At 48.6% G+C, this 115,343-nt stretch carries 97 protein-coding genes (2 of these 97 running past the window's edge); 53 read left to right on the forward strand and 44 right to left on the reverse strand.

Translation table 11 applies throughout. The features are described 5' to 3' along the window. The 7 genes from BMZ56_RS13775 to BMZ56_RS13805 form a co-directional block, all read right to left on the reverse strand. A protein-coding gene (locus tag BMZ56_RS13775) for a hypothetical protein (protein ID WP_090627655.1) crosses the window boundary here: on the reverse strand, nucleotides 1–2,462 show its 5' portion. 151 nt of this gene lie to the left of the window's left edge; the window shows 2,462 of its 2,613 coding nt (coding positions 1–2,462); the start codon lies at nucleotides 2,460–2,462; its stop codon lies off the left edge, out of view. A gap of 5 nt (nucleotides 2,463–2,467) precedes the next feature. Further along, nucleotides 2,468–4,654 (reverse strand): GH92 family glycosyl hydrolase, encoded by a 2,187-nt coding sequence (locus tag BMZ56_RS13780; protein ID WP_090627657.1) that lies wholly within the window; start codon nucleotides 4,652–4,654, stop codon nucleotides 2,468–2,470. Between the two features lie 10 nt (nucleotides 4,655–4,664). After that, nucleotides 4,665–6,878, reverse strand: a complete 2,214-nt coding sequence (locus tag BMZ56_RS13785; RefSeq protein WP_143072926.1) for a DUF7133 domain-containing protein — start codon at nucleotides 6,876–6,878, stop codon at nucleotides 4,665–4,667. A 45-nt stretch (nucleotides 6,879–6,923) separates the two neighbouring features. Further along, nucleotides 6,924–7,664, reverse strand: a complete 741-nt coding sequence (locus BMZ56_RS13790; protein WP_090627662.1) for a ThuA domain-containing protein — start codon at nucleotides 7,662–7,664, stop codon at nucleotides 6,924–6,926. Nucleotides 7,665–7,713: 49 nt separating this feature from the next. Then, the gene (locus BMZ56_RS13795) at nucleotides 7,714–11,514 is read right to left on the reverse strand and encodes a glycosyl hydrolase family 95 catalytic domain-containing protein (RefSeq protein WP_090627663.1); all 3,801 of its coding nucleotides are present in this window, start codon (nucleotides 11,512–11,514) and stop codon (nucleotides 7,714–7,716) included. A gap of 13 nt (nucleotides 11,515–11,527) precedes the next feature. Continuing rightward, nucleotides 11,528–12,826, reverse strand: coding sequence for a glycoside hydrolase family 99 protein (locus tag BMZ56_RS13800; RefSeq protein ID WP_090627664.1), 1,299 nt, complete (start codon nucleotides 12,824–12,826; stop codon nucleotides 11,528–11,530). Between the two features lie 311 nt (nucleotides 12,827–13,137). Then, complete coding sequence (locus tag BMZ56_RS13805) at nucleotides 13,138–14,418, reverse strand: Gfo/Idh/MocA family protein (protein ID WP_090627667.1); 1,281 nt, start codon at nucleotides 14,416–14,418, stop codon at nucleotides 13,138–13,140. A 444-nt stretch (nucleotides 14,419–14,862) separates the two neighbouring features. Here BMZ56_RS13805 and BMZ56_RS13810 point away from each other — a divergent pair, with 444 nt between their 5' ends. Genes BMZ56_RS13810 through BMZ56_RS13820 form a run of 3 tightly spaced genes read left to right on the forward strand, consistent with a single transcriptional unit; the run spans nucleotide 14,863 to nucleotide 18,955 of the window. Then, nucleotides 14,863–17,325: a TonB-dependent receptor gene (locus BMZ56_RS13810; RefSeq protein ID WP_090627668.1), complete on the forward strand. Its 2,463-nt coding sequence runs from the start codon at nucleotides 14,863–14,865 to the stop codon at nucleotides 17,323–17,325. 11 nt (nucleotides 17,326–17,336) lie between these two features. Further along, complete coding sequence (locus tag BMZ56_RS13815; protein WP_090627670.1) at nucleotides 17,337–18,683, forward strand: PepSY-associated TM helix domain-containing protein; 1,347 nt, start codon at nucleotides 17,337–17,339, stop codon at nucleotides 18,681–18,683. Next, nucleotides 18,680–18,955: a hypothetical protein gene (locus BMZ56_RS13820; protein ID WP_090627672.1), complete on the forward strand. Its 276-nt coding sequence runs from the start codon at nucleotides 18,680–18,682 to the stop codon at nucleotides 18,953–18,955. Before BMZ56_RS13815 ends, BMZ56_RS13820 begins: the two co-directional genes overlap by 4 nt. On the opposite strand, the gene BMZ56_RS13825 is transcribed toward BMZ56_RS13820, so the two are convergent. The 4 genes from BMZ56_RS13825 to BMZ56_RS13840 all read right to left on the reverse strand — a co-directional run bounded on the left by BMZ56_RS13825 (nucleotide 18,940) and on the right by BMZ56_RS13840 (nucleotide 22,320). Next, a complete protein-coding gene (locus tag BMZ56_RS13825; RefSeq protein ID WP_090627674.1) occupies nucleotides 18,940–19,593 on the reverse strand; it encodes a beta/alpha barrel domain-containing protein in 654 nt (217 codons plus the stop codon). The genes BMZ56_RS13820 and BMZ56_RS13825 overlap by 16 nt on opposite strands. Nucleotides 19,594–19,641: 48 nt before the next feature. Further along, complete coding sequence (locus tag BMZ56_RS13830; RefSeq protein WP_090627676.1) at nucleotides 19,642–20,634, reverse strand: sugar kinase; 993 nt, start codon at nucleotides 20,632–20,634, stop codon at nucleotides 19,642–19,644. A gap of 85 nt (nucleotides 20,635–20,719) precedes the next feature. Further along, nucleotides 20,720–21,898, reverse strand: coding sequence for a trans-sulfuration enzyme family protein (locus BMZ56_RS13835; RefSeq protein WP_090627678.1), 1,179 nt, complete (start codon nucleotides 21,896–21,898; stop codon nucleotides 20,720–20,722). A gap of 11 nt (nucleotides 21,899–21,909) precedes the next feature. After that, nucleotides 21,910–22,320: a DUF4395 domain-containing protein gene (locus BMZ56_RS13840; protein WP_177195151.1), complete on the reverse strand. Its 411-nt coding sequence runs from the start codon at nucleotides 22,318–22,320 to the stop codon at nucleotides 21,910–21,912. Nucleotides 22,321–22,540: 220 nt separating this feature from the next. Here BMZ56_RS13840 and BMZ56_RS13845 point away from each other — a divergent pair, with 220 nt between their 5' ends. The 7 genes from BMZ56_RS13845 to BMZ56_RS13875 are packed head-to-tail and all read left to right on the forward strand — an operon-like array spanning nucleotide 22,541 to nucleotide 27,652. Next, on the forward strand, nucleotides 22,541–22,975 hold the full coding sequence (locus BMZ56_RS13845; RefSeq protein ID WP_090627681.1) for an RrF2 family transcriptional regulator: 435 nt from the start codon (nucleotides 22,541–22,543) through the stop codon (nucleotides 22,973–22,975). A 45-nt stretch (nucleotides 22,976–23,020) separates the two neighbouring features. Next, nucleotides 23,021–25,099, forward strand: coding sequence for a cbb3-type cytochrome c oxidase subunit I (locus BMZ56_RS13850; protein WP_090627683.1), 2,079 nt, complete (start codon nucleotides 23,021–23,023; stop codon nucleotides 25,097–25,099). A gap of 10 nt (nucleotides 25,100–25,109) precedes the next feature. Next, nucleotides 25,110–26,114, forward strand: coding sequence for a cbb3-type cytochrome c oxidase subunit II (locus BMZ56_RS13855; protein ID WP_090627685.1), 1,005 nt, complete (start codon nucleotides 25,110–25,112; stop codon nucleotides 26,112–26,114). Next, complete coding sequence (locus BMZ56_RS13860) at nucleotides 26,111–26,386, forward strand: hypothetical protein (protein ID WP_090627687.1); 276 nt, start codon at nucleotides 26,111–26,113, stop codon at nucleotides 26,384–26,386. Before BMZ56_RS13855 ends, BMZ56_RS13860 begins: the two co-directional genes overlap by 4 nt. After that, complete coding sequence (locus BMZ56_RS13865; protein WP_090627690.1) at nucleotides 26,370–26,777, forward strand: cytochrome C; 408 nt, start codon at nucleotides 26,370–26,372, stop codon at nucleotides 26,775–26,777. Before BMZ56_RS13860 ends, BMZ56_RS13865 begins: the two co-directional genes overlap by 17 nt. A gap of 12 nt (nucleotides 26,778–26,789) precedes the next feature. Further along, entirely contained in the window at nucleotides 26,790–27,179 is a 390-nt protein-coding gene (locus tag BMZ56_RS13870; protein WP_090627915.1) for a group III truncated hemoglobin, read from the forward strand. Beyond that, nucleotides 27,176–27,652: a hemerythrin domain-containing protein gene (locus tag BMZ56_RS13875; protein ID WP_090627692.1), complete on the forward strand. Its 477-nt coding sequence runs from the start codon at nucleotides 27,176–27,178 to the stop codon at nucleotides 27,650–27,652. Before BMZ56_RS13870 ends, BMZ56_RS13875 begins: the two co-directional genes overlap by 4 nt. Here BMZ56_RS13875 and BMZ56_RS26180 read toward each other — a convergent pair whose 3' ends face one another. The 6 genes from BMZ56_RS26180 to BMZ56_RS13905 all read right to left on the reverse strand — a co-directional run bounded on the left by BMZ56_RS26180 (nucleotide 27,653) and on the right by BMZ56_RS13905 (nucleotide 34,697). Beyond that, entirely contained in the window at nucleotides 27,653–27,940 is a 288-nt protein-coding gene (locus BMZ56_RS26180) for a type II toxin-antitoxin system RelE/ParE family toxin (RefSeq protein ID WP_090627694.1), read from the reverse strand. 9 nt (nucleotides 27,941–27,949) lie between these two features. Continuing rightward, nucleotides 27,950–28,189, reverse strand: coding sequence for a hypothetical protein (locus tag BMZ56_RS13885; RefSeq protein ID WP_090627696.1), 240 nt, complete (start codon nucleotides 28,187–28,189; stop codon nucleotides 27,950–27,952). Between the two features lie 98 nt (nucleotides 28,190–28,287). Further along, nucleotides 28,288–31,620: a transcription-repair coupling factor gene (gene mfd, locus BMZ56_RS13890; protein ID WP_090627698.1), complete on the reverse strand. Its 3,333-nt coding sequence runs from the start codon at nucleotides 31,618–31,620 to the stop codon at nucleotides 28,288–28,290. A 45-nt stretch (nucleotides 31,621–31,665) separates the two neighbouring features. Beyond that, on the reverse strand, nucleotides 31,666–32,304 hold the full coding sequence (locus BMZ56_RS13895; RefSeq protein ID WP_090627700.1) for an outer membrane beta-barrel protein: 639 nt from the start codon (nucleotides 32,302–32,304) through the stop codon (nucleotides 31,666–31,668). A 19-nt stretch (nucleotides 32,305–32,323) separates the two neighbouring features. After that, complete coding sequence (locus BMZ56_RS13900) at nucleotides 32,324–33,310, reverse strand: Kelch repeat-containing protein (protein WP_090627702.1); 987 nt, start codon at nucleotides 33,308–33,310, stop codon at nucleotides 32,324–32,326. A 4-nt stretch (nucleotides 33,311–33,314) separates the two neighbouring features. Next, nucleotides 33,315–34,697: a DUF4270 family protein gene (locus BMZ56_RS13905; protein WP_090627703.1), complete on the reverse strand. Its 1,383-nt coding sequence runs from the start codon at nucleotides 34,695–34,697 to the stop codon at nucleotides 33,315–33,317. Nucleotides 34,698–34,819: 122 nt separating this feature from the next. Between BMZ56_RS13905 and BMZ56_RS13910 the strand changes: the two genes are divergently transcribed. After that, complete coding sequence (locus tag BMZ56_RS13910) at nucleotides 34,820–36,331, forward strand: sensor histidine kinase (RefSeq protein ID WP_090627704.1); 1,512 nt, start codon at nucleotides 34,820–34,822, stop codon at nucleotides 36,329–36,331. Next, entirely contained in the window at nucleotides 36,328–37,002 is a 675-nt protein-coding gene (locus tag BMZ56_RS13915; protein ID WP_090627705.1) for a response regulator transcription factor, read from the forward strand. Before BMZ56_RS13910 ends, BMZ56_RS13915 begins: the two co-directional genes overlap by 4 nt. A gap of 21 nt (nucleotides 37,003–37,023) precedes the next feature. Here the strand turns inward: BMZ56_RS13915 and BMZ56_RS13920 are convergent, their stop codons facing one another. After that, nucleotides 37,024–39,039, reverse strand: coding sequence for a tetratricopeptide repeat protein (locus BMZ56_RS13920; RefSeq protein WP_090627707.1), 2,016 nt, complete (start codon nucleotides 39,037–39,039; stop codon nucleotides 37,024–37,026). A 121-nt stretch (nucleotides 39,040–39,160) separates the two neighbouring features. Between BMZ56_RS13920 and BMZ56_RS13925 the strand changes: the two genes are divergently transcribed. Further along, nucleotides 39,161–40,036, forward strand: coding sequence for a sigma-70 family RNA polymerase sigma factor (locus BMZ56_RS13925; RefSeq protein WP_090627709.1), 876 nt, complete (start codon nucleotides 39,161–39,163; stop codon nucleotides 40,034–40,036). Nucleotides 40,037–40,075: 39 nt separating this feature from the next. Beyond that, on the forward strand, nucleotides 40,076–40,525 hold the full coding sequence (locus BMZ56_RS13930; RefSeq protein WP_090627711.1) for a carboxymuconolactone decarboxylase family protein: 450 nt from the start codon (nucleotides 40,076–40,078) through the stop codon (nucleotides 40,523–40,525). Nucleotides 40,526–40,527: 2 nt separating this feature from the next. Here the strand turns inward: BMZ56_RS13930 and BMZ56_RS13935 are convergent, their stop codons facing one another. Next, nucleotides 40,528–41,409: an AraC family transcriptional regulator gene (locus BMZ56_RS13935; RefSeq protein ID WP_245893222.1), complete on the reverse strand. Its 882-nt coding sequence runs from the start codon at nucleotides 41,407–41,409 to the stop codon at nucleotides 40,528–40,530. Nucleotides 41,410–41,646: 237 nt separating this feature from the next. Here BMZ56_RS13935 and BMZ56_RS13940 point away from each other — a divergent pair, with 237 nt between their 5' ends. The 4 genes from BMZ56_RS13940 to BMZ56_RS13955 all read left to right on the forward strand — a co-directional run bounded on the left by BMZ56_RS13940 (nucleotide 41,647) and on the right by BMZ56_RS13955 (nucleotide 49,391). Then, nucleotides 41,647–42,645: an aldose epimerase family protein gene (locus tag BMZ56_RS13940; protein WP_090627715.1), complete on the forward strand. Its 999-nt coding sequence runs from the start codon at nucleotides 41,647–41,649 to the stop codon at nucleotides 42,643–42,645. A 13-nt stretch (nucleotides 42,646–42,658) separates the two neighbouring features. Next, the gene (locus tag BMZ56_RS13945) at nucleotides 42,659–44,002 is read left to right on the forward strand and encodes a sugar porter family MFS transporter (RefSeq protein WP_090627717.1); all 1,344 of its coding nucleotides are present in this window, start codon (nucleotides 42,659–42,661) and stop codon (nucleotides 44,000–44,002) included. Nucleotides 44,003–44,041: 39 nt separating this feature from the next. Continuing rightward, the gene (locus tag BMZ56_RS13950) at nucleotides 44,042–47,386 is read left to right on the forward strand and encodes a DUF5107 domain-containing protein (protein ID WP_245893220.1); all 3,345 of its coding nucleotides are present in this window, start codon (nucleotides 44,042–44,044) and stop codon (nucleotides 47,384–47,386) included. Between the two features lie 76 nt (nucleotides 47,387–47,462). Then, nucleotides 47,463–49,391: a glycoside hydrolase family 97 protein gene (locus tag BMZ56_RS13955; RefSeq protein ID WP_090627918.1), complete on the forward strand. Its 1,929-nt coding sequence runs from the start codon at nucleotides 47,463–47,465 to the stop codon at nucleotides 49,389–49,391. Here BMZ56_RS13955 and BMZ56_RS13960 read toward each other — a convergent pair. The 3 genes from BMZ56_RS13960 to BMZ56_RS13970 are packed head-to-tail and all read right to left on the reverse strand — an operon-like array spanning nucleotide 49,381 to nucleotide 54,276. Next, nucleotides 49,381–50,982, reverse strand: coding sequence for a solute:sodium symporter family transporter (locus tag BMZ56_RS13960; RefSeq protein WP_090627718.1), 1,602 nt, complete (start codon nucleotides 50,980–50,982; stop codon nucleotides 49,381–49,383). The genes BMZ56_RS13955 and BMZ56_RS13960 overlap by 11 nt on opposite strands. Next, on the reverse strand, nucleotides 50,983–52,023 hold the full coding sequence (locus tag BMZ56_RS13965) for a GntR family transcriptional regulator (RefSeq protein ID WP_090627720.1): 1,041 nt from the start codon (nucleotides 52,021–52,023) through the stop codon (nucleotides 50,983–50,985). It lies immediately after the preceding gene. Nucleotides 52,024–52,074: 51 nt separating this feature from the next. Beyond that, nucleotides 52,075–54,276: an alpha-galactosidase gene (locus tag BMZ56_RS13970; protein ID WP_245893218.1), complete on the reverse strand. Its 2,202-nt coding sequence runs from the start codon at nucleotides 54,274–54,276 to the stop codon at nucleotides 52,075–52,077. 345 nt (nucleotides 54,277–54,621) lie between these two features. Here BMZ56_RS13970 and BMZ56_RS13975 point away from each other — a divergent pair, with 345 nt between their 5' ends. From BMZ56_RS13975 to BMZ56_RS13995, 5 genes are all read left to right on the forward strand, one after another. Further along, nucleotides 54,622–57,717: a SusC/RagA family TonB-linked outer membrane protein gene (locus BMZ56_RS13975; RefSeq protein WP_218146569.1), complete on the forward strand. Its 3,096-nt coding sequence runs from the start codon at nucleotides 54,622–54,624 to the stop codon at nucleotides 57,715–57,717. A 20-nt stretch (nucleotides 57,718–57,737) separates the two neighbouring features. Continuing rightward, the gene (locus BMZ56_RS13980) at nucleotides 57,738–59,348 is read left to right on the forward strand and encodes a RagB/SusD family nutrient uptake outer membrane protein (RefSeq protein WP_090627722.1); all 1,611 of its coding nucleotides are present in this window, start codon (nucleotides 57,738–57,740) and stop codon (nucleotides 59,346–59,348) included. A gap of 84 nt (nucleotides 59,349–59,432) precedes the next feature. Beyond that, nucleotides 59,433–61,757, forward strand: coding sequence for a glycoside hydrolase family 95 protein (locus tag BMZ56_RS13985; RefSeq protein WP_245893217.1), 2,325 nt, complete (start codon nucleotides 59,433–59,435; stop codon nucleotides 61,755–61,757). A 57-nt stretch (nucleotides 61,758–61,814) separates the two neighbouring features. Next, nucleotides 61,815–62,189, forward strand: a complete 375-nt coding sequence (locus BMZ56_RS13990) for a hypothetical protein (RefSeq protein ID WP_090627726.1) — start codon at nucleotides 61,815–61,817, stop codon at nucleotides 62,187–62,189. Between the two features lie 155 nt (nucleotides 62,190–62,344). Beyond that, a complete protein-coding gene (locus BMZ56_RS13995) occupies nucleotides 62,345–62,938 on the forward strand; it encodes an LEA type 2 family protein (protein WP_143072927.1) in 594 nt (197 codons plus the stop codon). 4 nt (nucleotides 62,939–62,942) lie between these two features. Here BMZ56_RS13995 and BMZ56_RS14000 read toward each other — a convergent pair whose 3' ends face one another. The 4 genes from BMZ56_RS14000 to BMZ56_RS14015 all read right to left on the reverse strand — a co-directional run bounded on the left by BMZ56_RS14000 (nucleotide 62,943) and on the right by BMZ56_RS14015 (nucleotide 70,613). Continuing rightward, nucleotides 62,943–64,343 carry a sulfatase-like hydrolase/transferase gene (locus tag BMZ56_RS14000; RefSeq protein ID WP_090627730.1) on the reverse strand — a complete coding sequence of 467 codons (1,401 nt, stop codon included), beginning with the start codon at nucleotides 64,341–64,343 and terminating at the stop codon, nucleotides 62,943–62,945. Between the two features lie 12 nt (nucleotides 64,344–64,355). Next, entirely contained in the window at nucleotides 64,356–65,855 is a 1,500-nt protein-coding gene (locus BMZ56_RS14005; RefSeq protein ID WP_090627732.1) for a RagB/SusD family nutrient uptake outer membrane protein, read from the reverse strand. Between the two features lie 11 nt (nucleotides 65,856–65,866). Then, on the reverse strand, nucleotides 65,867–69,253 hold the full coding sequence (locus BMZ56_RS14010; protein ID WP_218146570.1) for a TonB-dependent receptor: 3,387 nt from the start codon (nucleotides 69,251–69,253) through the stop codon (nucleotides 65,867–65,869). A 181-nt stretch (nucleotides 69,254–69,434) separates the two neighbouring features. After that, nucleotides 69,435–70,613, reverse strand: a complete 1,179-nt coding sequence (locus tag BMZ56_RS14015; RefSeq protein ID WP_090627734.1) for a FecR family protein — start codon at nucleotides 70,611–70,613, stop codon at nucleotides 69,435–69,437. 93 nt (nucleotides 70,614–70,706) lie between these two features. On the opposite strand from BMZ56_RS14015, the gene BMZ56_RS14020 reads away from it, so the two are divergent. Then, a complete protein-coding gene (locus BMZ56_RS14020) occupies nucleotides 70,707–71,312 on the forward strand; it encodes an RNA polymerase sigma factor (protein WP_090627736.1) in 606 nt (201 codons plus the stop codon). A 17-nt stretch (nucleotides 71,313–71,329) separates the two neighbouring features. Here BMZ56_RS14020 and rfbB read toward each other — a convergent pair whose 3' ends face one another. From rfbB to BMZ56_RS14040, 4 genes are read right to left on the reverse strand one after another with little or no spacing between them, the layout of a single operon-like run. Next, nucleotides 71,330–72,382: a dTDP-glucose 4,6-dehydratase gene (gene rfbB / locus BMZ56_RS14025; protein ID WP_090627738.1), complete on the reverse strand. Its 1,053-nt coding sequence runs from the start codon at nucleotides 72,380–72,382 to the stop codon at nucleotides 71,330–71,332. A gap of 7 nt (nucleotides 72,383–72,389) precedes the next feature. Beyond that, nucleotides 72,390–72,971, reverse strand: coding sequence for a hypothetical protein (locus BMZ56_RS14030; RefSeq protein WP_090627740.1), 582 nt, complete (start codon nucleotides 72,969–72,971; stop codon nucleotides 72,390–72,392). A 10-nt stretch (nucleotides 72,972–72,981) separates the two neighbouring features. Then, a complete protein-coding gene (galE, locus tag BMZ56_RS14035; RefSeq protein ID WP_090627741.1) occupies nucleotides 72,982–74,010 on the reverse strand; it encodes a UDP-glucose 4-epimerase GalE in 1,029 nt (342 codons plus the stop codon). Next, a complete protein-coding gene (locus tag BMZ56_RS14040; protein WP_090627743.1) occupies nucleotides 74,011–74,991 on the reverse strand; it encodes a UDP-glucuronic acid decarboxylase family protein in 981 nt (326 codons plus the stop codon). 90 nt (nucleotides 74,992–75,081) lie between these two features. On the opposite strand from BMZ56_RS14040, the gene BMZ56_RS14045 reads away from it, so the two are divergent. Continuing rightward, on the forward strand, nucleotides 75,082–76,359 hold the full coding sequence (locus tag BMZ56_RS14045) for a 3-deoxy-D-manno-octulosonic acid transferase (protein ID WP_090627745.1): 1,278 nt from the start codon (nucleotides 75,082–75,084) through the stop codon (nucleotides 76,357–76,359). Here BMZ56_RS14045 and hemW read toward each other — a convergent pair. Further along, nucleotides 76,315–77,445: a radical SAM family heme chaperone HemW gene (hemW, locus tag BMZ56_RS14050; protein ID WP_090627747.1), complete on the reverse strand. Its 1,131-nt coding sequence runs from the start codon at nucleotides 77,443–77,445 to the stop codon at nucleotides 76,315–76,317. The genes BMZ56_RS14045 and hemW overlap by 45 nt on opposite strands. Nucleotides 77,446–77,509: 64 nt before the next feature. Between hemW and BMZ56_RS14055 the strand changes: the two genes are divergently transcribed. Genes BMZ56_RS14055 through BMZ56_RS14065 form a run of 3 tightly spaced genes read left to right on the forward strand, consistent with a single transcriptional unit; the run spans nucleotide 77,510 to nucleotide 82,085 of the window. Next, complete coding sequence (locus tag BMZ56_RS14055) at nucleotides 77,510–79,648, forward strand: outer membrane protein assembly factor BamB family protein (RefSeq protein ID WP_090627749.1); 2,139 nt, start codon at nucleotides 77,510–77,512, stop codon at nucleotides 79,646–79,648. Nucleotides 79,649–79,702: 54 nt separating this feature from the next. Next, nucleotides 79,703–80,680: a sugar phosphate isomerase/epimerase family protein gene (locus BMZ56_RS14060; RefSeq protein WP_090627752.1), complete on the forward strand. Its 978-nt coding sequence runs from the start codon at nucleotides 79,703–79,705 to the stop codon at nucleotides 80,678–80,680. 37 nt (nucleotides 80,681–80,717) lie between these two features. Further along, nucleotides 80,718–82,085 (forward strand): TrpB-like pyridoxal phosphate-dependent enzyme, encoded by a 1,368-nt coding sequence (locus BMZ56_RS14065; protein ID WP_090627753.1) that lies wholly within the window; start codon nucleotides 80,718–80,720, stop codon nucleotides 82,083–82,085. A gap of 70 nt (nucleotides 82,086–82,155) precedes the next feature. Here BMZ56_RS14065 and BMZ56_RS14070 read toward each other — a convergent pair whose 3' ends face one another. Continuing rightward, entirely contained in the window at nucleotides 82,156–82,554 is a 399-nt protein-coding gene (locus BMZ56_RS14070; protein WP_090627755.1) for a c-type cytochrome, read from the reverse strand. 182 nt (nucleotides 82,555–82,736) lie between these two features. Between BMZ56_RS14070 and BMZ56_RS14075 the strand changes: the two genes are divergently transcribed. Then, complete coding sequence (locus tag BMZ56_RS14075) at nucleotides 82,737–83,093, forward strand: DUF4180 domain-containing protein (protein ID WP_090627757.1); 357 nt, start codon at nucleotides 82,737–82,739, stop codon at nucleotides 83,091–83,093. 1 nt (nucleotide 83,094) lies between these two features. Here the strand turns inward: BMZ56_RS14075 and BMZ56_RS14080 are convergent, their stop codons facing one another. Then, nucleotides 83,095–83,652: a hypothetical protein gene (locus BMZ56_RS14080; RefSeq protein WP_090627759.1), complete on the reverse strand. Its 558-nt coding sequence runs from the start codon at nucleotides 83,650–83,652 to the stop codon at nucleotides 83,095–83,097. Between the two features lie 50 nt (nucleotides 83,653–83,702). Here BMZ56_RS14080 and BMZ56_RS14085 point away from each other — a divergent pair, with 50 nt between their 5' ends. The 4 genes from BMZ56_RS14085 (at nucleotide 83,703) to BMZ56_RS14100 (ending at nucleotide 88,952) form a co-directional block, all read left to right on the forward strand. Continuing rightward, nucleotides 83,703–84,293 (forward strand): RNA polymerase sigma factor, encoded by a 591-nt coding sequence (locus BMZ56_RS14085; RefSeq protein ID WP_177195153.1) that lies wholly within the window; start codon nucleotides 83,703–83,705, stop codon nucleotides 84,291–84,293. Between the two features lie 73 nt (nucleotides 84,294–84,366). Beyond that, the gene (locus BMZ56_RS14090; RefSeq protein WP_090627763.1) at nucleotides 84,367–85,323 is read left to right on the forward strand and encodes a FecR family protein; all 957 of its coding nucleotides are present in this window, start codon (nucleotides 84,367–84,369) and stop codon (nucleotides 85,321–85,323) included. Between the two features lie 13 nt (nucleotides 85,324–85,336). Beyond that, on the forward strand, nucleotides 85,337–88,024 hold the full coding sequence (locus BMZ56_RS14095) for a TonB-dependent receptor (protein ID WP_090627765.1): 2,688 nt from the start codon (nucleotides 85,337–85,339) through the stop codon (nucleotides 88,022–88,024). Nucleotides 88,025–88,031: 7 nt separating this feature from the next. Continuing rightward, nucleotides 88,032–88,952: a DUF4249 domain-containing protein gene (locus tag BMZ56_RS14100; protein WP_090627768.1), complete on the forward strand. Its 921-nt coding sequence runs from the start codon at nucleotides 88,032–88,034 to the stop codon at nucleotides 88,950–88,952. Here BMZ56_RS14100 and BMZ56_RS14105 read toward each other — a convergent pair. The 6 genes from BMZ56_RS14105 to BMZ56_RS14125 all read right to left on the reverse strand — a co-directional run bounded on the left by BMZ56_RS14105 (nucleotide 88,949) and on the right by BMZ56_RS14125 (nucleotide 93,660). Beyond that, nucleotides 88,949–89,380: a hypothetical protein gene (locus BMZ56_RS14105; RefSeq protein WP_090627769.1), complete on the reverse strand. Its 432-nt coding sequence runs from the start codon at nucleotides 89,378–89,380 to the stop codon at nucleotides 88,949–88,951. The two genes, BMZ56_RS14100 and BMZ56_RS14105, sit on opposite strands and share 4 nt — an antisense overlap. Nucleotides 89,381–89,407: 27 nt before the next feature. Next, a complete protein-coding gene (locus BMZ56_RS14110) occupies nucleotides 89,408–90,313 on the reverse strand; it encodes a lysophospholipid acyltransferase family protein (RefSeq protein ID WP_090627771.1) in 906 nt (301 codons plus the stop codon). Further along, nucleotides 90,288–90,437: a hypothetical protein gene (locus BMZ56_RS25620; protein WP_181127807.1), complete on the reverse strand. Its 150-nt coding sequence runs from the start codon at nucleotides 90,435–90,437 to the stop codon at nucleotides 90,288–90,290. Before BMZ56_RS25620 ends, BMZ56_RS14110 begins: the two co-directional genes overlap by 26 nt. An 80-nt stretch (nucleotides 90,438–90,517) precedes the next feature. Next, entirely contained in the window at nucleotides 90,518–92,077 is a 1,560-nt protein-coding gene (locus BMZ56_RS14115; protein WP_090627773.1) for a hypothetical protein, read from the reverse strand. A gap of 46 nt (nucleotides 92,078–92,123) precedes the next feature. Beyond that, on the reverse strand, nucleotides 92,124–93,089 hold the full coding sequence (locus BMZ56_RS14120; protein ID WP_090627775.1) for a FecR domain-containing protein: 966 nt from the start codon (nucleotides 93,087–93,089) through the stop codon (nucleotides 92,124–92,126). Next, nucleotides 93,082–93,660 carry an RNA polymerase sigma-70 factor gene (locus tag BMZ56_RS14125; RefSeq protein ID WP_090627777.1) on the reverse strand — a complete coding sequence of 193 codons (579 nt, stop codon included), beginning with the start codon at nucleotides 93,658–93,660 and terminating at the stop codon, nucleotides 93,082–93,084. Before BMZ56_RS14125 ends, BMZ56_RS14120 begins: the two co-directional genes overlap by 8 nt. 72 nt (nucleotides 93,661–93,732) lie before the next feature. Here BMZ56_RS14125 and BMZ56_RS14130 point away from each other — a divergent pair, with 72 nt between their 5' ends. Beyond that, the gene (locus BMZ56_RS14130) at nucleotides 93,733–94,587 is read left to right on the forward strand and encodes a transglutaminase-like domain-containing protein (RefSeq protein ID WP_090627779.1); all 855 of its coding nucleotides are present in this window, start codon (nucleotides 93,733–93,735) and stop codon (nucleotides 94,585–94,587) included. A gap of 4 nt (nucleotides 94,588–94,591) precedes the next feature. Here the strand turns inward: BMZ56_RS14130 and BMZ56_RS14135 are convergent, their stop codons facing one another. Then, entirely contained in the window at nucleotides 94,592–95,719 is a 1,128-nt protein-coding gene (locus BMZ56_RS14135) for a hypothetical protein (RefSeq protein ID WP_090627782.1), read from the reverse strand. Between the two features lie 129 nt (nucleotides 95,720–95,848). Between BMZ56_RS14135 and BMZ56_RS14140 the strand changes: the two genes are divergently transcribed. After that, the gene (locus BMZ56_RS14140; RefSeq protein ID WP_090627784.1) at nucleotides 95,849–96,529 is read left to right on the forward strand and encodes an epoxyqueuosine reductase QueH; all 681 of its coding nucleotides are present in this window, start codon (nucleotides 95,849–95,851) and stop codon (nucleotides 96,527–96,529) included. On the opposite strand, the gene BMZ56_RS14145 is transcribed toward BMZ56_RS14140, so the two are convergent. Both BMZ56_RS14145 and tpx read right to left on the reverse strand, forming a co-directional pair. Next, nucleotides 96,510–97,361, reverse strand: a complete 852-nt coding sequence (locus BMZ56_RS14145; RefSeq protein ID WP_090627785.1) for a dienelactone hydrolase family protein — start codon at nucleotides 97,359–97,361, stop codon at nucleotides 96,510–96,512. The two genes, BMZ56_RS14140 and BMZ56_RS14145, sit on opposite strands and share 20 nt — an antisense overlap. 17 nt (nucleotides 97,362–97,378) lie before the next feature. Beyond that, nucleotides 97,379–97,984 (reverse strand): thiol peroxidase, encoded by a 606-nt coding sequence (gene tpx / locus BMZ56_RS14150; RefSeq protein WP_245893215.1) that lies wholly within the window; start codon nucleotides 97,982–97,984, stop codon nucleotides 97,379–97,381. A gap of 214 nt (nucleotides 97,985–98,198) precedes the next feature. Here tpx and BMZ56_RS14155 point away from each other — a divergent pair, with 214 nt between their 5' ends. The 18 genes from BMZ56_RS14155 (at nucleotide 98,199) to BMZ56_RS14240 (ending at nucleotide 114,784) form a co-directional block, all read left to right on the forward strand. Next, a complete protein-coding gene (locus BMZ56_RS14155) occupies nucleotides 98,199–98,735 on the forward strand; it encodes a YceD family protein (protein ID WP_090627789.1) in 537 nt (178 codons plus the stop codon). Nucleotides 98,736–98,744: 9 nt separating this feature from the next. Further along, nucleotides 98,745–98,936 carry a 50S ribosomal protein L32 gene (gene rpmF, locus BMZ56_RS14160; RefSeq protein ID WP_090627791.1) on the forward strand — a complete coding sequence of 64 codons (192 nt, stop codon included), beginning with the start codon at nucleotides 98,745–98,747 and terminating at the stop codon, nucleotides 98,934–98,936. A 181-nt stretch (nucleotides 98,937–99,117) separates the two neighbouring features. Further along, nucleotides 99,118–100,059: a phosphate acyltransferase PlsX gene (gene plsX / locus BMZ56_RS14165; RefSeq protein ID WP_090627792.1), complete on the forward strand. Its 942-nt coding sequence runs from the start codon at nucleotides 99,118–99,120 to the stop codon at nucleotides 100,057–100,059. A 4-nt stretch (nucleotides 100,060–100,063) separates the two neighbouring features. After that, the gene (locus BMZ56_RS14170) at nucleotides 100,064–101,059 is read left to right on the forward strand and encodes a beta-ketoacyl-ACP synthase III (RefSeq protein ID WP_090627794.1); all 996 of its coding nucleotides are present in this window, start codon (nucleotides 100,064–100,066) and stop codon (nucleotides 101,057–101,059) included. A gap of 89 nt (nucleotides 101,060–101,148) precedes the next feature. Continuing rightward, a complete protein-coding gene (accB, locus tag BMZ56_RS14175; protein ID WP_090627796.1) occupies nucleotides 101,149–101,622 on the forward strand; it encodes an acetyl-CoA carboxylase biotin carboxyl carrier protein in 474 nt (157 codons plus the stop codon). A 70-nt stretch (nucleotides 101,623–101,692) separates the two neighbouring features. Continuing rightward, nucleotides 101,693–103,033 carry an acetyl-CoA carboxylase biotin carboxylase subunit gene (accC, locus tag BMZ56_RS14180; protein WP_090627798.1) on the forward strand — a complete coding sequence of 447 codons (1,341 nt, stop codon included), beginning with the start codon at nucleotides 101,693–101,695 and terminating at the stop codon, nucleotides 103,031–103,033. A gap of 71 nt (nucleotides 103,034–103,104) precedes the next feature. Beyond that, entirely contained in the window at nucleotides 103,105–103,989 is an 885-nt protein-coding gene (tatC, locus tag BMZ56_RS14185; RefSeq protein ID WP_090627799.1) for a twin-arginine translocase subunit TatC, read from the forward strand. 3 nt (nucleotides 103,990–103,992) lie between these two features. Further along, entirely contained in the window at nucleotides 103,993–104,436 is a 444-nt protein-coding gene (gene rpiB / locus BMZ56_RS14190; RefSeq protein WP_090627801.1) for a ribose 5-phosphate isomerase B, read from the forward strand. Between the two features lie 87 nt (nucleotides 104,437–104,523). Further along, complete coding sequence (locus BMZ56_RS14195; RefSeq protein ID WP_090627802.1) at nucleotides 104,524–106,101, forward strand: M28 family peptidase; 1,578 nt, start codon at nucleotides 104,524–104,526, stop codon at nucleotides 106,099–106,101. Nucleotides 106,102–106,123: 22 nt separating this feature from the next. Continuing rightward, entirely contained in the window at nucleotides 106,124–106,426 is a 303-nt protein-coding gene (locus BMZ56_RS14200) for a hypothetical protein (RefSeq protein ID WP_090627804.1), read from the forward strand. A gap of 217 nt (nucleotides 106,427–106,643) precedes the next feature. After that, entirely contained in the window at nucleotides 106,644–108,047 is a 1,404-nt protein-coding gene (miaB, locus tag BMZ56_RS14205) for a tRNA (N6-isopentenyl adenosine(37)-C2)-methylthiotransferase MiaB (protein ID WP_090627806.1), read from the forward strand. Between the two features lie 2 nt (nucleotides 108,048–108,049). Beyond that, a complete protein-coding gene (locus BMZ56_RS14210) occupies nucleotides 108,050–109,297 on the forward strand; it encodes a sigma 54-interacting transcriptional regulator (RefSeq protein WP_090627808.1) in 1,248 nt (415 codons plus the stop codon). Between the two features lie 11 nt (nucleotides 109,298–109,308). Then, nucleotides 109,309–109,821, forward strand: coding sequence for an LptE family protein (locus tag BMZ56_RS14215; protein ID WP_177195155.1), 513 nt, complete (start codon nucleotides 109,309–109,311; stop codon nucleotides 109,819–109,821). 8 nt (nucleotides 109,822–109,829) lie between these two features. Beyond that, nucleotides 109,830–110,780, forward strand: coding sequence for a hypothetical protein (locus BMZ56_RS14220; protein WP_090627811.1), 951 nt, complete (start codon nucleotides 109,830–109,832; stop codon nucleotides 110,778–110,780). An 11-nt stretch (nucleotides 110,781–110,791) separates the two neighbouring features. Next, entirely contained in the window at nucleotides 110,792–111,142 is a 351-nt protein-coding gene (gene secG / locus BMZ56_RS14225; RefSeq protein WP_090627812.1) for a preprotein translocase subunit SecG, read from the forward strand. Between the two features lie 253 nt (nucleotides 111,143–111,395). Beyond that, on the forward strand, nucleotides 111,396–111,671 hold the full coding sequence (groES, locus tag BMZ56_RS14230) for a co-chaperone GroES (RefSeq protein WP_090627815.1): 276 nt from the start codon (nucleotides 111,396–111,398) through the stop codon (nucleotides 111,669–111,671). Between the two features lie 137 nt (nucleotides 111,672–111,808). Then, the gene (groL, locus tag BMZ56_RS14235; protein ID WP_090627817.1) at nucleotides 111,809–113,449 is read left to right on the forward strand and encodes a chaperonin GroEL; all 1,641 of its coding nucleotides are present in this window, start codon (nucleotides 111,809–111,811) and stop codon (nucleotides 113,447–113,449) included. 186 nt (nucleotides 113,450–113,635) lie between these two features. Then, a complete protein-coding gene (locus tag BMZ56_RS14240) occupies nucleotides 113,636–114,784 on the forward strand; it encodes a prolyl oligopeptidase family serine peptidase (RefSeq protein ID WP_218146571.1) in 1,149 nt (382 codons plus the stop codon). Here the strand turns inward: BMZ56_RS14240 and BMZ56_RS14245 are convergent, their stop codons facing one another. After that, complete coding sequence (locus tag BMZ56_RS14245; RefSeq protein WP_090627818.1) at nucleotides 114,785–115,111, reverse strand: nucleotide pyrophosphohydrolase; 327 nt, start codon at nucleotides 115,109–115,111, stop codon at nucleotides 114,785–114,787. A 39-nt stretch (nucleotides 115,112–115,150) separates the two neighbouring features. Next, nucleotides 115,151–115,343, reverse strand: partial view of a D-aminoacyl-tRNA deacylase gene (dtd, locus tag BMZ56_RS14250; protein WP_090627820.1) — the final stretch only. 266 nt of this gene lie beyond the right edge of the window; 193 of the gene's 459 nt are visible here — the last part of the coding sequence; its start codon lies off the right edge, out of view; the stop codon is at nucleotides 115,151–115,153.

Raw genomic sequence — 115,343 nt, forward strand, 5'->3', positions numbered from 1 at the left:
AACATGTTTTTTTCACCGGTTGTGACCATTGGCAGCATTTCAAAGTCTTTGTACTGGTTCACGGCCCGGTATTGCAGGCGTACCCATTTTAATCCGCCTGGTGCTTGTACATGTACCTGCAGCGTGATGGGCTTCCCTACAGCCGCGCTGTCCGGTGCTTGATGACGAATGACAAAATAATTGCTGTTTTCCGGATCGTCAGCAGGTTTGTAGCCGGGCGATTGGGTTACCTGCCCGTCTGGTTTGAACCTCAGGCGTTCTTCTTTTAGTTTTTCCACACCGTTATTCAGCATCACCAACTCGTCCTTCCAATGACCTGAAAGCGGCTTTTTCCCGATCAATATCGGATCTGCATATAAATCGCCAGCGGCATTTACCAACTGCGACCAAGCTTCGGCTGCCTTTTCCTCGTAAGCGATTGCATCGTCTAGTGCCGATACGTCTTGTGTACGAAGAAACAAGCAGTAGCTCACCGCTGCCGGAACCCTACGGGAATGATAAAGCGCAAGGTCTGCAAGCATCTTCAGATCGGTGACGGTGGCATGAAACTCCTTATTGTTTTGGTCGCCGATCAACTCTTCGGCTTCAGCGACTTTTTCCTTGATCGATGCAGACAACCGTGCCAGCCATTCGCTGGTTGTCGACGGTAACGTTTTTGCCGTCTCCAGTTTCCCCAACAGCACCTGTGCCTCTTCGTCAAAACTGGCAAATTGCTGCAAATCGCTACCTTCGGCGCTCGCATACAACGGCAAATCGCCCAAACGTTGTTTTTCCGGCCAGGCACTGGTCGTCGGAAAAAAGCTGTATGGGTAACACGCCCCGACAATCCGTGGCAGTACCCAGCTCGCTTCATGTAAGGCCGACCGGATCAGCGGACCAGCTTTTTCTCCAAACCGTTTCGCAAATTCTTTGTCCCAGACATCATCCGGTGTGTGTGGATCGTATCCGACCAAGCCAAACGTCTGATAGAAGTGCCAATAGCGTTCAAATTCATACGTGTAATACGGATAGGGCGGATTGAGCAGTTGAAAGGGTTCTGCATCGTGCACCTGTGATTCCATTTTGGTTGCCATCGGTTCATACACGGCATATGCATCGCTATTGTATAGATGGCTGCTGGCGGCAAAGCGCCTGACGTATTCCGGATCACCCCACAGGAATACCCGGTTGGACCCACCATTCCATAGTTTCCATAATACCTGATAATGCTGTGGGTAGCGAAGCATATCGGCGTATCCATGGCGCCTGTTTTTTTGGTCTTCCCGATTAATGTGTGTAGGGCTGTAGGGAAGCCCCATTTGTTCCATCCAAAACTTCGGCGCGATGCGGAAGTTGAGCCCCATATCGATCGCATTTTTTATTAACGCATCGGTAATGCCTTTGCCATGGATATCAATAAACATATCCGGTGCGGTTTCCTTGACGGTCTGGAAAAAATTCAGGCTAAATTCGTGCAATTCACTTTGCTTAAGACCGGATTCATTGTTGGTCTTAAACAGAATGGCATCCAGTTCGGGAAAGGTCTTTAAAAACTTGGCAAAGGCTGCTTTGGTATATCGGTTCAGGTTGGTCGAGTCAAGCCCGGTTACCTGCCACGGTAATGGGTGGCCCTCACGGTATTCAAAATCCGGATTTCCCCCAGCCTGCACACCGCCACGGTAGATATGATCCCATATACCCAGCCGGATCCCGATACCGCGGTCGTGCGCCATCTTAATGAGCCGATTCATCGTTGCCACATTCTTTTGCTGCTGCTCGGCAGTTATATCCGCCATTTTTACGCCGGGATAGCCATCCACGTTAAAAAAGTAGGGGTAACAGGGTGCCATGAAGCCCCCGTTTTCATATCCGAACAGAATCTCCAGCATATTAAGCCGATTCTGTGCCATCATGTCAAAATACCGAACCCAGAAATTCTCATCGTAGAAACGGCTCTCCCAGTAACGGCGGTGCATGGTATACATCGCAATGCCGCGCTCTTTGATATCCGGCTCCGAAGTAACTTCCGTTACGAAATGTAGCGGATCCGACGATTCGGTGCTCCAGCTGATACGGTTGGCAACGTCCAGTAATCCGTACATCAGGCCGCTGTCGTCATATCCGCTGATCACGGTGACCGGCTTGTTTTGCCACGTGGTATTCCAAATGGTCAGTGATTCTTTCGTTTCGGGTACCGAATGATTGCCTTCTTTCAGTAGCCGTGCCGCCAAACCATTTCCATGAGCGATTCCAGTTATCAGCATCATCCGGCCTTTGGCATTGCCGGTGGATGTCAACGTTTCAACGTGCAGCTGTTTCTGCTGGATTGCTTCGATCAATTTGGTTAAGCCGTGCCTCGCCACCGGACTTAATTGGGTATCGGTAATAATCGATACATCCATACCGGGCGAAGCCGCATAGGCCTGTGAAAAAATCAATGTAAATGCAACTAATAACGCACGTAGGCAGTTTAACGACTTCATAACAATCAATTGGGTTTATCGGTCATCTCCAACTCCAACACACCTCCATTCATGATATCGGCGTGTGAGAGAAAAGGTCTTTTCAATTTCCTGCCGTTTAACCGGGCAGACCCGACATACTTGTGCGTATCTGACACATTTTTAGCTCTTACACGAAACGTCTTGCCATCTGTCAACTCAATCGTTGCCTCCTCAAACAGCGGGCTCCCCAACACATATTCGCCCGATGCCGGGAAAACGGGGTAAAAACCAAGTGATGAGAAAATATACCAAGCAGATAGCTGGCCGCAATCTTCATTTCCGATGATTCCGTCAGGTTTATCGTGATACATTTGGCGCATAATGTCATGCACTTTCTCTGCCGTTTTCCAGGGCTGGCCCGCATACGAATATAAGTAAGCCACGTGATGCCCCGGCTCATTCCCGTGCGCATATTGCCCGATGGTGCCCGTTAGATCGACCAGTACGTCTTCGTTCGTTTCCGATTCAAGCTGAAAGAACGTATCCAGCCTTTCGGTAAACCGCCGTGGTCCCCCCAGCAAATCAATGAGTCCTTCCACATCTTGGGGAGCCAGCCAAAGATATTGCCATGCATTCCCTTCTGCATAATCCGCCGCCCAGGGTCGGACGCTTTTCAGCGGATCAAATTTCGGGTTCCATCGGCCATCCGCCAACTTACCCCGCATAAAGCCCGTAGCCGGATCGTAATGCATCCGATAACTTTCCGCCCGTTTCCGGAAATAGGCATAATCATCCTTTTTCCCCAATGCTTTTGCCATCAGCGCAATACTTCCCGCGCCGATGGCATTTTCCATGGCGTTGGCAACCGGCCTACTGACTTCTCCATCCGAAGGAATGACCTTGAATTCCCTGAGGTAATTCAATCCCTTTTGATCCGACATCGCCGTCGTCTTCAGCGCCTGGAACGCCCGTTCAGCATCAAAGCCCCTCAGCCCCTTGAGGTAAGCTTCTGCGACAATCTGCTGACTACTGATACCGACCATGGTTTGTGTCTCATACCCCATCAAGTGCCAGATCGGTAAGTACCCCTGCTGATCGGAAATAGCCAACATGGAATTGACCATGTCATTTACCCGATCGGGATTTAAGAGGACATACAAGGGATGGGCCGCCCGATAGGTATCCCATGTAGAAAAAATGCTGTAGTTCGTAAAACCGGGATCCGTGTATACATTGCCATCGACACCCCGATAGTCTCCGTCATGATCATTGAAGAGCGAAGGATGCATGAAGGCGTGATACATCGCGGTATAAAATACCCGTTTATCCACGGCACGGTTCGTGGTGATGTTGATCTTGCCCAGTTCGTCTTCCCATTTCTCATCTGCCGCCACCGCGACCCGTTCAAAATCCCAATGTGGAATTTCGGCCGATATGTTGGCCAGGGCATTCTCCGTGCTTACCGGCGATATCCCGACTTTCAATTCGACGTTTTCAGGGGGTTGCTGCAGACTGATCAAGCCTTTGATGGCGCTCCCCTTTCCTTCCTTGCCGGATAGCGGTTTTTGGTCGTCATAAAGCGAAAAGTCATGGATAGCCACCGAGCTTTTAATGGCAAAATAAATCAATTGCTTCTTCGCCCATCCCGAGGACGCCCGATGGCCAACCAACGTATATTCGTCTACTTGCTTTAGGTATGTATCCGTCGATTTGTCGTTGATCCCCTCCTTCAAATCCAGGATAATACGCGCCGTTTGCCCATCCGGAAAATGATAGCGGTGGTAGCCCACCCGCTCGGTGGCTGTCAATTCGACCTCGACACCGTTAGCCAGTTCAACACGGTAATAACCCGGTTTTGCACGCTCATTATCGTGGGAAAAAAGAGACGCGTACCCACTGCCGGGAACCGTCTCTTCACCTTTGTCTAACTTAATCGCCCCGGTATAAGGCATAATCAACACATCGGAAAGGTCTCCAATACCCGTACCGCTAAGGTGGGTATGGGCAAACCCACGAATCACACTGTCTTGGTAATTATATCCCGAACACCAGTCCCAACCTTTATAAAAATTGTCCGGGCCCAATTGGACTCCGCCAAATGGCACATTGGCACCTACAAATACATGTCCATGTCCACCCGAACCGATAAAGGGATCCACATAAGAGGTCAGTTTCTGCCCCACAGCAAAAAACGAAACTACACTGAATAACAGCGTGACGGTTGCCTTCATGCGCTTCCTTTTAGTTGTTGTCAAGTTCTTCTTTTGTCCAGGGTTGGGTCCGGCCCGCTGTTTGTTCGCGGACCCGTTTCACCCTACCGGGTCGTACAGCAGGCGCCTTATTGCCCAGGTCATTCCGGATGTAACTCAGCACAGCAGCAATGTATTCATCATCATTGGAACCTACCGCCGGCATCATATTGGTATAGGTCTTCCCATCGATCGGTCCGGTGAGTCCGTGCAATAGAATTTTGATTAGCTTATTCGGATCTCCGTTTACATCGGCATTGCCTGCAAGTGTAGGCGCAGCGGCTGCACCACCGCCAATGCTTAGCCCCTTGCCATCTGCTCCATGGCACGAAGCACAAAACTCTTTGTAGATGACCGCTCCTTGCTTAACCCGTTTCTGGTCTTCAATGGCCAGCAATGCGGCTTCTTTTTCCGCTTTAGCCCGTTCAACCAACCGGTCTGCATACCGCTGCTGAGACACAGCCAGTATATCGTCAGGATGCGCTTTCAAAAGCTCATCGATGAGTCCTTTGGCCCGAGTGGATTCATCAAATCGCATATTAAGTCCCAATTGAAAACGTACTTCCGGATTCGGATCATTTTTCAACGGGTATAAGGCATCGAACAACGCGGCATCGTTTTCCCAAGCAGCCCCATCAGCTACCCATACGGCGTTCTTGCGAACGTTGGCATCCTTATCACCCAACGCGGCTTCAAGTGTCGCCCGGTCCAATATTCCCAAACCCTCCAATGTCCATAATGCATGGATACGTGCCAGCTGTGCGGGCGACGATGCGACCAATTTTCGAAGTGCATCTCCGACGCTGGTATCGCCACGCAATACCAATAATTTCTGTGCATTGTCGCGCCACCAACCATTCGGATGCTGCAGGTATTGAACAAGCTGAGCCGGGGTTTCATCCAGCATTTTTGGACGGGTCGTATCGGGCTTCATCCCTTCGTAAACCAGTCGGTAAATCCGGCCGCGGCCAATATTTTTATCTAGTCCCCGTTCCACAATTTTAGGTCGCAGGAAACTTCCTTCTTTTGTCCATTCACTTTCCTGAATAATCCCCCGGTACATATCCACGATGTAGAGATTGCCATCGGGGCCGGTTTGCGTATTTACAGGCCTGAAGTTCATGTCAGACGAGGCAATGAACTCCTCGTGATCGTATGCATTCGTTAACGAGATTTTACCCCCATCATTGGCTACTTTTGCCCGCCTGATCAGTCTTCCCACCGGTTCACAGATCAACAGGTCTCCCACCATATCTTCAGGAAGCGATGTTCCCCGGAAAATCGATTGCCCGGTACATGCCGTGAAGTGGTTCAATGTGCTGTCTGGGCGGAGCCTGTTCAGCCCACCCTGTACATCAGGTGTAGCAATCACCGGCCATACGGCCTTGAATTCGTCATCGTACTGATCGTTAAAATCGAGCCGGCCGTAGTAGGGATTTTGTTGGAAACCCAGTGCCGGTATTTCAGCCCCTGCTGCGGAAAAGTATAGCCGTCCGTAGTCATCGTTGGCCAGCCCCCATTGTCCACCCGGGCTTTCTTCCAGCTCTTCGGCAACCAGCTTACCCTGTTCGTAACGGTACCGTACATTTTCGACGGTCAGGTAAATGCGGTTATCCAGGTTCCACACCAAGCCACTTCGCTGGTGTTCCAGGTTGTTGGTATTGGGCCGGTCGTTGACAAAAACCGCTTCACGCTCATCGGCCATTCCATCGCCATCCCTATCCCGGTAGCTATAGATGCTGTTGTCGAACGTCTCGGCTACCAGCAGCCGGTCATCCAAGGGCAGAATCATCCGTGGCAACACCAAGCTGTCGATAAAGACAACCGATTTATCCATTTTCCCGTCGCCGTCCGTATCTTCCAGCCGTTTGATCGAACATACCGGCTGCATTTCGCCTGTACCGTTAACATCCTGCATGTAGGTATTCATCTCCGCAACAAACATCCGTCCATTGGCATCCCAAGCGATCGCCACCGGTTCATGGATCATGGGTTCACTTGCCACCAGTTCCAGCTTGTATCCCGGCTGAAGATAAATTTGCTCCATGCTTTCCTCGGGCGACAGGTACGCCGGGGAGGGCAGTGTGTCAACGATAATTTTGCCATTTTCATCACGTTTAAGTGACTTAACCGGTCCATTACACGACGTCACAAGCCCCACAATCGAAAGGGCACCGACCACACCCGCTACATATTGTTTAATCATCTGTTTAATTTTAGTTATCTTCTTTTGAATTTCTTCCTTTGTCAATTACAATCCCATCGCATAGACGATACCGCCCCATAAGTGCTGCAGGAAAAGAGGCTCCGAGAAGGACTCCTCCGTATGCCCCAAGCCTGTATAAAAAGCCCTGCCGCCATCGTATGCTTGATACCACGAAATCGGATGTGGGTTACCCATGCCCTGCTCGGCAGGGTCATAGCTATTTTCGTCAAGGTTGATCAGGACGTTTACCTCCCTGGAAAATTGCCGGAAGCGATACCATTCATCCAGCCGCTTCCATTTGGAGGGCAATCCCCGCGTTGCCGGAAAATCTTTGTCAACCACGTCCAACACGGCTTCCTGCGGCGCTGGGTGGCCGGCAAAGTAGGCGCCCGATAGCTTGCCATACCAGGGCCAGTCATATTCGCAATCTGCCGCCGCATGAATACCTACATAGCCATTGCCTGCTTGGATATAGCGCTCAAACGCTTGCTGTTGGGCATCGTCCAATACGTCGCCGGTTGTACTCAGAAAAATCACCGCAGCATACTGTTTCAAATTGGCATCGGTGAATTTTGCTGCATCAATGGTCGTATCTACTGCTACGCCGTGTTCCGATCCCAGCTGCTGGATGGCCGCGACCCCTTGTTTGATAGACCCGTGATGAAATCCAGCCGTTTTACTGAATACCAAGATTTTGTTTCCCTGTGCATGTGCATGTCCGAAAAGCAACACCTGTCCACTGATGCACATGATTACGAGTGCACCGATCATTTTTATCTGCTTCATATCTTATTTATTTTAAACAAGCCCATTCGTGGCAACGATGTGCCAATTTTTAAATACGCTTCAACGCGCTATTTAAGTTTAAGGTCTCTCCCTTTTTTGTCTTAAAGTTCACTGTCCGGTCACCGAGCCGCAGCGTCAGCTTTCCTCCTTTTTCGGCAAAAATGCAAGCCTCTTTCAACGTTCCATTTTCCCATGAAAGATCAATGACGAAATCCCCCCGTGCACGTAATCCCGTTACCGATCCTTTTGCCAGGTTTGTGGGCAAGGAAGGCAACAGGTGAACCTCGAAGCGATTATTTTTAAGCGGTACATGACTCTGCACGAGCATCTCCGCAATTGCGGCTGTTGCACCGAAGTTCCCATCGATCTGGAAAGGTGGGTGGTTGTCAAACAAATTGGGCAGCGTCTTCTCCCGCAACAATACACCCAACAGTTTATAGGCATGGTCGCCATCGTGCAGGCGGTTCCACATATTGATCTTCCAGGCCAACCCCCAACCGGTGCCGTCATCTCCACGCGCGATCAAAGTCTTCCTGGCAGCTTCCGCAAGCTCAGGTGTACCGGTCACGGATATCTGGTTGCCGGGGTGAAGCGCGAACAAATGCGACGTATGCCGATGGTGCGGGTCTACTTCTTTATAATCTTCCACCCACTCCATTACCCGGCCTGTGGTTTTGCTGATCCGTATCGGCGCCAACCTGGACAGTGTTTTTAAGCATGTGTTCCTGAAATCTTTGTCTACATCCAGAATCTTCGCAGCCGCAATACAGTTCGTCAGCAAATCATGGATGATTTCGAGATCCATTGTGGCACCGTACGTAAAGACCGAATGGTCTCCATTGGGCAAAACAAACGAATTCTCCGGCGAATAGGAGGGGTTTGTCACCAGTTTACCTGCCACGGGTGTGCCCGCTGGAGCTTCTACCAGGAAATCGAGGATAAACTCAGCGGCTCCTTTCATCAAGGGATAAGCGCGCTGCCGTAGAAATGCCGTATCCAATGTATAGCAGTAATGCTCCCAGGGGTGTTGCGCCAGCCATGCTGCCCCCATCGGCCAGATACCTTGCGGTCCATCCGCCGGTGCGGTAAATCCCCAGGCATCGGTTAAGTGGTGTACCACCCAGCCATCCGCACCATACAATACACTGGCCGTGCGTTCGCCGGGTTTTACCAAGGCTTCCGTCAAGTCAAACAAGGGCAGATGCATCTCTGGCAAGTTGGTAATCTCTGCGGGCCAGTAGTTCATCTGGAGATTGATGTTGGTGTGATAATCGGCATTCCATGGCGGATTCATCTGCCATGCCCACAATCCTTGCAGGTTTGCAGGCATGGTCCCCGGCCGTGAACTCGCGATGAGCAGGTAACGTCCATATTGAAAATACGTTTCCACCAGTGAAGGATGAAGCTGGCCTGTTTTCCTGGCGTCTTCCAGTAGCTCGTCCGTGGCCAACGTTTTACCCTTTCCGTCTACGGCGCCCAATTCAAGCGCCACGCGGCCATAATACTGTTGATGCTCCCGAATCTGTGCCGTTTTCACAACCTCATAAGGTTGACGCATTACTTTCGCAATGGCCGCCGCACAGCTATCTTCAGGAACGCCGGAAAAATCATATGTGCTGTGGATCTGTTGAAGACCGGGATAGTTGGTTGCGCCGGCAATGTACAAGGTCAGCGTATCCGCATCTGTTACCGCCATGACGTCGTCATGAAACGCGGTACGGCCGCCGGCCGTCACGGCCTTCAGCTGTGCAGCAAACCGGATACCCCGATCATTCCCATCGGCATCTTTGATCGGCAACCTCCCCTTCAACAACAACGATTGAGCATCCGTGGGGTGTGGCACAGCCACGGCATCCTGCTGACGCCGCAAGGTAAATGAAGCGGTGATCTTTCTCCCCTGATCAGCAGTAAACCGCACGACAATCACATCATGATCTGCAGAAGCAAAGGTTTCGCGGGTATACCACACGCCATTATGACGGTACCGTACGGTGACAATCCCTGTAGCCAGATCAAGGCTCCGTGTATAATCCGTCACCGCCAGATGCGGTGTATCAAACCAAAGCTCACCCAGTGATTGGTAGGGTTTTACACCACGCGGGCGGCCCATCATGGTTTGCTCAGCCAGCTTCACTGCTTCGTTGTTTTTATTTTCAAAAAGCAACTTCCGAACCTCGGGCAGTGTTTTCAGTGACTCCGGATTATTGGGATCCAGCGCATAACCGTCCCAAAGTGAACTCTCATTAAGCTGAATCCGTTCGTCGGCAACCCCACCGAATACCATTGCACCCAAACGGCCATTCCCGATTGGCAATGCTTCTTCCCAGACACTGGCAGATTGTTTATACCAAAGCACGTTCCTACCAACGGGCCGGTTACCTCCATTCGAAAAACGCGCCCGGTCCATCCATTCCGCACGGATATCGCCGGTACGTGAACTGGCAACGGAAGTTGCTGCCGTAGCCTTCAACATAAAATCAACAATAGGGGCCGGGTTGGGAAAGGCATGGGGGTGATGTTTGAATCCAGGTTTCATGATGACCGTGATGTCGCCCCCTGCTGCCTTCACTTTCCGCTCAAAAGCAAGCGTCTGGGTTTCGGGGTCCACGGCCTCGTCCGCATCCGCGCAAAGAATCAGTATCGGATAGCCACCACTTACAATAGCCGTGATTTTATCCATCGGACTTCCCTTGAAATTTTCCACGGCTCCATCGGTTGTCAGGCCAAATGCCTGACGGATCCCATCGGCCATTCCTCTTTTCAGCAGCGCATACGCACGCATGTCGAGCAGCGGATTGTCTACGTACACACCTGCAACCTTATCCGGATTCGCTGCCGCCCAATTCAATGCATACACACCCCCACGGCTCATTCCTTCGAAAAGCGCTTTGCGATTCAGACCGGCGTTATAAAGTATCTCATAGAACGTATTCCACAACGAAATAGCCGTTTCATTGCCCAGCATTTCTGCTGCATCGCAATACGCGATGTGATACCCCCGTTCCAGTAGTGCAATATCCGCTTGCGGCTCATGCCCCCAGAACCGAGCCCGCCAAACCCACGGCCGTCCATTGGCCACGCGTTTGGGTTTTACTACCTTGCATTCACGGCCATCCAGTGTGAAATCCGCTTCTTCGTAACCAAAAAAGGAACCCGGTGTAAAGGACCGGCCAAGGTGTTTAAACACATCATATGCTGTGTCGAGCTCCAGGTTAATCTGTTCTGCCAGACGGTGGGCAATGATACCGGCGGCCTCTTCCCCGGGATGGATTTTATCGCTATACAATGCCGGTTTATCGACGAGCAGGGAGTGCATATTGAGTACCTCTATGCCTTCTTCCAATGCGGCCTGCTGCATACGGGGGGCGATCTCGTTGACGATCGTCCTGTCCCATATTTGGTTGGTATCGGTTTCAAATGATTTAAACGGAAGTAAAAGAATCACCCTGGGCTGTGACGGCAGTTGCCGGAACGATTGTATCATATCGCGGCAATCACGAACCAGTTCGCCGTAATGGGCTCTATTCACTGCCTTGGCATCGTTACCTCCCAAATCGATGAACACCATATCGGGGGCAAACTTCAATGCGTCCTGATACGCTTGGGTATCCCAATAGGGGGAATCGCCCTTGCGCAGCAGCGTCGTCCCTCCCACCCCGAAATTTGCAACTTGATACCGCCTGCCTAACAAAGCCTGCAATTGACCGGGGTAAGCCCGTTCGGCGGGATTGTCAATGCCGTGCCCTCCTGTGATACTGGCTCCGACACAGGCCACCTTCACCTGTGCAAAGGCACCCATGTAAATAAATAGAAACAACGCGTTGAACGCAGTGAATATTTTTATCATCATCAAGTAGTTTATTTTAGTTAGCGTTACGTTCCGGCAGTTTTACTGATAACGGCTTTTCCCTGCGAAGAACCTTGGCCGCCTCGCCGGTGAGCCAAAGGTAATGATCTGAAGGTACACCTTCGATTCCTACGAAAGATGCCTGCTCGCTTACCGGAGGCGTATCGGTTGTTTTGAAAATAGCGGTCCCTTCGTTGACCTCATCAAACATCGCTACATACAACATGGATGCTCCCGATCGTAAAACCGTTGCAATCTGCTGCCAATAGAACTTACCGCCCATACGGGGGATGGAGCCCACGGGTTTGATGTCATCCGGAAATTCGTACCTGCTCAAATTGTGCCAGCTGAAGCCTGGGTATACACAGGGCACATAGGCTACCCCGTTTTCCTTACACCATTTGAGATCATCCAACGTGTTATCCCGCAGGCGATCCATGTCGTTATGCAGCAACGGACTGTAACGCTGTACGGTCCAAGGCAATACGATATCTGCCATTTTAATCAGCTCATGCAGGTAGGGATCGTTTACACAATCCGCATTGAGCTGCCGGAATGCCGTAGGCACACCCAGCATCACCGTACATCCCCCGTATACGGGATCATTTTTAAGGAAATCGATCAAGCGTTCCAATCCGATATTCCGGATGTTGTAGGGCCGATCCGGAAAGCCAACACCCCAGATGGCCACCACCGGTTTCCCGTTATGGTGTAGGTAGGTCTTCTTTCCTGCCTGATTGGTCACGTTCAACTCGTCTACCAGGTATTTCCAATCTTCAATGATTGTGGAACAATCTTCGCCTTTCGCCTTCAATCCCGACAGGTCGTACATCACTGCGATCGCACGGTCATACGTCGAAGCTGCGTCAAACGCATTTTTCAGAATCGTTGCTGCTGCATTATCCCGATTCTCAGGCCGCGCGTTGCTGAAAAAACGTTGCATGAATACCCCATCCACTCCATAATCCCGCATCCATTTAAAATGGAGGTCCACGGTGCTTTTGTCATACGAACTGAAGAAACGAGCCGGTTGACCATTGGGAAGTTTGAACGGAGTTTCGTAGGTTTTTTCATATTCGGATACATCGGGCCACATGTCAACGCCCGTTCGTTTCTCGCTTCCATAACTGTAGTTTTTAGCACCGGACCCATCTCCCTCCGCCCGAAACCACCCCTGGTATCCGGCCATGATAAGCCCCTTGTATGAGGGGTAATCGGTTTGGCTGCTATGTTTAGTCTGTGCGCCAGCGGCCAGCATACCAAAACAAAGCAGGCCACAAAAAAAATACTTCTTCAATGTTGCTAGGAATATCATAGTTGTGCTTATAATTCAGGTTGCTAAAATAGACGCGTACATTAAAAAAAGCTTAACAAAGGATTAATCAGCCCAAAATTATTTTAATCTGGCTACATTTTGTTAGGTAATACCCTCCCCCGTGCGCATACGTCTCCACCATCGGAGCGGCCACGACCAACGTCCCGGCGAACGCTATTTTGTAAAATCGATCAAGAGGAGTTGATGATGAAGGCAAGGGAGAATACGGTTGACATACGATCGGGAAAGGTTGTGCTGAGCAAAACGACTGCCAGTCGATCGTATAGAACCAGCAGTCGCCGAAGTTTCATTTAAAAATCCATAAAATCCCACGGAGCCCGATAGGGCCTCGACAGCATCAGGTTTGCTGCGGCATCATCAAACACCTCCTTTTTTGGATTCCATTTTACATCACGTTGCAACTCATAGACGATGTTCACGGCATTGCATACAGACGCTGTACGATGCCCGATCTCAACATCAGCCACGGGGCGGTTCCTTTTTTTAATGGCATCCACCCAATCCTGGTAATGATTATCGCTTTCGTAGAGCCGTTTATCCGAAGGTTTTAGGGTTTGTTCTACAATCGATCCGGGAGACGATCGCAAAAAACTTCGTGACACTTCGATGGTTCCCTCCGTACCGATAAACTGTATAGCATTTCCCGGACCCCACAGTTTGTGATGTACCGTTACACCGTTGGCGTATTGAAACGATGCCCCTTCTTTTGCCAATGGATCCTGCGGTGCGTGGAAAGATACAGGCCCCGACTCATCCATGCCCAATGCCCACTGCACGATATCAAACATGTGAGCTCCCCAGTCTGTGATGAAACCGCCCCCAAAACCATGATAATAGCGCCAGCCTGCCCAATCCTTGGTGTTCTCTATAGGAGGCGCCAGCACCGGATGATAACCGCGGTAAAGCGACGGCCCGATCCAGGTATTCCAATCGAGTTCATTGGGTATGGGCTGCGCGGGCAGGTCACATTGCCGGACAGGTTCACCGACAGATACGTTAATTTCTTTAATATCGCCGATGTAGCCGTTTGTAATCAGCTCACTTGCATGCCGAAAGGGTTTCCAGGAGCGCTGCATACTGCCTGTTTGCAATACACGTTTGTATTTTCTAACCGCGTTTACCATTGCCCGACCTTCGGCGATGGTCAGCGCCAATGGCTTTTCACAATAAATATCTTTGCCCATTTTAGCTGCATCGATACAGATTTGCGCATGCCAGTGATCGGGCGTAGCGACTACCACTGCATCAATATCTTTGCGTTCCAAAAGTTCTCGGTACTTAGCATAGCCCGTTACGGGAGTTGCTACCTTCTTTCCGTTTTCCTCGGTTGCGCGTTCCACAAAACGAGCCAGTTTTTTTGAATCCACATCGCTGGTTGCTAGCACGAGGGTTTCCGGGCATTTGTTCAAATTGCCCAACAAACCCATTGCTTGTTTACCAACCCCGATATATCCCAGTGTAATACGGTCACTCGGAGCCAAAAATCCATTGCCCCCCAATACATGCCTGGGTAATATGGTAAATGCAGCGGCACCCCATGCCATGTTTTTGATAAATGTCTTTCTTTCCATTTGGTTTACTTTTCAAGTTCATAAATCGGTTTGATCGCATACAACCGAATCGCTTGTATTGCGTACCGATCGCGCTCTGTAAAGATAGCATTTACCATTAACATCAAGGAGCAAATTATCAACACACATATATCAAAGCAACCAATTACACTAAAATAAATTACCTGAAATTTTGATTTCACTTTTAGTTTATTCGGTTAATAACCGATTAAACTCCGAATGAACTCCGAAGAAAACCCGTCTTAAATCAAAGTAAATAGTAAGTTTTTTGTACAGTAAGTGAGACCAAAAGTAAAGACGGTTAAAATTATTTAGTCAAACTACATTTAGGTGGTCATTCGGTTTCTCCGAAATGTGGGGTTACGTCTCTTTTCACATAAGTTTGATTTTAACAAATATTTCTTTTAAAATTGCGCTCTATTTAAATTAAGTCCAAATAATAAGATGAATAAAATAACCTACCTTTTTGCAACACTTATCTTTTTCTGCCTGCATCAACGCAGCTATGCCCAAAATCAAACATTGGCCGGGCAAGTTGTTTCAACGGCAGACCAACAACCGTTGCCGGGTGTGACCGTTCGGGTATTGGGTATCCCAAATGGGCGAGTTACCGATGAAAAGGGTGCTTTTTCCTTTGAAGGTTTATCCAACGGCCAGTACACACTGACATTTTCCTATCTTGGATACGATGCAACTCGACTCAACATTTCACTTCCAGCGCCTAACAGCGGTAACCTTCTGGTCGCCCTTACACCCGTTGAAAACCAGCTGCAGGCTGTCGAAATCATCGGCCGGAAAGAACAAACATATAAAAACACGTCTTCGTTTGCCGGCACCAAGACCGAAACGCCCATTAAGTTCGTCCCTCAAGCCATCAGCTATGTAACGAAGGAAGTTATAGACGACCAACAGGCCTTTAAAACCAGCGATGTACTAAAAAATATCAGTGGTGTGAATACCTTTTCCTATTACAACAACGATTTCACACTTCGCGGCTTTAGGGCCGGAAATGCCTTAATTAACGGCTTACGGGATGCGACTAATAGCTGGTCACAATCGTTACTTCCCAATGTGGAACGTATCGAAGTAATCAAGGGACCGGCTTCCGCCCTCTTTGCCAACACGGATCCAGGGGGGACGGTTAATACCGTAACGAAAAAGCCGTTAGATGTTGACCGAAAATCGGTAAGCTTTGCCACTGGCAGCTATAATACATATCGATTAACAAGTGACTTCACCGGTCCGATGAACAAAGAGAAAACGTTGTTATATCGACTCAACTTGGCCTATCAGAATGCACAGTCTTTCCGTGTGTTACAAGGTGGCGAGGATATGGTCATCGCACCCTCCATCTCATTTATTCCTACGGATCGTACACAAGTTAATATCGACTTCGTATATTCCAAGACCAAGTCTCGTTTGGACCGCGGGCAGCCGATATTCGGCGCCTCAGCAGGAACCGATTTGTATTCCACACCGGTTTCTTTTGCCATTGGCAAGGAAAATGACTTTGAAAATGAGCTCAATCTATACACCACCGCGTCGCTTCAGCATAAATTTAGCGACCATATTTCCTTCAACGCATCCTACATGAAATTCCTCTATGACGAGGATTTACTGGAACATCGGACATCCAACAGCTACGCGGTAGACGCCGACAGCGTAGAAGTTCCTACATTGATGCAGATGCAAACCATCCGTCGCAAACAAAAAAATTACAACGACAATGTGACCTTATATTTTGTTAGTGATTTCAAAACTGGACAATTGACCCATAAACTTTTGGTGGGCTACGACTACATCCAGAATGTATCGCCCGAAGGCGGCTCCAGCTACAACGCAAGCGGGGGCTATCGGAATGCTGCAAACAATGGATTTTATGGCACTTACGATCCGTCAAACAGGGCCAGCTATCTCTTTGATCCAAAAACCCAACTTCCTGTTCCGAATGTACCTCATTTCGATCTTGTTAATCCGAACTATTCCATTTCCGAAATCTCAGGCTATTTTAACGAATCGCGCGCCCAATCTGTCACCAAGTACTACGTAAACGGTGTGTATCTACAAGACCAAATTACCTGGGGGCCGATACAAGCGCTCTTGGCTGTCAGACAGGAGTTTTATACGGATTTGTTAAATTATAAAAAGAGTAACGAAGAGAAAGTAGAGCAGCAAAAGCTAATCCCTCGTTTCGGCCTCGTCTATACCCCGATAGAGCCTGTAAGTCTATATCTTACTTATGCACAGGGTTATCAACCCCAAGGAGCTGGCACCATCGGCGATCCGGAGCGATTTGGCGGACCGTTCGACCCATTAACCAGTACGATGTATGAAGGGGGGGCTAAAATGGAATTTCTCAACAAGCAATTGAGTATCAATACGGCCATCTACTACATCGAACAAAATAACATCCTGATTAATGCCAACGATTTGGGAAATCCCGATCTGCTCAGGCAATTAGGTCAGCAACGATCGCGGGGAATCGAGTTGGATGTATACGGCCAAATCAAACCCAATCTAAGTGTAACCGCCAACTTCGCGATCAATGAGGCCACCATCACGGAAAGTGATGACCCGAAAGAGATTGGTAATCTGCTTCCCAATGCACCAAAAAACCAAGGTGGTATCTGGGCCAAGTATACCTTCAACATCCCAGCGCTAAATGGTGTCGGCATCGGAGCCGGAGCAAACTATGTGAGCAGGCGTGCAACGCTTAGAGACGTCCTCACGTTGCCGTCTTATGTGGTTGCCGATGCGGCGTTATATTATACCATCGACAAATTTAAATTGTCCGCTAACCTCAATAATGTATTCAACAAGACCCACTGGGTAGGTGGCTACGATTTTAACCGGTTGTATCCGGGCACGCCCCGCAACTTTCTGGTCGGTGTAGGTTATACATTCTAAGCGGATCGAACATGTCCAAACGCGCCGGCAAGGCTGAGAATAACAAAAAATTATTTTGGCGCCTTCACCATTGGGTAGGTCTGTATACAGGCATCCTCATCGGTGCACTCAGCCTTACCGGCGCGGTTGCCGTATTTATCCCGGAAATCGACGGATGGATTGTTAAACATCATTACAAAGCCCTGTCGTCCCCCTCCCCTACAGGCGGCCCACAATTCAGTCAATCTATCGATTCGCTAATCCACCAACATCCCGACTATAGCTCGTTGTCCATCAGCTTACCGGATCATTCCGGACAGGTGGTACATGCCGATGTCATCTTACGACCTGAAGGTGGCAATTTGAAGCGCGTCGATTTTTTCATCGATGCCGGAAAGGATCGGATCATCGGGCAACGCAATCATCAGAATTCCTTGGCCAATTACCTGCGGCAGATGCATGTACGGCTATATGAAGGATACTGGGGGCGCCAACTGGTGGGTATTGGTGGATTGGCATTGGCCGTCGTGGCCATCACCGGTCTGCTCATTTATGGCAATTTTATGAAAAAACAGTTGTGGCCCAAGCTGCGAAAAACCAGGGACATGCGTATCATCATGGCCGATTGGCACAAGATATTGGGCATCAGCGCACTGGCCTTTAACGTCGTCATTGCACTCACCGGTGCGTGGCTGGGATTACAGCCGTGGTTAATGCGATGGTTAGAGATCAAAACTCCTAATACATTCAAAGCAGCCATCGTTATGGAACCGGAAGCCGATAAGGCAATGTACGTCAATTGGAATGAAATCCTGAAAACCGCAAAAAAAGAATTCCCTGCACTTCAACCCCGCCAACTCTCTTCCTCAACCAACGGTTCGGGAACAGTCACCGTGCGCGGTAATATCGCCGGTCAGATCTACGAACGCGACATCAATATACTGGTTCTTTCAAAAACAGACTATCGTCCAATTTTCAAGTACGATGTCCGAGAACAATCGCTCAGTCACAAATTCTATTTCATTCAGGAAGCACTGCACTTCGGCGACTTCGGCGGATTGATGCTCAAGGCCCTCTATGCGTTGCTCGGATTGACCAGTGGCTTCTTATCCATCAGCGGTTTTGTTATCTTTCTGTTCCGCCGCCAAAAAAAGAAGAAATTCCAACGGGCAGATGCGTGGAAAACTACATTTGTATATAGCGTGGCGGTACTACTCTTTTTGATTGGAATTGCTTTGATCAGTCTATTTATCGGCTATTCCACCGCTTCGTTGATCGCCGGTATCCTGATCAACACCTTATTGATCGGTTTAATTGGCTATGCGCTTTTACGGTACTTGTTTCGCCTATTTAATCGTAACCATCAACCCTCGGCATGAACGCAGCAAAAAGAAAACACAACAAGCGGCATGATACACACACGGAGCACCACCTAGTGCCCGCCGCGCTTTTTCTGCTCAACGTGCTCGCCGTCCATGTCGTTTATGTCGTTTATGCATACTTCAACGCTGTGGGGAACCAGATTGGCTGGGTTGTACTACTTACACTCGCATTCGTCGCACTAAGCAGTGCTATTTGGATCAAAAACCGGATATACCTTTGGTGTTCAATGATGTATTACGTAGCGTTGTTTATTTATTGTTGGGTGTAGGTGCTCACCGTACGCATCAGCTCATTACTCCGTTCCACTAACCAATCGTAGCCTGTGGCGCCTTCGGGCTTTGCAAACAACTTGGAACCTAACCCCACAGCGCTTACACCGGCATCAAACCACCCGGAAATACTTTCTTTCGTCGGGTTTACACCACCTGTTGGCATAAACCGCATAGCAGGAAATAATGGTTTAATACCTTTTAGGAATCCGGTTCCCAATGTATCGCCCGGGAAAAGTTTTACCAAAGGAGCGCCCAGGTCTTCGGCCAGGCTGATCTCCGTCGGAGTCATGCATCCGGGTACCCATAGGATGCCTTTCTTTAAGGTCACTTCGGCAATTTCAGTCTTCACGACAGGGCTGACGATAAACCTGGCTCCCATTTCAATGTATGCCGTAGCCATTGCCGCTGATTTAATTGTACCGATGCCTAACAAAAGATCCGGCCAGTTTTCTTTCTGAAACGACAACAATTGGGAAAAGTTCTCGGGTGCTTTGTCACCCCGGTTTACAAATTCAAAAACCCGGATTCCACCTTGATAACAAGCATTCACCACCGCTGTACAAGTTTGGATGTCTTCATTATAATATACGGGCAATACCGGATATTGAAGGATATGTTTTAGCGTATTTTCCATTTTAGTATTAAGATATGAGACGTTAGCTAGTAGACTTCTCGACCTCTCCTACAAATCCCCGTTGCCGAAGTCGCCTTTGACAAATAACTTCTTGAATCCCGCAGCGGTTGCTGTATCAATTGTCTCCTGTCCACTTTTGCCTTCTACCAGTGCATAGATCAGGCCTGCCATGAAGGCATCTCCGCTACCGATGCGGTCGATCACCTTGTCTGTTTCATTGATAGCCGACATAAAGTCCGCCTCCCGCGTGTGGTAAGTACCATACAACAGGTTATGGCTCGCGGTATCCATAAAACGGAACGTATAGGCAACCTGTTGGCATTGGGGCAACAAGCTGAATACTTCCTGGGCAGATTCCCTGGCATGTTCGAAATAGACATCCGGTGCGGTATCCCTTCCCAATGTGTCCAATACGGAAGTACCCAGCATTTTATTGGCCGCCCAGATATTGCCCATTACCACATTACAGGATGAGAGCAGGGCCGGCATCACCTCGATGGGATCCTTCCCGTAATTCCATAACCGGTTACGGTAATTGAGATCGACAGACACGACTAGCCCCTTCGCACGTGCAACGTCCAATGCCTCCTGACAAACCGCTGCAAGGGATTCATTTAAAGCCGGGGTGAGTGCACTCCAATGGAACCACGTGTAATCGTCCAATACACGATCCCAATTGATCATACCGGGCTTCAATTGGCTAAAAGCCGAATATTTCCGGTCATATACCACTTCGCCCTTGCTAAGCCCGTTTGCCGACAGCAGGAAATATAATCCAAGCCTGTCCCCTTCCAGCAACGACGGCGACACATCTACGCCGAGGCTTGTCAAGGTCGATAGGATCTGTGATGTCAGGTCATTCTCAGGAATACGGCTCAGGTAGCTGCACGGGATGCCCCATTGTCCCAGTGAGGCAGCCACATTCGCTTCCGAACCGCCGGGAAAAACGACCACCTGACCGTCTTCTCCCAAAAACGATTCGCCGGAGGAACTCAACCGCAACAGCAATTCGCCGAATGATAATATCTTATGTTTAGTCATGGGGTGCTAAAATAGTGTTTTTTGAGACGTTAGACAACAGACATTAGCTAGCAGACCTTTGGACCAAGTGGCTAGCCTCTCTTTTCTATCCCAGCGCTTGTTCAAAATCCCCGACCAGATCGTCAATGTGTTCAATTCCGACCGAAATGCGCAACATGCCGTCATTTATGCCTGCTTTTAACTTCTGTTCGGGAGAATGATGCAGTCCCCACATACTGGCAGGATGTACAGCCAACGACTCGACCCCGCCCAAGCTCGCAGCGTTCGCAAAGATCCGAAGGTTGTTCAGCACGAGCTGTGCACGCTCGAATTGCTCCTGTTCATCCTTTCCAACCACCTCTACACAAAGCATCCCGGTGTAACCGTTCATCTGGCGCTTCGCCAATGCGTACTGTGGATGCGACGGCAGCCCACAATATAGAACACGCTTAATCAACGGATGTTTTTCAAACCACTGGGCCAACGCCAATGCATTCTCGTTGATCTGTTTCACACGGAGGGAAAGTGTCCGCAATCCCCGAAGCAACAACCACGCGTCGAAAGGGGCCAATGAACCTCCTAAAGACAATAATTTCTTCCACGCTTGATTCACCATTTCTTCAGTACCACAGATGACGCCCGCCGTGAGGTCACTGTGCCCTCCCAGGTATTTGGTCGCACTGTGCACAACCACATCAATACCGTGATCGCCGGGCCGCTGATTGATGGGACTGGCAAACGTATTGTCACAAATCGTCACGATACCGCGTGCCTTGGCCAAGTTGGCCACATAGGCCAAATCGGTGATGGCTAAATTCGGATTTGACGGGGTTTCAAGATAAATCAATCGGGTATTGTCCCTCAAAACCGCATCCAGCGATGTGATATCCTGTTGATCAAAATAGGATACATCAATTCCAAATTGTGGAAGCAGTTCTTTCAGCAAGATGCTGGCCGCCGAATAGTGAGATAGTTGCGCAACCACATGATCACCCGCCCTAACTACGGATAATACGGCCGTGCTGATGGCAGCCATGCCGGTAGCGGTCAGCAAAGCGGCCTCCTTGCCCTCCAGTTTGGCAATCAATTCGGCGGTTTGGCTACTCACCGGATTACCATGACGTTGATAAAAATAAGGATAACGCGCCTCTGTTCCCGCTTTCAGAAAATCATCCGGATTGCTATCCGCAAAATACGTAGCGGTTTGATAAATAGGTGGGACCACCGAACGGGTCTCGTTAAATGCTTCTCCCGAATGGATTAAATCGGTTTCGATCTGACTCATGGTATCTAAATTTACAAACTTTTCGAAGGCAGCAATGGCTTGATTAACGTATAGACACGGCAGCCCGCACAAAAGCCGAACGCGGCTTCCAAAAATGCAAAAATAAGCAGTATATCCGCGAGGATATAAGAAATGGACGAGGCGCCTACCCCATACAGCATGGTGATGGCACCCGTAACTAATAACCCGATCCATGCGGCAAACCGCTTGGGCGCACGATCGACCGGCTTATTGCCCATACCAAACGCCTTGACCAATACGCCACCCAGTTGTCCAAGCAAACTATATTTCCCCAGTTTGGATGCCCTCAGGAAAAAATCAACGACAAGAAACGCCGGAATAAACCAATACCCGGATACAATGTAACCCGCCGTCAAAACCAAGACCAGCAGCGCAGTCCATCTCACTTGGTATTCATTCATGGTAACGAAATCTACGGGACAATCTAACCCTCTATTTGACATATAAAATCGGATGTACTTTACGCCTGCAAAATTGCAAATAAAATATTAGTCTATCAAAAAAGTAGACTAAAAATCCGTTGTCTCACTACACATCGATACGGCAAAAACCAATAGAAAATAAAAGAGTTTTTTGTCTTTTATTAAATTTTGTTACCTTTGTGCCATACAGCAGAAATGGATGTTTTCAAAAACCTGTGAATACGCAATACGAGCCGTGATGTTCATCACACGCGAGACCAAAGATGGCAAACGTGTGGGGGTACGGGAAATCGCCGAAGGCATCGACTCACCGGTACATTTTATTGCCAAAATATTGCAGGAGCTGAGTAAACGGGGAATCGTCCAGTCGTTAAAAGGTCCTACGGGCGGATTTTACATGGATGGCAATACACTGACCCATACCCTGGCAGACATTGTACTGGCCGTTGATGGTGACAAATTGTTCAACGGGTGTGGCCTTGGGCTAAGCGAATGTTCGGAAAAGCAACCTTGTCCGCTGCATGCAGAGTTCAAGAAAATCCGGAAGGACCTGCATGAACTGCTGGCGCGTACCAAATTGGGAGAATTACAGGACAAGTTTGACATGTCCACCTTTTACCTGAGCAGGCGGTAAAAAAATTTAAATTAATAAAAGATAAAAAGGTATTAATATCACTTTATGGAACAGATGCCCAACATTTATTCATTGCAACTTGGCTGGCAGGAAATGACGATGGTCGCATTCGTCGTACTACTCCTGGTATTGCTTGGGGTCTTACTCTCGCTATATCACCGCGTTGTGCACATCCGAAATAATACCGGTGGCGGAACGGACTTCCGTTTAAAGCGTCATGTTGAGCAGTTTAGCAGCGAACAATTGGAGATGCTGTTACAGCAGAAAAGACGTGGAACGGTAAAGCAAAAAGCATCTCCCCTGTCAAAGAAAGCGGTCATGTTCATCGCCGGGCTCTCCGCTGGCCTGCCTGCCTTCGCACAGGAAACTACAGCATCTGGTATCGCCTGGGGAAACGCAGGCATCGTCATTACACTGGTACTTATCGGAATCCCGGTACTGTGTGGCTTGGTATTGATGGTGATCAAAATCCGACGTACCCTATTCCGTTATCAACAGCGTCAGAATGACGCGCTGGCGGGTGAACTGGCACAGTACCTCGATGGGCTGTCGGATCCGGAAGTGCTCGACAACCTGGCCGAGCGGAAAGCCGCACTCGAATACACGTTGACCCATACCGAACTCACGGGCGATGTTCCGGTGCGCGACAAACGTGGCTTGATTGCTTCCCCACGCAGCGATGTAAACCTTCCCATTGCCGCGTTGAAGAAGCGGGCTGTCCGCCGTCCCAACATTGATAGCCAGTTGGCCAAACTGGTTTTATGGTACATCGGCACGTCGGCATTCTGGCTGCTGTTTGGTACCACGGTTGGCCAGTATCTCGGTATCAAATTTATCGCACCCGATGCTGACCAATTGAGCTGGCTGAGTTTTGGTCGGCTTCGGCCCGTACATACGAATGCAGTTTTCTGGGGATGGGCATCGCTGGGTATGCTGGGATTGGGGCATTACATTGTTCCCCGCGTAAGCAACGTGCCGCTTGCCAGCCTCCGTTACGGCTGGTATTCGCTTATCCTCATCAACCTCACGGTGCTCGTTGGCACCGTCAGCCTGATGGCCGGAATTAACAACGGTGGCGGCGAATACCGCGAATACATATGGCCCATCATGCTACCCTTTGCAGTGGCGCTGGCGCTCACGCTGATTAATTTCCTAAAAACCATTGCGCGCCGGAAAACCACGGAAATCTATATTTCCAACTGGTATATGATATCCGCAATCATCTTCACCATCGTCATCGCGCTGGTTGCCTATCTTCCCTTCTGGCAGAATGGCCTCGGCGAAGTTATCGTGCAGGGCTATTACATGCACCAGGGCGTAGGCATGTGGTTTATGCTTTTTACGCTGGGCATCGTTTACTATTTTTTACCTCAACAGCTTAACAAGCCCATCTATTCTTACAGCCTTGGCATACTCGCCTTCTGGACACAGATTCTGTTTTATACGCTTATCGGCACTCACCATTTCATCTTCAGCGCCATCCCTTGGTGGTTACAAACTGTAGCCATCGTGGGCAGTGCCGGGATGGTTATCCCCGTGGTTGCGGGCACGACCAACTTCCTGCTCACGTTCCGCGGAGCCTGGTACAAGGTGAAGGATAGCTATACACTTCCTTTTTTTCTCGCGGGCATCATTTTTTACTTCACCGGCTCCCTCCAGGGCACTGCCGAAGCATTCCGCTACACGAATCTGATCTGGCACTTCACAGACTTTACAGTCGCCCATTCGCACCTGACGATGTACGGCATCATCTCCTTCCTGCTTTGGGGCAGTATGTATGCCGTTGTGCCCCGTTTGACCGGCCAAGAGCCACCGCAGCTGACCGTGGGGGCACATTTCTGGTTTGCATTGATCGGCCTGCTTTTCTATACAGTCCCCTTGATGTATGGCAGCACGTTGAAAGGTCTTTCCTGGTTGGAAGGAAAGCCTTTTATTGACAGCGTGGTCCTGATGGCCCCTTACTGGTTATGGCGGGCCATCGGGGGAAGTCTGATGTGGCTCTCGCACCTCCTGTTTGCTTATAACCTCTATAAGATGTTCCGTACGGAACCGCAATCCAACATTGTGGAGACTGCGCTGGCGAAATTAACAGACAAAACAGTTTCAACCGCTGAAACAAGGTAAACGTAGACGCATGGAATTTTTTAATAATCATACCAAACTCTTTGGAACCGCTTTCCTCCTTTTTGCGGCACTGACGCTGTTTGTGGCCATCATCCCGGCCATCAGTAACCAGCAAAATAATGCACCGTTACCCAATGCTGTACCGCTCAGCGACGACGCCCGGAAAGGCAAGGAGTTATTTATCGCTAATGGCTGCGTGGCCTGTCATACACAGCAGGTGCGCAACATCGACATGGACAGCCGCTGGGGTAAGCGACCGGGTATCGCGGCTGATTATGCAGCCATGAAACGGATGGATATCTGGCGCAATACGGCCACCCTGGCGGGCACGGAGCGCACGGGGCCTGACCTGACCGATATCGGCAACCGACAACCCAGCCTCGATTGGAATCTGGTACACCTCTACAACCCGCGGACGGTCGTCAAAGAATCCGTGATGCCGGCCTATCCCTGGCTCTTCGAGCGGAAAGCCATGCCTTCCGATAGCGATGTAGTGGTCAATGTACCCGAGGCCTTTCTCGGCGGCAAGTCGGGGAAAGTGGTGGCCAAGCCCGAAGCCCTGCAATTGGTGGCCTACCTGCAATCGCTCAAGCAGGCAGAACTGCCGGGCGAGAGCCGAGCACCCGAATTTCTATATAAACGGGTTGTCAAGTCAACAGAGGAATCCGGTGGATCCGAAAGTGGAGTGAATGGGGCACTGCTGTATACCGACAACTGCCAGGCATGCCATCAAGCCGACGGGAAGGGGCTGCCGGGTGCATTTCCACCGTTGGCCAACAGTCCGATCGTAACGGGCGACGACCTTTCGGTGTATGTAGACATCATTATGAATGGTTACGATGCCCGCCCCGAATACGGTGCCATGCCCGGTGTAGGCACGATGATGGGTTTCACAGCAGATGATGTGGCAGCTATTATCAACCACGAGCGCTCCAGCTGGGGCAACAAAGGCAAAGAGGTAACAGCAGAAGAAGTACAGGAAATCATAACCCTATTGGAGGCAGACAACAAATGAAAGTAGTTTTTTCCCTATTCACGTTGATATTGGCTACCCTTAGTGGACTGGCATGCCCGGTGTGCGAAAGGCAACAACCCAAGATGTTGCAAGGAATATCCCATGGTGCAGGACCGGCAAGCGATTGGGACTATGTCATCATCTGGGCGATGGTGATCGTTGTAGCCTTCACCTTGTATTTTTCCATCAAAATGCTGGTCAAGCCGGGCGAAAAAACCGGCGGCCACATCAAGCGGATCATATTAAATTTGGAAGATGGCACCGAAAAGTAAAATCATCATCTATATTGACAACGAACCGAATCCCATTGCGGCATTCGAAGCTCCCGTTAACTTTGAACTGGATACGCGGAAGTTGGTCGACGGCGAGCACCAGCTCACAGTTGTGAGCAAAGACCCATCCGGCAAAGAGGGAATCCGTAAAATTCCTTTCGAAGTACGAAACGGGCCAGCCATCAGCATCGAGGGCATCCGCGAAAATGCCGTAGTGGACGGCGTACTGCCCCTGATGATCAACGCCTATGGAAAGGGCGACCAAAAGGACTTTCTCATCTCGGGCAGCGAAACCCCGCAAAGTATTCCAGCCTGGGTATGGATTTTGATTATTGGTTTTGTAGGTTGGGGGTTGTTTTACCTGATCCGGTATTTTGCGCTGCCCCTATAGGAGGCAATGGATATGAAGAGAGCGATCGAAACGATGGAAGACATCCGCTTGTTGGTGGATACATTTTACGGTAAAGTCAGGGAAAACCCGCTGATCGGGCCCATCTTCGACAGCGTGATTGGCGACCGGTGGCCAGTGCACCTCGAGAAGATGTACCGATTCTGGCAAACCGTCCTGTTCGGCGAGCACACTTATTACGGGGCTCCCTTTCCGCCACATGCGCAACTGCCGGTTGACCGCCAGCATTTTGACACTTGGTTGGGGCTATGGCATACCACCCTTGACCAACTTTTTACCGGTGAGAAGGCCGCCGAGGCAAAATGGCGCGGCGATAAAATGGCAGCCATGTTCCTTTCCAAAATCAACTATTATCGCAGTCGTCCCTCAACCCCACTGTCATGAGTACATCCACAAATCCTCCCAAGCCCCTAAAGCGGAGCGCCCACCTGAAATCGATCAGTCACGATCATCACCAAGGATTACTGTTATGCTGGAAAATCCGTGAGGGCTTCAAACGGAACGTAGCGACCGAACGCATCAAGCGCTATGCCGATTGGTTCTGGCGGACACAGCTTGTTGATCATTTCGAGGTGGAGGAAACCTATATTTTTCCCGTCCTGGGTAACGATCACGAGCTGGTGAAGCGAGCGCTTTCCGAACACCGGCGACTCAAGCGTTTATTTGAACAGGAAACCGAGGCTTGGCGGTCGTTGAATCTCATCGAAGAAGAACTGGATAGCCACATACGCTTTGAGGAGCGGATATTGTTCAATGAGGTACAGCGAGTGGCTACCGAACCGCAACTCGCGGCCATCGCAAAACATCATCAACATGCACCTCCATGTGAAAACTGGGACGATCCGTTTTGGGAGTGACTAAAATTTAAGTTTCCTTGGATTTTGGTAGTTGTTCCAAAAACGCAGCAGCAAAATATTCTCACCGTCAATCTTATAGAATAAGCTAATCTGCTTTCTGATTACCACTTTTCTAACACTCTTGTAATTACTTAGCGGATACATTTCCGGAAAAATGGCAATTAATTCCAAAATGTCTTCAACCTGTTCAATGAATTCTTGTGCAATGCGGGTCGTCCACCGTTCCAATAAAAAATCAATATTGTGGTGATAATCATTCATAGCATCCTCTGTCCAAATAAGCCTCATTGGACGGAACTATCTGTTGTAAAGATTCGGATATTTGTTCTTTGTTTTACTCATCACTTCTTCGTGCGTAAGGACGCGCCCATCTTCAACAGATTCCAAAGCAATGTCAATAGCTTCCTTTTCCTCTGCACTTAGTTGAATGTTTTGAGTGGTAGAATTTTTTAGGGAAACCAATTGGCTAATTAGCCTTCTATCGTCAAGAGTACTCAACCAATGGATAATATCTAATTTTTCAGCTTGAATATCCATGTCAGCAAATTTAAATTTGTCAATAACCTTACTGTATGACTAAGATCATTACTTATCCTAAAAACCAAAGGTAATCATAATTATATTTTGTGCCAACCTTACGCTGCCATGTCGCCCAATATACGGATGGCCTGCCCAATGTCAGACACCTGCTCGAAAGCAATGCGCAGTGAACCCTTCACTTCCTTGAGGTTGCAAATCGTTGGATTCTGCTGCACGAACTGGAGCACTTTACCGAAGCGGTCGCTTTCGAAATAACCGGGGTTCGTAGCAAAGTACCCACGCAATATATTTTTCTTAAACGAGATTTTCTCGAAACCGATTTCTTTACCAAACCATTGCAGCCGTAACGTATTGAGTAGTTCCTCCACGGGGTGCGGTACTGGTCCGAAGCGGTCACGCAAAGACTGCTTGAATGCTTCAAGCTGCTGTTCACTTTCCAATTTGGCGATCTCGTTGTAAAGGTTGTAACGTTCCGCCACGTTCGTGACGTACTCATCCGGAATAAGCACTTCCAGATCGGTATCAATCTGCGTGAAAGGAACGAAATCACGCGGCTTTACATCTTTGAAAAGATCTGAAAACTCGTCGTCTTTCAACTCCTGGATAGCCTCATCCAATATCTTGTGATACATCTCAAAACCGATCTCCGCAATAAAACCACTCTGTTCAGCCCCCAGCAGGTTACCACTTCCACGGATGTCCAAGTCGCGCATGGCGACATTAAATCCGCTACCCAATTCCGAAAACTCCTCAATGGCGCTCAGTCGTTTGTAAGCCTCCGAAGTAAGCGTCGAAAGCGGCGGACTAAGCAAATAGCAAAAAGCCTTTTTGTTGGTACGTCCCACACGTCCACGCATCTGATGCAAATCGCTAAGGCCGAACATATGGGCATGGTTGATGATGATGGTATTGGCATTGGGGATGTCCAACCCCGCTTCAATGATGGTAGTGGCTACCAGCACATCGTGCTCATGATTGATGAATTTGAGCATGACGTCTTCGAGCGCATCGCCTTCCAACTGCCCATGTGCCACACCTACCCGGGCATGTGGCACCAGCTTCTTGATGAGCAAACCCAGTTGAGGCAGGTCGGCCACCCGGTTGTGGATAAAAAATACCTGACCACCACGGTCTATTTCGTAGCTTACTGCCTCTTGGATCAATGTTTCATTGAAGACATGCAGTTCCGTCTGTACAGGCTGGCGATTCGGCGGCGGCGTATTGATGATACTCAGGTCACGTGCACCCATCAGCGAGAAATGCAGTGTCCGCGGTATGGGTGTAGCCGTCAGTGTAAGCGCATCCACGTTGGCCCGGAGCTGCTTAAGTTTCTCCTTCACGCCCACGCCGAATTTCTGCTCCTCATCCACGACCATCAATCCGAGGTCCTTGAATTTGACATCTTTGCTCACCAAGCGGTGCGTGCCGATGATGATATCCAGTTTCCCCTCCGCCAACCGCGCCAGGGTATCTTTGATTTGTTTGGTGGTTTTGAACCGGTTGATGTAGTCGATCGTGCACGGAAAGCCCTTAAGCCGCTCAGAAAACGTGCGGTAATGCTGCATGGCCAGAATGGTTGTCGGCACCAATACAGCCACCTGCTTGCTGTCTGCCACCGCTTTGAATGCCGCCCGGATGGCAACCTCGGTCTTGCCGAAGCCCACGTCACCGCACACCAGCCGGTCCATCGGATGCGGCGATTCCATGTCGCGCTTTACATCCAGTGTAGCCTTCTCCTGATCGGGCGTATCTTCGTAAATAAAGGAAGCTTCCAGTTCGGTTTGCAGGTAGGTATCGGGCGGATAGGCATTCCCGGTTTGCGCTTTACGCTGGGCATAAAGTTTGATCAGATCCCGCGCAATGTCCTTAACTTTTTTTTTAGTGGTTTTCTTCAGCTTGTCCCACGTATCGGTGCCCAGTTTATTCATCCGCGGAACCGAGCCTTCTTTGCCGGTGTATTTGGAGATGCGGTTAAGCGAGTTGATATTTACATACAACAGGTCATTGTCTGCATACACCAACCGGATCATTTCCTGCATTTTGCCATTAACCTCCACCTTCTCCAGTCCGGCATATTTACCAATGCCATGGTCGATGTGGGTAATGTAGTCGCCGGGCTTTAGGTCCCGCAGTTCTTTAAGCGTAATGGCCTGCGAACGTTCGTAACCCTTTTTGCGTTTGTATTTATAATACCGGTCAAAAACCTGGTGATCCGTATAACAGGCAATACCCAATTCGACATCCACAAACCCTTCACGCAGGGCCGTATGAATGGGCGTGAACGTCACGGATTTATCCAGATCGTCCAAAATGGTGATGAGCCGTTCAATCTGCTTGGGCGAGTCGCTGAAGATACAGTTTTGGATACGCGCTTTCTCGTTTTCTTTAAAGTTATGGATCAACAAGCTGAAGTCCTTATTGAACGAAGGTTGTGGGCGCTGGTCGAATGAAATAGTCTCAGTAGCCTGGTAGAAATACTGCTTGCCGAACTCTACTACAGCAAAATCGTGCAGCATGGCGGCAAGGTTCTTTTCATCCACAAAATTAAACCGCGGATCGATCCATTCAGGATTCTGACGTTTATCGGCATCGGGAAGCGCTTTCCAAAGCTCGCCAGCCTTCTTATAGCCCTTGGCCACCACATCCAGTGTAAACTGCACATCCTCAAACCAGATAGCCGAATCTGCCGAGATGTATTCCAACAGCGAGATATTGCCTTCCGTCAGAAACTTAGCCTGCACATTGGGTACAATCGTTACCGTATGTATCTTACTTACCGATAGCTGGCTTTCAATATCAAACGTGCGGATACTTTCGATGTCGTTGCCAAAAAATTCAATGCGGTAAGGCAGGTCGTTTGAAAACGAAAAAATATCCACAATACCGCCGCGGATCGCATATTGGCCGGGTTCGTAAACGAAATCCACGCGCTCAAACTCATATTCTTGTAAGAACTCGTTGATGAAATCGATGTCAAGGTTACTGCTTTGGGTGATTTCCAGTGTATTTTTCTGCAAATCGTTCCGATTGATCACTTTTTCTGCCAATGCCTCGGGATAAGTGACCACCATTTTGGGCAGCTCGGAGGTATGATTTAGCGTACTGAGTGTCTCGGCACGTTGCAAAACATGTGCACTATCCGTTTGCGTGAAATCGAATGCTTTGCGGTAGGATGCCGGAAAAAATAGTACCTGCCTGTCCAACAAGCCTTCCAGGTCGCTCAGAAAATAGGAAGCATCTTCATGGGTAGGTAATACAAATACCATTGGCCGCTCCTGCAATTGATAGCATGCTACAGCCACCATCGCATCCGCCGACCCGATTAATCCACGAAGCTGGATTTTTGGATTTTTGCTTTGCAATGCCTTCGCGAAAGCGGTTACTTTTCCGCCTTCACGGTATTTCAATAAAATATCGTCTATGCCCACAGTCTAAAAACGGGGACAAAGGTACGGAAAAATTGCCGATATCAGCTAAAAACGATAGCCAATTGAAAGAGAAAACGCACCGTTGCGCTGATCGTAGGAGGCACTGGCTGGGGCGATGTCCCGTATGCCAGCCAAGTAATTGAGCGAGATCACATACCCCCGTTTGCTTTGATACCCGATGCCCGTGGCAAACCCATAGTCTGTTGACTGCTGCGTACCTCCGGTACCGAAGGTAAAATCCTCGCTAGCCGATCCGTCGTAAGAACCACTTAGGTAATTTTTTCCGTACAGGCCATATCCGAAGTACCCGCCTACTTTTATAAACACATGGCTCGAATCGTTGAATGGCATCTTACCGATTACCGACAGCGGGGCCTGTAGCCAGTAGGTATGCTGGGTAACCTCCCGGGAGCCAAACTCGGATTTTTCGAGCTTGGCTCCGAGTCCGACGATGGAAATACCCGTTTCGAATCCTACATATTTAGTGGGGAAAAAGGTAATTAAGCCCGCCAATTGCCCATTGACCGTCGGCGAGGCTTCCCGGCTAACACCACTGCTGATGTCGTTCAGGAAATATCTCGGGAACGTAACGCCAGCATGTACGCTGTAATCCACTGCCCACTGAGCTTTTGACGACCAAACTGTGCAAATAAGCACCATACCTATAAGCCAATATCTTTTCATTTTTTCACATATTTGATACCTACCAAGCAATGGGAACAAATTGCCACATATCGTCAAAAGGGACCGTGCCACTGCGCCCCGTCACGATATAGGCCGCCCCGTCGTGCACGAAGGTAACCGCCTGTTGACGATATGAACCCAAAAACAACTGGTGTTCCTCCCAGTAATCTCCAGACGACACATAGCGCCAAGTGGAACCCGTAGCCGATCCGTTATAACTGGTGAGTCCTCCGCTGATAAACGCCGTGCCATCCAATACAAACGCAGCGGGACTCAATCGCGTAAGGCTATAGGTGTAATCGTCATCACGGCCTGAAAGCGGTTCTTTTTCCGTCCAACTCGTACCATCGAATGCATAGAAGGAAGATACGTTTTGGTTATTATTCGTACCGCCGCCCAAGTAAGCGAGCCCATCCAACACAAAGGCAAAAGAAAAGGACCGCTTCGCTGGTGTACTGTTTACCTTGGTCCATTGTCCGGTACTGGGTTGGTAGCTATAGAAATCGTTGTAGTCCTGCGCATCGATGTCGCGACCTGTACCTACATACCCTAGGTTATTCAAGGTAAACGCTACTGCACCGTACCGCGCCTCTCCCGGGAAATCGGCTATCGGGGCCCACGTATCTCCAACCGGATCGTATTCATAGAAGTCGTTGAACATGACTGTCGAATTGGTACCCAGGCCTACATATCCCTTGCCATTGACTACGAACGCCACGGCGTTGTTTCGTGCTTCGCCCGGAAAATCAGCCATCCGGGTCCAGGTTTGCTGCGACGGATTATAACGCCATGTATCGGTAAATCGGGTCGAGTTGGTTCCGTATCCAGTGGTTACATAGGTATAATCGCCGATGGTAAAACCGGCAGCACCACTACGTGGTAACCCCTCGAAATCAGCTACCCGTACCCATTCATCCGGATCGTCCTCGCCATCGTTTGAACAAGCACCCAGCATCAGGGAAACGACCACAAGCACGAACAGTTTACTTAATCCTAATTCTTTCATTGTCTTAAAATTTTACGTATAATAAGTATAATTTAATTGCGGGTTTATTCCCTTGGTTAGCAACGGCTAATCGGTTCACAGTTGCCATTAAATCGGCTGTCGGAATGGTAAGCAAAAGGCTCTCCGATTCGCTGGATGTGCTGTTCCGCATTTCACTGATGTATTCGGTAAGGTCAAACACATATTTCCCATTACCGGCGCCCCCGGCCTGATCGGTCGCTTGGTAGTAAGCCGTTTGGGTCGTTTCAGCATAGCCGCCCGTCAGCAGTGAAGTAGGCGTGCCATATTGGTTAGCCACCATCATTACCAAGCTTGCAGGCGGCGGATATAACGCATGGACCGGCTGATCGGTTTCGATAATCAACTGTGCTTTACTTACGGCAATATTGGCACTGTTGATGAATTGGCGGGCGGTCGGAAACCGCAAACGGGTTACAATTCCCGAAGATCCCTGAATAAATGTTCGATGAAGCGTGGCAGATTCAGGCAATTGGTTGTTTTCGGCGGAAAGACCTTCCAACAAACTACCTTGCCGATCTGGCTTAACGTGGTTATATTGGTAATCCGTTGAACCCATCGTAAGCCGTAATGTATCTGATACGCGCATGCCGTCAGATTGCCGCTCATAGGAATAATGAAGGTTCAACGATAGGGAATCCCGAAGGCCCACGATGCATTTGTTGTCACCTACTGGCATCAACGTCAACCCTTTGAAAAAATCGACGAAATCCTCCGCATTGGTTAAACGGGTATCGTTATTCACTGCCATATCGAATAATGTCCGCCCCACGGCATCGTCCAGTTTAAACGCTATGGTGTCTGATGTGGAAAGAGGCCTTGGTAAAAAGTTCGCCGTGCCCAATGCGGTAGGTTCAAATGCGACTAACTGATCGCTCCACAGGGTTTCTCCCGACACGAAAACCGGATACTCGTCATCCTCCAGTGCGATCGGCAATTCGGATCGTTCCAGGTCTTCGGATAGCCGGTGGAGCGTCAGTTGCAGTTGAGCGGTGGTATCGCCGTAGTAATAGCCATCGTAAAACAGCCGCAAGGACAAGGAATCATAAACAGCGTCCGCAGGCAAACCGGATAAATTCAGCTCACTGTTGGAAATTCGGAAATAAGATGACAGACGAAGTTCTCCCAACGCCTCGTCCCGGAGACTGCCCACCAAGATCCTACCCGTAGCAGCCGTCGGCAGCGGATCGAGCAAGAAGGTACGGACATCAACTGTCAGCGTGTCGACAATTTCAATCCCCAGATCGTCGATCCCTTCATTATCTAACCGGATACCCTCCCCCTGCTTGCAGGCGACGGCAAATATTACTGCGTAAAACCCTACAAAAACAGGGAAGACATTAAACTTATCACCTTTACGAATGTCCATAGACTGTGAATTAAAACCGTCACAAAACTGTGGATATCGAGTGTTAATGAATGTTACAATTTGTTAAATATGGTTAATGCTTACGTTCATCTATTTTCTTGTGTCATACATTTGGCCTGATTATGAAAGATAGCCTTAGGCTCATAGTGATACTCATCGTGGCGGCCGGTATAGGGATCGTTGTTGTACTCGGGTCATGGCTTTATGGAAGCTATAACCAACGGATGGAGCTGTTTTTGGCTACCGCCGAACGCGCCCTGTTTGACGCGATCCAGGAAACCATCCAACAACGGGAAGATACGCTCCAACAGCCTAAGTTTCTTATCCGGCGGGCAATCCGCCCTGCTTACACTAAAAAGCTAATCACCACCCTTACCAGCACGTACCCAGGTACCAACCCTGATTCCCTGTATCTGTTGTTAGATAGCCTGCAACAGCATGAACGCGACAGCTTTTTGCGGCACCGTGCAGACGTGATCGGCGTGCGAGCCGGTTCTTCCTTTCCAAGCGATGGTCCCCATCGGCTATTGCCCAATTTTTTATTCGGGCAAACGCCCCTGGATAGTGCGGCATTGCTAACTATCCGGCAAACGTTTATGCAGGAACTGAGAAGAAACCATATATGCACGGATTTCACGCTGAATGTAATAGAAGCACCGCCCCATCGGCATCAATCCGTATCGGGCAGTCATACAGCTGTGACCCTACTGACACCCGAGGCCCGATTATTGGACAGCATGGCGGGACCGGGATTTTCCATTCGTCCCATACTCATTGACCCCGAAAACGGCAAATTTATCTCTGCCTCTTTCAACCGCCCTTGGCAGTACCTCTTGTACAGCCTTAGCTGGCAACTGATCATTTCCGTCGCTTTGGTAGCTACCATCGTCGGCTGTTTCATCTACCTCTTCCACACCATCTTTAAACAAAATAAGCTGGCAATGCTCCGGAAGGCATTTGTAAATAACATGACGCATGAGTTCAGAACGCCGATTGCTACGGTTTCCGCTGCGGTGCAGGCATTGCAAAGCTATGCGGACACCAAAGACGAAAAGCGCCGGGATCTCTACTTGTCCATTTCACGTGAAGAGCTCGATCACCTCTCTTCCATGATCGATGGCGTGCTTCAGGTGGCAGAAGGCGAGCACCACACCATCAAACTGCAATACCGTCACTACGATCTCATCGGTCTTGTCAAAAAATGTATCGCAACCGCAAAAATCAATGCCCGATCTAAGCAGGTGGATTTCCATTTTATTCCCCCTCCCAGTGTGGAAACGCATTACAGCGACCCGGAACACATGAAAAACGTGATTACCAACCTGCTGGACAATGCAATAAAATACGGTGCCACCCGGATATCCGTCGCGATACAGCCATCAAAAGCGGGTAAATTTGTGAAATTACAAATACACGACAACGGAATAGGTATACCGCGTGCCTATCAGCACCAAGTTTTCGAACCCTTTTTTCGGATACCACGCAGCAATGTACACACCGCCAAGGGATTCGGCTTGGGGCTGTCCTATGTCAAACAGGTCATCCTGCAACATGGGGGATTCATTTCGCTCGACAGCACGCCTGGCGAAGGCAGCGTATTCACACTATCCATTCCCAAGAACACCAAGACATGATCGACGTACTGTTTGTAGAAGATGAGGTGAAATTGGCCACGATTGTAACGGAAAGCCTGCAAACCCTGCATTTCCGCGTAAGGCATTGTACCAACGGAGGACGGGCATGGCACTCATTTCTGCTCTCAAAACCCGACATTGTCGTATTGGACGTCATGATGCCCGAAATAGATGGCTATACCTTGGCATCCAAAATCCGCGAGCACGACAGCACCATACCCATGATTTTCCTCACAGCGCGTACTGGCATGGAAGATGTGCTTAAAGGATTTCGATCAGGCGGCAACGACTACCTGAAAAAACCGTTTAACATCGACGAACTTATTGCCCGTATGGAATCGCTGCTCAGACTTAGCAACCGGTATAATCCCGGCGAGCAACTGACTATTGGCAACTACCTGTTGGATAATATCAAACACACCTTGCACATCGGTGACCGGTGCATCCAATTATCTTACCGTGAAAGCGAGCTGCTCAAACGGCTATATGAACATCGAAACAATGTCATCCACCGCCAGGAAATCCTTTTCGAATTCTGGAGCAATGACCGCTTTTTCTCAGGCCGCAGCCTGGATGTGTTCATCAGCCGGCTGCGGAAATACCTCAGGGACGATCCCAATATCAAAATTATCAATGTGCGTGGCGTGGGGTATAAGATGTTGGTTTCTTAACTTCAAATTCCGTTTGGAGCCTTAGTTATGTTCAAATGGAAGATGAATAAAAATAGCGATTTGGACACGGGTCCCTCCTACACTCCCATCCGCATTCAACAGGTTCTCGATATGCCATTGAATACGGTCCTGATAACTCGTGTTAAACAGGTCTATCCGCTTATTCGTAATTTTGTGCCCCATACTTTTATGCCCGGGCTGCACAGTTCCACAATCTGCCAACCCCACTCCATTATCTTCAATCAATAATTGTATATGGGCCGCCCCCGATTTTGCGGTAATCCGGAGGCACTTCTCCTTACGGCTGGAGGGAGACAAGCCATGGCAAATCGCATTCTCCACAAACGGTTGCAGTAGCAGCGCCGGAATCACGTCTCGCTCTTCCCATTGATCCATTTCATTCTTGATTTGATAACTGAAGCAATCATCAAAGCGGTTTTTTTCCAATTTCAGGTACTGGGCCAAGAGCTTTAATTCGTCGGAGACGCGATGCACAGGCCGGTGCGAAATCTCCAACACCCGACGGGTAAAGCCACTGAAATTAACCAAATAATTGAGGGCTCTTTCGTTTTCCTTCCTTTCGACCAAAAAACGAATCGAACCAAGGCAATTGAACATAAAATGGGGATTAATCTGCATACGGGTGGCAATGATCTCTGCTTCCATCAGATTTTTCTCATATAATGCTTTCATGCGGGCATCCTTCTGCTGTTTAATTAATTCAGCGGCCTTGCTTTTCAGCCGCCTCATGCGTATCTTAAAAAACACAAAACCGAGGATTACGGCAAAAAGTCCACACATCACGAATATGATCAGATTCCTGCGATGTAGCTTGGCATTGGCCAATTGCTTGTCTTTGGTGAGCAATTCGATCTGCGCCTCCTTGCTTTCAAAATCGTATTGATGCTTAAGGGCTGAGATCGCAATCTCTTGTTGATGCAGCGCTAAACTATCCTTATATTGCTGAGCGATCCGAAAATAAGCAAACGCCTGCTTGGTGTTCCCCTGCTCCTCATATGCGCCGGAAATCGCCGTTGCAGTATGTTGTATCATGGCATAGTGCTGCAGGTCATCCCCTACTTCATATGCCCGAAAATAGGCCACAAGTGCTTCGTTCAGTTGGCCGCGCTGCCGAAAAACATCGCCAATACTGCTCAGCACGGTTGCCTGCCCAAGTGGATTATTCAATTGCTCGTATAGCTGCAACGACCGTTCAAAATAGGCCTTCGCCGTTTGGAGATCCTTGTTTTCCATCAGGTAGCTATTGCCGATAGCCTCCAAGGTAATGGCAATGCCATTCTTGTCTTCCATTTGGTCATTCAGCCGCTTTAGTTTGAAAAGGTAGTCACGCGCTACCTTATGATCGCCAATCTCATCGTAATAACTCCCGATAGATAAGTAATTCATCGCCTGCCCCAACATGTTATTGGAGGCTTTCGCAATTTCGAGCGCCCGTCGTAAGTGGGCCAGCGCTTCCTGTTCACGTCTGGGAATGTTCATGAGCGCTATGCCCAGTCCGTTATTGGCAATCTCTTGATTTTTATGATCCTGCTCCTTCTCGGCAATGGATAATGCCTTGAGGTAGTATGCCACCGAAACATCAAAATTCCCATTGTGACGGGCAGCCACCCCCGTATTATTGGCAAAGATCATTTTACTCAGCGGCGGGATGTCGAGTTTCTCCGTCAGGTCAAATGCTTTCTGATGCAACGGAATGGCCTGGGCATAATACTGGTGGTAGCGGTAGAGCAGCCCCAGGTTGTCCAACGTCTTCGCATAAAGGTACGTATCCCCCAGGTCGACCGCATGCTGAACGGCCTCGGCGGCGAGCTCCATGCAGCGGTCGCCATGTTGCCCTTGGCGGTGGTATAACCGCGATACCGTTAGCTCGTTCTCGACGTAAGCAGAGTCTACAGGGCTATTCTTCAGCAGCAGTTCCAGACTATCCAATTGCTGGGCCACCGCATTGAAGGAAAAAACAATGGAGAAACCGATGATAACCGCAATCATTATCCCCGGCAGCCAATTCAATTTCATAACTGGTCGTGTTACACCACGAAGATACAGTTTTCTTTTTGTGTTGTAATACACAGGAATCCAGATTTCTGTGATTTATTTCTACCTTTACCCCTGATGATACTCCGGGCACTGATTATATATGACCAATGTGTTTTCTGCTGATTCCCTACGGCCGTCATTGCTACGACAGGCTTATTACATCACGGGGTCTTTTATCGAGGCCGAAGACATCGTGCAGGAAGCTTACCTGAAATGGATAACCGTAGATACAAAGTCGATAATAAACCCGCGGGCATATCTGACGCGTTTGGTGGTGAACCTTGCAATTAACTGGAAAAAGAGACAGAAGCTACACCGGCCTGCCTATTACGGACAATGGTTGCCGGAGCCCATCGCTACTGAACGCGCGGATTTATACATCGACTCCCAGGATACCATCACTTATTCATTACTGGTCGTCCTAGAGCGTCTGAATGTCAAGGAACGAGCCGTTTTCATCTTGAGAGAAGCCTTCGATTACGATCACAATGAAATAGCCGACGCATTGGAGATTACACCCACTTATTCCAGAAAGTTGCTTAGCCGCGCCAAACAGCGGATCGATGCAGAACCATCCGCACCAGTCCCGTACGATGAACAGGTCGCTTTTTTAAATCGCTTCCGGCAGATTATTCGGAATGGGGATACGGCGCAACTTGAAACATTACTCCGTGAAGACATCGTAGCGATATCCGATGGTGGTGGCAAAGCATCTGCAGGCAAACATCCAGTTACCGGGCGCCATCAGGTAGCGCGTATGCTCATAGGAATGTACCGAAAATTCTATCAAGATGTAGCTGTTACACAAACCATTATCGGAGGCCAAATGGCATTATTATACTGGAACGATGGGGCCATACGGAGTTGCCAGGTATTCACGCTGAATGGCGGAAGACTCCATAAGGTTTATTTTGTAAGAAATCCCGATAAGCTATCTACCTTGCAAAAAAACCTGGAGTTGTTGTCACACAATTGACGACTTATTTGTCTGGTATGGAAAATTGTCTCAAGAACGATGAACGAACGAATTGCTTATCAAGATTACCCAGCCGGATTGCTGGCCGGCATGCGAAAAACACAGGATTTTATTGAAAGCTCAGGATTGGACCACGGACTACTCGAGCTCCTATACATGCGTGTGTCGCAAATCAACAGCTGTGCCTATTGCATGGATATGCATTATAAAAAAGGGCTTCACTACGGCGAAACGCCCCTGCGGCTCATTTCCGTTTCGGCGTGGCGGGAAACACCCTATTATTCAGAAGCTGAGCAGGCCGTTTTGGAATTTGCAGAGACCATGACGCACATGCACGCCGAGGCACACACCGATGGGCTGCATGACGGGCTGCGGAAACATTTCACGCAGCAGGAAATTGCTATTCTTTCGTTGGCGGTGGCGCAGATTAACTCCTGGAATCGGCTGATGCGTTCCTTTGGTGCCGTGCCTGGAAACTTTAAGGTGTAAAATTAGAGTTTATGGACTTTCCGGTACTGTGAAGGCGACATGCCCATTAATTTGGTAAACAGCCGTGAAAAATAAAAAGAATCGTCAATACCGAGAAGCACACCGATCTCTTTGACCGTTTTATCCGTGAAATAAAGATGCTGACATGACTTCTGGATTTTCAGTTGATTGAAATAATGGATGGGAGAATGCCCGGTACGTTGTTTAAAGACACGACTGTAATGCGAAACAGACAGTTGTTGTTGTTGAGCAAGCTCATCAATACTGAATTGGGCATCCAGGTGATCCTGCATAAAGGCAACGGAGCTCGCAACTTTATCTTCACTTTCCAACGCTGTATTCCGATCCTTGTGGTAGATCAGTGAAGTCAAGAAATGAAGGAGATTGAGATTCATCAACTCAAGATCACGGGTTTCGTAGCTTTGTTCTAACAAATAGTAGGCCTGTTCAAAAAGCCGGATTCGGTTTTCCTCATACGGAATAAACCGTACATCCGGCTTTCCGTCAACTGTAAATCGCTGATATAGCTGTTCGTCATAATCTCCGCAGAAGTGTACCCAGTAGATACTCCAGGGAGTTCCAGCGGATGCATAATAATGATGGGGAGCATGCTTGGGGATAATAAAATAACTATTCGGTGTCAATGTATACCGCTGTTTTTCCACCTGGATGTGGCCCTCGCCCTCCACGCAGTAAATCAGGATGTACTGACCGCATCCGCCCTTACGTTCCATATCGTGGAAGGTAGCATGCGGATAATAACCGATGGCTGTGAGGTAAAGATTTTTTACGAGTCGATTCGTCAATACCCGACGTTTAATATTCGGCGGTAATACGATCCTTCTTTCTCCTACAAACCCCTCCTTTACTTTTTTATCCCGCATTGTCCTTGTTATAATATTGTCCATATTGCCATCTATGTGATCGCTCTTTCTCTTCTTTCTGTAAAAATGAGAATATTCTATTCGAATTGCAAAAAATAACCAATGGTAATATTATCCATGTTTTTCACAGGATCATCCATTTTTTTAACGCACGAAGCCCATTACTTTTGCTTTGTTCAATCCGTTATAGGTCGGAACCAATAGTAAACGATAGTCCAAAAAGATAAACTCAACTCAATGGCCAGTGTCATTTCAAAAGAAGATTGGGGTATTCATGAAGATCAGGCTGTTTTTCTGTATCGCATGGAAAATAGCACCGGTGCATACGTCGAGTTGACCAATTTCGGGGCAGCAATCGTTGCCGTAACAGTCCCCGACCGGCACGGCCATTTTGATAACGTAGTATTAGGGTTCCCTCGATTGCAGGGGTATATTGATGATGATTGCTATGTGGGTGCTACCATTGGCCGGTATGCCAACCGCATTGCTTTCGCGGGTTTTGATCTGGATGGTCACCACTATGACCTGGAACCCAACGACGGCCCACATACCAATCATGGTGGAATCGCGGGATTTCATAAACGTGTTTTCGACGTGACTGTACACGATGACGCCCTTTCATTTCACCTGACAAGTACGGACGGTGATGGCGGTTTCCCTGGGAATCTCCGGTTGACGGTTGTTTATCAGTGGAGTGAAGCCAATGAATTGCATATCCATTACGAAGCAACCAGCGACAAAAAGACGGTCCTTAATGTGACCAATCACGCCTATTTCAACCTCTCCGGGAACAAAGAGGACGTCCAGGATCATCCGTTGCAAGTCCATGCTTCCCACGTATTGGAAACCACCGAAGACTATATTCCCACAGGGGTATGGATTCCTTGTTCTGACCCATCTTTTTCCCGGATAAAGGGACTTAATCATTGCTATGTACTCGATGAAACCGCGCAAAACAAGCTAAAAAGAGCAGCCAAATTATGCCATGAGGGTTCGGGAAGAACATTGGAGGTATATACCACTTATCCCGGATTGGTTGTCTATAGCGGCGATTTCTTGTCGAGCGATATACCCGGACACGCTGGGCTTCCCTATCGTCCATTCGATGGCATATGCCTTGAATGCCAGTACTTCCCCGATAGCCCGAATCATCCGGATTTTCCTTCTACGGTACTGGATATCAAAGCCGTCTATAATGAACAGATCCTATACAAATTTACTGTTTCACCCGAATAACCGGACTGCAAAAATGGAAAACAAATTCACGTTCAATAACGGATACATCGTCGGCATATCACTGATCTCCGCATTGGGTGGCTACCTCTTCGGCTTTGATTTTGCCGTCATTGCAGGTGCCTTGCCCTTTTTACGGGAAGCATTTGCGTTGGATGCCTGGTGGGAGGGCTTCCTGACCGGCTCCCTGGCATTGGGATGTATCGTGGGGTGTCTGATAGCCGGGCGAATAGCCGATCAATACGGACGCAAGCTGGGACTCGTACTTGCCGCCGCGATCTTTGCGGCATCTTCTCTCGGAATGGCCTTTTCGGCCAATCTCACCGTATTTATTGCCATGCGGTTTGCCGCCGGCATCGGCGTGGGCATGGCCTCTCTGTTAAGTCCGATGTACATTGCCGAGGTCTCACCGGCACAAGTACGTGGACGGAATGTAGCCATCAACCAACTGACCGTCGTGATCGGGATTTTAGTCACTAATCTCGTTAATTACCTGTTGGCCGATGGTGGCAGCGAATCGTGGCGTTGGATGTTCGGACTGGGAGCCGTACCATCCGTACTGTTTTTCCTCGGCGTCCTCTGGTTACCCGAAAGCCCCCGTTGGCTGGTCAAGGCCGGCAGACAGGAACAGGCCGCCAAGGTATTGCATAAATTGGGTTCGCCGGACTATGCCGAATCAACCCTGTCCGGCATTCACCAATCGCTTCAAGGCGGTGTCAGGCAATCTTTCCGGGCGGTATTCGAAAAAAGTGTACGGCCCGCGGTTATCGTCGGAATTACCTTGGCACTGTTTCAGCAACTGTGTGGCATCAATGTGGTATTTAACTACGCATCGACCATTTTTGAGTCGGTGGGGGCCGACCTGGACAGGCAGCTTCTTGAAACCGTCGCGATCGGCGTGGTCAACCTGCTGTTTACGTTGGTAGCCATGTGGCAGGTGGATAAGCTGGGTCGCCGACCGCTGATGCTTGTGGGATCGCTGGGCCTCAGCATCGCCTACATCGTTCTCGCATTGCTCTTGCAGGGACAGGCAGCAACACTGCTGATATCCCTATTCGTCTTGTTGGCTATTGCCATCTACGCCACCACACTCGCGCCGGTTGTATGGGTGCTTATTTCGGAAATTTTCCCGAATAAGATCCGCGGGACGGCGTCGTCTGTGGCCATTGTAGCGCTTTGGATCGGTTACTTCATATTGGTATTCACGTTCCCGATACTGGCCAGCAAACTCGGCACGTTCGGTCCATTTTATTTTTACGCCGTTATCTGCTTCCTAGGCTTCTGGTTTGTCCGGTATCGGGTAAAAGAGACCAAAGGCAAGACATTGGAAGAACTGGAAGCAAACTTGACGGGACATTGAGATATAAACAGATAGATAATTGATAAACGAATAGCAGGAATGGATATGCAGGTAACTATTTGGCAGGAAGAGGTGATCATCCCAACTTATGGTGTGGGTGAACCGGAAAAAAATCCCATGTTTTTTGAAAAGCGGGTATATCAAGGCAGCAGTGGCGTCGTGTATCCCAATGCGGTTATTGAAAAAGTAGCCGACGAAAAGATCGAAAAGCGTTACATCGGGCTTTTCCTCGAAAACCGCTACCTCAAGGTACTGATCTTACCGGAATTGGGTGGCCGGATCCAGCTGGCTTACGATAAAATCGGACAACGGCACTTCGTTTACTACAACCAGGTGATTAAACCTGCCCTCGTGGGACTTACCGGCCCCTGGATTTCCGGGGGTATCGAATTTAACTGGCCACAGCATCACCGTCCCAGCACCTTTGAACCGATTGATTTCGATCTGGAGGAACATGCCGACGGTAGCAAAACCGTGTGGGTAAACGAAGTAGAAAAAATGTTCCATACCAAAGGCATGGCGGGTTTTACACTTCATCCCGACAAGGCTTACATAGAAATCAAAGCGAAACTTTACAACCGCTCGCCGTTGCCGCAGACTTTCCTTTGGTGGGCCAATCCGGCGGTAAAGGTCAATGACGATTACCAATCGGTGTTCCCACCCGATGTAAACGCGGTATTCGACCACGGCAAGCGGGATGTATCTACTTTTCCCGTTGCAACGGGCACGTATTACAAAGTCGATTACGCTCCCGGTACCGATATTTCACGTTATAAGAACATTCCCGTTCCGACCTCGTATATGGCCATCCGGTCCGATTACGATTTTGTCGGCGGATATGAACACGATTCACAGGCCGGCCTGCTCCATGTGGCCAACCACCATGTATCACCCGGGAAAAAGCAATGGACCTGGGGCAACGGGGATTTCGGCCAGGCGTGGGACCGGAATCTCACCGACGAAGATGGTCCATACATCGAATTGATGACTGGTGTATTTACGGATAACCAACCGGATTTTTCGTGGCTGATGCCTTACGAGGAGAAGTCGTTTACGCAATATTTCATGCCCTACCGGGCATTGGGAATGATCAAGAATGCAAGCAAGGACATTTTGCTGGCCATTGACCCAACGGAAAAAGGCTGGCTATTGAAAGTAGCGGTGACCGGTCCGCAACCGCACCTGGACGTACGCGTTTCCAGCAACGGAAAGCAAATCTTTGCAGATACCATCGCGTTGGATCCCGAGTCGGCGTACGAACGTCTGATTCCAACAACCAGCAAACCGGACGAGCGCGACCTTATCGTTGTGGTGGCCGATGGCGAGGGCCGTGAGTTGCTCCGGTATGAACCGGCAAAAAACAGGGCCAACGAGCTGCCCGAACCGGCTAAACCTGCAAAGGCACCTGCCGAGGTGGAAAGCACGGAGCAGCTGTTCTTAACGGGGCAGCACCTGGAACAATACCGGCACGCCACCTACAGCCCTGTACCTTATTACGAAGAGGCGTTGCGCCGCGATCCAACGGATATCCGCAACAACAATGCACTGGGAGCCTGGTACCTGCGGCGCGGACAATTCAAAAAAAGCGAATCCTTTTTCCGGCGGGCGATCGAAACAGCGACACAACGAAACCCCAACCCGTACGATAGCGAACCGTATTACAATCTTGGACTGAGTTTACGTTATCAAGACGATATCGATGGCGCCTATGAAGCGTTTTTCAAAGCCACCTGGAGCCATGCATGGGTAGCTGCTGGCTATTTCTCGGTAGCACAGATCGATATGCTTCGGGGCCGTATTCAATCGGCGCTGGAACATGCCGGTTTAGCATTGCAGCGCAATGCATCGCATGGAAAAGCCTACGTACTCCAGTCCGCGGCCTACCGGAAACTGGGAAATCCGGCCGCGGCACTCGCGGTATGTGAAACGGCGTTACGGAACGATCGGTTCAATCTTGGCGCACTCTACGAATCGGCGCTGGCAAACCGCGCGCTGGGCAATGATCAAGAAACGGCGATCCGGGAACAACAGTTAGCGAACCGGGCACGCGGCACGGCCCATAACGTCATCGCCTATGCAGTGGATTACAGCCTGGCGGGCTTGTACGAAGAAGCACTGGCACTTTTAGATCGCGTATCCGAACCCGAACGTACGCCGATGGTATTTTATTACCAAGCATGGATACAGCAGCAGTTGGGAAATCCTGCGAAAGCAAATGCGTTACTGGCACAAGCCGCCAGCGCAAGCCCCTATCTATGTTTTCCCAATCGGCTCGACGATATCCGTGTGCTTCGTTTCGCGATGGATCAAAACCCGTCCGATGCACGTGCTCCCTATTACCTCGGTAATCTTTTTTACGATAAGCGGCAGTATGACGAAGCCATCTCGTTGTGGGAAAAAGCGGCAGAGGCTTCCGATGCCATACCCACCGTGTTTCGAAATCTCGGAATTGCTTACTTCAACAAACGGGCGGATGCGGTCCGGGCGCTCACATGTTATGAAAAGGCGTTTGCCATGGATCCCTCCGATGCACGGGTACTCATGGAGCTTGATCAGCTGTACAAGCTGCTGAACCGGCAACCTGCCGACCGGCTGGTTTTCCTGGAAGCCCGTCTAGATACCGCCCTGAAACGCGATGATATTTACCTGGAATGGGTATCGTTGTACAATACGCTCGGGCAGGAGGAAAAAGCACTGGAACTGTTGCTGCAACGAAAATTCCATCCGTGGGAAGGTGGTGAAGGCAAAGCATCCGGTCAATACGTATACAGCCGAATCGCACTTGCAAAAAAAGCCTTGCATTCGGGAGATGCTGCCGCTGCCATTGACCACCTACATGCCGCACGGGTCTACCCTGAGTCCCTCGGAGAAGGCAAACTGCATGGTGCACAGGAAAACGACATCTTTTTCTGGCTGGGCCGCGCGTTGGCACAGCTGGGAAATGCCGAAGCCCTACACGCTTTCCGGCAAGCCACCATCGGGCTGGACGAGCCCGCAGCAGCCATGTTCTACAACGATCAGCAGCCTGACAAAATCTTCTACCAGGGCCTGGCTTGGTTACAGCTCGGCGAGAACGATCGTGCAACTGAAATCTTTGAAAAATTGCTGCATTATGGCAAGGCACACCTCCATGACAAGGTGAGTATCGATTATTTCGCGGTTTCACTACCGGATCTCCTGATCTTCGACGTGGATCTGAATGCACGCAATCAAACCCATTGTTATTTCATGCAGGCGCTCGGTTACCTCGGACTTGCGCAATACGAACAAGCGAAAGAGGCACTGGAAAAGGTGTTGCAGCAGGAGGCGGGCCATCAGGGAGCGATCACACATTTGTCATTATTAAACAACGGATTAATTCAGCGCTCGGCATTGACCGCATAATTAACTACCTTGCAAAATTTGAGCATCGTATCAGCAAATCAAAGAAATGTTAAACCTCACTTATCAAGTCGCAAAAATGAAAAGTAAATCGAGTTATCAAGCGCTCATTTTGTCGATCGTCGGAACACTTTTATGTATCGGTTGTAGTGTGGCGGATGAATCGCTAACCATAAAATCAAAAGATGGTTTAAATAAAATTACCTTGTCCCTAAATGAGAAAGGCGAGCTATATTATCAGGTAACCCGCAGAGATAAAACACTCATTTCAGACTCTCCGCTTGGCCTAACCTGTGACGATCAGGATTTCACCTCCCAACTGTCGGTTGCCGAAATTTCACCGGTTGAGGAAAGAAGGGAGAAATACGAACTAAAGGTGAGTAATTACAAAGAAATAGATCATGTCTTTCAAACCAAAAGTATAACCTTTAAAAATAATCAGGGTGCACGCATGATCGTTGACTTAGTCGCCGGCGAAGAAGGAGTTGCTTTCCGCTATCGGTTTCCAGATACCGACGAGAAAACACGGATCATAAAAGACGAAATTACCGGATTCCACATTGGAGAAAAGGCAAAAGGCTGGCTGCAGCCGTATAACAAAGCAGGCGACTATACCCCGGGTTATGAAGACTTCTACCTTCCTGTAAATTCGGGTGACCCCATCAGTAATGCTCGTAACGCTTCTGTAGGCTGGTGCATGCCTGCGCTTTTTCATGTCAATGACAGCCAAAACTGGGTGCTCATTGCGGAGTCCGGGACAGACGGTTCTTACCCGGGCTGTCATCTGCAGCCGGATTCGGAGGGAGGAATCTATCGAATCGCATTTGCAAAAGAAGACGAGAAATATACGTTGCCGCTAGCTGAGAAAGAAAATGCCTATCCAGCATCAAATCTTCCCTGGGTGATGCCATGGCGGGTGATCATCGTGGGTGATCAAGCCGGGGATATCTTACTGTCAACCCTGGTCACCGATCTGGCTCCTGCTTCTAAAATCGAAGACACCTCTTGGATTGAACCGGGGAAGGCCTCGTGGTCATGGTGGTCGCATCCGGATGATCATTCACCTGAAATTTACAATGAATTTTCGGATCTCGCAGCCTCCTTTGGCTTTGAATACACCCTATTTGACGCGGGTTGGGAAAAAGCGAACCGCGAAGGGGGGATCATTGACTATGCTGCCGCTAAAGGAATTAAACCCCTGGTTTGGGGCTATTCAGCAAGCTATTTTGATTCAGAAGAACGAAAGAAACGGTTCAAAGAACTGGCCGATATGGGCATCAAAGGCGTTAAAATAGATTTCTGGTGTTCGGATAGACAAGAAGTAATGGCTGCGTTGCAATCGGTTTTTGAAGATGCCGCCAACGAACATTTACTGGTAAATCTCCATGGTTCCTCCGTTCCGAGAGGCTGGCACAGGACCTGGCCAAATTTCATGACGGCGGAAGCGATACTGGGCACTGAAAGCTACTTTTATGAACCGAGGTTCCCTGATAAAGCAGCAGAACAGAATACGGTGTTGCCTTTTACAAGAAACGTAGCGGGCCCCGCGGACTATACGCCGTTTGCACTGACAATGAGAAAATATCCCCGTGTTAATACAGCAGTTCATGAACTCGCCACGGCCATGATCTATACATCTGGAATTATCCATTTCGCCGATTCAAAAGAGGTATTTGATTCACTTCCCGTCGAGGTGAAGGATTTATTGACGGATATGCCCGCCACTTGGGACAACACCGAAAGCGTAATGGCTGAACCCGGTAAATTCATCGTTCTCTCCCGCCAAAAAGATTCCCTTTCCTATATCGTGGGTATAAATGGCACCAACAGCGAACTACCTATCAAACTGGATCTTGCTAAATACGGAAAGGAGTTTTCTAAATTTCGGATCATTACGGAAGGCGAAGAACCATTAATGGAATTTGATATACACACGCATCCGATAGCTCCTGATTGGTCTTATAATTTAGCCCCTAAAGGAGGATTTATCATTCAATTTATCCCTTAACAACACCCCATTTAGAAAAAAAGATATACAGACACAGCATCGCCAATACCAACAGCAACCATGCCAAGTGCCGTCGCTTCCAGGGTGTAAGCGGAATCTTCAAATCAGGCATAAGCATTTGTTGTTGTTGCATGGGCCAAAATTTGCCGATGGCCAGCATCAATAATGACGTCACCACGAACAGTATCGCCAGTACATGGAGAAAATGAAGACCGACATGAAAAATATATTCGCAGGCAAAATAGCTCGCCATAAAAAATAACAGACCTATTTTGGCTGCAAAAGGCGGCACCTTTTTGGTCAGAAATCCGACGACAACGATCGTGAAAATGGGAATGGAGAACAAACCGGCCACTTTCTGCAGGTAGGTATAGAAACCGCTGTGTGCAAACAGGATAAACGGTGCCGTAATCATTGCTAACAGCGAAATAGTGATTTCAAACCGCTTTCCGATGCGAACAAGCTCTGCATCAGTCGGTCTGCCGCCTCGCCTTTCCCGATAAGGTTTATAGATATTGAGTACAAACAACGTACTGCTGCCATGGAGCCCTGCGTTGTAGGTGGTCATGGCCGCCCCGAAAACCAACGCTGCGGTCATGCCCAACAGCACGCCGGGAAGGGCATTGGCTGCGAGCACAGGGAAAACCGATGCCGTATTGGTGATGCCGGGGTAAAGGTGCACAGCAATCAGCCCCGGCAGGTTAATGAGGACCGGCGTAACCAGCTTGCCCACGGCGGCCAACGCCATGCCTTTCTGCGCATGTGCCAGATTTTTCGCAACCAGCACCTGCTGAACAATATATTGCTCCATACCCCAGTAATAGATATTGACCAGCAGCATGCCTGTAAACAACGTACTGAAAGGTACAGCATCGGCTTCCGAGCCAATGGCATTTAAATGAGATGTATGCTTCGTGAGCAATCGAGTTACCCCGGCCACGATATCGCCATCGCCCAGGGCTTTTAATGCAAACCAAGGCAGACAGATGCCGATAATGAGCAATCCACCGCCCAACACCGTGTCCGAAATCGTAATGGCCTTCAATCCGCCGGCAATGGTGTAGAGACTGCCTACCAATCCCAATACCCATACCATGATCCAGATGCATTGCCAATAGGATACACCAAACCATGCCGGTAAATCGAACATGCCCGTCATGGCCACGGCACCGCCGTACAGCACCGGTGGCAGCAAATTGACCACATAGCTGAGCAGAAAGATAACCGACACCCATCGCTTCGTCCCTTCATCGTACCGATCGGCCAGGAAATCAGGAGTCGTGACCATCCCACCCTTAAAATAGACCGGCAACAAAAACTCAGACACCAACAGCATCGCAACGACAGAAGTCACCCCCCACGCCATAACGGATAAATTGTTGATGTAAACCGACTCGTTTTCACCAATAAACTGGTTGGCGCTGAGGTTGGTAAGCAACAAAGAACCGGCGACAACGAGGTAACCGTTGTTTTTGCCTGCCAGGAATAGGCCCGAGACGGATTTTAAATTGACTGAACGCGTTTTGTACCAGGATACTGCTGCAACCAGTACCGTACAAACCAGAAAACTTATGACAATTACCGCATTCAATCAGAGAGATTTACGAATATACAACGCAGTAGGCACTACCTGCTGGATTTTTTCACGGGTTTGCACATAATCGGCTGCCAGCCTGCCCATTTCCGCAAAATCGGCAGAAAACGTGGTGATACCTCCGGCAATAATTTCCTTCACCACGTCATCGTTATGTGCGAGTACTGCCAAATCCTTACCCAATTTCCACTTTTTATCCATTACATCTTTCAGGATGGCATAAAGCTCCGGATTGTGAATCGTAAAATATACTTTGTTACGTTCAATACTGCCACTTTCATAGTGCTTCTTTACCGTGCCTTTCAAACCTGTATCTTTCAGGAATTTGCGAAACGATTGCAGAATTTCCGAAGGTTCTGCAGTATTTTTCCTGAAAAAAAAGATGATTTCCTCATAGGCCGCCAGCTTCGCTGCCAACTGCTGAAATATATGGTAGGATGAGGTCCGGAATTCCTGCGTAATATATGAATAGTCGCTTCCGAGTGCCAAATGGCGATCAATGACCAGCAACTTGAACGGAGGTATCGTCGTTAGTAACTCCTTTATCCGCTCTGTTGCGATCGGGGCTACGATATACAGTCCGTAGTGCCCGGCAATCCGATTGAAGATGGCTTCAAATACATCGGGATTGTTGTGATGGAAATACAGATCGATCTGGATGTCTTTGTCGATATGGGTTTTCAGACTGTTATACAGCGTTTCCTGAAACGTATCGAACGCATACATCAGCAGCGCGATCTTTTGCTGCTGGCGGATGTTGCCGCTGATCACAAAATAGCCCTTTCGGTTTTTCGAAGCAATCACCCCCCGCTCCATCAGCTCTTTGTAAGCCTTTACAATGGTTTCCCGTGCGTATCCCAATTCACTGATCATGGTATTGACCGAAGGCAGGGCGGCATTCGTGCGCAGTCCACCTTCATCAATGGCATCCAGTATTCCCTGTACCAGTTGCTCGTGCTTGGAGAGCGACTGCAAGTTTTCCAGTGCACGGATCTTCTGAATGACAAAAACGACCGGGTCGACCTGACTTATCTCCATATGTGAAGCTATTTTTCTTTTGTAATGTGGTAAATATAAATAAACAGCGTGTTATTCTGCTTCCAGTTGAAGAATAACACTTTCCCTGGCTTTCCTTACCTGTGGGTTGAACCCTATTTTCATCAAAAAATCCCCTGAATACACCTGCTCACCAGCGATCGGTGAAGACGTACCCGGATACAAGTTGATTTCGGATATGCGGTAATTGCGTTCCGGATCGAGGCCATCTAATTTAATCGGAAGGTGGCTCCCTTCATCATACCGGTTGTTTACAAGGTAATTGAACAGCACCCCTTTTTCTTTTGCCTTGTCCACGAAAAGCATGCTGGCTACGCTGTTTTCACGCGGATGGGTCAACCGGTACTGATCCCCGTGCCAGATGGTTCCCTTAATACCGTTGTATGTCTTCACCGCCTGTTGGCAGAACGCAAGGTCGTTGTCATTGAGGTGGTCAATCACAATATCAAACCCCAGCTTGCCCATCATGGCTACGTCGGTGCGGAACTTGATCGGTTGCTTTCCCCAATCGGTCACATGGTTTGCGCTCGCTATTGCCGGGTAAAAGTAGGAGTTTTCCCATTGGATGAAGATCCGCTCCATCGGGTCTGTATTGTCACTCGGCCAATATTCGGTGAAATATTGCAGCGCGGCGTAATCTACCCGGCCGCCGCCGCCCGAGCAGAGCATCATAGGCACCGTGGGGTACTTGGCACGCACCCGCTCCAGCACCTTGTACAATCCACGTACGTATTCGATATACAGATGCGATTGATTATCCAAGTGCGCGGAATAGGCATTATAAATAACGGCATTGCAATCCCACTTGATGTAGGCCAAATCCGGATTTTCGGTAAACAGGTCATCTACCACGCCGAATACGAAGTCCTGCACGTCGGGGTTGCTCAGGTCCAGCACCAATTGGTTGCGGAAATAGTATTCATCGCGTTTGGGTTGCTTGATAACCCAATCCGGATGTGTTTCATAAAGCTCGCTTTTGGGGTTTACCATTTCGGGTTCGATCCAGATACCGAATTTTACCCCATTGGCGGAAGCCTCTTTAACCAACGTCCCGATTCCGTTCGGTAGTTTTGACCGATTTTCTTCCCAATCGCCCAAACCCGCCGTGTCACCGTTCCGCGGATATTTATTGGCAAACCAACCATCATCCAACAGAAAAAGGTCCACTCCCAGTTTTTTGGTGTCTTTCAACAGTGCCTTCAGTTTCTCTTCGTTGAAATCAAAGTAGGTAGCTTCCCAGTTATTCAGCAGGGTAAGCCGTTGGCCATGGCCATCGAGCAATTTGTAATCGCGGGCCCAGTTGTGCAGATTACGGCTTGCAAGTCCTTTGCCTTGGGCCGAAAACGTATACATAAATACAGGCGTGGTAAACACCTCACCTTTTTCCAGCGAATAGTCGGATGCATAATTGTTGATACCTGAAATAATGCGCAGGTTGTTCTGCGGATCCAATTCGAGATCGGTGCGAAAATTACCGCTCCATTGCAGGGATCCCAGCAACACCTCACCCTCGTGTTCGGTTGCAGGCCGGTCCAACGAAACCATGAAAACCGGCGGTTGGAATAAATTGGCACGCGTACCGAGTTTGGAATCCAGCACCTTGATGCCGTGGGTCAGCTTTTCTTCCTCCGGCTGCATCTCCCTAGCCCAATCACCGTAATATTGGCGGAGCCAATAGGCACTGGCTTTCAAATGAAGATTGGCGGATGCAAACTTATGCAAGGTAACAGCTCCGCGCTCGTCATGCTTGATCTCGCTCCATTGCTCCACCACATCATCTTTGAAATAAGCTTTGTAAAACAATGTCACTTCAAAGGGATAAACCGGATCTTTCAATGCGATTTTAAGCAGAGAAATCCCATCTTCCAGTTGCTGAATTTCATGGCTCACATACCGGAGGTCTAAGGATTGGTTGCCGTCTGCATGCGTCACGGAAATGGCGGGTTCCATCAGGTTGCGGGACCCAGATGGCGTATATGCCGAATTCAATAGGCCGGTATAATCAGTGGATTGCTTATAAGTATCGGGGATAGATTTATATTCGGCAACACGATTTAACCGCCTACCGAGATAACTGATACGTACATCTTGCTGATCGCTTACCTGGAGCACCAATGCGTGGTGCTTCGTCTCCAATGGAATCGTCTGGGTCTGCGAATAAGCAATACCGGAAAAACAGCAATATACAAACAGGTTAATCAGCAAGGTTAATCTCACACGTTTTTTTTGCATCATCTCAATAATTTTCAATGTTCATTTAGCTTATAACTGAACAGAGCAAACAAGCATCTGTACTATTCTGTTCTATCACGCAAAAGTAATACAATATTCAAACAATCAAAGAAATCCGATCAAATTTCCAAAAAAAACACAAACGTAAACGCACTTTTACCCACTGCAAGACTATTAGTTATGAGAAAGTTAAAAATTTATTTGGGGGTTGATTTATTTTTTTCTACTATTGCATTCTCTATAGTATAGTATAGTATAGTATAGACTAAAGAATGGCCGATTTCAAAACCAGTGACCCCTTGAATATTGTCTGATCATTTAATTAAATATTTCAATTATAAGCAGCTTATGTATTCCATTTTACACACCAAATCAACTATCGTGCGATACCTTGCGCTTCTGATGGCACTTCTGCCCTTGTGGGAGATGAATGCCAAGGCCCAAGGCGGCGAAAGCATCCGTATCACAGGACGTGTTACGGACGGTATCGGTACCTCCCTGCCGGGAGTAAGTATTTCTGTTATCGGGGGCTCGGGAAGTACGTCCACCGCCGCGGATGGCAGCTACCAACTCACTGCCCCATCCAATGGGACGCTCCGTTTTACCAACGTAGGCTTTATCAGTCAGGACGTCGAGATCAACAACCGGACAACTATTTCTGTCGTCTTGCAGGAAGACAATACAGAACTTGAAGAAGTAGTTATTGTAGGTGCCGCATTCAAGAAAAGTGATCTGACAGGAGCCGTAAGTAGTGTGAGCAGCAAAGTGCTGGAAGAAAAACCCGTAACCAATATTAACCAAGCCATTCAGGGCCGTATTGCCGGTGTTTTTATTTCTAGCCCGACCCGTCCGACAGACGATGCCTCCATCAAGATCCGCGGTATCAATACCATCAATGGTTCTACTGACCCGATCTATGTGGTGGATGGTATGGTCATGGACAACTCTTTTTCTGGCTTCAATGCGGTGAATCTGAATGACGTTGCCTCCATCGAAGTGCTGAAAGATGCCTCCGCCACGGCGCTTTACGGTTCGCGTGGATCTAATGGCGTGGTCGTTATTACGACCAAAAAAGGCAGGAGAGGTGAAGGACGGGTCACGTATGATGGCTGGATGGGATTTCAGACCTATGCCGGCACACCGAAGACGATGAACAGCCAGCAATTGTTTGAACTTCGTAAAGAGGCCTATATCAATGGTTATCGGCAAACCAATCCAGACGGCGATGTGGATGCCTATATCAATGATGTGATCATGGGGTCTAATACTGTGTTCGCCGATTATGAATTTGACGCCTTTACTAACCATTCAAATTACGACTGGCTGGATGCGGTAAGCCGTACGGGCAGGCAGCAGAACCATGTGGTAAGCCTGTCCAACGCAGACGATAAAGGTTCGTATTATATCAGCTTCGGCTATACAGACCACAAAGGGGTTATTAAAAAATCGGAACAAGAAAAGTTCAGCGGACGTATCAATGCCGACGAACAGATTAAACCCTGGTTGAAGGTCAGCACCAATACGACCTATACCCGCACCAACAATACATTGGTCGATGACGGTATCATGAACCGTGCCCGTCTGGCTAATCCGATGTTAGCCGTTTCCGACGAGTTGGAAACATTAAACTGGCAGGGAATTTTCGATCAGAATAACTTCAATCCACTGCGTTCGTTGCGGGTTGACCACGACCTGGTCTATAATCGTTTGCTTACTTCCAACTATGTGAATGTGAATCCGATAGAAGGATTGAATCTGCGTTCGACGTTTTCCGTCGATTATGCACAGAAGCAGGATAACAAATATACACCCAACGATATTTATGAGTCGGAGCGTTATGGAACACAGGGAGAAGCGGTTGATAACCGGGATACGCGCACGGTTTGGCAATGGGATAACACGATTTCGTATGCAACCACGTTCCATGACCGCCACAAGTTAAACGCGATGGTCGGTACCAGTGCTACCCAGACAAAATATAGTTATATTAACGGAACGGCGATGGGTTACGGATCTAATTTGTTCGGGTACCATAGTTTGCAGTCGGGCTACAAAAAAGACCAACGCGGTTTGGGTTCAGGATGGTCAGAACAGACGTTGTTATCCTACATTGCCCGTATAAACTATACCTATGACGACCGATATTTATTGACGGCCACCGGCCGTTACGACGGTTCTTCCAAATTTGCCCATGGAAACCAGTGGGGCCTGTTCCCGTCTTTATCGGCAGCGTGGAACCTAACGGAAGAAGATTTTATGAAAGAGCAGCATTTCTTTGATCAATTGAAGCTACGTACCGGTTTTGGTATCGTCGGTAACCAGAATATCGATGATTTCGCTTACCTCTCTTTGTATAACGTCAGCTATACCGGTACCGTAGAGACGGGCTATACGTATTCATTTGGATCGAATGGACGTCGGGGTACACCGGATATCAGTTGGGAAAAGCAGCAGCAGTGGAACCTAGGTTTAGACATGGGATTCTTACAGAACCGTTTCCGTCTGTCGGTGGATGCGTTTTTGATTAAAAACAAAGATTTGCTGATGAGCCACTCCCTGGCTACGACTACCGGTTATTCGAACACCATTGAGAATATTGGAGCCATTGAGAACAAAGGCCTGGAATTCGCGTTGGATGCCAATCTATTGAGAACAACAGATTTCGAATGGAATTTTGCAGCAACCTTCTCGATGGATAAAAATAAGGTTACCCAACTTTACGGAAATACCGGTGTGGTTTATAATGTAGATGGTGACCGCAACATTCAGAAAGAAGGCAACTTATTCTTGGGCGAATCACGCAATACCTTATACCTGTGGAGAACAGGAGGGATTGCGCAGGCGATTGACATGGATCGTTTGAATCAGATCAACTGGAATGGTTACAACGTCAATCCAGGAGACCTCTATCCATTGGATTTCAATGGAGATGGTCAAATCGATCAGAATGACCGTGTTGTTATCGGGGCGACCGATCCTAAATTTTATGGCGGGTTCTCTTCGGATTTGAATTGGAAAAATATCTCGTTGAATGCGGTGTTTAGTTATTCCTATGGCGCGAAAAAGTTAAGTCCATGGTATGAATCGTTAATTGCGAGTAGCGGGTCAAGTGTGGCTTCCACCGATCTGTTGGACCGTTGGACCCCGGAGAACACAGGTGCAGCGTTTCCACGCGTATTGGCAGGGTTTGATTATAATCACTACAATGTGAATCAAATGGACTTCAGTGTACAGGATGCATCCTTTCTACGGTTGTCGGCCCTAACCGTGGCCTATACCTTCCCAAATCAGGTTATCAATGCGGCTAAATTCTCCAATTTACGTGTTTACGCGACGGGGTCCAACCTATTCTGTCTGACGAATTATAAAGGATACGATCCTGAAATGGGCGACTGGTACCCACCGACACGTATGTGGACATTCGGTATAAACATGGCGTTTTAAGGAAAAAACAATTTAATCAGATGAAAAAGATATATAAATATAGCGCAATAGGTTTAACCTACGCACTGATACTCAGCACATCTTCTTGTTCGAATTTTCTGTCTGTAGAACCCACAGGATCACTGACAGAAGAGCAAGTTTTTGAAAAGATAGATAATGTACAACCGTTGGTTCTCGGATTATATGATAGCTATCGCAAATGTAAAGAAGGTCGTAATGGCTTGATGCCTTATTTGGGTACCGACGAAACACAACAGGGCAATTATCAATTGATTTCCTCGGGTGATCAGGCAGGTATGGACAAATACAACGGGCAGTTGAACGCAACGTCCACGCAGGTGGCTAGTATCTGGAACAATCGTTGGCCCGCCGTTGTCTCGGCAGCAAAGGCCATTTATGCACTGGGTTTAACGAAAGAAGATCCCGAACGTGCCAACAAATTAATGGGTGAAGCACGTTTTATCCGTGGCTTGCTGATGTTTGAACTGAGCATGTTCTGGGGTGAAATCCCCGTTATTGATATGACCAAGACTGAGGAGCTGGGACTGGGACGCCAACCGTTGGATGTTGTGTGGCAGTATATTATCGACGATTTCACCCTAGCCGCCGAAAATTTACCCGAATCGTACGATGGCGAACCACAACGGGCGACGAAAGGTGCCGCTTTGGCCATGTTGGGGAAGGCGTATATGGCTGCTCCCGAATCGACCAACCTACGTGATTTTTCTAAAGCAGACGACTGCTTTAAGCAGATCATTGCTATGGGACGATACAGATTGCTGGATCAGTATGGCGATTTATTCCGCTATGATAACCCAAATACGGCAGAATCGTTATTTGAGCTGCAATTCAACAATGTATGGCCTGACTGTAATTTTTGGCAGTTTGATACCGGTTCGCGCGCCGTCGACTCCTGGTTTAGCCAAGCCTGTTCTTTCTCTGGTTATGATTTTCTTCTTCCTACCCCGTTCGCTTATAAAACGGTAGAGGAAGGCGGTGTTTGGGAAGACGGAGACACCCGTAAAGGGGACGCATTACGCGAGGACTTCACGTATTATACCAACAAATACAGTTCCGACGGTTCCTTTCAATATGTAACCCCGGATTTATCAAAAACACAGTGGACCGGAACAACCGACGAGTTGGATCCGCATATCAAAAAATATGAAGACTACCGTACGGATGCTCTTTCGGGTCTTGGAATTAATAATATGTGGAACTCGGGTAAAAATTTCGCGGTAATACGATACGCGGATGTGTTGCTTTCGCATGCCGAATGTTTGAACGAATTAGGGCAAACCGCTGACGCGATAACCATCGTAAATGACCAGATTCGTAAGCGGGCATGGGGAGGCACGCTACCGGAAGATAAGAAGTGGGGTACCCTATCTCAAGACGACTTCCGCGCTAAAATTATGGACGAACGTATGCGCGAGTTATGTTTTGAAGGTTGGCGCCGTATCGACCTGTTGCGTACGGGTAAGTTTGTAGAACTGGTAAAAGCGCGCAACAAATGGGCAAACGAGTCGGGAACCATACAGGATTTTCACAAACGATATCCCATTCCCGATACGGAGATCAAAACGAATGAGGCATTCACCCCAGCCGATCAAAACCCGGGATATAATTAATTCAACCTACCCAAAAATATCCGTTGCAAGGTTCTGTTTTATTTTGAACCTTGCAACGGATATTTTAGTTTAATTATACACACAATGATGTCTTTCAAAAGTAACGTACTCTGCTGTCTGGTCGTCCTATGTTCTTTCATGGCTTTTGCACAACAGCCGCTCCAACTTTGGTATACCGCGCCGGCAACACAATGGGAAGAAACCCTTCCTTTGGGCAATGGACGCCTGGGCATGATGCCCGATGGTGGTATTACTCAAGAAAAAATTGTACTAAACGACATTACCCTTTGGTCCGGCAGCTCCCAGGATGCCAACAACTACGAGGCGCATAAAAGCGTGAAAGAAATCCAACGACTGCTGTTGGCCGGCCGAAATGATGAAGCCGAAGCACTGGTCAATGCCAATTTTGTGTGCACCGGAGCGGGCAGTGGACATGGAAACGGCGCCAACGTACCGTTTGGATGTTTCCAGACCCTCGGCGAACTGCAAATCGATTATCATCATGCCGATGACGCGCATGCATATCGCAGGCAACTGGATTTACCTTCCGCAATTGCCACTACGCAATTTGAAACTAACGGCATTCGCTACCACCGGGAATATTTCACTTCCTTTGGCAGCGATGTCGGAATCATCCGGCTGACAGCCGATAAACGCAGGTCATTGGACTTTTCCGTTACATTGACCCGTGATGAACGTGCGAAGATTAAGACAGAAGGTCAGGAATTACAGTTATCTGGAGCACTTTCTGACGGACGCGGCGGCATCGGCATGCGGTATATCGCACGCATACGCATCCAGCACCAAGGTGGGAAACTTACCGTGGATGATCGCGCTTTACATCTCGCCGGCGCAGATGAAGCGATTCTCTATGTATCCATCGCCACTGATTTCAGAAACACATCCCATTTGACACGATCCCAAAGCTTAATGGAAGCCGCGCTAAAGCACGCTTATCAGGCAGAGAAACAGCTGCATCAGACTGCCTTTGGGAAATTCTTCAACCGCGTCTCATTGGAAATCGATGATAAATCTACCGCAGACCTTCCTACCGACGAGCGATTAAGGCGGTTTTATGAACGCCCAGCAGCCGATAACGGTTTGGCGGCGCTTTATTTCCAATACGGAAGATACCTAAGCATCTGTAGTACACGTCCTGGTCTTTTGCCTCCCAATTTGCAAGGATTGTGGGCCCACCAGATCCAAACGCCCTGGAACGGGGACTACCATCTGAATATCAATGCGCAGATGAATCACTGGCCTGTGGAAGTTGCCAACCTTTCTGAATTACATGAACCCTTTATCGAGCTCATCAAGACCCTCGCCCAAGAAGGTAAAAAAACAGCAAAAGCATATTACAATGCCCCAGGGTGGGTATGTTACATGATCGCCAATGTATGGGGATATACAGCACCCGGGGAAGAAGCCTCATGGGGTGCAAGCACTGCGTCCGGCTGGCTGTGCAATCACCTATGGGAACATTACCTATTCACACAAGATACGGCCTACCTAGCGGAAGTGTTTCCAATATTACGGGAAGCTGCGCGTTTCTATCATCACACGATGATTAAAGAGCCCCGCCACGGTTGGCTGGTTACTGCACCTTCGGTGTCTCCGGAAAATTCCTTCCTGATGGCCAATGGCAAGCGTACCAGCGTGGTGATGGGCCCCACCATTGACAACCAGATTGTGCGTGAGCTGTACAACAATGTACTTGCCGCAGCTGAACAATTGAACATCCGAGATCCATTTATTGACACACTCGGAATGGACTTAGCGCACCTCCCTCCGCCCGTACAAATCGGCAGCGATGGGCGGGTCATGGAATGGTTGGAGGAATACCGGGAACCCGAACCCCAGCACCGCCATGTATCGCACCTATATGGGCTTTATCCGGCACCTTTTATATCCCCACAAACTACTCCAGAGTGGGCCGACGCCGCCAGAAAGACCTTACAGGTACGCGGCGATGCGGGGACAGGTTGGAGCAGGGCCTGGAAAATCCTGTTTTGGGCACGGCTGCAGGATGGAAATCATGCTTTGGAAATTCTCCGGCAGTTACTGCAACCCGCATTGGGCAGCGAGATCAACATGAGTGGCGGATCGGGCGGCACTTATCCCAACCTCTTCTGTGCCCACCCTCCTTTCCAGATCGACGGAAACTTCGGCGGCACAGCAGGCATTGCAGAGATGCTTCTGCAAAGCCATGCCGGATTCATCCACCTTTTGCCGGCCTTGCCGGATGCTTGGTCAACCGGCGAAGTGAAGGGACTTAAAGCCCGGGGCAACTACACCGTGGATATCAAATGGAAAGATGGAACAGTAGTCGATTACCACATCCATTCGCCGACAAACAAGCCAGTCAATGTGCTGGTAAATGGAACGATGACGGTCTATAACGGCGAGTAATCCCGGACCTTTGGCATAGCCTTTGCCTCTTTCACTGTGTAACAAAACTACAACGTTATGAAGAATACAGTGAAAGTGATTGGAACATTGGTGTTGGTTTCATTGATGTTTATGGTTTCTTGTGATAAGGATACGGATCCTTCGGAAACAGACTTATTTGTCGGAACGTATGAGGGAGATATCTCATTTAACAACGGTGAAGAGACGATTATCGACGAAGATGGCCGTGTAACCGTGGCGAAAGCAGGCGATAGCTATTCCTTTCTTTTTGGGAGTGGCATTCCAGACATTACCGGTGTTAAATTCGAAAAAGATGGCAACACGTATGTCGGTATAGGAGAAGGGTTTACGGGCATCCGGATTACGGCAAGTTCGCTGAATATGCTTGTTACGGACGACCGGGGCACATGGACGGCTGATTGCAGCCGATAAAGGCAACAATGAAAGAGGGTGGTTTAGGAAAACCACCCTTTTTTCTTACCTTGCACGACTTATAACGTACGAAAACCGTGACAAAGCGTAAACAACATCAGACAATTCGAATAAAACTGTGGACAGCTGTGCGGGTCGTTATACTAGCATTCAGCGTGATATCTTCGATCGTTTCCTGCACGCTGGATAAACAAGCAAAGGCACTTCGGACATTGGAAAAATGCCGCTACGAATTTGTCTCAGCCGACAGCATTTTTCTAGCGGGTACCGATGTTAATAAACTGATTGCTAACGGGCGAGTGGATGTAAGCCAACTCCCCGGCGTGGCATTAGGTTTCCTGAGCCGGGATATCCCCCTTTCAGGCGTGTTGAATGTGCGCATTACCAATCCGACAAATAACCTTGCAGGAATCCAGCAATTTGCCTATAAAGTGGAGGTAGAAGGCCGGGAAGTATTGGATGGCGTTTCGGATCTGCCTATTGAAGTTCCGGCAGGAGAAACGGTTGTTGTGCCTGTAAAATTACGAACCAATGTATACAAATTTCTTTCGGACCGCGAAACGCTGGACAAGCTGCTAACTTTCATCCAACGTACACACAATGGCGCGACCGACGAAAAGGTCAATCTTACCTTTAAGATCAAACCCACCTTGGCTTTGGGCAATCAAGCAATCAATTATCCCGGTTATATCGACATTGACAAAGAAGTTGATGCCGAGTTTTTAATCAAACACGGCATCATACGGTAAGTATCTATCTTCGTACCCGTTCAAGCCACCGCTGGTGCAGTCCAAGCAGTTCCTTCACCTTTTCCGGATGATCTCCGGCCCGGTTTGTTCTCTCCCCCGTGTCCGAAGAAAGCTGTACCAAAAACAACCGATCTTTTCCGTTGAAATCTTCCCCCGTAGCAGTCGGATCCCATTTCGGATCCGGATCCATCGGATTGCCCAATAGCTTCCAGTCGCCTTTCCTCACGGCCCAAGCACTCTTGCTGTCATCATATGATCCGGTTTGCCAATGTAATTCCCGCTCCGGTGTCTTCTCAGCATTATCAGCGATGACCGGCAGCAAACTTATACCTTCCACGCTATCGGCTTGATACCTTGCGCCAGTCAGTGCCGCGATGGTTGGAAACCAATCCATACCGGAACTGACGGCATCGCATACAATTCCTGAAGGTAGTGTGCGTGGATAACTGATTAGCGCAGGCACCCGGATGCCCCCTTCGAACATACTGAACTTTCCTCCGCGATAAGGGCCGGAGTTGCCTCCACCCCAAAAAGCCCGCTCTTCATACGAATGCCCGTGATCGGATTGGAAAACAATAATGGTATTTTCCAACTCCCCCTTCTTCTCCAACTCATCAAGTACCCAACCGATCCGTTCATCCAGGGACGAAACAAATGCAGCATATTCCCGTCGTGGAGATGCCAGGTCTTTGTAATGATCTAACCATTTTTCCGTTCCCTGATACGGATAATGGGGAACATTCGCTGCCCAATAAATAAAAAAAGGTTGATTCCCCGAACGGTCTATCGTTTCTTTGATCTCGTCGACCATTAAATCGGGAAAATATTTTCCCGGCCGGTAGATCTCTTCATCGTTCTGATAGAGGTCGTGCCGGTTCGGTCCGCTCCAAAAGAAAAAATGCGAATAGTTATCAATACAGCCTCGTTGGTGACCGAAAAAATAATCGAAACCCTGCGCATTTGGCAGTTTGTCCGGAGCGTGGCCCAGATGCCATTTACCCACTAACGCTGTGTAGTAGCCGTTATTTTTCAACATCTCGGCGATGGTGATTTCCGAAGACGGGAGTCCGGCCTTCATTTCCAGATCTTTCTCCGGCACGGGAACATTTCCCGGCAAACCCGCCCCCAAATTCGTTTTTCCCGTTAGCAGTCCCGCGCGAGAGGGTGAGCATACGGGTGCGACGGCATAGAATTGGGTGAATCGGACACCACGTTTCGCAAGTCGATCTAGGTTAGGTGTTGCCAGATCTCCCGATCCGTAACAATTCAGATCCAGAGTTCCCAGATCGTCGGCCAGAATCAGCAATACGTTCGGTTGCGTCTGCGCCCGAACTGCTCCGCCGATTATCACTGTCGCAAATGCGAATGACGCAATAAGCACTGTTTTACAATTGATAGTAATCATAACCTGTTATAGTTACCAGTTTGGATTTTGTTCAAGATTCGGATTTAGATCAATCTGATTCGGAGGAACCGCCCACAGGTAATCCCGACCAGCGTTGAATGTACGTTGTTCGATCACTTCATCCGCGGCATTGAAGATCGGGCCGTTGTTTACTATTTCGGCGGTTTTCCATCGCCTAATATCGGAATAATAGCGCCCCTCGAGCGCGAGCTCAATCCGCCGTTCCAGCCGGATGGTTTCCCGCATCTGATCTTGCCCCATTCTGGCTTCCAGGACAGGCATTGCCACCGAAGGCCTTTTCCGGATTTCGTTGATTGCCCAATACACTTCGTCAACCGGTCCTTCCGCTTCGTTTAACGCCTCGGCGTAGTTCAGCAAAACCTCCGCATACCGTATCAGAATAATATTCAATTCGGAATTGTTTGCCACGACATTGGCAATGGCCACGTCGTCTTTATACACCGTCTGTTTCTTGTTGCCAAAACCGGTAGTCACGACATCATCCGGTGTCGTTAACCGGCCATTGTAAGGATATCCCGCAATTGCAATGGATTGGTGCAACCTAGGATCCCGGTTTTCATAGGGATGATCGGCGTCGAAGAGATCGGATGTCTTAGTCGACTTTCCATCAACCATCAGGTAGGCATCCACCAAGTCTTTCAACGGTGCCGGGCGATTCAACAATTTGGATGTATGATCAAACCCATGGGTAAAAAACGGAACCTGGTATTGAATATCAAAAATAACTTCTTCGTTGTTCTCGTTTTCCAGGTACCAGATCCCCCGATAGTCGTCAAACAGTTCATATACATTCAGATCGATCACCTCCTTCGCAACGGCGGCGGCCTCATCCCAGCGTTTCTCAAACAGCAATATGCGCGATTTCAAAGCCAGGGCAGCCCCACTGGTCGCTTTTCCCACGTCATCACCGGTGTATCTGTCGGGCAACAATACCACGGCCCTATCCAAATCAACGAGCAATTGGCTGATAATTTCTTCTTTATCCGACCTCGGCAAATCGCCGTGCAACGCCGGGTCGGGGGTCTCTAGCACAAGTGGTACTGCACCGAAATGATCAATCAGGTAATGATACAACAGGCTTCTGAGAAACAACGCCTGTCCCTCAATCAGCCCGGTTTCTTCAGCAGACAATGGACTGTTTTCGAGTTGGTCCAGTACCGTGTTGCATCGGCCAATCCCTTCATATGCATTGTTCCACAGGTTGGAAAACAACCCTGTTGTAGCCAAGGCAGACCCTTTCGCGATCCCGTCCGTTCCATTGGCTTCATTGTAGGCTTTGGCATTCGGCGTAATCATGTCCGTTTCGCCGCTGAATACATTGTATAGGCTGTAAAGTGAGTTATAGCTGCCCGTCAGACCTGCTTCGAAATGTTCCGGCTCGGTCCAGAAAGTATTGGCACTGTATTGGTCGCTCGGATCGATCAGCAATGCATCCCCGCACGAAGAAACAGTTGACAAAATCAATATAACAATGAATGACTTCTTTTTCATAATTTCCTTTTTTAGAACGTAACATTAATTCCGACGGTATACATCTTAATGGATGGATACTCGTAATAATTGGCCTGCTTTACATTTCTTTCCGGATCGAAGTCTTTCATATCGGAAAAAGTCAGCAAATTCTGCCCATTGACAAAAAACAGGCACCGGTTCAATCCGATTTTATCGGAAAAACGTTGCGGCAGGGTATAGCCTAGTTGTATATTTTTAAGACGCAGGTAGGACGCATCGAGCACCCAAAAGTCCGATTTCAGGAAATTGTCATTCTGTGAATCCTCAAATGATGTTAGGATAGGTAACGGGGCATCGGGGCGTTCTGGCGTCCACGATTCATTCGCCCAGCGTTCGGTCACCGACGTCGCAAACCAGAAAGGTGTTGCAATAATCGCTTCGGGGTATGTATTTACGCCTTTCACCCCTTGAAAAAAGGCGCCCAGGCTGAACTGGCCGTAGTTTAGGTCAAGCCCAAAACTATAGGTGTAATCCGGCAGTACACTGCCGGTCACAATCCGGTCGTTGGAGTTGATCACGTTGTCCTGGTTCTGATCCAGATAACGAATATATCCCGGCTTGGTGGTAATGTTCTGAAACGGACTGGATTCGATTTCTTCCGTTGTCTGGAAAAGACCTGCGCTTTCCAATACGTAGTAGGAATCAATCGGATACCCTTCGCGGGTAATGAACTTATCTCCGCTGTATATGATCTCACCGTTTAAATCCGTTACTTTATTCACATTATAATTCAGCCCCAGATTAACTGCGTAATTCAATTTTCCGATTGTATTCCGGTGAACCAGGTTGACATCAAGCCCAACGTTCTTCACCGATCCGATGTTACGGATAGGACCGCCTAGGTTACCCACCTGCGATGGCAAGGTAACCGGCCGCAGAATGTCATCGGTCCGCTTATTGTACAAATCCAGGGTCAGGTCGAGCCGGCTCTCAAAGAAAGACGCATCCACCCCCAGGTTGGCCATTGTCGTAGTTTCCCAGGTGATGTTCGGATCCCTGAACGATTCCACGGCAACGCCCGGACTTACCGCTCCACCAAAGAGGTATTCCCTGCCAGCTTCCACTAAGTTGACATAGCTGAAATTCGGAATCCCTTGATTACCCAGTACCCCATAAGATCCGCGTATTTTTAATGCGGAAATCCAGCGTTGGGTTTTCAGGAAATTTTCCTGATCCAGCCGCCAACCCAACGAAACAGAAGGAAAAAATCCCCATTGGTTGCCTTCAGCAAACCGGGAAGAACCATCGTACCTGAAATTCACCTCAAACAGATATTTGTCGCTATAATCGTAATTTAGTCGCCCAAATGTGCCTATAAGCGCGTTCTTATTGGACGTTCCATTCACTTGCGGATTAACGGACCCCGCATTGATTTCAGTCAGCGTGTTCCCTAGAAAACCTTCGATCAATGAATTGAAGAATCGATCTTCGAATTGTTCAAAGCTGCTCCCCAGCAGCGCTTTGATATGATGGCTGTCCGCGAAGGTGGCTTCATAATTCAGGGTATTATAGAGGGTGGTATTAAGTCCCTCCGCATGATTATTATAAACGTGTCGGTTCTTGTTGGGCGTATAGTAGTCAACCCGCTGTTCTGCGAGCGTTTTTACCTGATACATATAAATATCCGGCACAAATCGTTCTTCGAATGTCGATAGCTTCGAGAACCCGACTTTCGCCAAGTATGTTATTCCGAACGGCAGTGTCACCTCAGCACTGAAATTCAGCATTCCGTTCAGCCTTTTGGTATTAAAGAAGCCTTCATTTGCCCAAACCAGCGGGTGTCGGTACACATTGTGACCGGGCGAACGGATCCACGTGTCGGCGTAGCGTCCATCTTCGAGGTAAGTGGGATGAAAACCCTGAGCCTTGAACACCATCTCCATCATGGTTCCTGCGGTAGTCGCAGGCTCATGGCTTGTACGCTGATTGAATGAAAGGTCGGTTTCCAGTTTCAACCAGTTTTTGTATTGATAGTTCAGTCCAGACCTGACCGCAAACCGCCCACCATCAGTTCCCATAAGTACGCCCTTCTGATCCAAGTATCCGGCAGACACAGAAAACCCAAGTTTGTCTGACCCACCGGAAATCCGCAAATTGTGTTCCTGAATCAGCGCATCATTAAACATGATGTCGATCCAGTCATTGTGCGGATAAATATAGGGATCTGTTCCCTTGCGGTATTCCTCAATTACTTCTTCCGAATAGAACGCCTGCGCTCGACCTGCGTTAAATCCAGCCTGATTACGCAACTCCATAAACCGGACGGGATCTTTCACCGTCTTTGGCAGGTAAGTGGGCGCCTGAAGACCGATATAATTGTTGTAATTGATACGGGTATCACCCGCGACACCCGACTTGGTGGTCACCAAGATCACGCCATTGGCTGCCCGGTTTCCATATATCGAAGCAGAGGCGGCATCTTTCAGCACCGTGATGCTCTCAATATCATTCGGATTGACATCGGCCAATGGAAACTCAACGCCATCTACTAATACCAATGGATTGTTGTTGTTAAAGGTACCCTGTCCGCGGATTCTTAAAACAGCTCCGTCTTTTCCGGGTTGGCCGCCCGCTTGATTGACATACAAGCCCGTCATTCCTTGCAGTGCCTGTGTTGCATTGGTAATCGGCCGGTTTTCGATATCCTCCGAAGACATCGTGCTTACCGATCCGGTCAGGTTTATTTTCTTCTGGGTTCCATATCCCACTACGACAACCTCATCCAAATCACTGATCGATGCTTTAAGTACTACGTTAACTACATTTTTTGTTCCCAACGTCTGTTCGTGTGATTCAAACCCTATAATGGTAAATACCAACACCGCTCCGTCGCCCGAAACAGATATCCGGTAGTTGCCTTGCACATCGGTAGTTGTGGCTAGCCCAACGTCTTTCACCGCCACGGTCACGCCATCCAGTGGGTTTCCCATTTCATCCGTAACCCGACCGGTAACCGTCCGTTGCGACGCGGCCTCCTGCTCAGCAAGCCGTGTGCTCTTCTGTTCTTCGGGAAGCGCCGTGATTACAATCGTGTGTTCCGTAATATGGTAGCCCAAAGAAAGTGGCCTCAGTAGTGTTTCCAACAGCTTGGTTAGCGGAGCATGCTCAACCGAAATGGAAACCCGTGTATCGGGATTCACAAAACGCTCATTATAAACCACTACAAAGTCTGTCTGATCCTTAATCTGTTGGAAAACATCACTCAACGGTCGATTCTTAACTGCTAAAGAAAGCGTTTGTGACCTAGTAACTGCGCTAACATGTAGGGCAGCGATAACAAGCAGCAATGAAGTTAACTTCATAATCCGGAATAATTGGCGGATACCGTCAATCGGTATCTTTGTCTTCCCCAATAGGGAAAAATCATAATTTATCATTACGTTTGTACGTTTGGATAATTAAAAAACTGGTTTTAACGTTCGGTTTTAACTGGTACGATCTGAACACCGGGGAAGTGTTGGTGGCACTTCCCTTATTCGTATCAATGTAGTGCTCGGGTTCTCATAATCATCATGTTTTACGTTATAAAATTGGTTATCACTATTTCGTTTTTTATAATCAATTCACCTTCAATACTCTTCCCTCAAGCGTAATATCGATATTGGATACCTGTAGAATTTCGATCAATCCAAGCAGTGTCACATCCCGTTTAATCTGTCCGCCGAAAATATCGTTTGGAATGCCATTCCGGTATTCGACTTCTACGTCGTACCACCGGCAAACCTGACGTAGCACATCCTCGAGTGGAGTTCTCTTAAAAAAGAAGTAGCCCTCCCTCCAGGCCGTGTACTGGTAGGTGTTTACGTTTCGGGTATCAAATGTGGATCCGCTAAGAACGGATTGCTGACCGGGAAGTAATACGATCGATTTTGGATGGGACACCAGCGACAACCGGACGCTTCCTTTTACCAATGTCGTTTTTGTTTGCTGTTCGTCCGGAAAGGCCGAAACATTGAATTCGGTACCTAAGACTTCGATGGTTTGGCTATCGGTAATCACTTTGAATGGTATCCGTTTATTATACGTATCCTGTCTCTCCGCAACATCGAAATAACCTTCGCCGTCCAAATAAACCACCCGTTCATTTCCGACAAAGCGGCTCGGGTATTTTAATGTGCTCTGGGCGTTCAGCCAAACCTTCGAGCCGTCGGGTAACGTGATTTGATAGGTGCCTCCTTTGGGAGTGCTTAATACCATTTGATGCGTATCCATTTTCTGTTTTCTGCCATCTGCAATGGAGGTTCCATCGAGGTATGTAATCTCGTCCGCTATAACAATCCCACTTTGTGACTCACTCAAATCGATTACCCGTCCATCTGCCAATGTAAGTGTCGCTCGGTGTCCTCCCGGCTTGATATCCTGCACATTTGCATCAACAGGCTGCTGAATACCGACCGGGTTATCACGCAAAAACCAGATTGCCGTGAAAGCCACTAAAATCACCGCTGCCGCATAGGGAATCAATCTACGCATCCAAATACCGGTGTGAACGGGTGTCGGCAAAGAGCCGATGGCTTGCTCAATCTGATCATGCACCCGCCGGAGTGCTTCTGCTTCGGCGACCGTACTCGGCTTACCTGGCGCATCAGGCAACACCAATTCTGCACGCACCAATGCATACAGGGCTTCCGGACTGCCCGCATCGAAATAAGCCAGCAGCCAATCCAACTCCGCCTCCGTAAGCGTGCCGTTTGCTAGTTTGGGATATAAGGTCCTCAGATAAGCGGTACTTTCCATCGCCCGGTTTTATGTTAGTTTCCCTTTATACGCTCGGAACGAAAATATCAATGACAAAAAAATAAAAATTTTTATCTGTATTATTGCGCCATCATGGCCATGGCAAACCTACTCACCGAGTCGCAACAACTGGAGGCGTTGAAAGCCGGCGATCATGCTATGTTCAATTTCTTCTACGAAAAATACAGCCTGCAGCTTTACCGGCGACTCCTGAACATGGTGCAAGTAGATGTCATAGCAGAGGAATTGTTACAGGAATTATTTACCAAAGTATGGGAACGGCGCGAACAACTGGATCCTCTACAATCGTTCAAAGCATATTTATACCGCATCGCCGAACGCCTTGTATACGATCATTACCGACGCCTTACCCGCGAGGCAAAACTGGAACGTGATTTCGTCCTCGTTTCTACAGAACTTTATAACCCAATCGAAGAGTCTATACATATTAAAGAGGGACGCCGCTTGGTGCAACAGGCCTTGGATCACTTGCCCAAACAGCAACGACGCGTTTTTACGCTTTGCAAGCTTGAGGGTCGTTCTTACGAAGAGGTGAGCAAACTGCTGGGCATTTCGACAGCGTCCATCAATACCCACATTTCACGTGCCTCCAAAGCAGTGCGCAAATTTATTTTGAAAAATCGAGGTTTGGCATCGGGCCTACTCTGTGCCTATGCCATTATGGAAGTAATTCAATAGCCAGCACATCTATGCGCCTACTCCCCTCCATACTGTTCAGCATAATATTGCTGATAATGTCCCGAAGTGACATCCTGCAACCATTCTTCATTGGCTAAATACCAGTCGACAGTCTTTTCCAGGCCTTCTTCAAATTGCAGACTAGGCTCCCAGCCGAGTTCACGCTTCAATTTAGTGGCATCAATCGCATAGCGGAGATCATGCCCTGCTCGGTCCCTTACGAAGGTAATCAATTGCGCCGATTCTCCCTCAGCACGACCAAGTTTGCGGTCCATAATGCTGCACAGCAGTCGGATAAGATCGATATTTTTCCACTCATTGTGGCCGCCGATGTTATAGGTCTGACCGGAAGCTGCTTGATGAAAAATGTCGTCAATGGCCCGCGCATGGTCTTCTACCCACAACCAATCGCGCACATTTTCACCCTTGCCGTAAACCGGCACCGGCCTCTTGTTTTTGATGTTATTGATGGCCAGCGGGATCAGCTTCTCGGGAAAATGGTGAGAACCGTAATTGTTGGAGCAATTGGAAATTACCACGTCCAATCCATACGTATCGTGATAAGCGCGGGCAAAATGATCCGATGACGCTTTTGATGCAGAATAAGGAGAATGCGGGTCATATTTGGTTTCCTCGGTAAACATACCCGACTCTGCCAGCGCGCCATATACCTCATCGGTAGAGACATGATAAAACCGATGTTGGTCATACCGGCCTTCCCAATGTTTCCGTGCGGCATTTAGCAACGTTACCGTGCCCACTACATTCGTGAGCACAAACTCAATCGGATTGCTGATGGAACGGTCCACATGCGACTCTGCGGCCAAATGGATAATCGCATCCGGCTGCTGAGTGGCAAATAGCTCATCAATGAATGCGGCATCCGTAATGTCTCCTTTGACAAAACGATAATTCGGCCTATTCTCAATATCTTTCAGGTTGGTTAGATTGCCTGCATACGTCAGTTTATCAAGATTGATAATCTGATAATCTGAATATCTGGTCACAAACCTGCGGACAACGTGCGAACCGATAAACCCGGCTCCGCCGGTGATAATAATGCTCTTCATGTTATAGTTATACCTCTTTAGGTAGCCCAACCACCTTCATGTGGGGTTTCATTCCCGACTGATAGGCGAAGGCTAATGCTTCATTTAGTTTTTCCCGGAATTCAAACTGCAAATCTTCATGCAGTTTTTCGTATTTCCCGAGGATGTATTTTATCCTTCCAGTTTGATACTTCAGCAACCGGTCATTCCTGCCGTATAAATGCGGTTCGAACAATCGGTCAAAATGAGCAAAACTTTGCGACACCAAAAACAAGCGGAATTGGATTTCGCTCATTTTGTCTTTGGTGATAGCAAAATGCTCATTCACAATACCGCTGCCATATTTCAATGCTTTCATCAACTCATCGGCATAGCCGCGGTGATTTTCATTTGGAATATGTCCCTCGATCTGACCCACTAACCGCACCAGTAGTTGATGAACCGCTTCGATCCGCTCTTCCAGATCCGACTCATTTTCCAACAATTGAAAATGCAATTGCTTCATCAACATTCCGTCTTTACTGATCAAACGCACCAACAGTTTATCCTTTTCCTGTTGGGGAAGTCCGAGAATTGCTTTTTTCAGCTCCGGCTGCTGATGAAGTGACATGGATTTAAAACTATGTCAACGGATGATCTTTCAAATATTGTTCCCACTTCCAAGCCGAACGCATCATTTCTTCGATTCCCAGTTCGGCTTTCCAGCCTAACTCCCGGGTTGATTTGGATACGTCGCCCCACACCTGTTCTACATCGCCAGCGCGGCGCGGGCCGATCTGGTAGTTCAATTTTACACCGGTTGACGCTTCAAACGCTTTAATCACTTCCAATACGGAATTGCCTTTTCCGGTACCGATGTTGAACACGTCGTAATTCCCCGCCGGATTCCCCTCTTCCAACAAACGGATTGCTGCTACGTGTGCTTTGGCCAGATCCACCACGTGGATGTAATCCCGGATTGCCGAACCATCTGGTGTACGGTAATCATCACCGAATACCGTGATCGGACCTCGCTTACCGATAGCACTTTGGGTAATAAATGGAACCAGATTCTGCGGTACACCTAGCGGCAACTCACCAATGAGTGCACTCTCGTGAGCCCCCACCGGGTTGAAGTATCGTAGCGATATAATATGGTAGTTGCCGTTCGCAGCAGCCGTTTCTGCCAGGATCTCCTCAGCAATCTGCTTCGTATTTCCATAAGGCGACTCCGCTTTCTTCACGGGTGCCTCTTCCGTAACAGGTAGTACATCCGGCTGGCCATATACCGTACAGCTCGATGAAAACACAAAATTTACGGATTTCCCCGCGTATGCATTGAGCAGGTTGATCAGCGAGAAGAAGTTGTTGTGGTAGTATTTCAGGGGTTGCTGCACAGACTCTCCCACCGCCTTGTAAGCAGCAAAGTGGATGACACCGGTAATATTGGGATGATCGGCAACGAACCGGTTGACCTTTTCACTGTCACACAGGTCGAATTTATGGAACTCGGGCCTGACACCGGTAATTTTTTCAACCTGGTCTAGCACACCCGCATTGGAATTCACTAGATTATCTACGATAATTGGTGTATATCCGGCACGCTGCAATTCGACCACCGTATGCGAACCGATGTATCCCGTACCTCCTGTAACTAATATATCGCTCATTTATTTATTATAATAGGTAAAATCCTTGTGTTTGATTTCCTGATCGGGCAGTGACCTGAAATATTCATAGGTAATGCGTAGTCCTTCGGCCCGGCCTATTTTCGGTTCCCAGCCCAGCAATTCTTGTGCTTTGCTGATATCAGGCCTTCGCTGTTTGGGGTCATCAACGGGCAGCTCTTTGTATACCAATTTCTGCGTAGTGCCGGTCAACTTGATAATTTCTTCTCCGAATTGTTTAATGGTGATCTCATCGGGATTTCCAATGTTAACAGGATAGGGATAATCGCTCAGCAGCAGACGGTAGATCCCCTCTACCTGGTCATCCACATAACAGAACGAACGGGTTTGTGAACCGTCGCCAAAGACGGTAAGATCCTCACCGCGTAGCGCCTGGCCAATAAATGCCGGCAACACCCGTCCGTCGTTGAGCCGCATGCGCGGCCCATAGGTGTTGAAGATACGCACGATACGCGTTTCAAGCCCGTGAAATGTATGATAGGCCATCGTGATGGCTTCCTGAAAGCGCTTGGCCTCGTCATACACTCCCCGTGGTCCCACGGGATTCACGTTGCCCCAATACTCCTCGGGCTGCGGGCTGACGGTGGGGTCTCCATAGACTTCAGACGTGGAAGCCACCAGGATCCGGGCGCCTTTCGCCCGCGCCAATCCCAGCAGATGGTGGGTTCCCAACGAGCCTACTTTCAGGGTTTGAATGGGAATCTTCAGGTAATCAATGGGACTGGCCGGAGACGCAAAATGGAGGATGTAATCCAGCTGTCCGGGGACATGCACAAACGTTGACACGTCGTGCTTGTAAAATTCGAAATTTTCCAGCTTGAATAGGTGTTCGATGTTGCGAAGGTCGCCCGTAATGAGGTTGTCCATGCCAATCACATGGTAATCCTCTTTGATAAAGCGGTCGCATAGATGTGATCCCAGAAATCCGGCAGCACCGGTGATGAGTATACGTTTTCTCGACATAATTGCGCGGTGTATCGATTAAACTGACAAATTTACTTTCTATTGTAAATTTGCCTAAGTTTGGCGCGAATATAAGGATTTATAACCAAGATGTGGGTACTCTATCTCGTTGGAATCAAAATCTATGGACTACTAATTTCCATTTTGTCGCCTTTCAACGACAAAGCAAAAAAATGGGTCCTTGGACGGCGAGGATTGCTGCGTCGGATTGCCAGGGAAGTAAGTACGGATACGCAATCCATCTGGTTTCATTTTGCATCACTGGGTGAATTTGAGCAGGGACGGCCGGTGCTGGAAGCCATCCGGTCACGTCTTCCCGATACCCCGATTGTGATCACCTTTTACTCACCGTCCGGATACGAAATACGGAAAAACACTCCGCTCGCCGACCATGTATTTTACCTACCGGAAGATACGCCTGCCAATGCCAAGGCGTTGATCCGTTTAATTAACCCGTCGCTGGCCATATTCACCAAATACGAATTTTGGCCTTTTTACTTCCGCGCATTGGCCTCCCAAGACATCCCTCTTTACCTTATTTCCGCTATTTTCAGACCGGATCAGCTATTTTTCAAGCCTTATGGGGGCTTTTTTCGGAAGACTCTCAGATGTGTGACTCATTTTTTTACGCAAAACAAGGACAGCCTCGTCTTGTTGGCCCAACTGGGATTTACAAACGCTAGCCTTACCGGTGACACACGTTTCGATCGGGTAGTTGCCCTGCCGCAAACACGGAAACACATCCCCCAAATCGAGTCGTTTGCTAAAGAATCCCCGTTGCTGGTAGCTGGCAGCACGTGGCCGGCAGACGAAGAGCTGCTGTCGCATTTGCATAGGAGGTTTCCCGACTGGAAAATCATCATCGCTCCCCATGAAATCCATGAAGAACATCTCCGTTCCATCGAAAAGCTGTTTCCCGATGCAATACGCTTTTCCAAGCATAGCCAATCGGCCGATCATCCCCTGCCGATCGCGGGCCACCGGCTACCTCCTACCGTCCTCATCATCGACAACATCGGTATGCTTTCGTCACTTTACGCGTACGGCCAAATCGCTTACATCGGCGGCGGCTTCGGCGTGGGCATTCACAACACCTTGGAGGCCGCGGCTTACGGCATCCCTGTGATTTTCGGATCCAACTACCAGAAATTCCAGGAAGCAAAAGACCTCCTAACCAATGGTGGTGGGTTCAGCGTACGTGACGCGGATGAGTTAATCGCTGTTTTTGAAAACTTACTGATAGACTCCTTACGCAAACATGCAGGGCAAATTGCAGGCCGATATGTACAGGAGCATGCAGGTGCAACGGCGATCATTCTTCGCCTACTCATCGAAAAAGAGTTCGGAGGCTATACGGTCGGCCAGTAATTTACCCCGATGGGTCAAGGTAGCGACTTCGCCAATGAGCGCTACATCACCCCTCGAAACAAAGGGTTGCAGTTCCCCGCGAAGTGCCGTATAATAATTGGTGCCGAAAGAATGTGCTACGTATTCCAGATCCAAGCCCCATACGGTTCGAAGTGCCGTCATGATGTATTCGTTGATTCGGTCCCGCGTACTGAGTTCTTCACGTTCGCAGGGCACAATACCACTTTGAATCGCCTGAATATATTTGGCGTTATTGCGTACATTCCATTGACGGGTATAACCGTCAAACGAATGTGCCGATGGTCCGATACCGAGATAAGAAACCCCTCGCCAGTAATTGCTGTTGTGGCGCGCATACTGCCCTGGCTTGGCAAAATTGGAGATTTCATACTGCTCGTAGCCAGCAGCGATGAGTCGTTCCATCAACTGTTCAAACTGGGCAGCATTCTGCTCTTCATCCATCGGAGATTGGCTCCCCTTTCGGATAAAAGCCGCCAGTGCAGTCTGCGGTTCAACGGTCATGCTATAAGCCGATACATGAGGAATTCCAAAATCCAGTAACCGATCGATATTCTGGAGCCACTTCCAATTGGTAAGCAGCGGATATCCATAAATCAGATCGGCGGTAATGTTATTGTATCCGCTGTCCTGCACCCGCTGGATTGCTTTGCTTGCTTCGATAGCACTGTGGGCACGGTTCATCCAACGTAAATCTTCTTCAAAAAAAGACTGGATGCCTATACTGAACCGGTTTATCGGCGTATGCCGCATCGCAGTCACTTTCCGGCCATCCAGGTCATCGGGGTTAGCCTCTAGCGTAATTTCGGCATCGGGAAGGATGTCGAAATGAAAGGCCACCGCATCAATCAACCGGGAGATGTCATCTGCTTCAAGCAAAGACGGGGTGCCACCACCGAAATAAATGCTCTCAATCCGCTTATCATCCAGGTAGCTTGTTTGCAACGAAATCTCTTTTTCCATGGCAGCCAGCATTTCCCCCCGATACTTCAGTGAAGTGCTGAAATGGAAGTCGCAATAGTGACAAGCCTGCTTGCAAAAGGGAACGTGGAAATAGACACCTGACATGCGACAAAGATAAAACCCTATTTTCAAAAAAATAGCGTATATTGGCCAGCCCCTTGTAAACTTTATGAACCGATTGGTCAAGATAATAGCTTTCTTGCTTTCCGCGTCCATCCTGTCCGGATGTATAGGAGAGACTATTAATGAAGAATGGCGCACGTTTACCGGAACCAACGCGGGTATGCGCTATGTAAAACAGGGCGATATTACTCCGGAAAACGTTAAGGAGTTAACGATTGCCTGGGAATACGATACTGGAGATTCTATTGGAAAAGGTTCGACCATCCCAACCACCCCCTTGATGGTAGATGACGTACTATATGGCGTTTCCCCCAATCAACATTTGTTTGCGCTGGATGCACGTACGGGTGAGGAACAATGGGTATTCAAAGCACCCGATCCGACAGCTAGGGGCTCCATCCGGAGCATTTCCTTTTGGCAAGATAAATCGGGTCGTGAGAAATTACTCTTTTATGCCACCGGACCAAAGTTATATGCCGTAGACGCCACCACCGGTAAAATCATTCCCACATTCGGCAAAGAAGGATACATCGACTTACGAATGGACATGGATGGTCCCTATGAAAACAGTTGGATGGCCGGAAATACGGCCCCGATTGTCTACAAAGACCTACTTATTATGGGCATGCGGTTGAGCGAAGGTGCCGATGCTGCCCCCGGACACATCCGTGCGTTCGATGTACACACCGGCAAACGTCGCTGGATATTCCATACGATCCCCCATCCGGGCGAAAAGGGGTACGAAACCTGGGAAGATCCCGATGCATGGAAGCAAGGCGGCGGCGCCAACAACTGGGCAGGGATGGCGATTGATGAGAAACGTGGAATTGTGTACATTCCCCTGGGATCGTCCACACCGGATTTTTACGGCAAACGCAGGAAGGGCCAAAACCTGTTTGCCAATTGCCTCCTGGCGCTAGACGCTAATACCGGCCATTATCTTTGGCACTTCCAGACCGTCCATCACGACTTATGGGACCGAGATCTTCCCGCATATCCCAACTTGGTTACCGTCAAAAAAGATGGCAAATGGGTAGATGCGGTGGCTCAGATCACCAAATCGGGATACATCTTTCTCTTTGATCGGGTCACGGGTGTCCCCATATTCCCAATTAAAGAGGTCAGCGTACCTCCTTCGGACCTTCCTGACGAAGAGGCCTGGCCTACCCAACCGATCCCCACACTGCCCGAACCCTTCGCAAGGCAGCATTTTGGGGCGGAGGATATCAGCGACCGGACCCCAGCCATCCACCGGGAACTTCTGGAAGAGTACCACCGATACCGGAATGATGGCATGTTCGTTCCTCCTAGCTTGCAGGGTTCCTGGTTATTTCCTGGTTTTGACGGCGGCGGTCAATGGAGCGGTGCCGCTGTGGACCCTGAGACCCAGATACTCTATGTTGGAAGTTCCGAACTTCCCTGGCGCCTGCAAATGATCCCCAATCCGGCGCTGAAGGAAGAAAATGCAAAAACACTGAAAGAACAGGGGAATATGGTATACAGGAAGACCTGTGCTTCTTGCCACGGGACGGGCCGCCAAGGTATTGGGCCGTCTTTCCCCGCCCTGCAGCATTTAGAAGACCGTATGACCGTGCAACAAGCGAAATTGGTAATTGAAAACGGCCGCAATATGATGCCTGCTTTCAAAGATGTGCTTGACGATGGCGATAAAACTGCGCTGCTCACCTATTTGATGGATCTGGAAGACAAGGAGGCCATTCCTAAAACGGAGCATGCATCAATAGCAATCGATCGGTCTTCGCTTCCAGCATATACGCTGAATGGATACCAGCGGTTTATGGATCGGGATGGCTATCCGGGCATCAAGCCCCCATGGGGAACATTAAATGCGGTGAATCTAAACAGCGGAAAATTGCTGTGGAAGGTTCCTTTGGGAAATTTCGCCGAGTTGGGAACCGCGGAAGATACCGGCACAGAGGTTTATGGAGGGCCGGTCGTAACGAAAAGCGGCCTGATATTCATCGCAGGCACACAAGATGAAAAAATACGGGCATTTGACAAAAAAACAGGGCAAGTCCTTTGGGAGCATCCGCTTCCTGCCGCTGGGTTTGCATCGCCAGCCGTTTATACGATTGATGGGAAGCAATTTGTCGTTATTGCCGCCGGTGGCGGAAAGCTGGGCATGCGATCGGGCACGAAATACCTTGCTTTTGCCCTTCCCTAATTTGTAGAAAAGCAACCAATATGAGTACTATATCAAATAAATATAACGTAAAATATGAAAAATAGTCAATTATCAAGAAGGCAGTTCTTGGGCACAGCTGCACTAGCTGCTGCCGGTATCGCCGTATCGAACAAATCCGCATTTGGAATGCCTGCCTATATCAGAAATCTGAATAAGCCAAACTCCGTATTCAAAGGGGTACAAATTGGTGTGATCACCTATTCGTTCCGCAGCATGCCCAGCAGTGCCGAACAGTTGCTCCAATATTGCCGCGAGTGTGGTGTCGGCGCTGTGGAGCTCATGGGCGATGCAGCCGAAACATTCGCAGGTGCACCGGTAGCACCTGCACGTCCCAAACGCGGCAGTACCGAAGGACAGGAGGCTTGGAAAGCACACCTGCAAGCACTGGCGGCTTGGCGGGAAAAGGTGCCCATGACCCGGTTTGAGCAACTCCGCAAGTTATACAACGATGCTGGTGTGAAGATCTACGGTTATAAACCCAGTGCGTTAGGTGTGAACAATACGGATGGAGAAGTTGAATATGCCTTCCGAGCCGCCAAGGCGCTGGGAGCCAACCAAGCCAATATCGAGTTTCCAACCGACCCGGCACAAACCAAACGCTTGGGGACATTGGCTGCCAAGCACAAAGTCTATGTGGGTTATCACGGACATACGCAACAAACGTTCGATATGTGGGACAGCGCTATCGCCCAATCCCGTTATAATGCGATGAATTTTGACATGGGGCATTATGTGGCTGCTGGATTCGACGCCATCGAATTTATAAAGGCGAAACACCAACACATCGTCAGTATGCACGTCAAAGACCGCCAAACCAAAGAACATGGTGGCGCAAACCTACCTTGGGGACAAGGCGACACACCCATTGCGGAAGCCTTGAATCTGATGTCCAAATCGCATTATAAATTTCCGGCAACCATCGAACTTGAATACCAAATCCCCGAAGGGTCCAATGCGGTACAGGAGGTGGCTAAGTGCCTGGAATTTGCAAGAAAGGCATTAGGGGCTTGAGCAGCATACACAGCCAATTTAATTACGAATAAACTATATGGAGAAAAAAATTCTTTTGAATGAACGGGACATGCCTACACAATGGTACAACATTGTAGCCGACATGCCCAATAAGCCCTTGCCACCGTTGCATCCTGCTACTAAACGGCCTGTTGGTCCCGACGATCTCGTGCCGCTCTTTCCCATGGCACTGATCCAGCAAGAAGTTTCGGCCGAGCGTTACATTGACATCCCCGAAGAAGTACAGCAAGCTTACCGCATCTGGCGCCCCACGCCGTTGATGCGCGCAACCAACCTGGAAAAGGCACTGGGCACAGACTGCAAAATCTACTACAAGTACGAGGGCACCAGCCCCAGTGGCTCACACAAGCCTAATACGGCCATCCCCCAGGCGTACTACAACAAGCAGGCGGGCGTGAAACGTATCATCACCGAAACCGGTGCCGGCCAATGGGGTACTGCCTTGAGCTTTGCCTGCAGCCAATTCGGCATCGACTGCGAAGTGTATATGGTCCGGATCAGTTTCGACCAGAAACCTTACCGAAAAATCCTGATGAACACGTTTGGGGCAAAGGTCCATGCTTCACCTACGAACCATACACAGGCCGGACGGAATGCGCTCGCCGCCAATCCCGACACGCCAGGAAGCCTCGGTTTGGCCATCTCCGAGGCCATCGAAGTGGCCGTGGGTGACGATCAGACCAAATACGCGTTAGGATCGGTGCTCAATCACGTATTGCTTCACCAGACCATTATTGGTCAGGAAGCCAAGAAGCAACTGGAATACACAGGCGACTATCCGGACATCATCATCGCCCCTTTGGGTGGGGGTTCCAACTTTGCGGGCCTCGCTTTCCCCTTCATTAAAGACAAGATTGCCGGCAAAGCGATGCGTTGCATTGCGGTGGAGCCTGCCTCATGCCCCAAGCTGACCAAAGGTAAGTTTATGTATGATTTCGGCGATACCCAAGGATATACGCCGCTGTTACCTATGTATACATTGGGCCATACGTTTACTCCTGCAGCCATCCATGCGGGCGGCCTCCGTTACCACGGGGCCAGTGTACTATGCAGCCAATTGCTGAAAGATGGTCTTATCGAAGCCCAAGCCATCCAGCAGCTTGAATGTTTCGAAGCGGGCGTGCTGTTTGCCAAGGCCGAAGGAATTGTGCCTGCTCCCGAAGCCAATCACGGCATCGCACAGGTCATAAGCGAAGTCAACAGGGCCAAAGAGGAAGGGGTATCAAAAACCATTCTCTTCAATCTCTGCGGGCACGGTTTTGTCGATATGGCTGCTTACCAGGATTATTTCGACGGCAAGCTGCGGGATCACGTATTTACGGATGAAGAGTTGACAGCTGAAATCGGTAAACTGGAAGTGTTGCAGCCACAACCTACCGAATGATGCACCAACAAAATAGCCCCGGCGCTGGCCGGGGCTAAGTCTATTAATTATAGGAATTGATTATTAACGATTACATGGACGTTTTAGGGTGCTTCTGACCGTTATGGCACGTTGCACAGGTCACAGCCATTGTCCCGCTTTCTTCTCCATGCCCTGCAAAGTATTTTTTGTTGATTTTTGACACCATCTTGAGCATCTTGCGAGCGGCTGCCTTATGATGGTTTTCGTCGCTTGCAAAGTCCAGCTTTTTCGGATCAGATTTACTGGGAGCATGACAAAAATCACACTTCACCCCCAAAGCTGCATTAAAACCTTTCATTACTTCCTTAACCTGATCAATACTCATATCTTTGGGAAGTACTTTGAGGTTTTGGGGAGTGGGCTCTTGCGTCTGAGACACAAACGCACTCAAAACGCCGACAAAAGACAGAAGCAAGGCTGCTACAATTAATTTTTTGACACCTTTCATTTGAAAACAGTTTATTTACAATGGCCTCTTGAAACCTGCACGACAGGTCTCATCAAGTGCAGTATTGGATTACCGATGCAAAGTATCTAAAATCTGGAAAAAGTCCGAACAAAAACCACTATTTGGAATGGCTACAAATCTAAATACGCAAAAACTTATTAATACATAGGAGATATTGACACATGATCATCGAAACGCATCGAATCAACCAAACCGATATTGCCGAAGTGATTTCGGAAGAATGCCTGATTAAAACGGCCGAAGACGGGCTGGACTTATTAGGAAATCTGTACTATCAAGGTTTTGACCGGATCATTCTGTATGCGCATAACATCACGCCGAACTTCTTCGATCTGAAAAATGGACTAGCCGGTGAGATTCTTCAAAAATTTTCCAATTATCGGGTCCGGCTTGCTATCGTCGGAGATTTTTCCGCTTATACCAGCAACAGTATTCGGGATTTCATTCGTGAGAGCAATCGCACCGGACATATCAGTTTCTCGGATTCGCTATCTGAAGCATTGGCCAAACTCGGGTAAGTCATGATTCGTCCCATTTTGTAAGGGGAGCACCGAATACAAGTGGTTGCGCAACACTTTTTGAGGGTGTGGCATCCGACTTGAATTCCATCACCTTGCCGTCTTTCACAAAAGATGCAGCTGCAATATAAGCGGCATGGTATCGCTGGTGGTGACTGATATGCGAGCCGCCACCGCTCGAATCCACACGCAAAAATGAGATACTCACGTTCACCAAGATCAGCCGATGATCCATCTCAGTTATTGGTACCGAGGCTTTCTTTTCGGTAGCATCCCTGTCCCGATGCCCAAAATCCAACCGTTCCAGCCCATAGGCATCTACCGTCAGTCGTTCCACATCCATTGCCACGACCTGAACATCAAGACAAGCCGAAATTGCTTGCTCTGTCCCTTTAAAGCCACTTTCACCGGTGTTTCGCACACGTAAGTGTACCTTTCTGAATACCGGATCAATCAAAACCCCGACAGAAATACCCGGTGCCAACGTCGAAAACTGCGCTAAACCACGCTTTCCCTTCTTCGCTTCCGGTCCGGTATGGAGTACTGAAATGATGCGCACCGTGGATTATGTCGTATATTTTCTAATTTAGCCGTCAAATCAAAAAGGCTGTGTCGCAACGCTCATTGTGGAATAAAGTAAGTAAAGGGGATAAAAATGCCTTCGCAAAATGCTTTGACCAATATTGGGAGCCCCTCTACCATGCTGCTTTTTGGCGGGTGTGCGACGAAGAACTGGCCAAAGATCTGGTACAGGAGGTATTTATTACCCTTTGGGACAAGCGGGCAGACATCGTTATAACGGATAGCCTGCCCGGATACCTGCACCGGATGCTCCGCAACCGAATTATCAATCATTTCAAAGCAGAGGGAATCCGCCAGAATCATTACCAAGGCTCATCCTATAGCAGTCAGGCAGACGTACCGACACCGGAAACGGAAGCGTTATGGAAAGAATCCATCCAACGATACGAAGCCGCGGTAGCTAACCTACCGGAAAAAATGCGGAATATCTTTCTGCTGCGGCATGAGGAAGGCGCGGCGATTTCCGATGTCGCCGGGCGATTAGGCATTACCGTTCAAACGGTAAAAAACCAATATACTGCCGCCGTGAAACGCATTAAGCGCGAATTGCTAACGCCAGACGGCAACCAAACCAGTCCGCCCTCTTCAGGATTGCTGGCCGTCACTATTTTTTTCTGACCTACCTGGTACTTCGGAGCACGAGCATTGTCAAGCTATAAAGTCCCCTGGGGATTTGTTTAGCGAAACAACGATGGACGAACAGAAAATAGTGGAATTGCTCCGGCTGCAACGGGAACTTACCACCGAAGAAAAAGAAATGCTTTACGAATGGTACGGCCAATTTCCCGAGTACCGTCACCTAACGTTTGACAGCCTATCTGACAAACAGCGCATCGCGCGTGAGATGCACAGTAAGGTATTCGAACAGTTACCGGCGCGCCCCCGGCAGTTGTGGCCGTTTGTCATGCGTATTGCCGCGGTCGTCATTGCAGCCATTGCATTGGGCTGGTGGCTATGGCCTACTGCACGTAAACACGCACCAGATAACGCCCGTTGGGTCGAAATCCATGCAGACAGCGGAGGGAAAAACAAGTTAGTCAAACTTCCAGACGGTTCCAACGTCACACTTTTCCCCGGTTCTACAGTGAAGTACAGTGAGCCCTTTGATAGTGGAAAAAGACAGGTAACCATCGGCGGTCTGGCTTATTTCGAGGTGGTACACAACAGTGGACATCCGTTTACCGTGCAAACGGCAGCAGATATCTCTACTACCGTGCTGGGCACTACGTTTACCGTCAAAGCATTCGAACATAACACGACGGTTCAGGTCGGCTTACTTTCCGGCAAGGTACGGGTGGATAAAGCGGGTGAAACAATCGACGTTCTTGATCCCAATGAGCAACTGATTGTGGGCACGAGAGACAACTACGTGCACAAACAACCATTGGGCAGTGGCCGAGGCATCGAGTGGCTTTCGGGAACGCTCGTTTTGAACGATGCTTCGCTCCACGAGATTGCCGCGGTCATTCAGCATGTATATGGCTTGTCCGCTTCTTTTGATGAACGGGCCACCGAACACATGCGTTTCAATCTGCAAACACAAATGGACGCTCCGATTACGGAATTGCTGGAAATGATTTCGCTCATCTCCGATCTCGATTGCCATATCGACAAAAACACCGTGTTTTTCGAGCTACAAAATCTTTAAATCACTAACTACCATGCCCCTACTTCCTTTCAAAACGGTACTTTTGATTAGTCTCTTGTTGTCCGCCGCTACGTTGGCATCCAAAGCACAATCGGCGGCGGACGACCCCTCGATAACCTGTACCGTCGCCAAAGGCAGCCTCACGGACGCGATACAAACGCTGGGTAAGGCCGCCAACATCCAGATCATTTTCGAACGTAGCCTACTTGACCGCTACATGGTTGCAAGCAAAACATTTACCGAAGTACAGCTTTCTGTTGCCATCCACCAACTTCTTGCACCTACCAAGTTGCAATTGGTCATTCGGGATGGTAAATTTCTCATCGGGCCGGCAGCTAGCCCCGAAAAAGGTGTATCAGCAGTCGGCAGCGCCACGCTTAGTGGTTATGTAGCCGATGCTTCCAGCGGAGAGCGGCTTGTGGGCGTAACCATCGGTATAAAAGGTGCCGCTACTACGACCAATAACTATGGTTATTTCAGCATTACCATACCTGCGGGTCTCGCCGACATTCGTATTTCCATGGTGGGGTATCAGACGTTGATCGACACATTATTTCTACAACAAAACATACATCGGACCTTTACAGTGAACCGGCAGTCCATCGTTTTGGATGATATTGAAATCACGGCCTCTGCATCTCCTACAATCCAGCAACGGACACAAATGGGACACATCAACCTATCGATAGAACAGATCCAATCGGCACCCCGTTTCATGGGTGAAGCGGATGTGCTGAAGACCGTCCAGTTGCTGCCCGGCGTTCAGCAGGGGTCGGAAGGAACCTCCGCATTGCTGGTACGGGGCGGTTCGCCCGACCAGAACATGTTCCTGCTCGATGGTACACCACTTTATAACCCCTCCCACCTGCTGGGCATTTTCTCTACATTCAACACCAGCACACTGAAAAATGTAGATCTGTATAAAGGTGCTTTTCCGGCGAGGTTCGGAGGCAGGCTTTCGTCCGTCCTGGACATCACGACCAAAGATGGCAACCTCAACGAGCTACATGGTGATTTCTCGATCGGTTCGATGGCATCCCAGTTTACGTTGGAAGGTCCGCTGAAAAAAGGAAAAACTTCTTTTGTATTATCAGCAAGGCGAACTTATGCCGATCTGATAGTACGCCCTTTCATGCGAAACATGGAAGAAGACGTAGACAAATTTGCGGTGTTTTTCCACGATATCAATATCAAACTGCACCATAAATTTTCGGATGATGACCGGGTGTTTTTTTCGGTCTATTCCGGACGCGATTATTTCCGCGCACGTACCGGCTATGAAAGCGGCTTTGACTATGGCAATGCCCCTGAAGGCTGGTACAGCCGCTCGCAGGATGATTTTCACATCGGATGGGGCAATCATACAGGTACCGTCCGCTGGAACCACGTATTTGGACCGAAGCTGTTTGCCAACGTTTCGTTGATGGGTTCGCAATACCGCTTCCATACCGCCGCTGCCAGTGAAACCTCCAATCCAGACAACCATATGACCTCCGACAATGAACTTACATCGGGTATCCGTGATTTCGGCGGAAAAATTGATTTTGACTATCGCCCCCATCCCAATCACGCCGTTAAGGCCGGGGTTGGACTCATCAACCATCGTTTCACTCCCGGATCGAGCAGTTTATCTTACGACATGGGAAGGTCCGAGGCTCCGGTGAATGTAAGCCTTTCTACGGTGCTGCATGGTAACGAGATCAATGTCTATGCGGAAGACGAATGGCAGCTGTCCCCGAAGGCAAGCGTCAACCTGGGTCTGCACGGAAGTCTATTTGCCACGGCCGGCAAAACCTATGCATACGCCCAGCCCCGTATCAGCGGACGGATCCTACTGCCCGGCGATGTGGCCTTTAAAGTAGGTTATGCCCAGATGGCCCAATACCTGCATCTGCTGTCCAACAATACGATATCGCTCCCTACTGATCTGTGGGTCCCCGCTACGAGCCGGGTAAAACCACAGTTGGCCCAGCAGCTATCGGTAGGTTTCGCCCGCAGTGTTGCTCACAACACCGTCGAGCTTTCGGTGGAAGGCTACTATAAAAACATGGACAATGTCATCGAGTACAAAGAAGGGGAATTATATTTTGCTACAGCGGGCAGGGATTGGGAACACAAAGTCACATCCGGTAACGGGCGGGCCTTCGGTGTGGAATTTTTTGTCCACAAGAAAGTAGGCCGTCTTAACGGATGGGCAGGCTATACCTGGGCAAAAACGGACCGCAAAATCAAGGAAGTCAATTTTGACCGGCGTTTCCCTTACAAATACGACCGCAGGCATGAGTTTAAGGCATTAGCCATCTACAAACTTTCAAAAGGCATCCACATCAGTGGCAGCTGGGTGTACCAATCGGCCACACCATTTACCCTTGTTCTGGGCGAATACGAAGGGATAAGCGATCCCGCGCCGACGTACGGCACGCGAGTAGTAGGCAATGAACGTGTCCCGCTGGTCAACTCACGCAATAACGTCCGGCTGGAAGATTATCACCGGTTAGACATCAGCATTGACTTTGTCAAAATAAAACGCAATGGCAACCAGCGCATCTGGAATTTCAGTGTATACAATGTTTACAACCATCAAAATCCGTTTACGTACTATCCCGACGGCGGGTTTGTCGGCGGCCGCTCCTATCAAGAGCTTACGCGCGTAACCCTACTTCCTATCTTACCCAGTCTCAGTTACATCCTTAAGTTTTAATACAGCTATGATTTTTCAAAAAAAACAAATCCTTCTTTATACACTTGTCTTCGCACTCTATGGCTTCATCAGTGGATGCACCGACACCATCGATTTCTATCAGGGAGAGCGACGATCGGCCATCGTGCTGAACAGCCTCCTCAATACCGATAGCATCGTCTACGCCCGGCTGACGTGGATGAATAAGCCGGGGGAGATGTTCTATGATTGGGCACCGGATGAAATCAAGGATGCGGAGGTCTCGCTATATGAAAACGGGGATTTCGTTGAGCACCTTGCGCCTGTCGCCATCGGCGACACGATTTACAATGCCCACTATTACAAAAGCACCCACGCCGTGCGTCAGGGACAAACCTATCAACTGGTTGCCAAGCTACCCGATGGACAACAGGTATCGGCGGAAGGATGGACACCGGCCCAGCCTTCCTTCTCAATCGGGAAGGCTACGTGGGTCCCTTCACCTTCCAATCCGAGGCGTGATGAAACCCAAATCGTTTTACAACTGAATGATCCTGCCGGTGAGCACAATTATTACCGAATCCGGATGTTCACTTATTCGGAAGGTTATGTCGAACGTTGGTCGCAACGCATTACCTGGGTCGGTCCCGGCAAGCAGGGAACCAGCTTCTTTGAGGACGAATTCCAACCGCAGGTGTTTATTGACGACGAACTGTTTAACGGGCAATCCGTCGAACTGATCCTGCGCTGCGAAAACATGCTTTTTGAAAACAGCAAGATGGAAGTGACGGCGCTCACGCAGGAATCGTACCGTTATCTCCGCAATAACGCCTTTGCGAATGAATCGGTCAATAATGTCATCACCGAACCGATCCCGGTATTTACCAACGTAATGAATGGATTGGGATTTGTCGGCGGCGTAGCCGTACGCGAGCAGCCCATCGAGGTGGACAGAACAGGTGCTCCCTAAAACCGGATGCGGAAATCCTCCTTGGCCTGTCCCTTATGGAAAAAGACCAAGCCCAGGTAAAATAAATCAATGGTGACCGTCACATCGGGTCGCTCCTGGATAGTATGCCACAATGCTTTCATCCGCCTGCTGCGGTAAATATCGTTTAGTACCAATACGCTGCCCGCGTGAAGCTGCGGCCAAGTCTGTCCGAGTTGGGAGGTAATCGTCTCCACATTATCCCCACCGGCGACAGCAAAGTCCGATTTGAACCGGCTGGCCAGACGGGATATCAGCCGTTGTACTTTCTCTCGCGGTTCACCCTCTTTTCCGGGCGCATAAATTACTTCGTCCACCAACTGATAAACAAAAGGCGAATGCGTACCGTGACGCGAATGGGACATCAGGAAATGGAGCGCATAATCAACATAAAACCGAGGGCTGTGCATCGCATCAAAGATACGGGAAACTGCCTTTTATTTCCACCTCCGATGTGACCAAAGCCAATACGCCGGTTCCTTTCGAATGGTTTCTTGCAATCGCTCGCCAAAACTCCGGGTAATCTCGCCCTTGGCTGTTTCGGTAGGTTTATCGGTTATCAACGAAAAGTGTACGTCCCATCCGGCTCCCTCATTTCTTTCCAGCTCCACATAAAAAACGACCGCATTGATCGCTTTCGCTAATTTCTCAGCACCATCAAACAGGGCGGTCGGCTGGTTCAGCAATTCCATAGGAAGGCCCCGATTACGCCCCGGAAACTGATCGGCTATAAACAGATTGAGGGAAGCGTCGTCTTTCGCTTTCATCAATTGACGTACTGCCTTTTCCGCGGGAATCAATTGCATTCCAAACCGGGAACGGATGTACATAATGAAGCGACCTACCGATTTGTTTGACAGGGGTTTGTACAGGGCATTTACCGGAATAGACAGTTTACTGGGCAGGATGCTCAGACTCTCCCAGTTACCATAATGCCCCAGCAATGCGACCATGGGTTTTGCCTCACGCTGATAGTGTTCCAGTAAATCTGCATTGACGATGCGAACACGACCCGCCAGTTCGCGCTTACTGATGGAAAAAGATTTAATCATTTCAACGACAAGGCAGGAAAAATGCCGATAGAAATCTTTTGCCAGGGCATGGATTTCCGCATAGGGCTTTTCGGGAAATGAACGCGACAGATTTTGGAGCACCACATGGTAACGGTAACGGGCAAACGAATACGTCAGGAAATAACAGCACCGGCCAACGGTACCTAAGAGTAGGGAATATGGCAGCCGGCTTAAAAGAACCAGTGGGAAGAGCATCGTAAGGTATAGTGCTTTTCCAAAAAGGACCGGTAGCCGGCCCATGACTTCAGTGATGCCATTCATAGTCATCATCGCAGGTGGTATGCAGTTCGATTAAGACGATCTTCAGCAGGTAAATGCATCCCACGAACACAACGACCGTGACGATTCCTCCTATATAGGCGAGGATGACAATCCAGTTTTCCATAAATGTCATAAACAATTAATTATTCTGTTTAGAAGAGACAACTTCAACTGGCTTTACCCTTACCTCCGGACGTAATAACCTGAAGCAGGCTACCAACGATAGCGTACGCCACCCATCAGTCCTGCCTGGAATGTACGGTTGGGTTGAAGAAGATAATTGACCGACGGTCCGGCGAAGATCCCCCAATGCGGGTTGAAGCGAAATTGAGGAAATACACGAAACGATGCCTGCTGCTCGGGGGTTGTTTTGAAATCAGGACTGATCCTGCTAGCGAGCTCGGTATCCAACGCGAACCGGTTTGTTTGCCAAATATGAACGCCGATCCCCGCTTCGAGCACATACCGCATGGAGCTGTCATTCAACCGATATCCGACACCCAGCAGGCCATATAAAATACGGCCACCCGAGCGGAATGTTAATTGTGCAACACCCGATTCATTCAGCTCGATCGCAAAACTCTTATCGCCATTTTTGATCAGGTTGATCAAACCAATGGGATAGTCGCTGCTATCTGCGACATTGACCAATCCCGATAATTGGACGCCGTTTACTTTTCCGGCGATATTGACGATCCCCGCCAGCTGAATACCTTGTATGTTTTCGGCTACATTGAAAAGGCCAACCAATTGCGCTCCGACGACATTTCTGGCCCGGTTGTTTATTCCGGCTACCTGCACCCCTGAAACATCGCGGACGACGATATTGGAAATTCCGGCGGCTTGTACACCTTGTACGCCATTTCCCACTAAATTGAACAGACCAGCGGCCTGGAAGTAACGTGCCTGCTGCTGGTTGATGTTGAAGACGCCACCCACTTCGACACCGTTCACTCCCGCGGTGTGGCCGCCGACGATATTCACGGAAACCTGGTTGACCACCTGGCTATTAAACAATCCCTGCGAACTCAATCCGGGAGTCAACGAAATCTGATAGGGATTATACGCAAAAAAACCGCCCAGATTGATACGCTGGATACGCTGCCGGGAACTGGTGAAAAACCGCCCCAATGCTGTGCCGTCCAGCCCCATTCCGCTCCCTTCGTCCGGCGCGAACCAATACCGTCTTCCTTTTTGTCTGTTATTGACCTGCACAGGTGGCAATAAGGCCAACGTTGTATCGCGATAATTTTCTTTGCTGATGGTGAGCCATATGGTTTCCTCAGGCCGTTTAATGGTCAATTTAAAATTGCCCGCTGGTCCGGATAGCGTAGATGCCAATACATTGCGTTCATAAACACTGGCCAAATACACACCCTTTTTATGATCCGCATCGGTGATCTGCCCCTCGATCACCATAGGCCCGTGCCGTCTTTCTTCAATATCGATGGCTACGACCATCCTACGGGGGGCGTATCGGATAATGACATATCCGGGGGTTTCCTTAAATTCATAAGCAGGCCCCAATGTGTGGGTCAAAAAATCGAGCAGCTTACCATCATACCGTGCGACCGTGATCAGGCTGTCAGCCGGTACGACCTGATTGCTGTAAGAAAAATAAAAATCGTGTGCTTTGCCGATGGCATCCAGTACTTGCTGGATTCGCTGGGGATCGGAAAAGCGTAAATGAACATCCCGCATCAGGTATCCCTGCCCGCTGACCGTAGCGGCTAAAAATAAAAAAAAGCAAGTTAATTGTATCCTGACAGCCATTTATACGCGGGTGGAAAACCCGACAAGTATACAAATTATGTTTAGGTTACCTCAACAGAATTTTGTCGCCCTCCCGTTTCACCTCAATCCGTAGCGTCACTCCAATGACCTCCAAAATCCGATCCAAGTCATCCCGGCGGAAAGTCGTCGTTATCGGCAGGTTGCGTATCTCCGGGTTCTCGATACGGATATCGGTATGATACGCTTGGCTAAGCACTTCGGCGAGGCGCCAAAGTGGGGTGTTAACGGCCACAAACTGGTTGTCGACGTAATAATTATGTAACTGATCGGTTACTTTTCCTACTTCAAACTGATGGGTCGTGGTATTGATCAGTAATTTGCCACCCAACGACAATTCCACCTCCCGTTTCGGGCCTGTTACCTTAACATGGCCGCTTTCGACAATGACTTCGGTTTGATCTCCATTCCGCTTTACGTGGAACGAGGTGCCGAGCACGGTTACCGTAACCTCCCCCGATTGAACAATAAACGGTCGATCGGGATCGCTTTTTACCTTGAAAAACACTTCGCCCTCATCCAGTGTCGCCAAACGCCGATGAGTACGGGTCTCCTGTGCATACCGTAGGGTGGCAAAACTGTTTAAGGTAATGATGCTGCCATCGGTCAACGTATCGGTATGGGTAGCCTCTTTTGTTTCATATACGATGGGCGTGGAATCGCCATAGCGGCTATTCCAAAACGTATAGAGTGCCCATACTGTCAGTGGAAGCAGTATCAGTGCCGCTGCATACCGCAGTCCGTTTATCCATCTTACATTTCCACCTTTCCGACTGGTCGCTCCCGAGTCCCGGCGTTGCACAAAACGATGCCACGCTTCTTCCTCATCTACCGTTAATTGACTTCCGAGCGACTTGCTGGTTTTCCAGATCCGCTGTAGGTGCTCATACCTTCGTGCATGATCGGGATGTGCGGCAATCCAAGCGCGTACGGAAGCAGACTCTGCTTCGTTTGTCTCGTTTAGCAGGTATTTTGTCAACAATATATCATCCATAGCCCCATAGATTTGGCAATACAATTAGCAATAAAGGAAGGAAATCGGCCAGTTGAATACGCAATAATTTCAGTGCTTTTCCCATGTGCGCTTCAACTGTTTTTAAGGAAATGCCTAACCTTTCCGCTATTTCCTGATACTTGAGTTCCTCAAAACGGCTTAATTGGAAAACGGTCCGGCATTTCTCCGGCAATTGCCGGAGTGCCCGCTGCAACTGACGTTGCAGCTCGTTATCTGCTTCGGTCTCTTCCGTTTGCTGTTGTTTATGAGCCACCATCGCTTCCTCCATATATCTCCGTTGAACCTTTTTATGCTTCAAGTAATTCAAGCTTTCGTTATACACCGATTTGTACAGATAGGCCCGTAAGGACGTATGTATTGTCATTCGATCGCGGCTTTCCCAAAGTTTCAGAAAGACAGTCTGTACAATTTCTTCGGCCATACCTTCGTCCTGAAGCATCGTGTATGAATACGCGTGCAATGCCTTAAAATTGCTTTTAAACGCTTCTTCAAAAATGACCTCGTGATCTGTATGCACCAATGTTTCTCTTTTGGCCAAAGTTACTTCCATTTGATTAGGTTGACAACTTTGTTGCGGTTTACCCTTAGTCGCGGATTATATTTTTTTATTAACTTTGTCTTGATGGATGAGAAAGAACTGGATTCATTGATCAAATTGTTGGATGACCCCGATTCGGAAGTATTCCAACATGTAGAGCAAAAGCTGATTACCATGGGACCCGAGGTGATCACGCGGTTGGAATCGGCATGGGAACAATCGTTCGATGTGATGCTGCAGACGCGTATCGAGAATCTTATTCATAAGATCCAATTTGAAGATGTACTGCAGGAATTGGAGCTTTGGAAAATAAGCGGTTCATTTGACCTATTGCAGGGACTGATTATTGTCAACAAATATCAGTATCCTGACATGAATGAACAAAAAGTCATCAACCAGATAGAGGCTATCAAACGTGATGCTTGGTTGGAAATGATTTATAGCATGAGTGCGGTAGAGAAAGTACGGTTGCTTAACAATATCATTTACAATGCTCATGGCTTTTCAGGGAATACAAGCAATTACCACGATCCACAAAACTCGTATATCGGACAGGTATTGGAGACTCGTAGGGGAAGCCCCATCCTATTGGCCTGTGTGTATAGCATTGTAGCCCAAAAGCTCGATATACCTATTTATGGGGTGAATCTGCCGAAACATTTTATCTTGGCTTATACAGAAGACCATACACCGGTTGCCGACAAGAACGGCATTTTATTTTATATTAACGCATTTAACCGCGGACAAATATTCGGGCGCCACGATGTCATCGCATTCCTTAAGCAGCTCAACCTGGCCCCGAGTGACAATTTTGTGCTTCCCTGCACCAACCTCGACATCATTATTCGTGTACTGCGTAATCTGACTTCATCGTATTCGCAGGCAGGTAATGCCGCTAAGACCGAAGAAATCAATCGGATGATCGATTTACTGGCGTAATCGCCTATTGGGAATTAGGTACTCCTCTTACGTCGAGATATATTCCGAACGGCCGCCGTGCATTGCCCAATGTATCCAGTGACACGGACGCTTCCGGCGCGACATTTCCGTCGTCTGCGAGCCGGAATCGCAAGATTCTTCCGGGTTGTCCACCCGATACCTGTGCATCGTAATCCGCCACAAAAATCGTTCGCCTGCCCTGTCTCGGATCGATGGCCACATCCATCGGCCCCGTCAAACCGGTCAATGCCCCTTGAATGGTACGTGTGGGCGCAACGGTGGTGAAAGAACCCTCCTTAAGCTTGGCCTTGATTCCGTCGATGATATAAATCCGCCCATCGGCAACCGGATTATCGGATGACCCAGTGCCGTAGTCGGCCGCGACCAAAATGTCTAACGAATCAACGAATGCGATTCCCCGAAGAGCTGCCGCACCTTCAATACGGATGGTAGAAAGCGCTTGGAAATCGGCGACTAATGAATCCACTTTCGACAGCCCTCCATACAACGACACGCTTCCGCTTGTACCCGAATTGGATACCAACAGGCTATCTCCCCATAATACCATCCCCCAGGGGCGCATAGTTGGATCTAACCGAAGTACGCGATCGGGCAATGTATATCCTCTCCGATTATATGGCAGGTGATATCCATAAATCGTTGTCCGCCCGCCGACAGTCGCATTATTGGCTACATAAAGCATCTTTGACGGGTAATGATAAGTAAGCCCGCGCATGGCATTGAGTCCACTATATTGTATTTGACCACTATTTGACAGGATACCGAGTGCGCCAACGCTCATTACCCGGATGGTCGTGTCCGCGGTTCCATAACCTGCTTGGAAAATTGCGCTTTGAAAAGGATCAAAATAGATTCCTGCACCGCCCCGTAGTGCCTCGGAGTTGTGGCTAAGCACTACATCCATCTCTGCTTCCAGGGTATCCGCCGGATCAATCAGTAACACATTGTCGATGGGATCTTCCGACGCATTGGTCTGATAATTCCCTACCGAAATATACAACCTCGATATGGGCCGTACAGGCATTACGGGTTCGTCATCGTTGCGCACACAGCTACCAAGCGTTATGGCCACGATGTCCGCTACCAGGAAAAAACCAAATAACTTCTTCATCCAACCGGTTTTTGGCAAAGTTAGAAAAATTATCGCTGATCCGGCAACGGAACAAATTCTGTTTCGTTACTTGCAACAAGCCACCATTCTCCGTAATATTGCAACCTGAAACCAAGTGGCACACGTACGATGGATAATACAGGATTAAAACGTGAAAAGCTCGAACTGCCTAATGGCGAAAACAAATTGCTGTTGCATTCCTGCTGTGCACCCTGCTCCGGCGAGGTGATGGAAGCGTTGATTGCTTCAGACATTGACTTTACGATATACTTTTACAATCCCAATATCCACCCCCGCAAGGAGTATGACCTCCGAAAAGATGAAAACATCAAGTTTGCCGAAAAGCACAACATCCCTTTTGTAGATGCAGATTATGATGTAGATGACTGGTTTGCCCGTGCCAAAGGGATGGAGCATGAACCCGAACGGGGCATTCGCTGCACCATGTGCTTTGATATGCGCTTCGAACGCACGGCCCTATATGCCTACGAAAACGGCTTCCCGATAATCACCAGTTCATTGGGTATATCGCGCTGGAAAAACTTCGAACAGATCAACGATTGCGGTATACGGGCTGCAGACCATTATCCCGGCATTACCTACTGGACGTACAACTGGCGCAAAAAAGGCGGATCATCGCGTATGTTAGATATTTCCAAACGCGAACAGTTCTATATGCAGGAGTACTGCGGTTGTGCCTATTCGCTGCGCGACACCAATCATTGGCGACTTCAAAACGGCCGTGAACGAATCGAAATCGGCAAAAATTACTATGGGGATGAAGGCGGTACTACCCCAGCCTGCTCTTAAAAAAATCGACAGTTCGTTTCCAAGCTAACTTAGCGGCTTCCGCATCGTACCGTGTAGGTGACGTATCGTTATTGAATGCGTGATTGACTCCTTCGTAAATATATAATTGGTACTCCACATCATTCGCCTTGAGTGCCTCTTCATATGCGGAAATTCCCGCATTAATCCGCTCGTCGAGTCCCGCGTAATGCAACATCAGGCTAGCCTGGATCGTAGGCACGTCGGCTGCATCCGGCTGGCTGCCATAATAAGCTACAGAAGCTTGTAGGTTTGGATCGTTGACGGCGAGCCGTCCCGCCATGGCTCCGCCCCAGCAGAAACCTACGCAGCCCACCTTGCCATTGCTACCCTCGGTATTTCTTAGGTAGGCAAGTCCTTTCAGATAGTTCTGAACCGTCTTTGCCATATCCAGCTGACCGATCAGTTCCCTTCCCTTGTCTTCGTCGGCCGGGGTGCCCCCCAACGGCGATAGTGCGTCCACGCCCAACGCGATAAACCCTTCGGATGCCATGCGCCTGGTGACGTCGATGATATGCGGATTCAGTCCGCGGTTTTCATGGATAACCACCACGCCGCCAATACCGGATTTCCCCTTGGGTTTTGCAAGGACCGCTTTTACGTCACCATCCACACCTGCATACGTGATGTTTTCTGACGTGATGTCAGCGCTATCAAACGGTGTGGCCGCGGCATAATTGTTTTGCAGCAACGGCAGTACGGTCATCGCTGCAGCTGTGCCGCCTGTAAGTATGGCAAGCTGCTTCATAAATTCCTTACGCCCGATCTGGCTGTGCGTATACCGGTCGTATAAATTGATAATGCGTTGATCCATGGCAATTGATTTAATCGTTATTTTACCGCCGCAAGCGCTGCGGCATAATTGGGCTCTTGTGATAACTCAGGTACCTGCTCCTCGTAGACGATTTTTCCTTCCGGATCAATGACCACAACCGCCCGGCTGAGCAATCCCCGCATAGGGCCTTCAGCAAGCTGGACACCATACTGCGTTCCAAAATCCGACCGGAAGTCAGACAGCATGACCACGTGATCTATTCCTTCAGCCCCGCAAAAAGCCTTTTGGGCGAAAGGCAAATCTTTGGATATACACAACACCGTCGTATTCGGAAGGTTTGCGGCGTCTTCATTGAATGTGCGGACAGATCGTGCACAAACTCCGGTATTGACGCTGGGAAAAATATTAAGGATCACGTATTTCCCCTTGAAATCAGTGAGCCGTTTGTCGGACAAATCGACTGCCGTAAGCGTAAAGTCTTTGGCTGACGTGCCTAGGGCGGGGAGTTTTCCGACCGTATGGACGGGTTTGCCACGCAGGGTAATCGTCGTGGATAGGTGTCCGTCCGCCTGTTGTGCTACCACTGGGGCAACCCTTATACCCATCGTAGTAAGTATAAGCGCAAAGAGCCCGACCGATTGAGATTTCATGAAGCTTTTCATCTCTCTTTTTTACTGTAAAACGTTTTCGAGCAAGCAGTTGGTATCGTGTAACGAAAATAATCCATTCGCACTCTCACCGCAACCGGGGTTTCAGGCGCACTGCCTATTCTCCGCTTCCCTCGCAATTTCTAAAAGCGAAGTTCCCGACGACTCGTAATAAAAAATTTCATATCTTATATTTTATACTTACCTTTGCAGGCTCAATTGTGGGACGGTGAATTATTTGAAGCAATATCGGATTCCTTTTTCGGGACTGGGCTTGGGCACGCACGACTTTGAGTTTGACATTGATAAGGCGTTCTTTGATTGTTATGAATATTCCATTGTAAAGGACGGAACCCTTAAGGCATCGGTCAATCTGCATAAGCAAGAGAATATGATGGTGGTCCGATTTCATATTACGGGTACCGTTAATTTGGTGTGTGACGTATGCCTTACCACCTTTCCGGCAGAAACGGAGATCAATGAACGGTTGATCGTCAAATTCACGGAGGAGGACCTAGCCGAAACCACGGATGAAATCCTGGTGTTGGCTAAGCATGAGCATGAGCTCGATATTGCACCGGTACTTTATGAATACATCAATGTGTCAATACCACATTACATCAAATGCAGCGAGCAAGGCAACAACATTACGTGCGACGAAGCCGTATTGGCCAGGTTAAGCGATCTTTCGCCGGCGCAACAGGAAACAGCGCAAACAGATCCCCGTTGGGAAGCATTGAAAAAAATAAAATACAATAAAAATTAACAATACGAGATGGCACATCCAAAACGTAAGACCTCCAAGACTCGGAGAGACAAAAGAAGAACACATTATAAAGCTGAGCGGCCTACGCTTGCGACCTGCAAAGAGACCGGTGCGGTACACCTGCCCCACCGTGCTTACTTGGTGGACGGCAATCTTTACTACAACGGCAAATTAATCATCGAAAACGCTGCTGCTGTCTAAGCTTATCTTTCAAAAAATTGAACATCCCATAACGTATAACTAATTTTTTATGCGTTACTTTGGGGTGTTTTTGCGTATTATTGGATTGAAACCGCCTGGCGATATCGGAAAAAGATCAACCATAACAGCGGTTCCTTCCGGCTCTTAAAAGTAAATTTTTGCGGAAGAAAAACAATAACGGATGAAAATCGGGCTAGACATTTTGGGTGGTGATTTTGCGCCGGAAGCGACCATACAGGGCGCTATTCTGGCATCGAAACAGCTTTCGAAAGAGCAGAAGATCGTACTCATTGGCGACCAAAATATTGCTAAACAACAAATTGAACAAGCAGGGGAAAATCCTGCTTTTTTTGAATACGTACATGCCCCCGAAATTATCGGTATGGGCGAACATCCCACCAAAGCTATTGCACAGAAACCCAATTCGAGTATCAGTCGCGGTTTTCAGCTGTTAAAAGAAGGTGCTATCGATTCGTTCGCCTCCGCGGGTAGTACCGGCGCGATGCTTGTGGGAGCAGTATTAAGCGTGAAGAATATCCCTGGAGTAATCCGGCCGGCTATCGGCACCTATGTCCCTAAAATATCCGGTGGCTACGGCTTTCTGCTTGATGTAGGAGCGGTGTCAGACTGTAAACCCGAAATGCTTTCGCAATTCGGCCTGCTGGGCAGTTTGTTCGCTGAACATGTAGCGGGAATGACCGCTCCTAACGTAGCGCTTCTCAATATCGGTGAAGAAGAAGAAAAAGGGAATACGCTAACCCAGGCCAGTTATCCGCTGCTTAAGCAAAATCAACGTATCCGTTTTATTGGCAATATTGAGGGCCGCAATGTATTTGATGACGGTGTAGATGTCATTGTATGCGATGGCTTCACAGGCAATGTCGTCCTGAAAATGGCCGAATCGTTTTATGTGATGACCCAAAGAAAGGGCCTAAAAGACGAGTTTTTCGATCGGTTCAACTATGAGATATATGGCGGCACTCCGATACTTGGTGTGAATGCCCCCGTTGTGATTGGACATGGTATTTCCAACCCTAAGGCCATCGAAACGATGATCATGCTCTCCAAAACCATGATCGAATCCGATATCATCGAAAAAATAAAATCTGCTTTCAACGAATAATTATATGTCAAAAATACACGCTGCCATCACGGCTGTAAACGGGTATGTGCCTGATTATATCCTGACTAATCAGGAACTTGAAACCATGGTAGATACCAACGACGAATGGATCACCACACGTACTGGCATTAAGGAGCGACGGATTTTGAAGGGAGAAGGTTTAGCCACGTCTGATATGGCTGTGCCTGCCGTGAAAGGGTTATTGGAAAAACGGGGCATTGGTGCCGACGAGATCGACCTGATCATCTTCTGCACGGTTACGCCGGACATGCCTTTTCCGGCATCTGCCAACATTCTTGCCGACAAAATCGGCGCAGTGAATGCCTGGGGTTTTGATTTGATGGCTGCCTGCTCAGGATTCATCTACGGGCTTACCACGGGGGCTCAATTCATCGAATCGGGCATGCACAAAAAAGTGCTGGTGGTAGGGGGCGACAAGATGTCATCCATTATCAATTACAAGGACCGCACCACCTGCATCATCTTCGGTGACGGTTGCGGAGCAGTACTTCTTGAACCTAACGATGAGGGATTGGGTGTGATGGATTCCATCTTAAAGAGTGACGGATCCGGATGTCCTTACCTGAATATAAAAGCCGGGGGCTCGCTTCATCCAGCTTCACACGCCACGGTAGATGCGGATATGCATTACGCCTATCAAGAAGGCCGGGCGGTGTTTAAATTTGCGGTAACCAACATGGCCGATGTCGCCGCTGAAATCATGGAACGTAATCAATTGACGGCTGACGATGTCACCTGGTTAGTACCTCACCAAGCCAATAAACGGATTATTGATGCAACGGCAGACCGCATGGGATTGAGTGAGGATAAAGTTATGGTGAACATCCAACGTTATGGAAACACCACGGCCGGCACCATACCGCTCTGTCTCTGGGAGTGGGAAAATCAGTTAAAAAAAGGGGACAACATCATTTTAGCGGCTTTTGGCGGCGGATTTACTTGGGGCTCTGTATACCTGAAATGGGCTTACGGGAACTGACAAGAGTGGCAGATGAAATAAATCCCGATTTTTATTGTTAAATAATAGATTAGATTATATTTTTGATTGTATTATCAAACTACTAAACGATGAGCATGGATATCAAACAGATTCAAGACCTGATTAAATTTGTAGCAAAGTCAGGAGTGAATGAAGTATCTATCGAAGAAGAAAATTTCAAGATCACGATAAAGACAAACCAGACACCCACTTACGTGACCGCCACGATGCCTAACGTGCCGCAACCGCAACCGGTAGCCGCCGTGGCAGCTCCCGCAGAGGCCCCGCAACCGACGGCACCCAAAACGGAAGATACCTCAAACTATGTGACGATTAAGTCGCCTATGATCGGCACGTTTTACCGATCGCCCTCACCCGATAAGCCAGTATTTGTCAACGTGGGTGACGAGGTTACCGCTGGCAAGGTGGTTTGCATCGTAGAAGCGATGAAATTGTTTAACGAGATCGAATCGGAAGTTTCCGGAAAAATCGTCAAGATATTAGTAGACGATGCTCAACCTGTTGAATACGATCAGCCGCTGTTTTTGGTCGAGCCGAAATAAGTTCGACTCGCTAAATCATTTTTGTGACCAACGTCTTTAAACATTGCCTATTAGGTGTAGCCAAACATTCATGTTCAAAAAGATATTAATAGCCAATCGGGGAGAAATCGCATTGCGGATCATCCGTACCTGCCGCGAAATGGGGATTAAAAGCGTAGCGATCTATTCGACCGCCGACCGCGATAGCCTGCATGTGCGGTTTGCGGATGAAGCGGTTTGCATCGGCCCCCCTCCTAGTAAAGAATCTTACCTCAATATTCCTAATATTATATCCGCTGCCGAATTGACGAATGCGGATGCGATACACCCGGGATACGGGTTCCTATCGGAAAATGCGCGGTTCTCCTCAATATGCAACCAATATGGCATCAAGTTTATCGGTGCTACCGCAGAGCAGATCCAGCAAATGGGCGATAAATCATCGGCCAAAGAAACGATGAAGAATGCGGGTGTACCCACCATTCCCGGTTCGGAGGGATTGGTAAAAGACGTCAAAGAGGGCATACAGATAGCCAACGAAATCGGTTATCCGGTGATTCTCAAGGCAACCGCTGGCGGTGGTGGGCGTGGTATGCGCATTGTGTGGAAAGACGAAGAATTTGAACCGGCATGGGATTCTGCCCGTCAGGAAGCCGGTGCTGCTTTCGGCAATGATGGCATCTACCTCGAAAAGTATGTCGAAGATCCCCGGCATATCGAAATACAGGTGGTGGGTGACCAATATGGGACCGTTTGCCACCTTTCGGAACGCGATTGTTCCATTCAACGGAGGCATCAAAAGCTGATCGAAGAGGCTCCATCTCCTTTTATCACCCCGGAACTTCGAAAAGCAATGGGCGAAGCGGCCATCAAAGGAGCCAAAGCGGTTAACTACGAAGGGGCAGGTACCATCGAGTTCTTGGTCGATAAACACCGCAACTTCTACTTTATGGAAATGAATACCCGCATTCAGGTGGAACACCCTGTCACCGAAGAGGTCATTAACTTTGACCTTATCAAGGAACAGATCAAGGTGGCAGCAGGTATTCCGATTTCGGGCAATAACTATGAGCCGACGATGCATGCGATTGAGTGTCGCATCAATGCCGAAGATCCATTCAATGGTTTCCGGCCTTCGCCCGGCAGGATTACCAATTTCCACTCTCCGGGCGGTCATGGCGTCCGCGTGGATACGCATGCCTACTCCGGCTACGTGATTCCACCGAACTATGATTCAATGATTGCCAAACTGATTTGTGTGGCTCAAACACGTGATGAAGCCATTTCCACCATGGAACGGGCATTAAGCGAATTTATTATCGAAGGGATAAAAACAACGATACCCTTGCACCTTCGCCTAATGCGCGACCCGAATTTCAGGGCGGGCAACTTCACCACCAAGTTTATGGAAACATTTGATCTTAGTGAATAAATATAAGATACCTGATTACAAAATACCATTCTTATGAAACAGAATGGTATTTTTGCTTTTTATACGTTGTCATGAGTAAACTATCCGGAAAGAAATTAATCGATGCTATCAAAAACAAAGGGAAAAACCTGGAAGCAGAAATGTCGTTTTTTGACCACCTTGAAGTGCTCCGTTGGCACCTCGTCCGGTCAGCGATAGCGGTAGCTGTTTTCATGGTCGTCGCCTTTTCCTTTTACGATTTTATCTTCGATGATATCATCATGGGGCCTAAAAGCCCTAATTTCTTGACCTATCGGGTAATGTGCCAAATTGCTGAATGGCTCAATACGCCCGACTTCTGCGTAACGGAGGTGCCTGGCACCATCATTAATACGCAGATGGCGGGTCAATTTATTTTGCAGATCAACTCGTCCTTGATTATTGCTGTTTTACTGGGCTTTCCCTATCTTTTGTACGAAGTATGGCTTTTTGTCAAACCTGCACTGACCGACGTGGAGCGGAAATCATCCAGTGGATTCGTATTTTATGCAAGCATACTCTTCCTATTGGGGGTGTTATTTGGGTATTATGTGGTGGTTCCACTTGCCATGAACTTTCTGGCCAATTACTCGATCAGTGACGACATATCCAATACAATTACCATTGACAATTACCTGTCGTTCGTGGCGACACTGACGTTGGGGTGCGGCATTGTATTTGAATTGCCGATCGTCATCTTTATCTTATCAAAACTAGGAATTATGACGCCGCAATTCATGCGGAAGTCTCGTCAATATGCGGTCGTAGTCATCCTACTTATCGCCGCCGTCATCACTCCTACACCCGATATCATTACGATGCTGACCGTGAGTTTTCCGATGTTCCTGCTTTATGAACTGAGCATTGTCGTGGCAGCACGCGTACAAAAAGGTAAGATGAAGGCTGAAGTCGATTTTTATAACGGAGAAAATCAATAAACGATGACCCTAGCAAAAAAAACAATCGCTATTGGTGGAGACCATGCAGGATTCGGATATAAATCTGCATTGGTGCAATTCCTTGAAGAAGCGGGATATGCGGTGAAAGATTTCGGTACAGACACAGCCGATTCAGTCGACTACCCGGACTTTGCCCATCCCGTGGCAGCTGCTGTAGAAAGTGGCGATTTTGAGCGTGGCATCCTGGTGTGCGGCAGTGCCAACGGCGTAGCGATCACAGCCAATAAGCACCAGGGGATACGAGCGGCTATCTGCTGGCAGGAAGAATTGGCATCGCTTGCCAGGCAGCATAATGATGCGAATGTTGTCTGCATTCCGGCCCGGTTCATTGACATTGATTTGGCAAAGGCCATCGTAAACACGTTTATGACGACTGATTTTGAAGGTGGCCGCCACGCAAACCGAGTCTGTAAAATCTCCTGTTAATTATCAATGGTTAATGCCAGGTGTTTATGATCTGATAGCTGACAGCTAAATTCCGACGTCCGGTATCCCAAAAATCAAATAGCGACCATGAAGCACACATTATCTGTAGTTTTTCTTATTTCAGCGCTCTGTGGCTGCATCAAAGGCCAAAACCATGATCCGCTCCAGCAAAAATATGCTACAGAAATAAACCCGGAATCTGCAAAAAAACATCTTTCCATCCTTGCATCCGCTGAATTTGAGGGACGCGGAACCGGAGAGCCCGGCGGAGAAAAAGCAGCAGCCTATATCGCAGCCGAATTTAAGAAATTAGGGCTGACAGCCCCGGTAGAAGGCTCCTATTTCCAGCCCGTGAAGCTGGTAAGGACACGGTTTGATGTCGGGGAATTTACGATCGCCGGACAATCGTTTCATAACGGCAAGGATTTCTATTTCATAGGTGGCGGACCGGAAACCCACGTTCAGGCAAGAGATCTGGTTTTCATCGGTTATGGTATCAGCGACGAGAAGTATGACGACCTAAAGGGGATTGACATCGAAGGCAAGGTTGTGTTAGTGCTGAGTGAGGGGGAACCCAAGGATGCAAAAGGTAAGTCCCTGATTACGGGGATGGATACCCCGTCTGACTGGGCAACCTCTAACACCAAACGCTTGCAAAACATCACTTCCAAAAAGCCGAAACTAATTATCGCGGTATCCAATACCGTTCACGAATCGCTCACACGTTTCGGATATCGGCTTACCCAGCCGCGCATCGCACTTGATGACGATAAAAATCAGGCAGTGGCCACAGCCACTCCCGTAGCCACCATCGGCAAAGAAATGGCCAACTTGCTGTTGGCAAAGACGGGAACATCGGTCGATAAACTGGTGACTAAAATCGATGCAACCCAAAAGAGTCAAAGTGGTATTTATAACGTCGACCTGAATACCTCATTCGGTTCCAAAACCGAACCGTTTACGTCGGACAACGTACTGGGGTACCTCGAAGGCACAGACCTCAAAGACGAATTGCTGGTTATTACGGCACACTACGATCACGAGGGTAACCAGAACGGTGTGATTTACTACGGTGCTGACGACAACGGATCGGGCACTACGGGCGTACTGGAAATCGCCCGTGCTTTTGCCAAAGCGAAATCCGAAGGACATGGGCCTAGACGGAGTATTTTATTTATGACTGTCACCGCCGAAGAAAAGGGACTGTTGGGTTCAAATTATTATTCGCGCCATCCGGTATTTCCTTTGGAAAATACGGTTGTAAACCTGAATACAGACATGATCGGCCGCATAGACGACAAGCATTTAAATGGCAACCACAACTATGTGCATGCCATCGGTTCAGACAAGCTCAGCTCCGAATTGAAGGCGATCAATGAAAAGGCGAATGCTGTATATACACAAATGGAGTTGGATTATATGTATGACGATCCGAAGGACCCCATGCGTATCTATTACCGGTCGGATCAATACAATTTCGCAAAACATGGCATTCCCGTAATTTTCTATTTCAGCGGGCTCCACCCGGACTACCATACACCAGCGGATACTGTCGATAAGATCAATTTCGAATTGCTATGTAAACGTGCACGTCTGGCATTCCACACCGCTTGGGAAATCGCCAACCGTGATAAACGTTTGGTGGTGGATTCGAATAAAGAATGATTTCTTGTTACTTTTTTCCTTGATGAAAAAAGTAACCAAAAAAATCAAGGCTGTGAAGCCTCGGTCGCAGGTTGATTGCAAAGCATTTAAAGCGCAGATTGCAGCCGCTGCGCTTCCCCAATCCGCTTGGTACAGTGTCATTACGCAGGTTCCTGCACATGCTTTGCTGCTCCCTGCTTCCCGATCCTTCAAGGCCGATAACCCTCCGAACGTCCGTTCCGTGCGCCTACCAGCACCAACCCATCGTACTCCGCCCATGCCGCCTCATTCTGTCGCGGTTTGCAGTGGGATGCACTACCGTGGTAGCGTCAGAATACAGCGGTGAGTTATTTGCCTACTTTTTTGCGGAAACCGCGAAGCAGCATGAGTGTCTTTAAAAGCGAACATACGAATAAAAAGTAGGGTCATATCGCGGCGAGCGACGGAATGCCCTTGCGGCGATTGAGCAAAAGAGCCCTTGCGGCTTGAGCAGAAATCCCTTTCTGCCAAACTGTCATTCATTCAAAATTTATTGCTAACTTTGTAGGCTTTAATCAACAACGATGTTTGAGACACCGACAAGTACAAAACAGCATGACGAATCGCGCCAGGGCGAGGCATTGCTGTTGGAGAATGATTCAAAAAAAAGCAATGGCCGGAAACTGTACATAGAAAGTTACGGTTGCCAGATGAACTTTTCCGACAGTGAGATCGTGGCCTCCATCCTGTTAGACAAAGGGTTTGAAACCACGCGCGATTATAAGGAAGCGGACGTCGTATTCATTAACACGTGTTCCATCCGTGAAAATGCCGAACAACGGGTACGTAATCGGTTGAAGGAATTCGAATCGGCCAAGGCAAAAAACCCGGGCATGGTGGTGGGGGTATTAGGCTGCATGGCGGAGCGGTTGAAGTCCAAATTTTTGGAAGAGGAAAAACTGGTTGACGTTGTTGTAGGTCCCGATGCATACCGCGATTTACCCAATCTCATTGAGCAGGTCGACGAAGGTTCTCGCGCGGTCAATGTATTGTTATCACGCGAAGAGACTTATGCGGACATTAGTCCGGTACGCCTCAACACCAACGGCGTAACGGCGTTCATTTCCATCATGCGGGGTTGCGATAACATGTGTTCTTTCTGTGTGGTGCCCTTTACCCGCGGACGGGAGCGAAGCCGCGACCCACAGTCTATCGTTAAGGAAGCAACAGACCTGTTCAACGCAGGATACCGTGAAGTCACCCTCCTGGGACAAAACGTCGATTCATACAACTATGAAACCATAAACTTCGCCAATTTGTTGGAAAAGGTCGCCCGGGTAAACCCGTTGCTACGGGTACGTTTTTCGACCTCGCATCCCAAAGATATTACCGATGAGGTGCTCCATACCCTAGCGAGATACGAAAATATCTGCAAATATATCCATCTTCCCGTGCAATCGGGTAACTCAAGGGTACTCAACCTGATGAACCGTACATACGATCGTGAATGGTACATGGAACGGGTAAGTGCCATTCGCAGGATCATCCCTGAATGTGGAATTTCAACCGATGTTATCACCGGCTTCTGCAGCGAAACCGAGGAAGAACACCTGGAAACCCTGTCGATGATGGATTATGTGAAGTATGATTTTGCCTACATGTTTGCCTATTCGGAGCGCCCGGGCACCTTGGCTGCAAAGCGCTATGCGGATGATATTCCCGAGGAAGTGAAAAAGCGACGGCTCACCGAAGTGGTGAACCGCCAACGTGAACATAGTCTGGAACGCCTGCAAACCTATGTCGGCAAGACACATAAGGTATTGATCGAAGGATTATCAAAACGTTCAGACAATGACTATTGCGGCCGAAATGACCAAAACAGCATGGTTGTATTCCCCAAGGACGATCGCTATAAAGTGGGCGACTACGTAAATGTCTATGCAGAGAAATGCACATCGGCAACGTTGATTGGAAAAATCATAGATTAAAAATGGACATTCAAGACATTAAAAATAGATTTGGAATCATCGGCAACTCCCCGCTGCTCAACCGGGCAATTGATGTGGCGCGCCAAGTGGCCCCCACGGATATTTCGGTCTTAATTACGGGCGAAAGCGGAAGTGGCAAGGAGGTGTTTTCGCAAATCATTCACCAACTTAGTTCGCGCAAGCACGGTCCTTTCATTGCCGTTAACTGCGGTGCGATACCTGAAGGCACAATTGATTCGGAGTTGTTCGGGCACGAAAAAGGTTCCTTCACGGGTGCACATGAAGCCCGAAAAGGTTATTTTGAAGTGGTAAACGGTGGCACGATCTTCCTCGATGAAGTAGGGGAATTGCCTCTGGGTACACAAGCTCGATTGCTGCGTGTATTGGAAACTGGCGAGTACATTCGTGTGGGTTCATCCAAGGTACAGAAAACCAACGTACGTGTGGTGGCAGCCACCAATGTGGATATATACGACGCCGTACAGAAGGGAAAATTCCGCGAAGATCTGTATTACCGGCTCAATACGGTACCCCTGCGCATACCGGCGTTGCGTGATCGCAAGGAAGATATCCACCTGCTATTCCGAAAATTTGTAGCTGACTTTACCGACAAATACCGGAGTCCGAATGTACAATTGACGGAAGATGCACAACAGTTACTTGCTAACTATCCATGGCCGGGCAACGTAAGGCAATTGAAAAATATCGCCGAGCAGATTGCGGTATTGGAAAAAGAGCGATTAATTGATGCGAAGATCCTTGAGCAGTACCTCCCTATAGACCACCGAAGCACGCTTCCTGTACATGTGTCGGCTGGTGGAAAAGATGATTTTTCGGAGCGGGATCTACTTTATAAAGTGCTTTTCGACATGAAAAAGGATATGGTGGAATTGAAGAAACTGGTGGTTGAAATTATCCAAAATGGCGTCAACTCCCGGATTGTGGAAGATCACTCTCCTTATATTAACAAGCTGTACCGCGATGTGGACAGCCCTGCCCCCGAACAATTGGCACCGCCCTCCACACTTACCATCCATCATCCGCAAGCGGGAAAAAATGAGGACTTCCACTTCCACACGCAAGAAGTGGAAGAAGTGGAAGAGGAATCGCTTTCATTGGTAGAGAAAGAATCAGATCTGATCAAAAAAGCACTAAAAAAACATAAGGGCAAACGTAAATCTGCGGCACAGGAGCTGGGGATATCAGAGCGAACCCTCTACCGGAAAATCAAAGACCTGAACTTGAATTGACAGGGATGTATATGAGGATTGGAAAAAGAATTGGTTGCTTGGTGTTTTTATCGGCTATGTTAATTGCCCAAGGGTGCGGCGTCAAATATGGCTTTACGGGCGGCTCCATTCCGGAAGGAATGAAAACCTACACCGTAGAGTTTTTCGAAAATACAGCTCCGATTGTTTATCCGACCCTCAGCCAGTCGTTTACTGAGGCGCTCAAAGAACGGATACGAAGCCAGTCGAGCCTCAGCCAGGTGACCAATGACGGTGATGCTATTTTTGAAGGACGAATTACAGGGTATGCCATTACACCCGCTGCCGTGGAAGCCGGCACAGACCGCGCAGCGCTCAGCCGGTTATCTATTACCGTCAGTGTGAAGTACACCAACAATATCAAACCGGAAGACAACTTTGACCAACCGTTTACCCGCTTTAAAGACTTTTCGGGTGCTATATCGGCACAGGAAGAGTCGTTGATACGGGATATCAATCAAATGCTCACAGAAGATATTTACAATCGGGCGTTTGCAAACTGGTAAGCTAAAATTTGGAGGTTATTGACGGAGTGGAACAGTTAGATTACAGCGTATTATACAATAGAACGGTAGCCGATCCTTTGGCAGCTGACGGACAGACCTTGTCCCTACTGATCGATCGCTATCCGTATGCCCAATCCTTACGCTTTATCCAAGCGCGAAGGCTATATCAAGAGAACGGGGGATGCAATATGAACGATGTCTTGTTGTACACCAATTCGCTCAACTGGTTGCAGGGTTATCTGATTGAAGGCCCTTCCCGACCTGAAGACACGGAAGCGGCCGACGCTCAACCTCACACCGAACCAGACAGCATGGTTTCCGATGCTTACGAACATCCTGCTGGGATAGACTACTTTGTCTACGCCGAAAAGGAGCAAACGACCGAATCGGCGGAATTGCTGCCCGCTTCAGATGCCACACCGTATGAAAAGGTAAGCCTCTATAACGACGAGCATATGCCGTATAGCTTTCTTTGGTGGCTCAATAAGACCCGCAAGGAACATGCACATACGTACCAACCTTATGCTCCATTGAACAACATGCTCCAGCATGAGGCCGACCCTACAGAAAAGCAAGACGGCGAGCAGGTTTTAGATCAACAGATTCGGGAGAATATTTTTCACCTGCAGGCTCCCGAAGAAAAATTAAGCGAAAAACATCGGACTCAAACAGTACCCTTTCAGGTTCCTCAAAAGATAGATCCCATCATCGAGCGCTTCATCCGCGAAGAACCACAGATCAAACCACCTCCGGCAGACAAGATTGATCTGGAAAACAAAGCCCGCAAGAGTGCGGAAGATCAATTAACACTGGTCTCAGAAACGTTGGCGAAGGTATATGTTGAGCAGGGCTTGTATCCAAAAGCCATCGAAATCTATAAAAAATTAAGTTTGAAATATCCCGAAAAAAGTGGTTACTTTGCCGCTCAAATAGCTGAACTAGCGAACAAATTAACATAACAAGACATCAAATGCAAACATTATTGATTATATTAATTATTTTGGCCAGTATCCTATTGGCATTCCTGGTATTAATACAGAACCCAAAAGGCGGTGGCCTGGCTTCAGGGTTTGCCGGCGGAGCCAACTTAATGGGGGTAAAGCGCACCGGAGATCTATTAGAGAAAGGTACTTGGATCATGGTTATTGCCATTATGATCTTTTCATTGGTCGTTAATATTTTAGGTCCCTCATCCGGATCTGGAGGAAGCGGCTTAAGCGAGCAGATCAATTCAACTGCACCTGCTGCCCCTATCCTTCCTACGGAAGCTCCGCCAGCTACCCCACAGGATGCACCGCAAGAAAGTGATACCGCTCAATAACAAAAGTCGTGCACTAAAAACAGCGCCTCTCCTTGATCTGAGAGGCTTTTTTATTTTTCCGCTCACAAAACTGCCATTTGCACTGACATCCTGACACGCATACATCTTCCCGCCGGGAAACACCTGTCTTTAAATGAAAAAATGGCAAGGTATCGGGATGAATTGGGACTTGGCATAGTTGATGAGATAAACGATGTGAGAAAAATCAAAAACATTAATAACAATTAAAATTAATTATTAAATAAAATCAATTATGGCATTAAGTATTAAACCTATCGGCGACAGAGTGGTAGTGGAAGCTGCCCCTGCAGAGGAGAAGACCGCATCAGGTATCTACATTCCAGATACCGCTAAAGAAAAGCCACAACGTGGAACTATAGTGGCCGTCGGTGCCGGAAAAACGGATGAGCCTTTGACGGTGAAGGTAGGAGATCAAGTGTTGTATGGCAAATATGCCGGCACCGAGATTACTTACGAAGGAAAGGAATATTTAATCATGAAAGAATCTGATATCTACGCGATCGTTTAGCGTGGTCATCAGCAATCGTATTTTCTTCGAAGGTGTTTAATAATTAATGGTAAACTTAAAAGTTACGATGCAGGACACAGCGATTGATTTCTAAAAATCTCGGATCGCATGTTTAACATCTCAAATCAATTAAAAAAATGGCGAAACAAGTAAAGTATAATGTGGAAGCACGTGATGCCCTGAAAAGAGGGGTAGATACGTTGGCGAATGCGGTGAAAGTAACATTGGGCCCCCGTGGGCGTAACGTGATCATTGAGAAAAAATTTGGTTCTCCTTCCATCACGAAAGACGGAGTCACCGTTGCAAAAGAAATCGAATTGAAAGACGCGCTTGAAAACATGGGTGCTCAAATGGTAAAGGAAGTGGCTTCCAAGACTGCCGATCAGGCAGGTGACGGTACCACCACCGCAACCGTATTGGCACAGGCAATCATTGCTCCCGGTTTGAAAAGTGTTGCAGCCGGCGCTAATCCCATGGACTTAAAACGCGGTATCGACAAAGCTGTTGCTACGGTGGTGGAAAGCCTTCAATCACAGTCGCAAACAGTGGGAGAAGACAACAGCAAAATAAAGCAAGTAGCCAGTATTTCCGCTAACAACGACGAACTGATCGGTGCATTGATCGCTGAAGCAATGGAAAAAGTGGGTAAAGACGGTGTTATTACCGTGGAAGAAGCCAAGGGTACGGAAACCGAAGTAAAAACGGTAGAAGGTATGCAATTCGACCGTGGTTACCTGTCGCCTTACTTCGTAACCAACACCGACAAGATGGAAGCCGAATTGGAAAGCCCCTACATTCTGATTTACGACAAGAAAATCAGTAACATGAAGGAATTGCTTCCAATCTTGGAAAAACAAGTTCAAACCGGAAAGCCGCTGTTAATCATCGCTGAGGATCTTGACGGCGAAGCATTGGCTACCTTGGTAGTCAACAAAATCCGCGGTTCACTGAAAGTAGCTGCCGTGAAAGCTCCCGGCTTTGGCGACCGTCGTAAAGCCATGCTGGAAGACATCGCTATCCTTACCGGAGGTACAGTTATTTCCGAGGAAAGAGGCTTCAAATTGGAAAATGCCGATCTTTCTTACCTGGGCCAAGCTGAAAAAGTGGTTGTTGACAAAGATAACACCACCATCATCAACGGCTCCGGCATTGCGGAAGATATCAAAGGCCGTGTGAATCAAATTAAAGCGCAGATCGAAACCACCACTTCCGATTACGACCGTGAAAAATTGCAAGAGCGTTTGGCTAAATTAGCCGGCGGTGTTGCAGTATTGTACGTAGGTGCAGCGACCGAAGTGGAAATGAAAGAAAAGAAAGACCGTGTAGACGACGCATTGCATGCTACACGTGCGGCAGTAGAAGAAGGTATCGTGGCCGGTGGTGGCGTAGCCTTTATTCGTGCCGGCGAGTCTCTGAAAGACCTCAAAGGTGCTAACGAAGACGAAAACATCGGTATCGAAATCGTAAAACGCGCCATCGAAGAGCCGTTACGCCAAATTTGTAACAACTCCGGTATCGAAGGTGCCATTGTGGTACAAAAGGTAAAGGAAGGCAAAGCTGACTATGGCTACAACGCACGTACGGGCGATTATGAAAACCTGATTGGTGCCGGCGTCATCGATCCGACCAAAGTATCCCGTGTAGCGTTGGAAAATGCTGCTTCTATCGCTTCCATGCTGCTTACTACCGAAGTGGTATTGGCAGACGAACCGGAAGAAGAAAAAGCAGGAGGTGCTGGTGCTCCCCCAATGGGCGGCGGCATGGGCGGAATGATGTAATCATTTAATCATTGCCCCGGCTCGGGGATTATCCTATATGCGAACCGGTACATCTTAAAGATGTACCGGTTTTTTTTATCGCATACAAGAAAGAGGATACAACGTATTGGAAAAGTTGCAGATATCGTTATTTTTGATCTAAAAATTGCAATTCCAAGATATACCAACATGATAAACCCATTAACAATGAGCATTATCGGGAAATACGGACCATGGGCAACTTCCCTACGACCCGCGCTTGGAAAATTATCCTTTCGGAATCAGGCATGGAACGATATACGCACATGGAAGGAGCAAGCATTGGCCAAAGTAAAAGAATTGGTGGCTTCACCGGATATAGGTACGACCCCTGCCGTAAGAACAGAAAAAAAGTACGTCTTTGACGGCTTAGACATAGAAGAATTATCCTGGCAGTTGCCGTACGGCAATCGTACGAGAGCCGCGGTATTGAAACCCGTGAATTCCAAAGGTCGCTTACCCGGTATATTGGCATTGCACGACCACGGCGGGAAAAAATATTTTGGGGTGGATAAAATTACGCGTACAGCGGCGCAACAACATCCGTTGATTGCAGATCACCAACAGAGCGACTATGAAGGGCGGGCTTGGGCAAATGACATCGCAAAACTAGGCTATGTCGTATTGGTGCATGACACGTTTACCTTTGGAAGCCGGCGGGTAAGGTATGACGATGTGGAAGGTCTTCCAACGGTTCCACACCAGGTTTTTTCCGATGAGGAGGACCCCCATGTGGACAGCCAATACATTCTGGCATACAACCAATGGGCCGCCGAGCATGAACATATTATGTCCAAATCGCTTTTTAGCAGCGGTACCACGTGGCCGGGCGTATTTCTGGCAGAAGACCAAGCAGCGTTATCCGTATTGGCGGAAAGGGATGACGTGGATCCTGAAAAACTGGGTTGCGGTGGTTTGTCCGGTGGAGGTCTGCGCACCGTTTATCTGGCAGGCATGGACTCACGCATTAAATGCGCCGTTTGCGCAGGCTTTATGTCTACTTGGGACGATTTTATATTGCATAAATCGTATACACATACCTGGATGACCTATACCCCCTTGTTACCCAATTACCTGGAATTTCCTGAAATTTTGGGCTTACGTGTACCGTTGCCTACCTTGGTACTCAACAATAACCAGGACGAACTGTACACATTGTCTGAAATGAAAAAGGCCGATCGAATTTTGCAGGATGTGTATGCGAAAGCCGGAGTGCCTGATCATTTTGAGTCTGCCTATTACGAAGGACCCCATAAATTGGATATCCAGATGCAACAAAAGGCTTTTGACTGGTTTGGCAGGTGGTTGAGGGTGTAATCATTGCAATTTATCGTTGTTCCGATGCCGCTCGGCATCGCGGATATTTTTCTTTTCCAGATTCGTCGTTAGCGCCTCCGTAAGGTCAATACCCGTTTGATTGGCCAGGCAGATCAGTACAAACAACACATCAGCCATCTCATCGGCAAGGTTTATCTCTTCGTCGGATTTCTTAAACGATTGCTCGCCATACCGACGGGCCATAATACGGGCCACTTCCCCTACCTCTTCCATCAGGATAGCGGTATTGGTTAATTCATTGAAATAACGGATTCCCGTCGTATTTATCCAGTGGTCAATTCTTTTCTGTGCTTCTTCAATGGTCATGCTACTGATGGTCTGCGATCGGCGGCCAATTGCCGATGATCAATGATTGTCTTTGTCTTTCGTATCCATTACGATGGTCACAGGTCCGTCGTTTACAAGGGAAATTTTCATATCAGCGCCAAAAATCCCCGTAGCCACTTTTTTGCCCAGCAGGGTGGAAAGTTCCGTAATCATCGATTCATACAGTGGGATGGCTTGATCGGGTTTAGCCGCGCGGATAAAAGAAGGGCGG

This window comes from Parapedobacter indicus (assembly GCF_900113765.1).
GTDB classification, from domain to species: Bacteria; Bacteroidota; Bacteroidia; order Sphingobacteriales; family Sphingobacteriaceae; genus Parapedobacter; species Parapedobacter indicus.

Coding starts and splice junctions, on each gene's coding strand:
- BMZ56_RS13780 (WP_090627657.1), bottom strand. CDS start 4,654: ATGAAGGCAACCGTCACGCTGTTATTCAGTGTAGTTTCGTTTTTTGCT.
- BMZ56_RS13785 (WP_143072926.1), bottom strand. CDS start 6,878: ATGATTAAACAATATGTAGCGGGTGTGGTCGGTGCCCTTTCGATTGTG.
- BMZ56_RS13790 (WP_090627662.1), bottom strand. CDS start 7,664: ATGAAGCAGATAAAAATGATCGGTGCACTCGTAATCATGTGCATCAGT.
- BMZ56_RS13795 (WP_090627663.1), bottom strand. CDS start 11,514: ATGATGATAAAAATATTCACTGCGTTCAACGCGTTGTTTCTATTTATT.
- BMZ56_RS13800 (WP_090627664.1), bottom strand. CDS start 12,826: ATGATATTCCTAGCAACATTGAAGAAGTATTTTTTTTGTGGCCTGCTT.
- BMZ56_RS13805 (WP_090627667.1), bottom strand. CDS start 14,418: ATGGAAAGAAAGACATTTATCAAAAACATGGCATGGGGTGCCGCTGCA.
- BMZ56_RS13810 (WP_090627668.1), top strand. CDS start 14,863: ATGAATAAAATAACCTACCTTTTTGCAACACTTATCTTTTTCTGCCTG.
- BMZ56_RS13815 (WP_090627670.1), top strand. CDS start 17,337: ATGTCCAAACGCGCCGGCAAGGCTGAGAATAACAAAAAATTATTTTGG.
- BMZ56_RS13820 (WP_090627672.1), top strand. CDS start 18,680: ATGAACGCAGCAAAAAGAAAACACAACAAGCGGCATGATACACACACG.
- BMZ56_RS13825 (WP_090627674.1), bottom strand. CDS start 19,593: ATGGAAAATACGCTAAAACATATCCTTCAATATCCGGTATTGCCCGTA.
- BMZ56_RS13830 (WP_090627676.1), bottom strand. CDS start 20,634: ATGACTAAACATAAGATATTATCATTCGGCGAATTGCTGTTGCGGTTG.
- BMZ56_RS13835 (WP_090627678.1), bottom strand. CDS start 21,898: ATGAGTCAGATCGAAACCGATTTAATCCATTCGGGAGAAGCATTTAAC.
- BMZ56_RS13840 (WP_177195151.1), bottom strand. CDS start 22,320: ATGAATGAATACCAAGTGAGATGGACTGCGCTGCTGGTCTTGGTTTTG.
- BMZ56_RS13845 (WP_090627681.1), top strand. CDS start 22,541: ATGTTTTCAAAAACCTGTGAATACGCAATACGAGCCGTGATGTTCATC.
- BMZ56_RS13850 (WP_090627683.1), top strand. CDS start 23,021: ATGGAACAGATGCCCAACATTTATTCATTGCAACTTGGCTGGCAGGAA.
- BMZ56_RS13855 (WP_090627685.1), top strand. CDS start 25,110: ATGGAATTTTTTAATAATCATACCAAACTCTTTGGAACCGCTTTCCTC.
- BMZ56_RS13860 (WP_090627687.1), top strand. CDS start 26,111: ATGAAAGTAGTTTTTTCCCTATTCACGTTGATATTGGCTACCCTTAGT.
- BMZ56_RS13865 (WP_090627690.1), top strand. CDS start 26,370: ATGGCACCGAAAAGTAAAATCATCATCTATATTGACAACGAACCGAAT.
- BMZ56_RS13870 (WP_090627915.1), top strand. CDS start 26,790: ATGAAGAGAGCGATCGAAACGATGGAAGACATCCGCTTGTTGGTGGAT.
- BMZ56_RS13875 (WP_090627692.1), top strand. CDS start 27,176: ATGAGTACATCCACAAATCCTCCCAAGCCCCTAAAGCGGAGCGCCCAC.
- BMZ56_RS26180 (WP_090627694.1), bottom strand. CDS start 27,940: ATGAGGCTTATTTGGACAGAGGATGCTATGAATGATTATCACCACAAT.
- BMZ56_RS13885 (WP_090627696.1), bottom strand. CDS start 28,189: ATGGATATTCAAGCTGAAAAATTAGATATTATCCATTGGTTGAGTACT.
- BMZ56_RS13895 (WP_090627700.1), bottom strand. CDS start 32,304: ATGAAAAGATATTGGCTTATAGGTATGGTGCTTATTTGCACAGTTTGG.
- BMZ56_RS13900 (WP_090627702.1), bottom strand. CDS start 33,310: ATGAAAGAATTAGGATTAAGTAAACTGTTCGTGCTTGTGGTCGTTTCC.
- BMZ56_RS13905 (WP_090627703.1), bottom strand. CDS start 34,697: ATGGACATTCGTAAAGGTGATAAGTTTAATGTCTTCCCTGTTTTTGTA.
- BMZ56_RS13910 (WP_090627704.1), top strand. CDS start 34,820: ATGAAAGATAGCCTTAGGCTCATAGTGATACTCATCGTGGCGGCCGGT.
- BMZ56_RS13915 (WP_090627705.1), top strand. CDS start 36,328: ATGATCGACGTACTGTTTGTAGAAGATGAGGTGAAATTGGCCACGATT.
- BMZ56_RS13920 (WP_090627707.1), bottom strand. CDS start 39,039: ATGAAATTGAATTGGCTGCCGGGGATAATGATTGCGGTTATCATCGGT.
- BMZ56_RS13925 (WP_090627709.1), top strand. CDS start 39,161: ATGACCAATGTGTTTTCTGCTGATTCCCTACGGCCGTCATTGCTACGA.
- BMZ56_RS13930 (WP_090627711.1), top strand. CDS start 40,076: ATGAACGAACGAATTGCTTATCAAGATTACCCAGCCGGATTGCTGGCC.
- BMZ56_RS13935 (WP_245893222.1), bottom strand. CDS start 41,409: ATGCGGGATAAAAAAGTAAAGGAGGGGTTTGTAGGAGAAAGAAGGATC.
- BMZ56_RS13940 (WP_090627715.1), top strand. CDS start 41,647: ATGGCCAGTGTCATTTCAAAAGAAGATTGGGGTATTCATGAAGATCAG.
- BMZ56_RS13945 (WP_090627717.1), top strand. CDS start 42,659: ATGGAAAACAAATTCACGTTCAATAACGGATACATCGTCGGCATATCA.
- BMZ56_RS13950 (WP_245893220.1), top strand. CDS start 44,042: ATGGATATGCAGGTAACTATTTGGCAGGAAGAGGTGATCATCCCAACT.
- BMZ56_RS13955 (WP_090627918.1), top strand. CDS start 47,463: ATGAAAAGTAAATCGAGTTATCAAGCGCTCATTTTGTCGATCGTCGGA.
- BMZ56_RS13965 (WP_090627720.1), bottom strand. CDS start 52,023: ATGGAGATAAGTCAGGTCGACCCGGTCGTTTTTGTCATTCAGAAGATC.
- BMZ56_RS13970 (WP_245893218.1), bottom strand. CDS start 54,276: ATGATGCAAAAAAAACGTGTGAGATTAACCTTGCTGATTAACCTGTTT.
- BMZ56_RS13975 (WP_218146569.1), top strand. CDS start 54,622: ATGTATTCCATTTTACACACCAAATCAACTATCGTGCGATACCTTGCG.
- BMZ56_RS13980 (WP_090627722.1), top strand. CDS start 57,738: ATGAAAAAGATATATAAATATAGCGCAATAGGTTTAACCTACGCACTG.
- BMZ56_RS13985 (WP_245893217.1), top strand. CDS start 59,433: ATGATGTCTTTCAAAAGTAACGTACTCTGCTGTCTGGTCGTCCTATGT.
- BMZ56_RS13990 (WP_090627726.1), top strand. CDS start 61,815: ATGAAGAATACAGTGAAAGTGATTGGAACATTGGTGTTGGTTTCATTG.
- BMZ56_RS14000 (WP_090627730.1), bottom strand. CDS start 64,343: ATGATTACTATCAATTGTAAAACAGTGCTTATTGCGTCATTCGCATTT.
- BMZ56_RS14005 (WP_090627732.1), bottom strand. CDS start 65,855: ATGAAAAAGAAGTCATTCATTGTTATATTGATTTTGTCAACTGTTTCT.
- BMZ56_RS14010 (WP_218146570.1), bottom strand. CDS start 69,253: ATGATAAATTATGATTTTTCCCTATTGGGGAAGACAAAGATACCGATT.
- BMZ56_RS14015 (WP_090627734.1), bottom strand. CDS start 70,613: ATGGAAAGTACCGCTTATCTGAGGACCTTATATCCCAAACTAGCAAAC.
- BMZ56_RS14020 (WP_090627736.1), top strand. CDS start 70,707: ATGGCCATGGCAAACCTACTCACCGAGTCGCAACAACTGGAGGCGTTG.
- rfbB (WP_090627738.1), bottom strand. CDS start 72,382: ATGAAGAGCATTATTATCACCGGCGGAGCCGGGTTTATCGGTTCGCAC.
- BMZ56_RS14030 (WP_090627740.1), bottom strand. CDS start 72,971: ATGTCACTTCATCAGCAGCCGGAGCTGAAAAAAGCAATTCTCGGACTT.
- galE (WP_090627741.1), bottom strand. CDS start 74,010: ATGAGCGATATATTAGTTACAGGAGGTACGGGATACATCGGTTCGCAT.
- BMZ56_RS14040 (WP_090627743.1), bottom strand. CDS start 74,991: ATGTCGAGAAAACGTATACTCATCACCGGTGCTGCCGGATTTCTGGGA.
- BMZ56_RS14045 (WP_090627745.1), top strand. CDS start 75,082: ATGTGGGTACTCTATCTCGTTGGAATCAAAATCTATGGACTACTAATT.
- hemW (WP_090627747.1), bottom strand. CDS start 77,445: ATGTCAGGTGTCTATTTCCACGTTCCCTTTTGCAAGCAGGCTTGTCAC.
- BMZ56_RS14055 (WP_090627749.1), top strand. CDS start 77,510: ATGAACCGATTGGTCAAGATAATAGCTTTCTTGCTTTCCGCGTCCATC.
- BMZ56_RS14060 (WP_090627752.1), top strand. CDS start 79,703: ATGAAAAATAGTCAATTATCAAGAAGGCAGTTCTTGGGCACAGCTGCA.
- BMZ56_RS14065 (WP_090627753.1), top strand. CDS start 80,718: ATGGAGAAAAAAATTCTTTTGAATGAACGGGACATGCCTACACAATGG.
- BMZ56_RS14070 (WP_090627755.1), bottom strand. CDS start 82,554: ATGAAAGGTGTCAAAAAATTAATTGTAGCAGCCTTGCTTCTGTCTTTT.
- BMZ56_RS14075 (WP_090627757.1), top strand. CDS start 82,737: ATGATCATCGAAACGCATCGAATCAACCAAACCGATATTGCCGAAGTG.
- BMZ56_RS14090 (WP_090627763.1), top strand. CDS start 84,367: ATGGACGAACAGAAAATAGTGGAATTGCTCCGGCTGCAACGGGAACTT.
- BMZ56_RS14095 (WP_090627765.1), top strand. CDS start 85,337: ATGCCCCTACTTCCTTTCAAAACGGTACTTTTGATTAGTCTCTTGTTG.
- BMZ56_RS14100 (WP_090627768.1), top strand. CDS start 88,032: ATGATTTTTCAAAAAAAACAAATCCTTCTTTATACACTTGTCTTCGCA.
- BMZ56_RS14105 (WP_090627769.1), bottom strand. CDS start 89,380: ATGCACAGCCCTCGGTTTTATGTTGATTATGCGCTCCATTTCCTGATG.
- BMZ56_RS14110 (WP_090627771.1), bottom strand. CDS start 90,313: ATGATGACTATGAATGGCATCACTGAAGTCATGGGCCGGCTACCGGTC.
- BMZ56_RS25620 (WP_181127807.1), bottom strand. CDS start 90,437: ATGACATTTATGGAAAACTGGATTGTCATCCTCGCCTATATAGGAGGA.
- BMZ56_RS14115 (WP_090627773.1), bottom strand. CDS start 92,077: ATGGCTGTCAGGATACAATTAACTTGCTTTTTTTTATTTTTAGCCGCT.
- BMZ56_RS14120 (WP_090627775.1), bottom strand. CDS start 93,089: ATGGATGATATATTGTTGACAAAATACCTGCTAAACGAGACAAACGAA.
- BMZ56_RS14125 (WP_090627777.1), bottom strand. CDS start 93,660: ATGGAAGTAACTTTGGCCAAAAGAGAAACATTGGTGCATACAGATCAC.
- BMZ56_RS14130 (WP_090627779.1), top strand. CDS start 93,733: ATGGATGAGAAAGAACTGGATTCATTGATCAAATTGTTGGATGACCCC.
- BMZ56_RS14135 (WP_090627782.1), bottom strand. CDS start 95,719: ATGAAGAAGTTATTTGGTTTTTTCCTGGTAGCGGACATCGTGGCCATA.
- BMZ56_RS14140 (WP_090627784.1), top strand. CDS start 95,849: ATGGATAATACAGGATTAAAACGTGAAAAGCTCGAACTGCCTAATGGC.
- BMZ56_RS14145 (WP_090627785.1), bottom strand. CDS start 97,361: ATGGATCAACGCATTATCAATTTATACGACCGGTATACGCACAGCCAG.
- tpx (WP_245893215.1), bottom strand. CDS start 97,984: ATGAAAAGCTTCATGAAATCTCAATCGGTCGGGCTCTTTGCGCTTATA.
- rpmF (WP_090627791.1), top strand. CDS start 98,745: ATGGCACATCCAAAACGTAAGACCTCCAAGACTCGGAGAGACAAAAGA.
- plsX (WP_090627792.1), top strand. CDS start 99,118: ATGAAAATCGGGCTAGACATTTTGGGTGGTGATTTTGCGCCGGAAGCG.
- BMZ56_RS14170 (WP_090627794.1), top strand. CDS start 100,064: ATGTCAAAAATACACGCTGCCATCACGGCTGTAAACGGGTATGTGCCT.
- accB (WP_090627796.1), top strand. CDS start 101,149: ATGAGCATGGATATCAAACAGATTCAAGACCTGATTAAATTTGTAGCA.
- accC (WP_090627798.1), top strand. CDS start 101,693: ATGTTCAAAAAGATATTAATAGCCAATCGGGGAGAAATCGCATTGCGG.
- tatC (WP_090627799.1), top strand. CDS start 103,105: ATGAGTAAACTATCCGGAAAGAAATTAATCGATGCTATCAAAAACAAA.
- rpiB (WP_090627801.1), top strand. CDS start 103,993: ATGACCCTAGCAAAAAAAACAATCGCTATTGGTGGAGACCATGCAGGA.
- BMZ56_RS14195 (WP_090627802.1), top strand. CDS start 104,524: ATGAAGCACACATTATCTGTAGTTTTTCTTATTTCAGCGCTCTGTGGC.
- BMZ56_RS14200 (WP_090627804.1), top strand. CDS start 106,124: ATGAAAAAAGTAACCAAAAAAATCAAGGCTGTGAAGCCTCGGTCGCAG.
- miaB (WP_090627806.1), top strand. CDS start 106,644: ATGTTTGAGACACCGACAAGTACAAAACAGCATGACGAATCGCGCCAG.
- BMZ56_RS14210 (WP_090627808.1), top strand. CDS start 108,050: ATGGACATTCAAGACATTAAAAATAGATTTGGAATCATCGGCAACTCC.
- BMZ56_RS14215 (WP_177195155.1), top strand. CDS start 109,309: ATGAGGATTGGAAAAAGAATTGGTTGCTTGGTGTTTTTATCGGCTATG.
- secG (WP_090627812.1), top strand. CDS start 110,792: ATGCAAACATTATTGATTATATTAATTATTTTGGCCAGTATCCTATTG.
- groES (WP_090627815.1), top strand. CDS start 111,396: ATGGCATTAAGTATTAAACCTATCGGCGACAGAGTGGTAGTGGAAGCT.
- groL (WP_090627817.1), top strand. CDS start 111,809: ATGGCGAAACAAGTAAAGTATAATGTGGAAGCACGTGATGCCCTGAAA.
- BMZ56_RS14240 (WP_218146571.1), top strand. CDS start 113,636: ATGAGCATTATCGGGAAATACGGACCATGGGCAACTTCCCTACGACCC.
- BMZ56_RS14245 (WP_090627818.1), bottom strand. CDS start 115,111: ATGACCATTGAAGAAGCACAGAAAAGAATTGACCACTGGATAAATACG.